Below are 111532 nucleotides of genomic sequence, written 5' to 3'. Positions count from 1 at the left end.
GCCGCCCGCATCAACCGCGAGCTCGCGGTCTAGCCGGCTAGGCGGGGTACTGGCCGCGCTTGGTCTGCGGCTTGGGCAGGCGGAGCCGGCGCAGCTGCATGGCGCGCATCACGCCGTACCAGCGCACCCCGCGCTCCACCTCCCCGAACTTCGCGGCCAGCAGCTTCTTGAGCTGGAACGAGATGAGCACGCCCTCCAGCACCACCAGCAGCACGATCGCCCACAGGGAGAAGGTCAACCAGATCGCGAGGTCGGACTGCGGCAGGAACGCGAGGAAGACGTAGACCAGCACGATCACCATGAGCCATTCGCCCACCCCGGTGCGGGCGTCCACCCAGTCCCGGGCGAAGCGCTTCTGCGGACCGCGGTCGCGCAGGGGCATGTTGCGTTCGTCGCCGGTCTCCATGGCCATGCGCATCTTCTGGCGCTCGACCATCTCCGCGTCGCGGGCGGCCTTCCGGGCCGCCTTGCGGTCGTCCGGCACGAGCGGGCGGCGGCGGGCGGCCTCCCGCTCGGCGCGCGTCGGCGTCGGCCCCTTCTTCACCTGGTGGCGCGCAGCAGTCTGCTCGGGGGTCTCGATCACGGGCGCCGACTCGGCTGCCTCGGCGGAGGGGGTCTCGGAGGTCTTCTTGCGTCCAAACACCCGGCCATTCTAGGCGGTCGGCGGCCGGGCCGGTTCCCGCGTCGTCCCGGCCGCCGCTCGCTAGGGTGGACCGCATGACAGAACAGCCCCAGAGCCCAGCCCCGTTGCCGTTGGACCCCGAGACGATCGCCCGGATCACGGACGCCGTGGACCGGTCCCTCGCCCAGACCGTCCAGACCCTCAAGGACCTCGTGGCCCTTCCCGGCATCGCCTGGGACTCCTTCGAGCGCGAACCCCTGGAGGCATCGGCCGAGGCGGTCGCGGGCCTGGTCCGTGGGCTGGGGCTGGACGACGTCCAGGTGCTGACCGAGGCCAAGGCGGACGGCACGCCCGGGGGCCCGGCCGTCGTCGGGCGCCGTCCTGCCCGGCCGGGGCAGCCGACCATCCTGCTCTATGCCCACCACGACGTCCAACCGGTGGGCGAGGAATCCCTGTGGGAGACCGAGCCCTTCACCGCCGTGGAGCGGGACGGGCGCCTGTACGGCCGCGGCGCGGCCGATGACAAGGCCGGGATCATGGTCCATGTGGCCGCCTTCAAGGCCATGCTCGACGCCGGCGCGGACTCGGGCGTGGGCGTCACCTTCTTCATCGAGGGGGAGGAGGAGGCCGGCTCGCCCACGTTCAGGACATTCCTGGACAAGCACCGGGACATCCTGGCCGCCGACGTGATCGTGGTGGCCGACTCCGGGAACTGGAAGGTCGGCGTGCCGGCACTGACCACCTCCCTGCGCGGGCTGGTGGACGGGGTGATCGGCGTGCGCGTGCTGGACCACGCCGTGCACTCCGGGATGTACGGCGGCCCCGTGCTGGACGCGCCGACCCTGCTGGCCCGCCTCATCGCGACCCTGCACGATGACGCGGGCAACGTGGCGATCAAGAGGCTGGAGCAGTCCCAGCACGCGTCCATCGAGTACCCCGAGGCCGACTACCGGGCCGATGCCGCGGTGCTGGACTCCGTGCGGCTGGCCGGCACGGGACCGCTGGCGGACCGGCTGTGGAACAAGCCGGCACTGAGCATCATCGGCACGGATGTCACCCGCCTCGAGGTGGCCTCCAACACCCTGCAGCCGGAGGCGAGGGCCAAGTTCAGCCTGCGGCTCGGGCCGGGCATGGACCCGGACGCCGCGATGGACGCCGTCCGCGCGCACCTGGACTCGGTGCGGGATGCCGCGCTGTTCGGGGCGGAGGTCATCTTCGAGCCCGGGGAGACGGGGCAGCCGTTCGCCACGGACACCTCGGCCGGTCCGGCCCAGCTGATGCTGGCCTCCCTCCGCACCGCCTTCGGGGTGGAGCCGGTCGAGGCCGGGATGGGCGGATCGATCCCGTTCACGGCGGACCTGGTGGAGGTGTTCCCGGAGGCGACCCTGCTGATCACCGGGGTGGAGGACCCGGACTCGCGGGCCCACTCGGCCAACGAGTCCCTGCACCTGGGGGACTTCCGGCACGCCGTGCTGGCAGAGGCCCTGCTGTTGGCGGGTGTGGGGCTCTGACCTAGACTCGAAGCACCTCTTGGCCCCGGTCGACGCGACACAACCGGCGGGAATGAACCGCCGGCATCGGGTGTTGGGACCGAGGAGAGCGGCCTTCGGGCCAGCCGCCGTCCGGCCCCCAGTCGGCGCGGGGGAGCACGCACGCAGATGAAGGAGCGAGCATGACCGTTTCCGCAGATTCCACCGAGACCGAGATCCCGGCCGCCCAGCCGGCCCAGGGCCTCGAGGCACACGAGGTCGAGTTGAGCGAGGTGGCGGCCACCAAGGTCCGCACCCTGCTGGAGCAGGAGGGACGCACCGACCTGCGCCTGCGCGTCGCCGTGCAGCCGGGCGGCTGCTCCGGTCTGATCTACCAGCTCTACTTCGATGAGCGGGTCCTGGACGGAGACGCCCTGCGCGACTTCGACGGCGTCGAGGTCATCGTGGACAAGATGAGCGTGCCGTACCTCGCCGGGGCCAGCATCGACTTCGAGGACACCATCTCCAAGCAGGGCTTCACCATCGACAACCCGAACGCCGGCGGCTCCTGCGCCTGCGGCGACTCCTTCCACTAGGCATCAGCCGGTCGGCGGACTGCAGTGCGGTCCACTGCCGGTCAACCGCCCGACGCCGGGTGCCCCCACCAGAGAATCGGTGGGGGCACCCGGCGTTTTCGCGTGTCATAGGGCAGACGAACAGGGCGGTAAGCTCTACAGTAGGTAGTAAACCTAGGGGTCCCCCTGTGGCTGCTCCGCTCCAGTTCAGACGCTGATCTGCACGGGGTGTTGCCGCGGGAGGCATTCGCACTCGAGATTGAAGAGGAAGGGCCGTCTGTGAGATCGCAGAATCAAGCCGGCAGCCGGGGCAGGCGTCTCCTGAAGGGGGGAGCGCTTGCCGTCGTGGCAGCCATGGTCCTGTCCGGTTGTTCGGAGCAGGTTCAACGAGGATTCCTGCCCGGCACACGGGAGACCACCAACCAAAGCGCGCAGTTGACCGATTTGTGGGTCAACTCCTGGATCGCTGCGCTGATCGTGGGCCTGGGGGCCTGGGCCATGATGCTCTGGTGCATGGTGGCCTACCGGCGCCGCAAGAGCGACCGTGGCTTCCCCCGCCAGATGGCGTACAACGTGCCGATGGAGACGCTGTTCACCATCGTCCCCGTGATCATGGTGCTGACCCTCTGGGGCTTCACCGACCGCGTCCAGCGTGAGGTGGACACCCCGGTGGAGGACTCGCCGCTGACGGTCGAGGTCTACGGCAAGCAGTGGGCCTGGGACTTCAACTACAGCTACGAGGGCGAGGAGAAGCATTACCAGGGCGTGCAGGCCCAGCTGGACGGCACCGAAGGGGTCGAGGAGACCCTGCCGACCATGTACCTCCCGGTCGACGTGCCGGTCGAGTTCGAACTCAAGTCCCGTGACGTCATCCACTCCTTCTGGGTCCCGGCCTTCCTGCGCAAGCTGGACATGGTTCCCGGCAAGTCCAACTTCATGTACCTCACGCCCACCGAGGAAGGCACCTTCCAGGGCAAGTGCGCGGAGCTCTGCGGTGAATACCACTCCGAGATGCTCTTCAACGTCGAGGTGGTCTCCGAACAGGAGTTCCGCACCCAGCTGACCGAGATGGAAGACGGCCACGTGGGTGACGAGTACAACCGCAACCCGAACCAGAACCCGGACGGCCAGCGCAACCAGGAGAACCAGGTCCAGGGCGATGGAACCGATACCGGAGCGTCCGGCGGATCCGCTGACAAGGCGGCCGGCGAGGGAGACAACGAATGACCACCTACGAATACGCCACGGATGACGCAGCGTCGGCCCAGCCACGTGTGGTGCCGGTCTCCAAGGGCAGGATCATCGTCAACTGGCTGACCAGTACGGACCACAAGACGATCGGCTACATGTACCTGATCGCCTCGTTCGTGTTCTTCTGCATCGGCGGCGTCATGGCGCTGCTGATCCGCGCCGAGCTGTTCGAGCCCGGGATGCAGCTGCTGCAGACCAAGGAGCAGTACAACCAGCTGTTCACCATGCACGGCACCATCATGTTGCTGATGTTCGCCACCCCGTTGTTCATCGGGTTCGCCAACGTCATCATGCCGCTGCAGATCGGCGCACCGGATGTGTCCTTCCCGCGGATGAACCTACTGGCCTTCTGGTTCTTCCTGTTCGGCTCCATCATCGTGGTGGCCGGCTTCCTCACCCCCCAGGGTGCGGCCTCGTTCGGCTGGTTCGCCTACGCGCCGTTGTCCAACACCACGTACTCGCCGGGGGTGGGCGGAGACCTCTGGGTGTTCGGCCTGTTCCTGCAGGGCTTCGGCACCATCCTGGGTGGCGTCAACTTCATCACCACCATCCTGACGATGCGTGCGCCGGGCATGACGATGTGGCGGATGCCGATCTTCACCTGGAACACGCTGATCACCGGCATCCTGATCCTGATGGCCTTCCCCCCACTGGCCTCCGCCCTGGCGGCCCTGGGCCTGGACCGGCGGTTCGGCGGACACGTGTTCGACCCCGAGAACGGCGGCGCCATCCTCTGGCAGCACCTGTTCTGGTTCTTCGGCCACCCCGAGGTCTACATCATCGCGCTGCCGTTCTTCGGCATCGTCTCGGAGATCATCCCGGTCTTCAGCCGCAAGCCCATCTTCGGCTACAAGACGCTGGTCTTCGCCACCACGGCCATCGCCGCCCTGTCCGTGACCGTGTGGGCCCACCACATGTACGTCACCGGCTCCGTGCTGCTGCCGTTCTTCTCGCTGATGACCATGCTGATCGCGGTGCCCACGGGCGTGAAGTTCGTGAACTGGATCGGCACCATGTGGCGGGGGTCCATCACCTTCGAGAACCCGATGCTCTGGACCCTCGGCTTCATGGTGACCTTCCTGTTCGGCGGCCTGACCGGTGTCATCCTGGCCTCCCCGCCGCTGGACTTCCACGTCTCCGACACCTACTTCGTGGTGGCACACTTCCACTACGTGGTCTTCGGCACCGTGGTGTTCGCCATGTTCGCCGGCTTCTTCTTCTGGTGGCCCAAGTTCACCGGCAAGATGCTCAACGAGCGGCTGGGAAAGATCCAGTTCTGGATGCTGTTCATCGGCTTCCACGGCACGTTCCTCATCCAGCACTGGCTGGGTGTCATGGGCATGCCGCGCCGTTACGCCGACTACATGGTGGAGGACGGCTTCACCCTGATGAACCAGTTCTCCACGATCTTCTCCTTCGTGCTGGGCGCCTCCCTGATCCCGTTCTTCTGGAACGTGTACGTCACGGCGCGTAAGGGCAAGCAGATCACCGTGGACGATCCCTGGGGCTTCGGTGGCTCCCTGGAGTGGGCGACCTCCTGCCCGCCCCCGCGCCACAACTTCCACTCCCTGCCCCGGATCCGCTCGGAGCGTCCGGCCCTGGACCTGCACCACCCCGAGCTGTTGCCGACGTCCCCGCAGCATGAGCCCGAGATCTTCGGAGAGAAGGCGGCCGCCAAGTGAGAACCAACGTCAAGCTGTTCACGCTCCTCGGCGTCTTCTTCGTCGTGGTCGCCACCGTCTACGGCTTCTGGGTGAACTGGTCCGAGTGGGCCGGCATCCCGGCGCTCTACGCCCTCGGCGGCCTCGGGTTGATGATCGCCATCTTCCTGTGGCTCACCGACCGCAAGTTCGGCGTGGGCCCGGATGACGACGAGCACGGCGAGATCGCCCAGTACGCCGGCACCTACGGCTCCTTCGCGCCGTGGAGCTGGTGGCCGCTCGGCCTGGGCGTGGCCTGTGCGGGCCTCGTGTTGGGCCTGGCCCTGGGCTGGTGGATCTTCATCGTCGGGATCGGCCTCGGCCTCTACTTCGTCGTGGGCTGGGTCTTCGAGTACTCCAAGGGCGATCACGCCCACTGACCCGCAGCGGTCACTGAACGGCAGAAAGGCCGGGAACCCTCATCGGGTTCCCGGCCTTTCTCGTCTCCTGCTCATCCCCGGCCTCGTTCTCCCGGCCCCAACTCCAGTCTCATCTCCCGCGTCATCGCCAGCCTCGACTGGCGGGGGCGAGACTGGAACGCAAAGGCCGCCGATGGCACCACACGCCCGGTGCCCAGGACTGACTACCATGGGGCACCCCCACTGGAGAGGAGAGCCCCATGGGCAGGGTGGTCATGTACGGCTCGGTGTCGGTGGACGGCTACATCGCGGATGAGCACGACGAGCCCGGTCCGCTGTTCGAGTGGTTGACCACCGGAGACGTCCCCTTGGACGAGAGCGGCGCCTTGACGGTGTCGCAGACGTCCTACGACTACACCCGGCCGTACTGGGACCGGATCGGGGTCACCATCGTGGGCCGCCACGTCTTCGACCTGACGGGCGGATGGGGCGGGACGCCGCCGGGTGGGGTCGACCACGTGGTCGTCGTGACCCACCGGCCGCCACCCGAGCCCTGGGAGCCCGAGGCGCCGTTCCACTTCCTCGAGGGCATCGAGGCGGCCGTGCACACGGCCCAGGAGCTTGCGGGTGACCGCATCGTCGAGGTCGCCGCCGGCGACGTCGGAGGCCAGGTGCTGGCCGCGGGGCTGGTCGACGAGGTGCGGATGGACGTCGTGCCGTTGGTCCTCGGGGCCGGCAAGCGCTACTTCGGGTCCGTCCACGCACCACACCTGTTGGAGGATCCCGACGTGGTGCTCCAAGGCCACCGGGTGCTGCATCTGCGCTATCTGATGCGCCGCTGACGGCGCGACAACACCACCGTGAGGGGCCCAGGGGCGGCGTGGAGCGCCCAGCGTCGACTCAGCGTGCTAGGACACCGCCAGCGGCGCCCGCGAGCGGTCTGGAACGGTCGGTGCCGCGCAGAGGCGCTGGCCAGGGAGGCCGCGGACAGCAAGAAGGGCCCCACCTTCAGGTGGGGCCCTTCATGGTGCGGTCTGGACCTGGGGTCCGGTCCGCTACCGGTCAGCGACCGATGGAGGACTGACTGTCCTGCTCCTCCACGGCGTCCGGGACGTGCCCGTGGTCGTGGGTCTTGGCCTCAGCCAGTTCGGCGCGGGTCACGGGCTCCACCCGGTCCTCGTAGAACCAGCGGTGGAGCTTGGCACGGCCCTTCTCGCTGCCCGAGACCTTGCCGTCGCGGCCCGGCTGTGCCGGCAGGGGACGCTTGGACTCGAAGCTGACCAGCTTGTAGAGCCGGTAGTCGTCCAGGCGCTCGTGGCGCTCCCGGAACTCGCCCTCGGGGGTCATCTCGATCACGCCGGCCTCGCGGCCGTGGAGCACGATCTCGCGGTCCTTGCGCTGCAGCGCCAGGCACACGCGCTTCGTGATGATGAAGCCGATGATCGGGCCGAAGATGAACAGGAACCGCAACCAGTAGGTCACATCGTTTAGCGAGACGTGGAAGTGGGTGGCGATGAGGTCGGAGGAGGCCGCCGCCCACATGACGCAGTACCAGACGATGCCGGCCACGCCGACACCGGTGCGGGTCGGGGCGTTGCGCGGACGGTCCAGGATGTGGTGCTCGCGGTTGTCCTTGGTGATCCACCGCTCGATCCACGGCCAGCCGAACATCACGCCGAAGAGGATGCCGGCCGGGACCAGGGCGGGCAGCAACACGCCCAGGGCCAAGGTGTTGGTCCCCCAGGGAAGCGGGATGTTCCACTTGAAGGAGAAGTCGCCGAGCATGCCCGGCATCAAGCGTAGGGCGCCGTCCACGAACCCGATGTACCAGTCGGGCTGGGTGCCGGCCTGGACGGGGGAGGGATCGTAGGGACCGTAGTTCCAGATGGCGTTGATGGTGAAGAAGCCGGCCAGCAGGGCCACCACGCCGAACACGATGAAGAAGAAGCCACCGGCCTTGGCCGCGTACACCGGGCCGACCGGGTAGCCGACCACGTTGTTCTCAGTGCGTCCGGGCCCGGGGTACTGCGTGTGCTTGTGGACGACCACCATGAACAGGTGCATGACGATCATCAGCAGGATCAACGCCGGCACCACCAGTACGTGCAGGATGTACAGGCGCCCGACGATGTCGTCCCCGGGGAACTCGCCGCCGAAGAGGAAGAACGAGATGTAGGTGCCGATCAGCGGGATCGACTTGACCACGCCGTCGATGATCCGCAGGCCGTTGCCGGAGAGCATCTCGTCCGGCAGGGAGTAGCCGGTGAAGCCGGCGGCCAGGCCCAGGATGAGCAGGGCGCAGCCCACGAGCCAGTTCAGCTCACGCGGGCGACGGAAGGCACCCGTGAAGAACACGCGCAGCATGTGCACGGACATGGCTGCCACGAACAGCAGGGCCGCCCAGTGGTGGACCTGACGCATGAACAGGCCACCGCGGATGTCGAACGTGAGGTCCAGTGTCGAGGCGTAGGCCACGGACATCTGGACACCGTAGAGGGGCTTGTACGAGCCCTCGTACGTGGTGTGCGCCATGGAGGGGTCGAAGAAGAAGGTCAGGAAGGTGCCCGACATCAACAGGATGACGAAGGTGTACAGGGCCACCTCCCCGAACATGAAGGTCCAGTGGTCCGGGAAGATCTTCCGGCCGAACTCCTTGACCATGGGGGAGACGCCCACGCGGGTGTCCATGAAGTTGGCGATCTTCCCCGTGGGGGTGCTCGCCTGGTACTCGGTGTTGGTTGAGGTGCTCATAGGTGTCAGCCACGCTCCCAGTAGGCCGGTCCGACGGGCTCGTGGAAGTCGCTGCGGGCGACGAGGAACCCCTCTTCATTGACGGTGATCGGCAGCTGCGGCAGGGCGTGGCCGGCCGGGCCGAAGATGACCTTGCATTCCTGCGTGAGGTCGAAGGTCGACTGGTGGCAGGGGCACAGCAGGTGGTGGGTGTGCTGCTCATAGAGCGCCACCGGGCAGCCGACGTGCGTGCAGACCTTGGAGTAGGCGACGATGCCGTCCACGTTCCAGTCCTCCCGCTCGGGGGAGACCTGCATGTCCTCGGGGTTCAGCCGCATGAGCAGCACCACGGCCTTGGACTTCTGGTTGAGCTGTTCCGGGAACGGAAGCTCGCTGAGGCCCTCCGGGATCACGTGGAAGGCGGAGCCCATGGTGACGTCTGAGGCCTTGATCGGGGTGCCGGTGGGGTCACGCACCAACCGGACGTCCGGAGCCCACATGGTGTGGCGCAGGCGTTCGGGGCCGAAGTTCTCGGCGGCCAGGTCGCTGAAGTTGTCCGTGTCGTCCAGGTCGCGGAAGATCGCGATGGCCGGCAGGACGGCGAGGGCACCCGCACCGATCAGCGTGTTCCGCAGCAGCGGACGGCGCTTGATCTGGGTCTCGTCGATGATGTCCTCGACCATGCCGACGGCCAGCTGACGGTCCGCCTCGGTGCGGACCTCATGCCGCTCCTCGGTGACCTCGTGGTCCGGCATCAGGGTCTTGGCCCAATGCACGATGCCCACACCGATGCCGAGCATGGCGAAGGCCGTGCCGAGGCCGAGGAGCATGTTCTGCAGCCGGACCGTGGAGATGGCGGTCTCCGGGCCGATCTGGCCGACCACGAAGTAGCCCACGAAGAACAGCAGCGTGCCGACGATCGAGAGTCCGAAGAGGAAGGCGACCTGTCGCTCGGCGCGCTTGGCTGCCCGGGGGTCCTCGTCCGCGAGCCGCGGCCGGTGCGGAGGGATACCGGGGTTGTCGACGGCGTATTTGCCCGACTCCTCCACACCGGCGTGCTCAACGGCTCCCGAGTGCTCCGGGCCTCCGTGGCTTTGCTCAGACATAGATCTGAATCCTTTGCTTGAGTGATGGTGACGTTGTGTGTGATCGGCGCCCCCACGGCGCCGTCAGGTCAGGAGGACCTGGAGGTCAGCCAGACCATGAAGCCGACGAGGAGCGCCAGTCCGCCGGTCCAGACCAACAGGCCTTCGGACACCGGACCGAGGGAGCCCAGCGAGGCCCCACCCGGAGAGCCCTGGCTCTCGATCTGCTTGAGGAAGGCGATGATGTCCCGCTTGTCCTCGGGCTTGATGTTGGCGTCGCTGAAGACCGGCATGTTCTGCGGGCCGGTGACCATGGCCTCGTAGATGTGCTGTTCGGACACGTTGGCCAGGTCAGGGGCGAACTTGCCACGGGTCAGGGCGCCACCGGACGCCGCCGCGTTGTGGCACATGGCGCAGTTGACGCGGAAGAGGGTGCCGCCGTTGCCGAGGTCCACATCTTCGTGGTCGGTGTCCAGGTACTGCTCCTCCGGCATGGCCGGTCCGGCGCCGAGGGAGGCCACGTAGGCGGCCAGCTGCATGGTCTGCTCGTCGCTGAACTGGTTGGGCTTGGCCTGGGCCTGGGGGCCCTGCATCTGCATGGGCATGCGGCCGGTGCCGACCTGGAAGTTGACGGAGGCGGCACCCACGCCGATCAGGGTGGGTCCGTCTTCGGTGCCGACGGCGTCCATGCCGTGACAGGTGGCGCAGTTGGCGTTGAAGAGCTTCTCGCCCTCGGTGATGTCCTCAGCGCTGTACGTCGAACCCGTGGTGGAGGCCTGGGCCTGGTTCATGGTGCTGGCGACCGAGTAGAGGCCGCCGGTGATGAGAAGTCCCAGAAGCAGCAGCGCGAGCCCGGCGATGGGGTGGCGCCGTTTCTGTGAAAGTGCCTTCACGGTTGGTTCCTAACGTTTCTTGTTGACCGGAGGAGGGTGACGTTCCGAATCCGGTCGTCCTCGGTGTGGTGCGGGTGGTCCGGAGTTGGTGCGGTCTATTTCAGGAAGTAGACGATGGCGAAGAGGGCGATCCAGACGACATCGACGAAGTGCCAGTAGTAGGACACGACGATGGCCGAGGTGGCCTCGTGGTGGCCGAAGCGCTTGGCGAGGTGGGCGCGGCCGATGATGAACAGGAATGCCACGAGTCCACCGAAGACGTGGATGGCGTGGAAGCCGGTGGTGATGTAGAAGGCGGAACCGTACGCGTTGGCGTCGATCGTCACACCGTGGGAGACCAGCACCGCGTACTCATAGCACTGCACGGAGACGAAGATCGCGCCCATGATGAAGGTCAGGACGAACCACTCGATCATGCCCCACCTCTTCAGCGAGAAGACCCCGCCGGTGCGGCGCGGCTGGAGGCGCTCGGCGGCGAACACGCCGGCCTGGGCGGTGAAGGAGCTCGCCACCAGGATCAGGGTGTTCACGAAGGCGAGGGGGACGTTCAACGTCTCGGTGCCCTCCGCCCACAGTTCGGGCGAGGTCGACCTCAGCGTGAAGTACATGGCGAAGAGCCCGCCGAAGAACATGATCTCGCTGGAGAGCCAGACCATGGTGCCCACTTGCACCATATTGGGTCGGCTGGGGAGTCCTGTTGCGGGCCTGGGGAGGGCATGGGTTGCAGTCGTCACCCAGCCATTATGGCCCTAAAACGGTCCCCGGCTCCAATGCGACGAACGTTTCGGCGTTTCCTCTTCTTCCCGGGTGGAGCCATCTCCCACGAACTTCGATCCTGACACTCAGCGAATACGCAGGTTTGCAGGTCAGTTGACGGTTGTCCGGCGGCCTCCGCCGGGTTACGAGTCACGAGTATGTCCTAATGTCCGTCCCGAGGGAAGACCCCGGTGGACTTCGCCCGTCCCTGCCGCCCGGGGTGCAACAGTGATTCGCACGCCACGGTGCTGGATCCGGCCGGCGATAGCATGATCGGCGTGAGTACATCGATCTCTGCACCCCAGTCCCTCTCGTGGCCCTACGTCTTCGGCCGGCTCGTCTCCCGGAGGGATCTGAGCACTGAGGAGGCCATGTGGGCCATGCGGGAGATCATGTCCGGCAACGCCACGGACGCGCAGATCGCGGGTTTCCTGGTGGCGCTGGCCTCCAAGGGGGAGACGGTCGAGGAGTTGCTGGGACTCACCCAGGTCATGCTGGACAACGCGGTGCACCTCGAGGTGCCGGGGGAGACCCTGGACATCGTCGGCACCGGCGGGGACAAGCTCGGCACCGTCAACATCTCCACCATGTCCTCCCTCGTGGCCGTCGGCGCCGGCGCCACGGTGGTCAAGCACGGCAACCGCGGTGCCTCCTCAACGGCGGGCGCGGCGGACGTGATCGAAGCACTCGGTGTGGACCTCTCGCTGCCGGTGGAGAAGGTGGTGGAATGCGCCACCTCCGCCGGCATCACCTTCCTCTTCGCCCAGGGGTACCACCCGTCGATGAAGTACGTGGCCCCCGCGCGCAAGCAGCTGGGCGTGCCGACCGTCTTCAACTACCTGGGACCCTTGACCAACCCCTCCGGCGTCCGCGCGCAGGCCCTGGGCTGCGCCAGCGAGCGGATGGCCCCGCTGCTGGCCGGCGTGCTGGCGGACCGCGGGTTGCGGGGCCTGGTGTTCCGGGGCAGTGACGGACGGGACAAGATCACCACCTCCGGTCCCTCCACGGTCTTCGAGGTGCGGGAGGGTGCCGTGGCCGAGCACGTGCTGCAGCCGCAGGACTTCGGGGTCGAGCTGGCCCCGGTGGAGGCCCTGGCAGGTCAGGACGGTCAGCACAACGCCGGGATCGTGCGCGAGTTGCTGGCCGGCCGGCCCGGTCCGGTCCGGGATGCGGTGCTCTTGAACGCCGCGGCCGGCCTCACGGCCTTCGACACCTCGGCCGAGGGGCACCTCTTCGACCGGATCACGGCGAATATGACGCGGGCCGCGGAGTCCATCGACTCCGGTGCCGCCCAACGCGTGCTGGACGCCTGGGTGCAGGTCTCACACTCCTAGGCGCACCCGCTCAGGCGGACCTGCCCAGGCGTACCGCGCCGCGGCTACTGCTCGATGTTCTCGAAGCCGAGGGCGAACCCCTCTTCGAGGTCATGCCGCGAGTAGGCACGGAAGGCCAGCATCGTCTCGGTGTCCCGGATGCCCTCCACCTTGGACATCTGATCGGCGATGACGTCGGCGAGGTCGTCGTATTGACGGAGCCGCACCATGGCCACCAGGTCCCAGTTGCCGGTCACGGAGTACACCGAGGTCACCCCGTGCAGGTCCGCCAGTTGCTCGGCGCACTCCGGGATGCGGTTCGGGTCGGTCTTGATCATCACGAATGCGGTCACCATGGTGGAACCTCCTGTGGGGTCTGTGGGGTCTGTGGGGTCTGTGGCCATCCTATGACTGCCGAGCGGCCCGCCCGCGCCGCCGCCGGAGGATCAGTGACGTGATGGCGCGCCGGCCGAGCAGGAAGGCGCCCAGGACACCGGCGGTCACGAGCTGGAAGGACGGGGCCGCGGTGTCGCCCAGCGCCACGCGGAGGCCCAGCCCGCCCACCACGGTCACCAGCCAGACCACGACGCCGGCCGGCCAGACCCTGCCCCAGGTGTACCGGGGGCGGGTGAGGGCGGTGGCCGCGGCCCAGGCGACCAGGAAGGGCAGCGCGGTCAGCAGCAGGCCGCCGAGATCCATCCCGGACTCGTGGGTGCGCCGGCCGAGTGCGGCGAAGAGCACGATCAACAGGATGTCGGCGGCCCCTCCGATCCACGGTCCTGCCGAGCGGACGGCGGGGGAGGCGGTCTGGGGTGCAGGGGAGGACGGCATCCCCCCAGCCTACCGCTCGGCCATTCGACAATGAATAATCCTTGTGAAACGAGGAACAAGCCCCTATCCTTGTTTCATGTTCGTCATGACCATGGACCAGCGCGCCTCCAGCGGCGGGCCCGACCGGGTGGCAGCCCTCGTCGAGGGCCTGAACGCCCCGTCCGCCCAGGGGATCCTCCGCCCCTTCCAGCGGACGGCGGGGGACGAGGTCCAAGGGGTGGTGGAGCTCGCGGACACCGTGGTGGGCATCGCCCTATCGGCGGCCCGCTCCGGGCACTGGAGCGTGGGCATCGGCGTGGGAGCGGTGCGGCGTCCCCTGCCGGCCGAGACGCGCGCCGGGGCGGGGCCGGCCTTCGAGTACGCCCGCGAGGCCGTGGAGCGGGCGAAGCACTCGTCCGGCCGCGTGGCCGTGTCGGGGCCGACGCCGGGCGCCGGCCATGGTGAGAGCCAGGACCGGAACCAGGCCCCTAACCAGGACCTGAACCAGACGGGGGAGCTGTTGGAGGCCATCGAGGCCAGCCTGCAGCTCCTCGCGGAACTCGAATTCCGGCGGAGCGCGGAGGGCCAGGAGGCCGGCCGGTGGATGGACGCCGGCAAGACACAGCGCGAGGCCGCCGATGAGTTGGGGGTGAGCCAGCAGGCGGTCAGCTCCCGGTTGCGCAGTGGGCTGTGGGGCGAGTCCCGGCGCCTGGCGTCCGTGGTGTCTGCCATGCTGGAGCGCGTCGACCGGCTGGTCGAGGCGGCACACGAGGAGACCGACCCGGGAGGGCAGGCATGACGGAACTGGCGGGCTTCTCCGTGGCCCTCTTCCTGCTGGCGGGCGTGCTGGGCGTGCCGCAGTTCTCCCTGCGGCTCCGGGGGACGCCCGGACACCCGCAGTCGATCCTCTATGCCTCGGCCGTGGCCCAGCTGCTGCTGCTCGGCGCGGCGGCGGCCCTGGCCGCAGCCTCCGACGGCGGCGTGGGATGGTCCCTGGTCGGTCCGCTGGCCGTGGTGGCGGCCACCGCGGGAGGCGGCGCGCCGACCACCGCGATCCTCCAGCTCTCCTTCAACGCCACCCACCCCGAACACCAGCGGGTGCTGACCGGTCCAGACGGGCAGAAGGTCTTCAACGAGGAACTCGAGGCACAGCCCGTGCTGCGGGGCGGCGCCTGGATCGGTGTACTGGAACGGCTGGCCGTCGCCTCCACGCTGATCATGGGCTGGCCCGAGGGCCTCGCGATCATCCTGGCCGTCAAGGCCCTGGGGCGCTATTCGGAGCTGGGCAAGTCCGGCGCCGCCGAGCGGTTCATCCTCGGCACGTTCTCCAGCCAGCTGTGGGCCTGCGCCTGCGTCGGGGTGGCGGTCCTGCTGGCCTGAGGCGGGCGTCTCAGATGCAGAACTCATTGCCCTCGGGATCCTGCAACACCGTCCAGGCCCACGGCCCCTGGCGTCCCGAGCCGATCTTCGTGGCGCCCAATCCGAGCAGCCGCTCGAGTTCGGCCGCCCGGCGGGCATCGTCCGACCCCGGCTCCCTCAGGTCCCAGTGGACCCGGTTCTTCACGGCCTTGGCCTCCGGGACGGGCTGGAACAGGATGCGCGGCAGGTTGCGCGAGGGCGCGGCCCCTGCCGGCGGGCAGATGGCGGCGCCCGCCACCCACACCACCCGGCCCCGATGCGTGGTGGTGTCGGAGGCGGAGGCGTGTCCCTCGGCCACCATGCGCCGGATGAAGTCCTCGTCCTGGTCCTCGACCTCCCAGCGCAGCGCCTGCGCCCACCAGTCCGCCAGGGCGTGCGGGTCGGTGCAGTCGACGCAGAGCTGGAGTCCGTAGGCGGGGCCGGCGGCGTGGTCCGTGGTCATGGTCCCGAGCGTAGGCCGCGGACCCGAGGCGCGAACAGGCTCAGGCGACGCCGGACGCGGCAGCCGGGTGGCCGGCGTCGTGCTCCCGCTCCGCCTGCCAGCGCCGCCAGCCGGCATACGAGCCGTCCAGCTCGGCGACCGTGAAGCCGGCGCGGCGCAGGGTGGAGGCGGCCACCGAGTTGCGGACGCCCGTCTGGCAGTACGTGACGATGGTCCCCTCGCGGGGCAGTGAGCGCTGGTTCCACAGCAGGCGGCCGGCGTTGAGCTGCTGGGACCCGGGGATGTGCCCGGCCGCGTGCTCGCCCTTGCCGCGGACGTCCAACAGCAGGACGTGGTCCGTGGACCCGAGCTCGGCGGGCGAGACAACGGTGGGGGTCGCGGACGGCAGCCCCTCGATCGAGGGGAGGTAGCCGGCCACCCGGTCCACCCCGACGCGGACCAGGTGGTCCCAGTAGTCGCGGGCCTCGTCAGCGTCCGCGGCCAACAGGACGATCGGCGTGGAGTCCACCTCCGGGTCATAGGCCCAGGCGCCGTGGCTGGCGATCTTGCCCGGGTTCGGCAGGGACAGGGACCGACGCACGGTCCCGGCGTGGACGGCGTCCACCGGACGGGTGTCCATCAGGACGAGGGAACCGTCCTCGATGCCGGCGGCCACGGTCGCGGCATCCAGCTCGGGCAGCGGCTCACGGACACCCAGCACCTCCGGACCCAGCCGGTTCTGGCGCTTCATGCGGCCGAAGTAGGCGTGGGCGTCGGGCTGGCCGTCCAACAGCTCGTCGATGAATCCCTGCTCGTCCCCGGCCGCCAGGTAGGGGCCCCACCAGGAGGAGAGGCGCTCGTAGCCCACGGAGGTCGAGGGCAGGGACCCGAGCGCCTTGCCACAGGCGGACCCCGCCCCATGACCCGGGAACACCTGGACGTGGTCCGGCAGGCGGAGGAACACGTCCCGCAGGGACGCATACAGCTGCTGCGCCCCCTCGTAGCGGGTGTCCACCCCTCCGGCGGCCTCGTCCAGAAGGTCCGGGCGCCCGAGGTCTCCCGAGAACACGAAATCGCCCGAGAGCAGGTAGCCCGGCTGGTCCGTCACGGCGCCATCGGTGACCAGGTAGGACAGGTGTTCCGGGGTGTGACCGGGGGTGTGCACGGCCGTCAGGGTGAGGTTGCCCACGGTGATGGCGTCGCCGTCGGAGAGCCGCTCGGCGTCGAAGGCGTACTGCCAGTCCGGGCCGCCCTCCGCGGAGACGGACAGCGTGGCCCCGGTGGCGGCGGCCAGCTCCCGGGACCCGGAGAGGTAGTCGGCGTGGATGTGCGTCTCCGTGACGGCGGTGATACTCATCCCGTTCCGCGCGGCGAGGTCCAGGTACTCCTGGATGTCCCGGCGGGGGTCCACCACGACCGCCTGTCCGGCCGCCTGGCAGCCGATCAGGTAACTGGCCTGGGCGAGGTCGTGGTCATAGATCCGTTCCAACAACATGACGCGCTCCTAGACGGGGATGGCAGTCAGATTAGTCCAGGGCGCGGCTGGCGGAGGAGGTCCGGGGTGCGGCGGGCTGGTACCGGCCGGTGTCGAGCACCGTGGTGACCGCGAAATGATCCGAAGCGTGCCAGCCGCTGCGGCCGGTGCCCGTGAGGTCGACCCGGGTGTCCAGCGGCTGGCCGCGGCGGCCGTAGACCCAGTCCCGGACGAACAGGTAGTCGATGCGCCGCGGCGGTACGGACTCGGGACGCTGGATGCCCACGCCCCGGGCCGTCTGCAGGAACCAGGCGGAGTCCGCGGAGGTGGTGTGCCCGGCCGTGCCGTCCCCGGCGTGCTCCCAGGCATCCACCCAGTAGGTCCCGGCCGTGCCCAGGGGCTGCAGGCCGGTGAGGTAACGCACCACGGAGGACTCAGGGACGGTGTTCAGGTCACCTCCGAGCACGAGCAGCGGCTCGCGGTCCGCCAGCCGCTGCCGGAGGCTCTCGGCCCAGCGCACGGCATGCAGCATCTGCTGCTCCCGCTCGTAGGCGCGGTCACCGCCCCAGACCCCATGCAGGTTCACGACGGCGACCACGCGGCCGGGTGCCCCGGTCGCCTGCTCGGAGGGGCTGGCCTGGGCGGGGTCGGGTTGGGCGGGGTCGGACGGCGCCTCGGCGAACACGGCCCAGCTGCCCTGGGGGACCGGCAGGTAGCCCTCGAGCCCCGGGACCGGCGGCAGGGTGCCGGCCTCCTCCAGGACGAGGGCCGGTCCGTGCAGGATGCCCGGCCCGGAGCGGTCCGTGGTGTGCGGCCTCGGGGCGGTGAGGGGCGCCGCGTAGGCCACGTTGAGCCCGGTGGCGGCCGTCAGGGTGTCCAGATAGGCGGAGGAGTGGTCCTCTTCGAAGGGCAGTTCCTGCAGCAGCACCAGGTCCGGTGCCGTGGCGTTCAGTCCGGCGGCGGCGGTCAGGGCGCGGCCGGTGCGTTCCTGGGTGTCATGGAGGACGTTGAAGGTGGTGACGGTGAGGGTGCCGGGGGCGGGATTCTCTCGAGCAGCCACGCTCTCCACCCTAACAAGCCCCGGGACGCCCCGGGCCCGGTCATGAGCCGACGTCCCGGAGGACGACGCGGCATCCTCCGGGCAGACCGAAGGGCTCCAGGATCGTCTCGCCCGGCACACCCCAGGCGCCCAGGATGCCCTGCAACATCGAGGCGTGCAGTCCGCAGACCGACTCCGGGTCTGCCCTCGCCCGATCGAGCAGCGGGCAGGTGCGCAGTTCGAGGTTCCCTCCGTGTTCGACCGAGGTGAAGCCCTGTCCGGTCATGACCCGTCCCAGGGTGGACCTGATGTCGTCCGGGGCAGACGCCGGATCCGCGGCCGGATCGGCAGCCGATCCCGATGTAGGCCCGGGTGCGGGTCCGGCGATGCGCCGACCCCACTCCTCGCCCGCCTGTCGGCGGAAGTCCGGATGGGACCCGGCCGTCGCCAGGAGTGCATCCATCAGCTCGGGGGAGGCCGCCCCGCCGGTGCCGGATGCCGCCTGCCGGCCGGCCGGCGTCGTGCGGTAGATCAGGGACGGCCGCCCGCGCCGCTGCGTCACCTCGGAGGTCGACTCCACCTGGCCCTCGGACTCCAGGGCCGTCAGGTGGTGGCGCACCGAGTTCTCATGGATGCCCAGCTGGCGGGCCAGGGTTGCGACCGTGCGCCCCTCGTCCCCGGACTCATCCACGGCCGTCATCACCCGCAGCCGGGCCCGTCCGAGGGGACGGGGCCGGGGAAGCGGTGCCGGACCGGCGGTGGAGGTCATGGAACCAGTCTACTTATTAAACACGAGGTTCTCTGGATAAAATGGGGTGGACCGCTTAACCACCCCGCGAAGGAGCACGCCATGGACCATCTGAAGAACGGACTGCCGCTCACCGAGGCCGGACAGGACATCGTCCTGGACGCGCGGACCATCCCGCACGCGGTCCGCCACGGCGCCGTGCTCGGGGCCGTCGACCAGCTGAAGCCGGGGATGTCCATGGTGTTGGTCGCACCACACGACCCGCTGCCGCTGCTGGAGCAGATGCGCGAACGGTTCGGGGACCGTGTGGGGGTGGACTACGAGTCGAAGCAGCCGCAGGAGGTGCGGGTCCGGTTGACCAAGACCGCGCCGTGACCGACCGGTCGCCGCAGGCCGCAGTCCGCGGCCCGGCCCGCAGTCCGGCCCGCCGCCGCTCACCCTGGCGCGACTATCCGGTGGTCCTGTGGCTGGTGACCGCCGTGGTGGTTGCGCTGATCCACCGTTCCGTGCCGTCCTCCGGATGGCTGCTCATCCATCTGGTGCTGCTCGGCGCCCTGGGCCACGCGATCCTCGTCTGGAGCATGTACTTCGCCCAGGCCCTCCTGAAGGTGCCCGTCGGCGCGCCACAACTCACCGCGCAGAACACCCGACTCGAGGCGCTGATGGGAGGCACCTTGCTGGTCCTCGTCGGCTACCCGGCGGGCTGGTGGTGGCTGGTGCTGGCCGGGGCGGCGGTGGCCGTGGGCGCCGTGCTCTGGCACGGTGCGGCCCTGTGGCGGATGCTGAGGGCCTCCCTGACCGCACGCTTCCGGATCACCATCCACTATTACGTGGCGGCCACGGTGTGCCTGGCGGCGGGGGCGACCTTCGGCGTTCTGCTGGGACGGGGCCCGGCCGATCCGTGGCACAGCCAGCTGCTGCTGTCCCACTCGATGGCGAACCTGCTCGGCTGGGTCGGCCTGACGGTGACCGGCACCCTGGTGACGTTCTGGCCCACCCTGTTGCGCACCCGCATGGATGAGCGGGCGGCCCGGCTGGCCGGTCAGGCCCTGCCGGTGCTGCTGACCGGCCTGGCCGTCCTCGTGACCGGCGGCCTGGCCGGACTGCGGCCGATGGCGCTGACCGGACTGCTCGTCTACCTGCTGGGACTGCTGTGGTGGGCCCGCGCCCTCATCCGGCCGGTACGGACCAAGCCTCCGAGGGAGTTCTCAGCGGCCTCGGTGGGCTGCGCCCTCGTCTGGGGCCTGGTGGGGATCAGCTGGGTCGCGTGGCTCCTGGCCACGGGCCGGAGCTGGGAACAGCTCGGTGCCGGCTACGCCCCGGTCTCCACCGTGTTCGCCGCCGGCTTCGCCGCCCAGCTGCTCCTCGGGGCGCTGAGCCACCTGGTGCCCACCGTGCTCGGGGGCGGCCCGAAGGCCGTGCGCGCCGCGCTGGAGGTCCTCAACCGTGCCGCGACGGTGCGACTGGTGCTCGTCAACGGCGGCCTGGTGCTCTACCTGCTGCCGCTGCCCAGCTGGGTGCGGGTGACCGTGTCAGCGGTGCTGCTCGTGGGATTGGCCGTCTTCATCCCGCTGCTGATCGCCTCCATCCGGGCGAGCCTGACGGCGCGGCGGGACACCGCGGCGGGGACACCACCGGTGCGGCGGGAGCTGCCGCGACTCTGGTCCGCCCGGCAACTGGTGGCGGGCGCGGCGGTCCTGGCCCTGGCCGTGGCCACCGGCCTCGGACTGTCCGCCACGGCTGGCCCCAGCGCCGCGGGAGACCAGCATGCTGGGGTCGTGCCGACGGGGGAGACCGTGCGTGTGGACGTCTCCGCGCGGGGCATGGCGTTCTTCCCGGACCGGGTCTCGGTCCGGGCGGGGGACCGCCTGGTGCTCATCATCACGAACGACGATGCCTCCAACACCCACGACCTGTCGGTGGCCGGGGAACGGACGCCACGGCTGGCACCGGGGGAGAGCGCCGAACTGGACGTCGGGGTGGTGTCCGGCCCGCTGGAGGGGCTGTGCACCATCGCCGGACACGCGGCGATGGGCATGACCTTCGCCGTAGTCGTCGAGGAGGGGTCCGACGGCGGCGCCTCACCCGGCAGTGAGGGGCACCATTCCGCGGAAGGCGACGGGCCGGCGTCGTTCATCCCGCCGCGGGCCGGCGCGGAGCTGGGCCACTCGGTGGACCCAGTCCTGGCGCCGTTGGGAAGCCCGCCGGGGGACAGGACGGTGCATGAGATCACGCTGACCGTCACCGAGGTCCCGCTCGAGGTGGCCCCCGGCCAGTGGCAGACGCGGTGGACCTTCAACGGCGGTCCGGTGGGGCCCACGCTGCACGGCCGGGTGGGCGACGTCTTCGAGGTCACCTTGGTCAACGACGGCACGACGGGGCACTCGGTCGACTTCCACGCCGGGACGCTGGCACCAGACCAGCCCATGCGGACCATCCAGCCGGGGGAGAGCCTGGCCTACCGCTTCTCCGCAGAACGGGCCGGGGCGTGGATGTATCACTGCGCGACGGAGCCGATGAGCACCCACATCTCCGCCGGCATGCACGGCGCTGTCGTGATCGAGCCTGACGGTCTGCCCGAGGTGGACCGCAGTTACCTGCTCGTGCAGTCCGAGGTCTACCTCGCCAACGATGCCCGTGGTCCGGAAGACGCCGAGGAGGTGGATGGGGCCAAGGTCCTCGCCCAGACACCGGACCGGGTGGTCTTCAACGGCATGGCGAACCAATACGATCAGTACCCGTTCACTGCAGAGGTGGGGGAGCGGGTCCGGCTCTGGATGGTCAATGCCGGACCCAACCGGCCGAGCAGTCTCCACGTGGTCGGCGGTCAGTTCGATACGAGCTACCTGGAGGGCGCCTACCAGCTGGTCCACGGTGTGGACGCCTTCGGGAACCGGGGCAACGGCTCCCAGGCGCTGGCCCTGCAGCCGGCCCAGGGAGGGTTCGTGGAACTGGTGTTCCCGGAGGCGGGTCACTATCCGGTGGTGTCCCATGTGATGGGCGATGCCGAGAAGGGCGCCCATGGCATCATGGAGGTCTCAGGGTGAGCCCGCGCCGTGCTCCGGCGGTGGGGGCGTCGGGGGTCCACCGCCCAGCACACGATCGGCCCCCAGGACGCCCTCCAGGATAACCTGGTTGAGGTCTGCGCCCCGGCGGATGACGCTCAGTGCACCCGTGGGTTCGAGGACGATGCACAGCACCAGGGCGGGATCGGGGATCCCGGCCCGGCGTAGGCAGCCCATCAGGTCCTCATGGGAGACGTGGGTCCGGCGCATCAGGTCCGCCTGCGGTTCGCCGTGGGCCAGCACCACGGTGGGTTGGGCGTTGACGGCACGGCGCACGCCGATGTTCTTCTGGATCAAGCCGAAGAGTGCCTCACAGCACACCAGGGTCACCAGGCCGAGGATCCCGGCGGTCAGCGTGGGCGGGTCGCCGATGATCACTCGTCCTGCGACCGCGCCGAGCATGATGCCGACGACCACGTCGAAGCCGGTCAATCCGGACAGGACGCGCGCTCCGAAGAGGCGGATCAGCAGCAGGAAGACCACGTAGATGGCGATGGCCGAGGCGATCACCACGGGAATGCGCCACAGTTCCAGGCCGATGGTGGCGACGAACTGGTCCTGGGTGATGCTGAAGGCCTCCATGCCCACAGCCTAGGACCATGTCAGCAGGGCACGCTTCGGGTGCCGACGGGCTCCGGATGGATGCTCGACGTGGGCCAGGAGGGGGTGCCGTTCAGCCTTTAGTTGACATAATGTGGGTTATCGGCGTTACGTGCGAGCCTGGGAGTGGGCCTGCTTGAATGGTCTGATGACGACCGCGTTGCCCCATCTGCGCCCGGTGCGCGCCGATGACGCTGCGGCCGTACTGGCCGCGTTTACGTCCCACCCGGATATGGAGCGCCAGGGTGACGTGACAACCCTGGACCAGGCGCAGAATCTGCTCGCACGCCTGACGGATCCGGACGGCCCACAGCCGTCGCCGACGGGATCTCCGACGAACTCCGCGGCATGGTCGGCCTGACCGTGGATGCGGACAACGGCCTCGGCAGGTTCTGGTACTGGCTGCATGCGGCCGCCCGTGATCGCGGCTGGATGAGTCCCGCTGCGCGCACGGTGGCGAATTGGGCCCTGTCCGTCGGCGGGCTGCGGCGCCTGGAGCTCGGACACCGCGTGAACAACCCGGCCTCCGGCGCCGTGGCCCGGGCGGCCGGGTTCGTCCACGAGGGCACGGAGCGGCAGAAGTTCCTCATGGACGGCGGTCGACGTCCTGACCTACGGCCGCCTCCGCTCGGATACCTGGCCCCGGGGTGAGCCCCTAAACCTCGCCAACCCGATGAATGACCTGACATAACTGCGCGGCAAGGCCTCCATTGAAACCAGCCGGACGCGAATGCGACACTGGCTGCATGATGGCATCGGACCCTGCGGCGGACTCCTCCTCGATCGGTCCTGCCCTGAAGGCTGAGTTCTTCGGCCCGCCGCGACGGCCCCGGATGGCACAGTATTCCGTCATCGCCTTCGGCCTGTTGCTCCTGGCCAGTCTCGTCATCCCGTCCGTGTCGGCGGTCGAGGCGATGCCAGAATCGTCCCTGACCATGGTCGGTCTCATGGTCCTGCTGGGCTTCGCGGAGTTGATCGACCCCGCCCGTCGCACCCTCATCAATGCCCTGCGGATCGGCGGGGCCGCAACGGCACTGCTCGGGTTCATTCTGCGGCTGTTCTGATTCCTTCTCATCCCTGCTGATCCCCGGCCTCTCTGCGATGGCCGCACCTCGATGTCAGGCCCTTGCCATCATCTGAACAGATGTTTAGTCTTCTGAACATGCGTTCAACCAGGGACGATCAGAACACCAGGGCCCGCATCCGGGACGCCGCCATCCTGCGGTTCGCCCGGGATGGGCTGGAGGCACCCCTGCGATCCATCGCGGCGGATGCCGGGGTCAGCGCCGCGCTGATCATGCACCACTTCGGCTCCCGGGCGGGGCTGCGCCTGGCCTGCGATGAGCACGTGCAGGCGGCGATCCGGGACAACAAGACCGGCGTCGTCTCCTCCCCCGGCGCCCCCACCGCGATGCTGGCCCAGCTGGCCAAGATCGACGAGTATGCGCCCTTGGTCGGTTACGTGCTGCGCTGCCTCCAGGCCGGCGGTGAGATGACGACCCACCTGGTGGACGGCATGGTGGCTGACGCGGTCGAATACCTCCGCGAGGGTGTCCGAGAGGGCACCGTCTCTCCCAGCCGCGACCCGGAGGCTCGCGCCCGGCTGCTCACCGACTTCTCTCTGGGATCCCTGCTGCTGAACCTCCCGACCGGTGAGGAGACGCTCGACCTCGACGCCCTGCCGCAGTGGTTCGAGGACTATGCCGCCCGCATACTGCTCCCCGCCCTCGAACTGTTCACCGAACCCCTGCTCACCGACTCCTCCCTGCTGGACGCCTACCTGGACTCGAGCCGGGAAGCACGCGAGCAGCCCGCCGAAAGGACCACACCATGAACGCCCCCGGCCAGCATGCAGCCACCACCGCCCCCACGCCGAACCCCGGAACCCCGGCCGTCGAGGCGCGGGGTCTCGTGAAGGCCTTCGGCGCCACCCGGGCCCTCGACGGATTCGACCTGAGCGTGCCCACCGGGCAGGTCACGGGCTTCCTGGGACCCAATGGCGCCGGCAAGTCCACTGCCATCCGGGTGCTGCTCGGCATGCTCAAGGCCGACTCCGGGACGGCACGGGTGCTCGGCCAGGACGCCTGGGGCGAGCAGGTGGCCATTCACCGCCGCATCGCCTACGTCCCCGGTGACGCGAGTCTGTGGCCGAACCTCACCGGCGGCGAGGCCATCGACATCCTGACCCGGTTGCGCGGGGCGGGCCAGGACCGGCGGCGACGTGACGAGCTGATCGAACGGTTCGACCTGGACCCGACCAAGAAGGCCCGGACCTACTCCAAGGGCAACCGCCAGAAGGTCGCCCTGGTCGCGGCGCTGGCCTCGGATGCCGAACTGTTCCTGCTCGACGAGCCGACCTCCGGCCTGGACCCGCTGATGGAGGCGGTCTTCACCGCTCAGGTCCGCGCGCTGCGGGATTCCGGCCGCACCGTGCTGCTCTCCAGCCACATCCTCGGCGAGGTGGAGAAGCTCTGTGACACCGTCACCATCATCCGCGCAGGCCGGGCCGTCGAATCCGGCAGCCTCGCCGAGCTGCGGCACCTGACACGTTCCACCGTCAACGCCACGGTCAACACCACCACCGACGACGCCGGCCCGTCCGGCCCAGCGGGAACGTCCGGTCTCCGGGACCTCGAGGGGATCCACGACCTGGCCGTCGACCACGGCGCCGAGGGAGCCCGGGTGCGCTTCGACGTGGACAACCACCGGATGTCCACGGTGTTGGCGGCCCTCTCGGAAGCCGGCGTGCAGAACCTGACGATCGCACCGCCGTCGTTGGAGGACCTGTTCATGCGCCACTACGGCGGGACGGTGGACTCATGAACGCCGTCAACGGCACCGGAGCGCTCTTCCGGCTGGACCTGCGCCGGGACCGGTGGCGCATCTTGATCTGGACCCTCGCCGTCGGCCTGGGCGTCTACGGCTCTGTGGTGGCCCTGGAGGAGGCCTTCCCCACGCCCGAGTCGATCCAGGCCCGCGGATCCCTGCTGACGAATCCGGCCACGCTGATGATGACCGGGCCCGCCTTCGCCGCCGACGACTACACCTTCGGGGCCATGGTGGCCAACGAGCTCAGCCTCTACGTGTTCCTCGCCGTGGGAATCATGGCGATCCTGCAGACCGTCCGCCACACGCGCGCCGAGGAGGAGTCAGGGCGCCTGGAGATGGTCCGCGCCCTTCCCGTCGGCCGGTTCGCCGCTCCAGCAGCCGCCATCGCCACCGTGGGGCTGTCCGCACTGCTGGTCGGTGCGGCGACCGCACTGGGGCTGCTGGCCGTCGGCCATGATGGCCTGGATGCTGCCAGTAGCCTGGCCTTCGGCGCTGCCACGGCGCTCACCGGGCTGGTCTTCGCGGCCCTGGCCAGTGTCGCCGCGCAACTGACCGAATACGCCCGCGGTGCCGCCGGGTTGGCGATGGCGGGGTTGGCCGTCTCCTATCTGGTGCGCGGCATCGGGGACGTCATCCACCACACCGGCTCTTGGCTGTCCTGGTTCTCACCCTTCGCCTGGGCGCAGCAGACCCGGCTGTTCGTGGACCTGCGGTGGTGGCCGCTGCTGGTGTCCCTCGCGGTGGCCGTCGCACTGTTCGCCCTGGCGGGTGTGATGGCGACCCGTCGCGATCTCGGAGCCGGACTGCGCCCGGCCTCCAAGGGGCCGGCGACGGCGGCCCGCAGCCTCCTGGCCCCGGCCGGGCTGGCTGAGCGCCTGCAGCGGGGATCCATTCTCGTCTGGGCCATTGGGGCGTTCTTCTTCGCGGTGGCGATGGGGGCGTTGGCGAACTCCCTGGACGACATCCTGGAGGAGAACCCGGCCCTGTCGCAGTGGATGGCGCTGGAAGGCACGGATCTCACCGCCCAGTTCGCCGGCATCATCCTGTCCTATGTGATGATCGCGCCGCTGATCGTGGGGGTGTCCGGCGTCCTCACCCTGAAGACCGAGGAGTCCTCCGGGCGGTCCGAGCTGCTGCTGGTGTCCGGCCGGCCGCGCGTCTCCGTGCTGGCGGGCTGGTTCGGCACGGTGGCCGTCCAGGTTGCTCTCCTGACCGTGCTCGGTGGTCTGGGCGTGGGCCTCGGCGTCTGGGCCGGCACCGGCCAGGGGCGCTGGATCGGCGAGATGACGGTGGCCGGGATCGCCTATCTACCGGCAATCCTGGTGGTCACCGCACTTGCCGTGGCCCTGTTCGGCCTGCTCCCCCGGCTGACCGTGCTGGCCTGGCCGTTCGTCGTGTTCATCGCCCTGGCGCTGTTCCTCGGCGAACTGCTGCAGCTGCCGGACTGGGCCATGGACCTCTCGCCGTTCACCCACGTCCCCGCTCTGCCGGCCGTGGAGGTCGGAGGCGCCGAGACGGTGGCCCTGCTGGTGATGACAGGGATCGCCGTGGTGCTGGCCGCCGTCGGGATCGCCGGCTACCGGCGCCGGGACATCGCCTCGCACTGAAGGGCGTCCGGCGGGGCTACTCTCCCACGTACTGGGCGAGGTGTTGGCCCGTCAGGGTGGTTCGCCCGGCCACCAGCTCGGCCGGCGTGCCCTCGAAGACGACCCGGCCGCCGTCGTGCCCGGCCCCCGGCCCCAGGTCCACGATCCAGTCCGCGTGCGCCATCACCGCCTGGTGGTGCTCGATCACGATGACGGTCTTGCCGGAGTCCACGAGCCGGTCCAGCAGTCCCAGCAGGTTCTCCACGTCCGCCAGGTGCAGGCCGGTGGTCGGCTCGTCCAGGATGTAGACCTCCCCGGCCGCGCCCATCTCGTTCGCCAGCTTGAGGCGCTGCCGCTCGCCGCCGGAGAGCGTCGTCAGCGGCTGACCCAGCTTCAGGTACCCGAGCCCGACGTCGGCCAGGCGCACCAGGATCTTGTGGGCGGCGGGCAGGCGGGCCTCACCCTCGGAGAAGAACCGCTCGGCCTCGGCCACCGACAGCGCCAGCACCTCGGCGATGTCCTTCTCCCCCAACCGGTACTCGAGTACGGCGGACTGGTACCGCAGACCGTCGCAGTCCTGGCAGGTGGAGGCCACCGTGGACATGAACCCGAGCTCCGTGTAGATCATGCCGGCGCCCTTGCAGGTGGGGCAGGCGCCCTCGGAGTTGGCGCTGAACAGGGCCGGCTTGACCCCGTTGGCCTTGGCGAAGGCCTTGCGGATGGGCTCCAGCAACCCGGTGTAGGTGGCCGGGTTGGACCGGCGGGAGCCCTTGATGGCACCCTGGTCCACCACCACGACCCCCTCGCGCCCGGCCACCGAGCCGTGGATCAGGGAGCTCTTGCCGGAGCCTGCCACGCCGGTCACCGCCACCAGCACCCCCAGGGGCAGGTCGACGTCCACGCCCTGCAGGTTGTTGGCGTCCGCGCCGCGGATCTCGAGCTGCCCCGTGGCCAGCCGCACCGTGTCCTTGAGCCGGGCGCGGTCATCCAGGTGGTGCCCGGTGAGGGTGTCCGAGGCACGTAGGCCGGCGAGGTCGCCGGTGAAGGTGATCTCGCCGCCCTCGGTCCCGGCCCGCGGGCCCAGGTCCACCACGTGGTCGGCGATCCGGATGGTCTCCGGCTTGTGCTCCACAACCAGCACGGTGTTGCCCTTGTCCCGCAGCTGGCGCAGCAGCTGGTTCATCTTCTCGATGTCATGGGGGTGCAGACCGATCGTGGGCTCGTCGAAGACGTAGGTCACGTCCGTCAGGGAGGAACCGAGGTGGCGGATCATCTTGGTGCGCTGCGCCTCACCGCCGGAGAGGGTGCCGGCAGGGCGGTCCAGGCTGAGGTAACCCAGGCCGATGTCCACGAAGGAGTCCAGGGTCTCCGTCAGGTTGTCCAGCAGCGGCCCCACCGAGGGGATCGTGAGCTCCTTCAGCCACGCGGCCAGGTCCGAGATCTGCATCGCACACAGCTCGGCGATGTTCCTGGCCCCGTCCCGGCCACCATCCCTGCCGCCGATCGTGACGGAGCGCGCCTCGGCCGCCAGCCGGGTGCCCTCGCAGTCCGGGCAGGTCGTGAACGTGATGGCCTGGTCCACGAAGCGGCGGATGTGCGGCTGCATGGCGTCCCGGTCCTTGGCCAACATGGACTTCTGGATCTGCGGGATGAGTCCGAGGTAGGTGAGGTTGATGCCCTCGACCTTGATCTTCGTGGCCTCGCGGTAGAGCAGGTCGTGCCGCTGCTTCTTGGTGAACCTCTTGATCGGCTTGTCCATGTCGAAGTAGCCGGAGCCGGAGAAGATCCGGCCGTACCAGCCGTCCATCGAGTATCCGGGCACGGTCAGCGCGCCCTCGTTGAGGGACTTCTCCTCGTCGAACAGGGCCGTCAGGTCGAAGTCCGTGACCGCGCCGCGGCCCTCGCAGCGCGGGCACATGCCGCCGAGGCGGTTGAAGGTGGCCTTCTCCGCGATCGTCTTGCCGCCGCGTTCCACCGTGATGGCACCCGAGGCCGAGACGGAGGGCACGTTGAAGGAGAAGGCGTTGGGCGGGCCGATGTGCGGTGTCCCCGCCCGGCTGAACAGGATCCGGAGCATCGCGTTGACGTCCGTGGCGGTGCCGAGGGTGGACCGTGGGTCGGCGCCCATCCGCTCCTGGTCCACGATGATCGCCGTGGTCAGCCCCTCCAGCACGTCCACCTCGGGCCGGTCCATCGACGGCATGAAGCCCTGGACGAAGGAGGAGTAGGTCTCGTTGATGAGCCGCTGCGACTCCGCCGCCACGGTGCCGAACACCAGGGAGCTCTTCCCGGACCCGGAGACCCCCGTGAAGACCGTCAGGCGCCGCTTGGGCAGCTCGACGCTGACGTCCTTCAGGTTGTTCTGCCGCGCCCCGACCACCCGGATCGTGTCATGCAGGTCGGCGGCGTGGTGGGCGGATCGCTGCTTCATCGGGTCTCCTGGACGCGCACCATGTTCCCGGCCGGATCCCGGAAGGCGCAGTCCCGCAGCCCGTAGGGCTGCTCGATCGGTTCCTGGACCACGTCCGCCCCGCCGGCCTGGACCCTCTCGAAGAAGCCGTCGAGGTCTTCGGTGGCGAGGTTGATCCCGGCATAGGTTCCCTTGGCCATCATCTCGGCGATCGACTGGCGCTCCGCCTCGGTGATGCCGGGATCCACCGCCGGCGGGGTCAGCACGATCGCGGTGTCCGGCTGGCCGGCCGGGCCGACCGTGATCCAGCGCATGGTGCCCGTCCCGACGTCGAGGCGGATCTCGAAGCCGAGCAGGTCGCGGTAGAAGGCCAGGGAGGCCTCGGGATCGTGGTGGGGCAGGAAGCTGGAGTGGATGGTGGTGCTCATGGATTGAAGCGTAGACCGTCGGCCGCGCCGGGCGCTTCTCGATTCCTGACCGGTCGGGTGACGTGCCGGACCACGCAGGTGGGCAGCCCGTCCGGGTCCCGGCCGGCCCGCTCCCGGTAGACGCTGGGCGGCATCCCCACCAGCTCGGTGAACCGGGTGCTGAAGGTGCCCAGGGAGGAGCTGCCGACCTCGAAGCACACCTCGGTCACGCTCATCCCGCCGCCGCGCAGCAGGGACATGGCCCGCTCGACCCGCCGGGTCATGAGATAGGAGTAGGGCGATTCGCCGTAGGCCCGCCGGAACAACCGGCTCAGGTGCCCGGCGGACAGGGCCACACCCGCGGCCAGGGCCGGGACGTCCAGCGGCTGCCGGTACTCGCGGTCGATCCGGTCCCGGACCCGGCGCAACCGCACCAGGTCCTCCAGCGGGATGGGCCGGGACACCGCGGATGGGCTCAGGCCGGGGTGTCCGTGTTCAGGCTGAAGATGACGCCGCTGCCACCAGGCCACGTGGCCCAGAGCCGGCGCGCCCCATCCAGCTGCTCGTGGCCGGGGGCGTCCGGATCGGCGATCACGCGGTGGACCTGGACCCGGCCGGCGATCTCGGGCAGGGGGCCGAGCACGCTCACGGACACCTCATCGGCGTCGTGGCCGATGTACTGGCCGTCCTCCTCGTAGAGGTGCACCTCGGCCTGCTGCTGGTTCCCGTCCAGGGCCCGCTGGAAGCAGGCGGTGGCCACCGGGTCGGCCATCGCGTCGTAGACCCACCGCGTCCCGAGCACGGAGTGGTCCACAGTCCCGATCAGGTGGGGCTCGGCGCCCTCCAGCGGCGCGCCGCGGTAGGCCACCGGGACGTGCAGGACGGTCTCGCTGCCGTCGCGGCGGACCAGATGGCCCTCGACCCCGATCTCACCGTCCGGATCGTCATAGCGGTAGGCGGCGACCCTGAGCAGCTCGCCCTCCCCGGACCAGGGCTGCTGGGCCAGCCACGACTCCAGGAGCTCCATCTTCGAGGGCACCAGGGTTGCTTGGTAGACGGTAGCCATGCCCCCCAGTGTACTCAGGGTGTACCGGAGGGGGGGTCACCCGCTACAGCGCGGCGGCCACCCGTGTGGCCTGCTCGATGGCCCGCTTGGCGTCCAACTCGGCCGCCACATCGGCACCGCCCACCAGCACGACGTCGGCCCCGGCGGCCTGCAGTGCCTCGTACAGTTCGCGGTGGGAGACCTGCCCGGCGCACACCACCACGTCATCCACCTCGAGCACGCGGTCGGTGCCGTTGACCCGCAGGTGCAGGCCGGCGTCGTCGATGCGGACGTACTGGGCGCCGGTGATGTATTCGACGCCGCGCGCCCTGAGGGTGGCCCGGTGCACCCAGCCGGTGGTCTTGCCCAGCCCGGCCCCCATCTTGCTGGTCTTGCGCTGGACGAGGTGGACGGTGCGGGCCGCGGGTGCCGGATCGGGGGCGGTGAGGCCGCCGCGCCCGGCGAAACCGGGGTCCACCCCCCACTGGCGCTGCCACGCCTCGAGGAGTTGGGCGCCCTGGGCAACGGTGGGCTCGGTCAGCAGCTCGGAGACGTCGAAGCCGATGCCGCCGGCCCCGATCACGGCCACCCGGGCCCCGCACGTCACCGTGCCGTCCACCACGTCCGGGTAGGCATGCACGTTGGCCCGGTCCGCGCCCGGGATCCGGACCGTGCGTGGCACCACCCCGGTGGCCAGCAGGATCCGGTCGTAGCCGCCGTCGAGCAGTTCCGTGGCGGTGACCCGGTGATCCAGGTGGAGCCTCACGCCGGTCTGGGACAGGCGGTTGTCGAAGTAGCGCAGGGTCTCGGCGAACTCCTCCTTGCCGGGGATCTGGCGGGCCAGTCGGAACTGCCCGCCGATGGCCCCGGAGGCCTCGAAGAGGTCCACACGGTGACCGCGGGCCGCGGCCTGGGTGGCGGCGGCCAGCCCTGCCGGGCCCGCCCCGACGACGGCCACGGAGAGCGCGCCGGTGGCGCTGCCGACGCGAGCGGGCGTGAGCGGCAGCAGGGCGCGGTCCGGTAACGGCGGGAAGGCGGGATCGGTCTCGCGGCCGGCGCGCGGGTTCACGAGGCAGGAGGCGGGCCGGTTCTGGAACGTGTGGTCCAGGCACGCCTGGTTGCAGCCGATGCACGAGTTGATCTGCCCGGTCGCCCCGGCGGCGGCCTTGGCCACCCAGTCCGGATCCGCCAGGAACGGGCGGGCCATGGTGACCAGGTCCGCCTGGTCCTCGGCCAGCACCTGCTCGGCGGAGTGCGGCATGTTGATCCGGTTGGAGGCGGCCACCGGGATGGACACCACCTCGCGCACGCTCCGGGTGAAGTCGGCGAACGCCGCACGCGGCACGGAGGTGACGATCGTCGGAACCCGGGCCTCGTGCCAGCCGATGCCGGTGTTCAGCAGGCTGGCCCCGGCCGTCTCCAGTTCTCGGGCCAGGTCCAGGGTCTCCTGAAGGGTCTGGCCGTCCGGCACCAGGTCCACCATGGAGAGCCGGAAGGTGATGATGAAGTCCTCGCCGGCGGCCTGGCGGATCCGCCGGACGATCTCGGTGGCGAAACGGCGCCGCCCGGCCGGGGTGCCGCCCCAGGCGTCCGTGCGCCGGTTGGTCCGCGGGGAGAGGAACTGGTTGATGAGGTACCCCTCGGAGCCCATGATCTCCACGCCGTCGTATCCGGCCTGGCGGGCGTACCCGGCCGCGCGGACGAAGTCCGTCACGGTCCGCTCGACCGCCCGGGTGGACAGGGGCCGCGGTCTGAACGGGGTGATCGGGGACGGGCTGGCGCCGGCGCCGACCTGGAACGGGTGGTAGGCGTACCGCCCGGCGTGCAGCAGCTGCAGCACGATGCGCCCGCCCTGGCCGTGCACGGCCTCCGTGATGGCCCGGTGGGCAAGGGCATCACGCCGTGAGCGCATGGTGCCGGCGAAGGGGGTGAGCCGGCCGACGAGGTTGGGCGCGTAGCCGCCGGTGACGATGAGCCCCGCTCCCCCACGTGCCCGTTCGGCGTAGAAGGCGGCCAGTCTCGGGGTGTCCGCCCGCCGGTCCTCGAGGCCCATGTGCATGGAGCCCATGATCACGCGGTTCGGCAGTCTCACCCCGGCCACCGTCAGCGGCCGGAACAGGTGCGGGAACGGCGTGTCCGCGGCGGGTGCGGCGAGGGGGGTGGTCATTCCTCAATGCTACTGGCTGGTAACTTATCTGGCGAGATTCCGGTCCCACCAGCGCAGGATGTGCTCGAACCGGGCCCGCCGGTGCCACGGGGTGCCCGAGCGGGACAGCTCGTGGTCCTCCCCGGGGAACACCACCAGCTCCGACTCCACGCCGCGGGACCACAGGGCGTGGTAGTACCGCTGGGCGTGCTCCAGGGGACACCGCAGGTCCTGCTCCGAGTGCATCACGAGGGTGGGGGTGTCCACCTGGTCCACGTGGTGCAGGGGGCTCTGCCGGTACAGGTCCTCGGCGCTGGAGCCCATGTACTGCTCGCTGAAGAACCAGCCGATGTCACTGGAGCCCAGCGCCGAGACGGGATCCAGGTACCCGCGCTCCACGATCGCCGCGGCGAACCGGTGATCGTGGGCGGTGATCCACGCGGTCATGAAACCGCCGTAGGAGCCGCCCTGGACCCCCAGGCGGTCCCCGTCCAGCTCGCCGGTCCCCTCCGGTCCGAACTCGGCCAGGGCGCCCTCGAGGAACGCCAGGATGTCCTGGGAGTCCACGGTCCCGAACCGGCCCTTCAGGGCCGCACCGTGGGCCGCCCCGTAGCCGTTCGAGCCGCGGGGGTTGCACATCACCACGGCGTAGCCGGCGGCCACCAGCACCTGGGTCTCGTCGAACCACGACCACGTGTACTGGGCGTAGGGGCCGCCGTGGATGTTCAGGATGACGGGATGCGGTCCGGGGCCCGGGGGTACGAACACCCAGCCGTGGACGGAGGGCTGCTCCGGCGTCCCCCCGTACTCGCGTTCCCGCCCGCCGGCGGGCGGCTGCTCCGTGAGCCAGCCCCGGTTGGGGTCGAAGAGCTCGGTCAGGCCGGTCCCGCGGTGTTGGACGCCCACCCGCCCCGGGGAGTCGGCGGTGGTGTAGGAGACCGTCAGCGTCCCGCCGGCCTCGGACGCGCCGATGACCTGTCCCGGCTGGTCCACGATCACCTCGGGCTGGCCGTGGTGGGACATCCAGACCAGCACCGTCTTCCCGCGGGTCTCGGCCAGGGCCAGCACGTTGTCCTGGCCCGAGGGGTGCAGCGGGCCGCCCGAGCAGCTCATGGTGTCCGGGTCCGTGAGCCGCCGCGGGACCAGCTCCGGCGCGGGGGCCTCCCATCCGGCGGTGGCCTCGCGCACCGCCGCACGGGCCGGCAGGGCGTACACCGCGGTGTTGGCGGCCACGAAGTCCAGGCCGGACTCCCCCAGTTCCTCACCGAGCAGGTACAGCCACTCACCGTTGCGGGAGGCGCACGCGGAGTGGAAGCCGCGGGGCACCTCGGTGCCCCCGGCCACGAGACGGGCGGGGCCGGCGTCGTGCCCTGCCGCCTCTGCCGCCGCCTCTGCCGCCGCCTCTGCAGTCTCCTCCGCGCGGGCCGCCACCACGGCCACGGCCGTGCGCAGGTCCCGGCCGAACCCGGTGGCCGGGGTGGTGGTGAAGAAGAGGTGGCGGCTGTCCGCGGCGTAGACGGGCTCGGTGGACTCCCGGTCCGGGCCGGTCAGCCGCCGCGCCACCGGGACCAGGGGCGGCCGGCCCGGGACCTCGGCCATCCGGCCCCGCGCCTCGAACACCGGCGCGGCGTCCGGATCCGGCACCTCGATCTCGAACAGACAGGAGGGCTGGTCCGCCGTGTAGCCCCTGCCGTTCATCCGGTGGTCCGGGCCGGTCACCCGGCGCGGATCCTCCTGGGCCGGGCCCACCCCGGGCACGGTCCCGTAGCGGCCGGGCTCGGGCTCGGGCGAGGCGAAGGCGATCCAGCGTGCATCGGGCGACCAGTTGAACCCGGTCACCCCCAGACGCCGGTCCGTGAGGGTGCGGGCCTCGCCCCCGTCCAGCGGGATCAGGGCCAGCTGGGGAGCGGAGGACTCGGAGGGATCCGCTCCTGGCGCCGGGGAGCGCAGGAAGGCGACCATCGAGCCGTCCGGCGAGAGCCGGGGCCCCGCGTCCCGGTACCCCCGGGTCAGGCGGCGGGGCGGGGCGGATCCGTCCGTGGTCACCACCCACAGCTGTCCGGTGTAGCCGTCCGTCGAGACGTCCGTCCGGGCGGTCCCGACCACGAGCCGCCGGCCGTCCGGGGCCAGGGCAGGGGCATCCACGGTGGTGATGAGATCCAACTGATCAGGTCGCATGTCCATAACCTACGTTGTCCATCCCCGGTTGAGCAGGCAGGATGGGTACATACGGTGATCGAGGAGGCCAGGGCGATGGAATGGGTGGGCGACAACCTGTGGATCCTGTGGCTGAGCCTGGCGGTGGTGTTCGCCGTGGTGGAGGTCATGGTCCTGGACCTGGTCTTCCTCATGCTGGCGGCCGGTGCCGCCGCGGCGCTGGCGACCTCGCTCGCGGGCGGGGAGGCCTGGCTGCAGATGGTGATGTTCTCCGGGGTCTCCCTGCTCATGCTGGCCGCCGTCCGCCCGACCGCCCTGAAGCACCTGAAGAAGGGCCCGGCCGACCAGCTGACCAACGTGGACCTGCTGCCCGGACGCACCGTGGTGGTCCTGGAGGACACCGGTGCCACCGCGGGCCTGGCTCGGATGGACGGTGAGACCTGGACCGCCCGCTCAGCCACCGGCGTGACCATCCCCGCCGGGCAGGAGGCCGAGATCGACGAGGTGGACGGAGCCACCCTGGTCATCCACCCCAAGACCGTCATCGACTGGGACTCCGGCAACGCCGGACTGCCCGAAGGAACCTGACGCCGCAACCGCGGTGGAAGCACCTCTGCAAGCAGCAGACTGACAGGGCGGCCCGTACCGGGCCGCAGGAGGGAGCATCGGCGTGGAAGTCCTCATCGTGCTCATAGTCGTCGCGGTCCTCGTGGCCATCATCCTGATCCGGGCCGTCCGGATCGTCCCCCAGGCCCGGACCGGCATCATCGAACGCCTCGGCAAGTACAACCGGACCCAGGGGGCCGGCCTGACGCTCATGGTCCCCTTCGTGGACCGCATGCGCCCGCTGATGGACATGCGCGAGCAGGTGGTCTCCTTCCCGCCGCAGCCCGTGATCACCGAGGACAACCTGGTGGTCTCGATCGACACCGTGGTGTACTTCCAGGTCAACGACGCCAAGGCGGCCACCTACGAGATCAACAACTACATCCACGCCGTGGAGCAGCTCACCACCACCACCCTGCGCAACGTGGTCGGCGGCATGAACCTCGAGGCCGCGCTGACCAGCCGTGACGCCATCAACAACCAGCTGCGCGGCGTCCTGGACGAGGCCACCGGCAAGTGGGGCCTGCGCGTCTCCCGCGTGGAGCTCAAGGCGATCGACCCGCCCCTGTCCATCCAGGACTCCATGGAGAAGCAGATGCGTGCCGAGCGGGACCGCCGCGCCGCCATCCTCACCGCGGAGGGCACCAAGCAGGCCGAGATCCTCACCGCCGAGGGCCAGCGTCAGTCCGCGATCCTCGAGGCCGAGGGCGACGCCCAGTCCCGGATCCTGCGCGCCAACGCCGAGGCCGAGGCGATCCACGTGGTGTTCGAGGCGATCCATGAGGGGCGCCCGGACCCGGACCTGCTGGCCTACAAGTACCTCGAGACCCTGCCCAAGATCGCCGAGGGGGACGCCAACACCATGTGGGTCATCCCGGCCGAGTTGACCGATGCGATCGGCCGGATGGGCGCTGCCTTCAGCGGCGGCGGCTCCGCGGGGGCCGGAATCTCCGACCTGCTCTCCCCCACCCGGGGCGGCGCCGGTGAGGACAGCGGACCGGGCCACGGACCGGCGGGCAGCTCCGCCGGTGAGGCCGACTCGGGCGGGCGCCGGCGGCGGGAACCGCGTCCCACCACGGCCGCGGAACTGCAGGACTCCTCCCAGAGCGTCGCGAAGATCACCGACACCCCGCTCGAGGAGGCGCTAGCCCCGCCGGCCATCCTCGAGGACGAGCACTCCCCCACGGCCAAGCGCGCCCTGGACGCGACGGTGGAGCGCACGCAGCCATCGCGGCCACCGAAGCCGGAACCCGCCGAGGAGGACCCGACCACGGAGCGGTGAGGGGAGCGGCCCGCCCCGCCGGCGGGAACAAATCCCACCGGGGCGGCGTTGGACACCACAGACCCGCAGACCCACTAGACTGGGTCGTCGACGTTGTACCGCCCCTCACCGGGGGCCGTTAGGAGATCGAATGAGCGACCGTAGCCTGCGCGGCATGCGCCTGGGTGCCCAGTCCATGGAGTCCGAGGCCGGAGTCGAGCCGGCACCGCGCCAGCGGGTCGAGTACCGCTGCGAGGACGGCGAGCAGGTCTTCGTGATCTTCGCCACCGACGCGGAGATCCCGCCGACCTGGACCTCCAAGACCGGCCGGGTGGCCTTCCTGGTGGACGGGGAGAAGCCGGACGCCTCCGATGCCAAGCCGGTGCGCACCCACTGGGACATGCTGCTGGAGCGCCGCAGCATCGAGGAACTCGAGGAGACCCTCGAGGGCCAGCTGAACAAGCTGCGCGCGCGCCGCGGCGAGAAGACCAGCGCCTGACGCGGGTCTCCACTCCCACCCCCCAAACGCACTTTGAGGGCAATCCCACCCGGTGGGATTGCCCTCAAAGTGCATTCGGGGGTCGTGTTCCCCGGTTCAGCCCAGGCCGAGCTTCTCCCGCAGGACCCGGCAGCGCGCCTCGAGGCCCCACCGGGTCACCGAGGTGACCGCCTCCGTGATGATGTTGCCGCTCATCTTGGACTCGCCGTACTCGCGCTCCACGAAGGTGATCGGGACCTCCACGATCTTCTTGCCGAGCAGGGCCGTGCGGAAGGTCATGTCCACCTGGAAGCCGTACCCCTTGGACTGGACATCGTCCAGGTCAATGGCGCGCAGGGTGTCCGCGCGGTAGGCGCGGTATCCGGCGGTGACATCCGAGAGGTTCAGCCCGAGCATGATGCGCGGGTAGAGGGAACCACCCAGGGAGATCAGCTTGCGGTGGGCCGGCCAGTTGACCATCTTCCCGCCCGGGACGCGGCGGGAGCCGATCACCAGATCGGCACGGTCGATCGCCTCGATCAGCCGCGGCAGCTGCTCGGGCTGGTGTGAGCCGTCGGCATCCATCTCGATGAGCACGTCATAGCCCTGCTCCAGCCCCCAGTGGAATCCCGCGATGTAGGCCCCGCCCAGACCGTTCTTCCGGGTCCGGTGCAGCACGTGGATCTGCGGATCGGCCACCGCGGCCCGGTCGGCCCAGTCCCCCGTGCCGTCCGGCGAGGCGTCGTCCACCACGAGCACGTCCGATTCCGGCACGGCGACCCGCAGGCGGTCGAGCGTGCGGGGCAGGGACTCGATCTCGTTGTAGGTGGGAATGATCGTCAGCAGGCGCATAGGCGGTGGTGTCCTTCGTCAGAGGCCGGGTTCGTGGTTCGGGGGTCAAGTATAGGATGCGCCGCTGGGCGGACGCCGGTCGGGCCGGTCGGTCAGGTCCAGTCCGGTGAGCGGAACACCTCGGTGCCGTCCACCACGGTGGCCAGGCAGCGGGGGGCGGCGGTGCCCTCCTCCAGCACGGGGAGCAGGGGCGTCCCCGCACGGGTGTCGGTGCTCCAGGCGGCCACGCGGCCGTCCGGCGCCTGCACGCTGAAGGCATCGGCGGACCAGATGCCGAAGGTCGCGGGCGAGGAGGGGGCGATCCGGCCGGCCATCTGATGCCGTGCCCCCACGGCGTGCGGCAGGGCGCGCAGCCCGGCCTTGGTGGCGGCCGTGAACCCGGAGCGGGCGGGGATGCGCTGCTGGTCCTCGGGGTGCTCCAGGCTGGCGCGCAGGGTGCCCCACGGATCCGCGGGGGCCTCACCGCTGCCGAAGGACACCGGGACGGCACGGTTGAGCAGCGAGGCGATCGGTGCGGCCAGGGTCCCGTCCGCCCCGGGCACGGCCGTGAAGGACAGGCTGTTCTCCGCCATGGTCCGCATGGACTCCTCGTCCACGGGCCCGTTCCAGGCCAGCCGGTGGCGGACCATGCCGAGGGCGCCGGTGCCCTGGGACTCGGCGGTCGCGCGGAGGGCGGAGACCACGGCGTCGAGGTCTTCGGCCCGATCGGGCAACAGGTACAGCTGGATCCCGGCGGCCGTGGCCTGGGCGGTCAGGTGCGCCACGGCGCCGCCGTCCAGTCCCCGGGGCCCGACGACGGCCGCCAGGCCCGCGGTCCGCTCGCCCGGCTGCCCCTCGCCGGCCGGCCCGGTCACCAGTGCCGCCAGGTCCCCGGCGGCGCCGGCGGCCTCGTCGGCCTGGACGAGGTGGTAGCCGATGGTGCGGGGCCCGACGGCGGCCGGCAGGCCTGCGGTGACGGACAGGAAGGTGCCGGCGCGGGCGGCGGCGAGGGGGCCGGCGTCGGGGTCGGCGGAGGTGGAGGTGGTCAGGTCGAGGGAGTCCACGAAGGCCGGGGCCACCAGAGCGCCCTGCAGGTCCACCACCTCCCAGCCGGCACCGGAACGTGCGCGCATCGACTCCGCGGTGTCATCCGCCCCCACCCAGGCGACGGTCCCGGAATCCACCAGCAGGGCGGTGGCGTAGGGATCCGAGGTGGAGTGGATGGTGCCGTTGACGTAGAGGGTGCTCATCCGTCCAGCGTATCCACACTCGAGTACGCCACCACGCCACGACGGACGAGATCCGCAGCACGCCGGCACTGGCGGTGCAGCCCCGGGTGGCCGGGGACCTTGGACAACTGGTCCAGCAGGTCGATCACCTGCCGGGCCCAACGCACGAAGTCGCCGGCCGCCAACTCGGTGCCCTTGAGGGTGTCCTTCAGGTTGCGGCCCCGGGCCCAGCGGTGGATCGGCCAGACCAGCCCCGGATCGGGCTCCGGGGTCGGCTCGAGCCGTGCACCGCGCTCCGCCTGCTGGAGCTCGTACCAGTGCTCCGCCGTCCGGTCCAGGACCTCCTGGAGCTGCGAGGTGGGCATCTGGGGGATGCCCACGTTCTCGGTGGCCCCCTTGGACTGGAACACCAGCAGGGCGGCGAGACCCGCCAGCTCCTCCGGGTCCAGCGCGTCCGCTAGGCCGTCCTCCAGCACGAGCGAGGTCAACAGGTCCCGCTCGCCATAGATCCGGCGCAGCGTCTGACCGGCATCGGTGACCCCGGCGGAGGAATCCCCGGGGGCATGGGCGGTGACGTCGGCCGTGCCGGTGGCCGTCACGTAGCCGTAGGCGGTCAGGAGCCCGACCAGCCGGTCGAACGCCTTGGCGATCGTGTTCGTGCGGCCCTCGATGCGGCCGGAGAGGTGGTCGACCTCCTGGCGGAGCTTCCACCAGCGTTCAGCCCAGCGGGCGTGGTCCTCGCGGTCCTTGCAGCCGTGGCAGGGGTGACGTTCGAGCTGACGGCGCAGGTCCGCGGCCCGTTCGGCGCTGCCGTCGTCCTGGAAGCGGAACCCGGCGCGCGGCCGCTCCCCCGGAGCCTGCCGGTGGTCCCGCAGGGCCGCGCGCATGGACGCGGCGATGTCCTTGCGCTGGGTCGGGGTCTTGACCTGGATGTTCTGGGGCAGCCGGACCCCGCCCACGGGGTCCACCGGACCGGTGACGTCCTCGGTGCTGATGCGACGCAGCTGGGCGTCCTGGGTGATGACCCCCACGCGCGGGTTGGCCGGGTTGCCGGCGGGGAACACCACCACGGCGTTGCCCAGCTTCCGGGGGCCGGGCACCTCGATGATGTCCCCCGGCAGCAGGTTGCCCAAGGAGTCCTTGACGGCCCGCTGGCGGGCCCGGTGACGACCTTTGGACGTGTCCTTCTCCGCCGCCGACAACTCCTTGCGCAGCCTGGCGTACTCCGTGAAGTCGCCCAGGTGACAGGTCATGGACTGCTCGTATCCGGCCAGGGAGGCCTCCCGGGTGCGCACCTCACGGGCCAGCCCCACCACGGAGCGGTCCGCCTGGAACTGGGCGAAGGAGGACTCGAGGATGGACCGGGACCGTTCGAGGCCGAACTGGGCGATGAGGTTCACGGACATGTTGTAGGTGGGCCGGAACGAGGAGTTCAGCGGATAGGTCCGCCGTGAGGCCAGGCCCGCCACGGCCGCCGGATCGAGCCCGGGGCGCCAGAGCACCACCCCGTGGCCCTCCACGTCGATGCCGCGTCGGCCGGCCCGCCCCGTGAGCTGCGTGTACTCCCCCGCCGTGATGTTCACGTGGGCCTCGCCGTTGTACTTCTCCAGCTTCTCCAGCACCACGGTGCGGGCCGGCATGTTCACCCCGAGGGCCAGCGTCTCCGTGGCGAAGACGACCTTCACGAGCCCGGCGGCGAACAGCTTCTCCACGACCTCCTTGAAGGGTGGGAGCATGCCGGCGTGGTGGGCGGCGAAGCCGCGGGACAGCCCGTCCCGCCAGCCCCAGAACCCCAGCACGTCCAGGTCCTCGGCCGGCAGTGACTGCCCCGCCTCGTCCACCATGGTCTGGATCTGCTGCTTCTCCCCGAGCGTGGTCAGGTCCAGGCCCGACGCCAGGCACTGTTCCACGGCCCCGTCACAACCGGCCCGGGAGAAGATGAACGTGATGCACGGCAGCAGCCCCTCGCGCTCGAGGATCCGGACCATGCCCGGGCGGGAGACCCGCAGGTTGCCGGTGTGGCGCGGGGCGGTGCCGTGCTCCCCGCCGGACTGGTCGTGGCCGGAGGAGCCGGCCGGGCCGGCGTCGTACCGGGAGCTGGCGGTCCGCTCGTGGCGCCCGTAGGCGGCGGACCCGGAGCGCCGGTCTGAGCGGTGGGGGCGGCCGCCGGACCGGCCGCCGCTGGACCGGCCGCCCCCGCGGCCCCGGGGGCCACCCCGCCCACCTCGGTAGGTGCTGCGCCCGGGACGGCCCCAGTCGCTGCGTTCCTCACGGCGGCGCTGGTCCTCGGCCAGCCGGGCCAACTCGGGATTGAGCACCAACCGCCCCCCGGAGGTGTCCTTCAGCTCCGTCTCCTCGTCGCCGGGCTCATCAGCGGTCGGCGCCACCTCGTCGAAGGCGACCTCGGTGGCGAAGAGGTCGTACAGCTGGCTGCCGGCCATCACGTACTGCCACAGGGGCACCGGCCGGTGCTCGGAGACCACCACCGAGGTGGAGCCGCGCACGGTGTCCAGCCAGGCGCCGAACTCCTCGGCGTTGGACACGGTGGCGGAGAGGGAGACGAGCTGGACGTGCTCCGGGAGGTGGATGATGACCTCCTCCCACACCGCGCCGCGGAACCGGTCCGCCAGGTAGTGGACCTCGTCCATGATCACGTAGCCCAGGTTGAGCAGGGTGTCCGAGTCGGCGTAGAGCATGTTGCGCAGTACCTCGGTGGTCATCACCACCACCTCGGCCTCCGAGTTGATGGCGGTGTCCCCCGTGAGCAGTCCCACCCGGTCCGCGCCGTAGGTGGCCACCAGCTCCTGGTACTTCTGGTTGCTCAGGGCCTTGATGGGCGTGGTGTAGAAGGCCTTCTGGCCGTGGGCGAGGGCCAGGTGGATGGCGAACTCGCCCACCACGGTCTTGCCCGCTCCCGTGGGGGCCGCCACCAGGACGCCGTGGCCGTCCTCGAGTTCGCGGCAGGACTCCGTCTGGAAGGGGTCGAGGCCGAAGTCCAGGGTGGCGGCGAAACGGCCCAGCTCGGTCTTGGCCTCCGTGGCGCGGCGCCGGGCGGCGGCGTACCGCTCCGCGGGGCTCGGCTGGCCGGTGGTGTCATCCGCGGAAGGTGCCATGGTGCCAGCCTAGGACATGGCCGCACCGGACTGACCCGGGCCGGCCCGGTGTGGCCCGGTGTGGCTGGGGCTAGAGCTCGTCGAGGGGTTTCGGGCCCGACTGCAGGGAGTCCTCGGTCTCCTGCTCGGCCTTGACCCGGCGCTTGGCCCGACGGCGGTCGTTGACCAGGCAGATGGCGATCGCCACGCCGAAGAGGAGCACGAGGGGGGCGGCCAGGTAGAACATGGTGACCGCGTCCGAGCCGGGGGCGGCCAGGGCCGCGATCAGGGCGATCAGAAAGACGGTGATCCGCCAGTGCTTGATGATCTGCCGGCCGGACAGGACCCCGATCATGTTCAGTCCCACCAGGACCACGGGTAGGACCAGGGCCACGCCGAAGGCCAGGAAGAGCCGGAGGACGAACGGGATGTAGACGTCCGCGGAGATGACGTTGGCGGTGCCCTCCGGGGACAGGCCCACGAAGAACTGGACCGCCTCGGGCAACACGAGCCAGCCCAGGCCCACGCCCAGCAGGAACAGCGGCACGGCGGCGGCGATGAAGCCGGCCGCGTAGCGCTTCTCCTTCTTCTTCAGACCGGGGACCACGAAGGCCCAGATCTGGTAGAGCCAGATGGGGCTGGAGACCACGAGGCCGACGAAGAGGGCCACCTGCAGCATGATGTCGAAGGGCTGGCCGACGGCGCTGAAGGAGACGGTGACGATCCGGCCCGCATCCGAGAGCCGGTGCACCGGATCGATGAGCGCGGAGAAGAAGGGCTGGTAGACCAGGAACCCGACGACGGCGCCCAGCGTCAGGCCGATGCCGGCGATGATCAGCCGGTTGCGCAGTTCCTTCAGGTGGTCCTTGAGGGCCATCTCCCCGGCGGGGTTGCCCTTGCGTGCGGCCTTGGGAGTCCTGGTGATCTTGGTCCGCTTGGGCCGGGCCGCCTGCGGTTCGTCAGTCATGGAGCCGGTGACCACCTGGTTACGGCTGGTCGTTGGTGCCGGTCTTCCGACCGTCGCGGGGGCCCTTGGACTCGCCGTTGACGATGCGGCCCTCCACGGCCTCGGAGTCCGTGGAGTCGTTCGAGGGCTGTGACTCGGTCGATGAGCCGGAGCCGTCGTCCTTCATCTGCTTGACCTCCGACTTGAAGATCCGCATCGACTGCCCGAGGTTCCGGGCCATCGCGGGAAGCTTGGGCGCCGCGAAGAGCAGGAGCGCGATCGCGATGATGATGACGAGCTGCCATCCCTGGAGTCCAGCCATGGGGGGAGGTCCTTTCGATTGAACGTTCTCGAGTTTACGCCACGCCGCTGGGGCCGGAGGCCGTGGCGCCGCCCGGTGCGGGTGAACAGTCGGTGACGTATCCGGCCCGGGCCCGGTGCAGCCAGTCCACGGTGGACTCGACGATCTGGGCCGGGGCGAGGACCCGGAACTCGCCGCCGAACCGGGCCGCCTGGGCGTGGGCGTAGTCGGGGCCGGCCAACCGGATCTCGGCCACCACGGAGCCGTCCTCGAGGTGTGCGGTGCGGACGGGGTCGAAACCGGGCACCAGGTCGCGGATCCGATGCGCGAAGTGCACGGTCACGGTGGTCTCGGTGCCCTGGGACATGAACAGGTGGTCGGAGGTGGGTACCTCACGCGGGTCGAAGTCCTGACCCGTCTCCTCGAGGGAGGTGATCCGGTCCAGCCGGAAGTTCCGCAGGCCCCGGCTGCTGTGGCACCAGGCCTGCAGGTAGCCGTGGCCGGACTCCGCGGTCAGGCGCAGGGGTTCCACGGTCCGGAGGGTGGACTCATCCGTGGCGGCGGCATGGTACTGGAACCGCAGCAGGTGGTGCTCGCGGACGGCGGCATGCAGCCGACCGGCCAGCGCCGCGTGGGGACCGATGTCGAAACCGGCCACGATGCCCTCGCCGGCCTGGTACACCTCGGGGCCGGAGACGGCGAGGATCTTCTCCAGGGCGGTGGCCGTGTCCTGCTGTTCCTGGTCCGTCAGCCCGGGGATCCCGGCCGCGGCGCGCAGGCCGATCACCAGGGCCGCCGCCTCGGGGACACTCAGCCTCAACGGTCCGGCGAGCCGCTCGGCCTGGGTGATGCGGATCCGGTCCCCCTGCTCGTGGACCTCGAACTGCTGCCCCGCGAACTGACGTTCGGGCATGCCGCAGTACCAGAGTTCATCGAGGATGGCAGTGAGCTCCGCATCGCGGACGTTGAGCCGTTCGGCCAGCTCGGCGCGGCCGATCCCGTCCCGCCGGTTCGCCAGGCCGATCGCATCCACCACGGCCGCGACCCGGTCCCGGTCGCTGCGGCGGTTGCGGCGCCGCTTGGGGACCGTGAGCGTGTACTCGGGCACCGGGGCGGCATGGGCCTGCTGCGCCGCGTCCAGCAGGGCGACGACGGCGGGGCGCAGGGGGTCCTCGGCGTCCGGCATGGTGGCGAGGGGGCCGGCTGCGGCGATGGACCCGGCCATCTCGGCCGGCCGGGTGTAGGTCACCCGCACGAGGTCCGTCTCCGGGTCGGAGGCCAGCACCTCGGAGCCGATGCGCAGCTGCACGGCCCGGCCGGCGGCCAACCGCAGCCGGGCGGTGGCCGGCGTCCGTTCGCCGGAGACCACGGCGTGCACGGCCGCCAGGTCGAGATCGGCCGGGCGGTACGGTGCCACGCCCTGGCCGTCCGGGCCGTCCGGGGTGGGGGCGTCGGCCGGGTCGGATTCGATCCGCGTGAGGCGGAAGGTCCGCTGCTGGCCGCGGTCCAGGTCCCAGCCCACGAGGTACCACACCCCGGTGGGGTTGGTCAGGGCCCAGGCCCGCACGGTCCGGGTCTCGGGGTGGTCGGCGTGGGCCTTGCGGTAGGAGAAGCGGATGACCGACTGGTCGCGGACCGCATCCCCCAGCTCCGTGAGGTACCGGTCCGCCCCCGCCAGCCGGACGCCGAAGGCCTCATGATCCGAGGCGGACCGGGTACCGAGCCAGTCCTCCCCCGCGTCCACCCGGCCCAGGGCCCGGACGACGGCGTGACCGAGGTCCGAGCCGGCCCAGGCGGACTCGGCCCGCATCAGGGCCAACCGCTCCCCGTTGCTGAAGGGCACGGTGGGGAGGTACATCCGGTCCTCGTCGATCCGGTACCGGGTGTCGGTCCCGGGGTCGGCGGACTCGAAGCCGGTCTCGTCCTGGACCGTGAACGCCTGGAGGGGGACGCCGATGCCCTTCAGCACGTCCTTGTCCCGGGTGAACATCTTCTCCAGGGCGGCCGGGGACGTCGAGAGCGCATAGGCGTCCACGGCCTTCACCAGGTAGTCCCGGGTGACCCCCCGCCGGCCGCTGGCCAGCAGGACCCACAGCAGGGAGACGATGCGCTCCGTGGAGCGGGCGGGCGAGGCGGCGGACACGGTGGGGTCAGTTGATGCCGACGAGGTCCACCACGAAGATCAGGGTCTCTCCGGGGCCGATCTCGCCTCCGGCGCCCTGGTCCCCGTAGGCCAGGTGCGGCGGGATCTCGAGGCGGCGGCGGCCGCCGGGCTTCATGCCCAGCAGGCCGTCATCCCAGCCCTTGATGACCTGGCCGACGCCGACCTGGAAGTCCAGCGGCTGGCCGCGGTTCCAGGAGGCGTCGAACTCGGCCCCGGTGGACCAGGCGACGCCCAGGTAGTGGCAGGACACCCGGTCCCCGGCCTGCACGGCCTGGCCCGAGCCCTCGGCCAGGTCCTCGATGACCAGGTCCTGGGGCGGGGTGTCTCCGGGGAACTCGATCTCCGGTCGGGTGCGGTCATAGTTGCGCTGTCCAAAGGACATGGTCGATTCCTTCCGTTGGGGCGTGCGGGTCGAGGCGTACCGGGCCACGTCGGGCCCGGTGCGCGGACTCCAGACTACTCAGAGGCGGACGGGGACGCCGACGGTGACGCCGGGGCATCCCCGGTGTCACCCTCGCCCTCCGGCTGCGGGGCGGGGGCGGGCTGGGCCGGTGGCATGGTGTGCAGGATGTCCACCACGAAGACGAGGGTCTCCTCCTGGAGCTCGTGGCCGTCCGAATCGCCATAGCCCTTGGACGGCGGGACGACGATCAGGACCTGGGAGCCGACCTTCTGGCCCTGGAGTCCCTCAGACCAGCCGGCGACGACTCCGCTGAGTGGGAATCCCGAAGGCTCCCCGCGCGACCAGGAGGAGTCGAACTCCTCGCCGTCGGACCACTTCACGCCCGTGTACTGGACGGTGACGTGATCACCCTCGCCGACCTCCGCACCGTCGCCCTCGATGAGCGGCTGGACCACGAGATCCTCGGGAGCGTCGCCCTCGGGCTTCTCGATCGTGGGTTCGCCGGAGTCCTCGTTGAGGGTGACGGCCGGCAGGGACTCGTCGGTCACCTCCACGGACTCGCCCGCGGCGCGCGCCGGGCGGACGTCGGCGATCTGGAACACCATCAGTTGGTCGGGGGCTCCCTGGCCCATCTGGGCTCCGGGCATGAAGAAGGAGATCTGGGCGCCGACCTTGTTCTGGTCGAGCATGTCGTAGAGGACGTCGTTGCCCTCCTTGAGCTTCTCGTTGAGGAAGACCGCCTCGGCCCCCTGGGTGAAGTTCTCCGCGGTGACCTCGCCGGACTCCGGATCCACGATCGCGGTCTGCACCAGCGCGATGTCCCCCTCGTTGACGTCCGCGCCGTCGCCGTCCTGCAGCACGCGGGAGGAGATCTCGGTGGCCTCGATGGCCCCGTCCACGGTCACCTCCGGCACACCGTCCTCGTTGACGGTCAGGGAGATCGGCTCCAAGGCCTCCAGGTCACCTGAGCCGCGTGGTTCCGGTGCGGCGCAGCCCGCCAGGAGCAGGGCGCCGACGAGGGAGAGGGACAGCGGCGCGGCGGCTCGGAACCGGCGCGATAGGGACGGGATGCGGGACATGGGATCCTTCGGTAGTGCGGGAGGGGGGTGGTTTCAGTCTGTCACGTCAGACTGGATGGACGCTGGAGGCGTCGCTGGTCGGCAGGGAGCCGAGGAGCGCGTCGAGCCGGTCCGACGTGGTCTGGAACGGGTCCTTGAGGGTGATGGCGTGCATCGGACGGTCGTTGAGCTTCAGGTGGGTCCAGTCCACGGAGTAGGACTGGCCCGCCTCCCGCGCCGCCCGGATGAACCGGCTGCGCAGCACGGCCCGGCTGGTCGGCGGCGCGTGGTCCACGGCGTCCTCGATCGCCGCGTCGTCCAGGAAACGGGCGGCCGCGCCGCGGGCCTGCAACAGGGAGAACAATCCCCGCCCCGCGGTGATGTCGTGGTAGGACAGGTCCAGCTGGGCCAGCCGGGGTGCCCCCCAGTCCAGGCCGTTCTTGGCGGCGTACCGGGAGAGGAAGCGGTGCTTGATGGCCCAGTCGATCTCGGTGTCGATGCCGGAGTAGTCCCCGGACTCGACCGCGTCCAGGGTACGTTCCCACAGGTCCAGCACGGCGGGCACCCGATCGTGGTGGGCGCCGTGCCGCTGGACGAAGGCCGTGGCCTGGCCCAGATAGTGCCGCTGGAGCTCCAGGGCCGAGCGGTGGCTGCCGTTGCGCAGCTCCAGGCCCACCGTGCCGGTGAGGTCGTGGGAGACCTGCCGGATCGCGAGGATGGGCTTGGCCAGCTGGTGGTCCCCCAGCGGTACCCCGGCCTCGATCATCCGCAACATCAGGTCGGTGGCCCCGAAACGCACCAGCTGGGTGGTCTCGGACATGTTCGAATCCCCCACGATCACGTGCAGCCGGCGGTACTCGGCGGCGTCCGCGTGGGGTTCGTCCCGGGTGTTGATGATCGGCCGGGACCGGGTGGTGGCGGAGGAGATGCCCTCCATGACGTGGTCGGCGCGCTGGGAGAAGGCGAAGTGGGCGTCCGTCCGGGCCGCTCCGGGCCGCTCCTCCTCCTCGGGCCGGGCGGCCACGGTCTTGCCCGCGCCGGAGACGAGCTGGCGCGTGATGAGGAACGGGATCAGCGCCTCGGAGAGTCGGCGGAACTCCGTGCGCCGGTTCAGCAGGTAGTTCTCATGCGAACCGTACGAGTTCCCCACCGAGTCCGCGTTGTTCTTGTACAGGTAGATGGTGCCGGCGAAACCGTCGGCGGCCATCCGCTCGGTCGCCTGGTCGATGAGCCCCTGCATGATCCGCTCGCCCGCCTTGTCCACCGCCACGAGCTCGTCCAGGGTGGTGCACTCGGCGGTGGCGAACTCCGGATGGGACCCGACATCGAGGTACAGCCGGGACCCGTTGGAGACGAAGACGTTAGAGGACCGGCCCCATTCGACCACGGGCCGGAAGAGGTACCGGGCGACCTCCTCGGGCGTCAGGGGGCGGGAGCCCGGATGCGAGTAGTGCACCCCGAACTCGGTCTCGACGCCCATGATCCTGCGGTCCATGGGGTTACTGACCGCCCTTCTGGACGAAGCCCTTGACGAACTCCTCGGCGTTGGACTCGAGCACCGAGTCGATCTCATCCAAGAGGCTGTCCAGGTCGGCGGTGTGGGCCTGCGCCGAACCGCCGGCGGAGGCCGGGGTCTCCGGCTCCGGGGTCTCGTCCTCGCGGTCGAAGGATGAACCGTACTGCTGTGACATGGTGACTCCTGATGGTCTGGGTGGACAGTCGGGGTGGACGGTCGGTGGGCTGCTCAGCCTGAGTCGGTCAGGATGAGCCCTGGACGCGGGCCAGGGCCTCGAGCAGCCGCTCGAAGGCGCCGTCGGCGCCGGGATCCTCGAACAGGCCCGGGACATCGGCGGCGGCACCGGCCAGGGGCTCCCGCTGGTGGAACCGGTACAGGGGGCCGGTGCCGTCCTGGCGCACCAGGAGGGTCTCCCAGCTGGCCCCGACCACGTGCCGGCCGAAGGCCTCCACGGTCCGGCCGCGCACCCAGGCCCGGGTGTCCTGCGGAGGCCGGGCGACGGCGTCGTGCAGGTCCTGGTCCGTGACCAGCCGGCGGATGGACCCTCGCCGCAGCAGCGCCTGGTACAGCCCCTTGTCCGGGCGCAGGTCCGAGTACTGCAGGTCCATCATGTCCAGGCGGGGATCGTCCCATCCCAGGCCGTGTCGCTGCCGGTAGCCGGAGAGCAGCTGGTACTTCGCCACCCAGTCCAGCCGGTCCGCCATGGCGGCGGGGTCCGTCCGCAGGGTCTGCACGGACTCGCGCCACTGTGTCAGGACGTCCCCGGTGGCACGGTCCGTCATCCCGAACCGGTCCACGTGCGCCTCCGCCGCCTGCAGGTAGGCCTCGAGCAGGTCCAGTCCGGTGGCCTCGCGGGTGCCGACGGAGCCGCCGTCGGTCCCGGCGAGGGGACGCACCAGGGGGACGGTGGCCTGCAGCGTGGGGTCGTGGCTGATCGTCTGCAGGGCCGTGACGGGATCCGCCAGCTCGATCTCGGGCGCGGTGCCGAGCTCGATCATGGACAGGACGAGGGCGGTCATGCCGCAGCGCAGCCAGGTGGCGTATTGGGAGAGGTTGGCGTCCCCGATGATCACGTGCAGGCGGCGGTACCGGTGCGCGTCCGCGTGCGGCTCGTCCCGCGTGTTGACGATGGGCCGGCGCACGGTGGTCTCCAGGCCCACCTGCTCCTCGAAGAAGTCCGCGCGCTGGCTGATTTGGAACCCGGCGGTCCGGCCCGTGGAGCCGATTCCCACGCGTCCCGCGCCGCAGATGACCTGTCGGGCCACGAAGAAGGGGATCAGGTACCCGGTGAGCTCCTCGAAGTCCAGGCTGCGGGCCACCAGGTAGTTCTCGTGGGCGCCGTAGGAGACGGACTTGTTGTCGGTGTTGTTCTTGTACAGCAGCACCTGCGGCTGGCCCTCGGACTGCGCGATGCGCTCCGAGGCCGCCAACGCCACGAGGTCTCCGGCCTGGTCCCAGAGCATGGCGTCCCGCGGATTGGTGGTCTCCGGTGAGGAGTACTCGGGGTGGGCGTGGTCCACATAGAACCGCGCCCCGTTGGGCAGCACGAGGTTCATCAGCAGGTGGACGGACTCACCGTCCTGATCGGTGAGCGGCTGGTCGGTCAGCTGGGTGGGGTGCGCCGCGGAGCGCGGGAGCCTCCACCCGCGGGCGTCCACGAGGGGAGACTCCTCGCTGTAGTCCCACTCGGTGCCCGCCACGGTGCCGCCCCGTGAGGTGACGAGGTCCGCGTAGGCGTTCACCACCTCCACGGACAGCACGGAGTGCCCGGCCCCCGGATTCGCCGGCGCGTGCACGCCGTACTCGGTCTCCAGCCCCATCACCCGGTGCACGCCCCAGCCGGCGGTGTCCCGCCCGGGCGGCAGGGTGGCATCGTCCGGTACCAGCCCGCGCTGGCCACGCCACGCGGGGACGACGTCGGCCGGTACCTGGGGCACCGGGGTCACCGGGGCTCCCCGTGCAGGAGCATGCGCAACCCGGCGACCCGGCCGCCGCGGTGGCCGGAGATCCGGGCCCACTCCTCCGGTGAGGCGTGGTTGGGCAGGTCCTCCTGCTCCGCGAACTCCTCCCCGATCGCCTGGAGCAGGTGATCGGTGCGCAACCCCTTGGAGTCTTCGGCGAGGAAGTCCTTGATGGCGTGCTTCTTGGCGCGGTCCACGATGTTGGCGATGACGGCGCCGGAGGTGAAGTCGGCGAAGTGCAGGATCCTCGTGGAGCCGTCCGTGTAGGTGACCTCGAGGTATTCGGTCTCGGGGCGGCGGGCGAACAGGCGCTGCGTGGCGGCGGAGATCATGGCCGTCACGGCGGCAGCGCGGCCGCCGTGGTGTTCGATCTCGGAGGCGTGCAGCGGCAGGGTCTCGGTCACATACTTGCCGAAGATGTCCGCTGCGCCTGCGGCATCCGGGCGGGAGACGCGGATCTTGACGTCCAGGCGGCCGGGCCGCAGGATCGCCGGGTCGATCATGTCCTCCCGGTTGGAGGCACCGATGACGATCACGTTGTCGAGCCGCTCCACCCCGTCGATCTCGGCGAGCAGCTGGGGCACGATCGTGGTCTCCACGTCCGAGGACACCCCGGAACCGCGGGTCCGGAACAGGGATTCCATCTCATCGAAGAACACCACCACGGGGTAGCCGTCTGAGGCCTTCTCGCGGGCCCGCGCGAAGATGGTGCGGATGTGCCGCTCCGTCTCCCCCACATACTTGTTCAGCAGCTCCGGGCCCTTGATGTTGAGGAAGTAGGAGCGGTGCTCCTCGGTGGACCGGGCCGCCAGTGAGGAGGCCACGGCCTTGGCGATGAGGGTCTTGCCGGTGCCGGGCGGCCCGTAGAGCAGGATGCCCTTGGGGGCCTTCAGCCCATGCTCGCGGTAGAGGCCGGGGTGCAGGAAGGGCAGCTCGATGGAGTCGCGGATCTGGTCGATCTGTTCCGTCAGGCCACCGATGTCCTCGTAGCTGACGTCCGGGACCTCCTCCAGCACCACGTCCTGGACCTCGTTCAGGGGGACCAGGTCCAGGGCGAGGCCGGTCCGGGCGTCCACCGTCACGGCATCGCCGACCCGGATGCGCTGGGCGGTCAACCGGTCGGCGCGCCGCAGCACGCGTTCCTCATCGCCCCGGCCGACGACGACCAGCAGGCCGTCGTCCAGCGTCTCCTTGACCCGGACCAGCTCCCCCGTGCGTTCAGCCTCCAACAGGGCGATGATCGTCAGGGAGTCGTTGAGCAGGACGTCGGAGCCCTGGGTGATCCGGGCCGGATCCAGCAGCGGGGACAGCGCGACGCGCAGGCGGCGGCCGTTGTGCAGCACGTCCACCCCGCCCTGGACCGCCGCGGCGATCTCGGTGCCCTCCACAGGTTCGCGGGCCGCGTGCACCTGGAGCACGGTGGCGAAGGCGAACGGGGCCTCACCGTCGAGCTCGAGGGCAGCCTTGAGCGTGGTGATCTCCAGCCGCGTCTGGTCCAGCACCTCGACCATGCGGCGGTTGTTCCGCGCCGCCGTCTGCAACTGGTACTCCAGGGTCCGGTTCTTCTCCACGAGGGTGGTGGCGCGGCGTCGGGCCGCATCCAGCTGGTTCGTCAGCCCGGAGTCTGCGGGGGTGGTTCCGTCGGTGTGGGTTCCGGCGGTGGTGGGATCGCTCACGGAGACCTTTCCGGCCAACCGGATCGAGGATTCTCGGAATGCCTGAGGTCAGCCTTGCCCATCCATCCTAGGTCAGAGATCCTCCAGGTGCCGCCGCGCACCCCGCTGTTCCATCGAGGCCGCCTCGCGTGCCGCCTTGCGGGCCTTCTTGTCCGTGACGGGCCGTTCACCGAGGGCCTGGGGGGTCCACCGGGACTCATCGGCCGGTTGCCAGGCCTCCACGTCGACCGCCTTGAACTCGGACACCTTGGACCGCTTCTTCAGGGTCAGGGCCTCCTGTCCCGTCGCCAGGCGGCGGCAGAGCAGGAGGAACCCGGTGTGGGCCACCATGCGGTGATCCGGCCGGACGGCGAGGCCGTCGAGGTGCCAGCCGCGGACCATGGTCTCCGAGGCCTCGGTCTGGGTGAACCGGCCGTCCTCGCGGATGGCCTCCGCCACGCGGGAGAGCTGGGTCGCGGTCGCCACGTAGTTGATCCAGACCCCGCCGGGGGCCAGCACCGTGGCCACCGCGTCCAGGCATTCCCACGGGGCGAGCATGTCCAGCACCACCCGGTCCACCGAGCCCGGCTCGTGGACCTGGACCATCCGGTCCTGGGCGTCTCCCAGGTGGATCTGCCAGGCCGGATGCTCGCCGCCGAAGAAGGTCTGGACGTTGGCGCGGGCCACATCGGCGAACTCCTCCCGGCGCTCATAGGAGTGCAGCGCCCCGGCGTCCCCCACGGCGCGCAGCAGGGAGATGGACAGCCCCCCGGAGCCGACGCCGGCCTCCACCACCGTGGCCCCCGGGAAGACGTCCGCCATCTGGACGATCTGGCCGGCGTCCTTGGGGTAGACGACCGTGGCCCCGCGGGGCATGGACAGCACGAAGTCGCTCAGCAGCGGGCGCAGCACCTGGTAGTCGTGTCCGGCCGAGTTCGTGACCACGATCCCGTCCGGGCCACCGATCAGCTCGTCGTGGTGCAGCACGCCCTGGTAGCTGTGGAACTGGCCCCCCTCGGTCAGGGTGACCGTGTTGAGACGGCCCTTGGCATCCTTGAGCTGGACGCGCTGACCGGGACGCAGCGGGCCGCGGCGCTCGCCGGCGCCGGCCGGCACGTCGGCGGGCTGGTCGGTGGGCTGGTCGGTGGGGGGATCGATCGGGGATTCGGTCATGCGGAGGTAGTCCTTCTGATAGGTCGGGTTCAGCGGCGGCGGCCGGTGGTCAGCCACTGGACCACTTCGGACTGGCGGAGCACGCCGCAGACGGATCCGTCGGGGGCCAGTACAGCGTATTCGGCTCCCTCCACGGCGGCGAGCCGGTCCACCAGGGGGCGGCCGGCGTCGGTGGCCCGGACCAGGGCCCCGTGGGTCAGGGCCCGGGCGGCGGCGGCGGCCGGGACCGCGCCGGCGTCCTGCTCCGGGACGCCGGCCAGCGCGGACTCGTCCACGATGGCCTCCGGGACGCCCTGGGGCCCCACGAGCACGGTGAGCGTACCGGTGGGCCGGGCCCGGACCTCGGCCACGGTGGCGGTGCTCATCAGGCCGATGGCGGGGTGCATCAGCTGCGCCGCCGTCAGGCTGGGCACCCGGAGCCGCAGCTGGGCGCCTCGGATCGACTCGGTGGCTCCACTCCAGAGGAAGTAGCCGACCATCACCAGGATGACGATGAGGGGGATGTCCGGCAGCCGGCCCTGCACCAGCGGCACCACGATCACGCCGACCACGAGGCCCACCACGATGACGCGTCCCGCCCACCCGGCGGCGATGGTCCCCTTGTCCTGGTCCCCCGTGGCCGCCCAGACGGCGGACTCGATGATCCTGCCGCCGTCCAGGGGCAGTCCGGGCAGGGCGTTGAAGATCGCCACGAGCCAGTTCGCATAGGTGAAGATGCCCAGCAGGAGGCTGCCGACGCCGCCGGGATCTGCCAGGGCCAGGAGCAGCTGGCCGCCCAGGGCCAACAGGACGTTGGCGGCCGGGCCGGCCAGCGCGGTGACGAGGGACCGGCCCGGGGTGGCCTGGAACGAGCCGAATTGGGTGTGCCCGCCCCACAGGTTCAGCACGATCTCCGTGGTGGGCCACCGGAACGCCTTGGCGCTGGCGGCGTGGGCCAGCTCATGGACCAGGACGGACAGCAGCAGCAGCACGGCGTACAGGAAGGCGATCCCGTAGGCACCGGCCCCCAACTCGGGGAACAGCCGCTGGACCTGGGGCCCGAACAGAACCACCACGAACAGTGCGATGAGCGACCAGCTCCAGGACAGGAAGACGGGTACCCCGATCAGGCTGCCCAGGCGGAGCATGCCCCTGCGGGGCACCGCGTCCTCGAGCGTCTCGGGGCTCACGAGGCCGCCGATCGGCGGGCGGCCACCAGGCCCAGGTGCCGGGGCGTCCGCCCGGCCAGCGTGGTCCACTGCTCCCACCGGGGGTCCTCCGGCAGGGTCATCACATGGGGGACGGCCACCGTGGCCAATCCGGCGCCGGCCGCGGACAGCAGCCCCGGCAGGGAGTCCTCGACCGCCACGCAGGCCGCCGGGTCCAGGTCGTCGTGCCGGCGGGCCATGACCTCCAGTGCCGTGGTGTACGGCTCCGGATCCGGCTTGCCGCGCAGCACCATGTCCCCCGTGACGAGGAAGTCGAACGTCCCCGGGGGCAGGGACTCGGCGAACGCCGCGGCCAGCGGGGCGTGGGACATGGTGACGAGCGCGCAGGGGACCCCGGCCTGGCCCACGGCGGTCAGCAGCTCCCGGGCCCCCGGACGCCAGGGCACGGACCGGCGCACGGCGCGGGTCACGTCCGTCATGGTGCGCTCGATGATCTCGCCGATCCCGAGGGTGACCCCGGCCTCCTGCAGCAGGCGGGCCCCGTGGTCCAGGGCCTGGCCCACGAGCGAGTGGGCGAGCCCGGTGGTCCACTGGCCGCCGTCCTGCTCCACCAGGGTGCGCTGGCTCTCGTTCCACCACGGCTCGGTGTCCACGAGGGTGCCGTCCATGTCCCAGAAGACCGCATGGGGCAGAGGACCCGCGCCGAGGTCGTGGGCTGTGTCCGCTGTGTCCACTGAATCCGCAGCGGAGGCGAGGTCCTGGGGGGCGGGCACACCGGGGGTGGGTCGAAGGGGCATGCCGCCCAGTCTAGTTGCGTCAGGGGGGGCTCCTCCCGGCGCGTCTGGCACCGGCCGTTCAGACGGGTCTAGGGTGGCAGTCATGGCAGAGATGGACGGAACCCCGGCCGAGCGGACGGGATGGCGGGACCACCTGGTCGAGACGGTCACCGGTCGCCGGCCGGTGGTCATGATCGCGGCCTTCGAGGGCTGGAACGACGCCGGCGACGCGGCCACCAGCGCGGTCGACGCGTTGCGCCACCAGTGGCATGCCTCGGCGGCCGGATCACTGACGGACGGGGACTACTACGACTACCAGTTCACCCGCCCCACGGTGGTGCGGGACGCGGACGGGCTGGGGACGCTGTCCTGGCCGCGGACGCGGATGTACCGCGCCAGCGACCTCCACGGCCTGGACGTGGTCCTCGTGTCCGGGGCCGAGCCGAGCTTCCGGTGGCAGGCCTTCACTGCGGAGCTGCTCACCCACGCCGCCGAGCAGAATGTGGACGCCGTGATCATGCTGGGTGCCCTGCTGGCAGACGTCCCCCACACCCGGCCCCTGCCGGCCTCCCCCTCCAGCGCCGACCCCGAGCTGCGGGAACTGCTCGGGGCGAGGCGGCCCACCTACGAGGGTCCGACGGGGATCGTCGGCGTGGTGACGGACACCGCCGCGCGGTCCGGGCTGCCGACCGTCTCCGTGTGGGCCACCGTCCCCCACTACGTCTCCCAGGCCCCCTCCCCGAAGGCGGAACTGGCCCTGCTGCGCCGCATCGAGGATCTCCTGCAGATCCCCCTGGACCTCACGGACCTCGCGGAGGACGCCGCCGCCTGGGAGCGCGGCGTCAACGAGCTGGCCGGCGAGGACCCGGACGTCGCGGCCTATGTGGAGCAGCTGGAACGCGCGCGGGACACCGAGGAGCTTCCCGAGGCCACCGGCGAGGCCATCGCCGAGGAGTTCGAGCGGTACCTGCGGCGCCGGGGCCGGGACTAGCGCCGGACTACAGCGTAAGGCCCAGCAGCCCGTTGACGGCGGCGCGCACATCGGGGCTTGAGGGGTCGACGTCGGCCGCCTGCGTCCCGGACGCCCCGTCCGGCCCGAGTCCGGCGGGGTTCCGGTCGTCTCTGGCCAGGGCCTCATCGGCCCACCGGTCGACCTGGGCGAGGGCGGCCGGTGCATCCAGGTCATCGGACAGGGCCCGGTGGGCAGCCGCCAGCAGGGCGGCGCCGTCTCCCGGCTCCTGGAGTTCCAGGGCCCGGCGCCAGCGGGCGACCCGGTCCATGGAACGGGTCATCAGCTCCGGGGTCCAGTCCCAGTCGTCCCGGTAGTGGTTGGACAACAGCGCGGTGCGGATGGCCACCGGCTCGACCCCCTGGCTCCGCAGTCTCGACACGAGCACGAGGTTCCCCAGGGACTTGGACATCTTCTCCCCGTCCAGTCCCACCATCCCGGCGTGGACGAAGGCCTGGGCCAGCGGCTGGCCGTCAGCGGCCGTGGCGTGGGCGGCGCTGAACTCGTGGTGTGGGAACCGCAGGTCCGAACCGCCCCCCTGCACGGTGAAGGGCGCGGGCAGCAGGCGGCGGGCGATCGCGGAGCACTCGATGTGCCAGCCGGGGCGACCGGTGCCCAGGGAGCGGCCCTCCCATGTCGGTTCGCCGGGGCGGGCCACCCGCCAGAGCAGGGGGTCCAGCGGATGGCGTTTGCCGGGCCGGTCCGGATCGCCGCCGCGCTCCGGGAACACCGTGGCCATCTCCTCGGCGCTGTGACGTCCCACGCTGCCCAGCGTCCAGTGCGTGGCCTCCTGGGCCGCGTCGATGGAGAAGTAGATGTCGCCGTCGGGCTCTGAACCGGCGCCCGGCACCGGGTAGGCCGTCCCGTTGGCCACGAGCGCCTCCACGGAGGCGACGACCCAGTCCACCGTCTCGGTGGCCCCGACGTAGTGGTCCGGGGCGAGCACGTTCAGCGCCTCCATGTCCGAGCGGAACAGCTCGGTCTGCTCGGCCGCGAGGTCCCGCCAGTCCACGCCGGTGGCGGTGGCCCGCTCGAGCAGCGGATCGTCCACGTCCGTGACGTTCTGCACGTAGGTGACGGGCAGGCCGCAGGCCCGCCAGTACCGGCTCAGCAGGTCGAAGGTCACGTAGGTGTTGGCGTGGCCCAGGTGGGTGGCGTCATAGGGCGTGATACCGCAGACGTAGAGGGAGGCCTCGGCCAGGTTGCCGGGATGGCGCACCGACTGGGAGGCGGTGTCATAGAGCTTGAGCCGGTCCGGCTGGACGGGCAACCGGGCGGGCAGAGGGGTGTTCCAGGATTCCATCAGGCGTTGATCACTCCGAAGCCGAGCAGGATGTAGAGCAGGAGGCCGAGTCCGATGCGGTACCAGACGAACGGCTTGAACGAGTTGGTCGTGATGTACCGCATGAGCCAGCCGATGACCAGATAGCCGATCACGAAGGCCACGAGGGTCGCGACGAGGGTCTCCCCCATACCATAGGCGGACGACTGCCCCGGGTCGGACAGGGCCTTGAACAGCTTGTAGAAGCCGGAGGCGAAGACGGCGGGCACCGCCAGGAGGAAGGCGTATCGGGCCGCGGCCTCGCGGGTGTACCCGAGGGCCAGGCCCATGGTGATCGTGCCGCCGGAACGGGAGACGCCGGGGATGAGGGCCATCATCTGGGCCAGCCCGTAGAGGATGCCGTCCCGCAGGGTCAGCTTCTCCAGCGGCTTGGTCTGCCTGCCGAGGGAGTCGGCCACGGCCAGCAGCAGGCCGAACACGATCAGCGTGGTGGCCACGATCCACAGGGACCGGAACGAGGTGTCGATGGACTCCTCGAAGAGCAGCCCGGCCACGCCGATGGGGATCGAGCCGATGATGATGAGCCAGCCCATCCGGGCGTCGGGGTCGTGACGCCCGACCTTGCCCGTGAGCGATCCGAACCACCGGGAGATGATGCGGACGATGTCCTTCCAGAAGAAGATCAACACGGCCAGCTCGGTACCGATCTGGGTGATGGCGGTGAACGCGGCCCCCGGGTCCGAGGCCCCCGGAAGGAACTCACCGACGATGCGCAGGTGTGCCGAGGAGGAGATGGGGAGGAATTCCGTCAGGCCTTGGACCAGGCCCAGGATGATCGCTTCTAACCAGTTCACATCAGAGAACCCTACGTCACCGGCAGGGTCTGACCCGCGCCGCGACCCACCCCTGCGGGCGGCGGCACCTCAGCGGGCCGAGGGGCTACCGGCCGTCCGCGCCGCCGCCGTCTGAGTCGTCCCCGTCGTCACTGTCATCGTCGTCGTCGCTGTTGTCGTCGTCGTCGCTGTTGTCGTCGTCGTCATCATCGTCGTCGTAGACGTCCAGCGGGGTGAACTCACCGGTGGCGGCGTAGAGGGCGTCCTCGTAGGCCTCGAACGAGTCCGCCACCCGGAAGAAGGCCGACTCCACCGCGGGGTCGTCATCATCACGCTTGCCGGTGGCGGCCGCGAGATGTTCTTCGAATGCGGAAACCAGGGCCTCCAGGGCCACGCGGGGATCGATGCTCATGGGCAACACGGTAGCCGCTTTTTCCCGCTCTGGCATAGGGTTTCATATGACAGGCTGACCGGCAGGGAGATGAATGCGCGAACAGGAGATCACCAGCAGGCTGGACTCGCTGGAGCAGCGGCAGCAGTGGGAGTACCTCGTCATGACGGTGGCGCCGAGGGATTCGGTCGCCGAGGCCCGCCGGAAGGTGGTGGAGCACGCCGAGTACGGCAAATGGGAGCTGCAGCGCACCGTCCTCTACCGCGGCGGCGCGCGCCGGTACTGGATGCGCCGGCGGATCATGCGGGTGCGGTCGACCTTGACGCTCAGCAGGTGATGACACTCACCCGGTGACGGGCCCCAGCAGGGCGTTCGCCAGGGTCTGGTGTGCGGACTCGTCGTCCGAGGGGTGGAACACCCCCGCCATCACGTCGCGGTAGAGCCGGGACAGCTCGTTGCGGCGGTGGTAAGACGCCCCGCCCGAGGCCTCGAGGGCGAAGTCCGCCTGGGCCTTGGCCGTGCGGACCGCCATCGTCTTGTTGGCCACCAGCCGGGGGAACCACTCGGCCCCGAGTTCTGCCCCGGCCTCGATGTCCGCCGCCACCGAGCGCAGCTGCGTGTCCATGGTGAGCTGACGCAGCGAGGCCTCCGCCGCCTTGTAGCGCAGGACCGGGTCCTGTGAGAGCGCCTCACCCGTGACCTTGGAACGCCGTCGGCCCAGGTGCTGCACCGCCAGCTCGAGGGCCCGCTCCCCCACCCCGGTGTACACGGCGGCCACCAGCGTCAGGAAGGACGCGAAGATGCCGAAGGTCAGCGGGTCCGCGTTCGGGCCCGCGGGGATCTGCCGCACGATCCGGTCGGCGGGGACCACCGCACCCTGAAGACGCGTGGTGTGGGAGTGGGTGGCCCGCATGCCGAGCATGTCCCACGAGGAGTCATCGGCCTCCCAGCCCGTTGCGGAACGGTCCAGGAAGCCGAAGACCAGCCGGCCGCCGTCGGGCGTCTTGCCGAAGATCCCGAGCCGGGTCCAGACCGGCGAGAGGGTGGTGAAGATCTTGGTGCCGGTGAACCGGTAGGAGCCGTCGGCCAGCGGCTCGGCCACCGTGTCCGAGTCGAAGAGCACCGCATCGTTGCCCGCCTCGGAGACGCCGAACGCGAAGACCTCCCCGGCCGCCGACTCCCGGAGGACGAAGTCCAGGGAGTCGTCTCCCTGGCGCCGCAGGACGTGCGCCACGCCGTTCCAGATCAGGTGCATGTTCACGGCCAGGGCGGTGGCCGGTGCGTGCTGGGCCAACACCCTCTGGGCGGCGACGACGGCCGGAAGGTCCCAGCCGAGCCCGCCTTCGGCGGTGGTCGCGAGGGCGCCGAGGTAGCCCGCCGCCGTGAGCTCGGCCAGGTCCTCGTGGGGGAAGGCGTTGGCCTCGTCGTACCCCGCGGCCCGGTCCCGCAGGCCGGCCAGGAGTTCAGCGGTCAACACCGTCGGCACGGCCGACGGGCTCGATGGGCTCGATGGGATCGATGGGATCGATGGGATCATCGTGCGGCGTCCTCTCAGTGGTCCGAGCGGGGTTCGAGCAGCCGGTGCAGGACCCGGCAGCCGAAGTCGAGGGCGGAGACGGGGACCCGTTCGTCGATGCCGTGGAACAGTCCCGTGAAGTCCAGGTCCGCGGGCAGCTGCAGCGGGGCGAAGCCGTAGCCGGCGATGCCGAGCCGGGACAGGGACTTGTTGTCCGTCCCGCCGGACATCATGAACGGCAGGACGGGCGCGCCCGGGTCCTCGGCCTGGATGGACTCGACCATGAGGTCGACGAGCCCGCCGGAGAACGGCACCTCCAGGGAGATGTCGCGGTGCTCGTGGCTGAAGTCGACACCCTCCCCCGCGAGCCGGCGCAGGGTGGCCATGACGTCCTCCTCCTCGCCGGGCAGGAAGCGGACGTCCAAGGTGGCCTCGGCCTTGCCCGGGATCACGTTGTGCTTGTATCCGGCGGTCAGGCCCGTGGGGTTCGTGCTGTTGCGCAGGGTGGAGCCCACGAAGCGGGCGGCGGAGCCCAGGGCCTGGAGTTGCGGCGCGGGATCCGACTCGTCGAAGGCCACCCCGCAGATCTCGGCCACCTGTTCCAGCAGGGCGCGGGTGGTCTTGGTGTACTGCAGGGGCCATTCGTGGGCGCCGATGCGGTCGATCGCACCGGCCAGTCGGGTCACGGCGTTGTCCGGGTGGACGGAGGAGCCGTGCCCCGGGGCACCGGTGGAGGTGAGGTTCAGCCAGGCCAACCCCTTCTCCGCCGTCTGGAGCAGGTAGGCGCGTCGTCCGTCCAGCTCGGTGGAGAAGCCCCCGACCTCGCTGATGGCCTCGGTGGCGCCGGCGAAGACCTCCGGGTGCTCATCCACCATCCAGCGCGCTCCGTAGACGCCGCCGGCCTCCTCGTCCGAGAAGAAGGCGATGATCAGGTCGCGGCGCGGCTTGCGCCCGGTGCGGTGCAGGTGCCCCAGGACCGTGAGGATCATGGCGTCCATGCCCTTCATGTCCACGGCCCCGCGGCCCCAGACCATGCCGTCCTTCAGCTCCGCGGAGAACGGGTCCACGCTCCACTCCGCGGCATCGGCCGGGACCACGTCGAGGTGGCCGTGGAGGATGAGGGCCGGCGCCTGGCGGTCCCAGCCGGCCACCCGGCCCACCACGCTGGCCCGGCCCGGTGAGGACTCGTAGATCTCCGGCTCCATCCCGGCCCGGCGCATCACGCCGGCGCAGTACTCGGCGGCCTCGCGCTCCCCGCGGGAGTCGTTGCCGCCGAAGTTCGAGGTGTCGATCCGGATCAGGTCCCGGCAGATGCGGACGACCTCCTCGCGGAAGGAGGCGTCGTCGCTGCCAGCGGTCTCACCGGTGTCACTGTTGTCTCGGGCAGAGGTGGTCATGGTCCAACCCTAGTCAGATGCTCCCCGGCGTGCTGAGGGGTGGACGGGCGCGCCGGTGCGGGTGCCCGGCAGGGTGTGCGGAGCACCCCGGGAATGGTGTTAGGATTGTCAGCGCTGCCTTTCGAGGCCGCAGACAGGTGAATGTGCGCGCGGGTGGCGGAATTGGCAGACGCGCAGCGTTGAGGTCGCTGTGCCCGCAAGGGCGTGGGGGTTCAAGTCCCCCTCCGCGCACATCGATGGAATGAATGGCCCCCGGCCGGAGATCAGACTCTCCGGCCGGGGGTCATTTCGCCGTCCGGGGTCATGTCGCCGTCCGGCAATGGCCGGACGGTCTTTCGCGGCGCGGTGTTGAGCACGGTGTTGAACGCGACCAGCCGGTCGGGGTCTGCGAGCACGTCGAGCCTTGTGATGCGGCCGGCCTCGACCGCGATCAGGTAGACCGCGTGGGCGGTGCCGTCCGTGACGTAGGCCGCCGCCGGGACCCCGTCGGCCCACACCAGACGGGTCAGCTCGGCGCGGCCCGCGAACACCCGCGCCACCGCGTCGGCACCACGGATGCCGTCGGCCAGGGGTGGTGCGCCGCGCCCGGCTCCTGCGGTGGAGAGGTCGACGGCGGCGCCGTCGCCGCGCAGCTCGATCTCCGGGTCCAGCAGTTGCAGGAGTCTGCCGAAATCTCCGTGGCGTGCCGCGTCGAGGAACGCCTGGATCGCGGCCTCATGACGTTCGCGGACGGTGCTGGTGTCCACCGTGCGGAGGCGGGCCCGGGCACGCGAGGCGAGTTGCCGGGCCGTAGCAGGCGTCCGCTCAACGATCGGGGCGATGTCCGCGTAGGAGAGCGCGAAGACGTCGTGGAGGACCAACGCCAGGCGCTCCAACGGGCCGAGGCTGTCCAGCACGACCTGCATCGCCAGAGCCAGGTCCTCGGCGAGCACCACCGACTCCTCCGGACCCGTGCCGTCCGGGGTGAGGACGGCTTCGGCGACCACGGCCGGGTCCCGTTCCAGGTCTTCATGCCTGCTGGCCTGCCGCCGGATCATGTCGATGCACACCCTCGAGACGACCGTGGTGAGCCAGGCCTCGAGGTGGTTGATCGCCTGGTGGTCCGAGCGTTGCAGGCGCAGCCAGACCTCCTGCACCGCGTCATCGGCACTCCACGGGGAACCCAGGGTGCGATACGCGATGGCGTAGAGCTTGGACCGGTGGACGGCGAACCGGCGCGCCAACCCGCCCATCGCCTCTGCAGGCCGTTGCGTCGTCATCGCTCTCCCTCCGCCTGCCACCATCCTCCCCATCGGACCACCGCTCGTCACGTTTCGGTGCGCCCGACCGACTCATGGGTAGGAGCGGTCCACCGGGCCGCCCTCCCACTCGATTCCACCGCCACGCAAGGGGTCCCGATGCCTGTCCTCTCCCAGACCACCCTCAACCTGCTGCGCACCGCCGTGCGCGGGCGGGTCTGGTTGCCCGCCGACACCGGGTTCGACCACGCCCGACTGCCGTGGAACCGTGCGGTCGAGCAGCCGACCTGCGCGGTGGTCGAGGCTGCAGACGCCGAGGACATCGCACGGCTGTTGCGCTTCGCCTCGGCCCACGGGGTCCCCGTCGCACCACAGCCCAGCGGTCACGGCGCGACCGGACGGACCGCGGGCGGCATCCTGCTGCGGACGGCCCGGTTGGACTCCGTCGAGATCGACCCCTCGGCGCTGACCGCCCGCATCGGAGCCGGGGTTCGTTCCGGCGACCTGCAACGCGCCGCCGCCGGACACGGGCTGACGGCGCTTCCGGGGAGTTCACCCGAGGTGACGGTCACCGGGGCGGCCCTCGGGGGCGGGCTGAGCTGGTTCGGCCGGGCCTTCGGGTGGATCGGCGACAGCATCCGGGCTGCCGAGATCGTCCTGGCGGACGGCACCGTGCGGCGCGTCGGAGCGAGCGGCACGGACGTGCTGTGGGCCTTGCGCGGAGGCGGGGGCGAGATCGCCGTCGTCACGTCACTGGAGCTGCGACTGCGCCGCGTCCCCACCGTGTTCGGTGGGCGACAGCTCTGGTCCGTGACCCACGCCCGCGACGTGGCGGAGGTCTACCGCTCCCTGACCGAGGCCGCTCCCGAGGAGCTCACCCTGTGGCTCGAACTGCTCCATCTCCCCGGTGCCGAACCGATGATCGGCATCGACTCCACCTTCCTCGGCCCGGAGGACACCGCCCGGGAGCTCATGAGGGCAACCGACCGTCTCCCGGCGCCCCAGATCGATACCCGGGCCGTGATGAGCGTGGCCGACCTCGGACGGATCACCGCAGAACCGGCCGAACCCGGCCCGGGACAGTCGCGCGCTGAACTGCTCACGCGTCTTGACGACGACGCCCTCGACGCGCTCCTGAGCGCTCCGATCGCGCCGCTCATGACGGTGCAGGTCCGTCACCTCGGAGGCGCGTTGGCCCGGCCGAGTGACAGCCCGCACGGACCGCTCGCCGAACCGTACGTCGTCTACCTGTTCGGGGCCCCCCGGTCGCCGGATGATGTGGAGTCGATCAGCATCAGGCAGGCAGAACTCACCGCCTCACTCCCCGTCAGCGGCCGTAAGCCGATCTCGTTCCTGAACCCCTCAGAACAGCTGTCGGATGCGTTGCCCGCTGCTTCCCTGCAGCGGCTGCGCCGGCTGAAGCTCCGCTACGACCCCCACGGGATCATCCGCGGCAACTTCCGGCTGCCGGGCTGACAGGACCTGACCGACCCTGACAGAATGGGTCAGGCGGTCCCGTCCCGGCTACGTGGTTCGCGGCGGTGGTGCTCCGGCCGGTACTCCACCACCACCTGACACCATTTCCGGACCTCGCCGCAATCAGACGGCGCGTCTAAGGTACGGTCCATGATCACTGCCGAGGCCGTGACGAGCCCTCTCAGCCGGCTCGCCAACCGCGTCAAACGAGAGATGCTGACCCACGTGACCCCCCTGAGGTGGGCGTCCGATGGACGGCATGAGGAACGGCGCCGCAAGTGGGCTCCGCACCTGCCGGCCCTGGATGCGGAGCAGGCCGCACTGGTCTCCACCCTCCATCGCGGTGGAGTCCACATCGGACCCCTGGACGACCTGGCCGTTCCCACCACCGACGCGCTCAAGTCCGCCCTGCAGCGGGTGGCCGGTCCGCTGGCCGCCCTGGCCCCGGCCGGGGCCAGCACCGTGCGGCCCACCGTGGACGACCTGCTGGCCGATCTGTCCCTGTGGCAGTGGGGGCTGCAGGACCGGATGCTGGACATCGTGGAGAACTACCTGGGCGTGCCCGCTCGCTACTACGGTGCCGATGTCCGCCGGGAGGTCGCCAACAACCAGACCGTGGGCGTGCGCCAGTGGCACCGGGACGCCGAGGACCGGCGCACCGTCAAGATCCTGGTGTGGCTCAACGACGTCGACGACGAGGGCGGACCGTACGCCTATATCCCCATGGTCGAGACGCTCTATGCGGTCGAGCGGCTCCACTACGTGGCCGGGTTCGTGGACGATGCCAAGGTGCTCCGGATGGTGTCCCCCGGATCGGTGACCACGGCCACCGGCCCCCGATGGACCACCGTGGTGGCGGACAACTGCCGGCTGCTGCACCGTGCCACGCCCCCGGTCGCCCGGGACCGGCTCTCGGTGACCTTCACCTGGTCCTCGCGGACGCCGATGAAGACGGAGGCTGCGCCGGTGTTCACGGCGGACCACCTCCGCCGGATCCGCTCGGGACTGACCGAGCGACAGCTGGCGTGCCTGCCACCGGCGATGATTCGCGGGTGAGGTGTTCCGGCCTGTCATAATCGGGACTGCAGGGCACCTGCACCGGTGCCCGCGCTGACTCCCGTACGTGAAAGAGGCCACCCAGCCATGACCGAAGCCCGTGACGTGCTCCACCGGCTGGCCCACGCCTATGGCATCCAGACGGTGTACCGGGGACACGACGGTCTCGAACACCGGGTCTCCGATGCCACGCTGGCGGAGATCCTCACGGCGCTGGGCTGTGCCGTGGAACCGGACGGCCTGGCCGGCCTGGAAGCCGCCCTCGAGCACCGCAGGCTGACGCCGTGGCGCCGCGTCCTGCCCCACACCACCGTCTGCCGTGCGGGCTCCGGCACCTCGGTGCCGGTCCACGTCCCCCACGGCAGCCTCGTCTCGCTCGAGGCCGTGCTGGAGGACGGGAGGTCGTGGCCGTTGGAACAGCTCGAGGACTTCACCGAGCCGCAGGAGGTGTCGGGTGAACCGGTGGGCCAGGCCACCTTCCGACTGCCACCGGACCTCCCCCTGGGATGGCACCTGCTCCGGGCCAGCCTGGAGGAGGGTGGCCCGGACGGGGAACGACGGGTGGAGGCCACCCTGGTGGTGGTGCCGGACCGGTTGGACACCGCCGACGTGTTCCGTCAGCGTCGCGGCTGGGGCCTGTCCACCCAGCTGTACTCGGCCCGCTCCGCCGCCTCCTGGGGCCTGGGCGATTTCCACGACCTGGCCGGTCTGGCCGTGCAGGCGGCGGCCCACGGCGGTGACTTCGTGCTGACCAACCCGCTGCACGCCTCCGCCCCCACCCCGCCCGTGGTGTCCTCCCCGTACTCCCCCTCCACCCGCCGGTTCGTCCACCCGATGTACCTGCGCATCGAGGACCTGCCCGAGTATGCCGACTGCACCCCGGAGCACCGGGCGCAGGTGGACGAGCTGGCGTCCTCCCACCGCGCGGCGAACACCATGGCGGACACCCTGGACCGCAACGCCGCCTATGCGGACAAGCTGGTGGCCCTGCGTTGGCTGTACCAGGTCCCCCGCTCCCCCGCTCGGGAGCAGGCCTACCGCGACTATTGCGCCGAGGAAGGGCAGGGTCTGGAGGAATTCGCCCTGTGGTGCGCCCTCCGCGCACACCTGGCGGCCGACGACCCGGTGTGGCGGGACCCGGGGCTGGTCCCCGGTGGCGTCCTCGCGGAACGGTACCGCCGGGAGTTGGCGGAGGAGATCGGCCTGTACCGGTGGATGCAGTGGCTCTGTGACGAGCAGCTGGCCGCCGCCCAGTCCACCGCCCGCACAGCCGGGATGCGCCTGGGCCTGATGCTGGACCTGGCGGTGGGGGCCGACCGCAACAACGCCGATGCCTGGATGCTGCAGGACCTGCTGGTGTCCTCGATGTCCGTGGGGGCGCCGCCGGACATGTACAACCAGGTGGGCCAGGACTGGTCCCAGTCCCCGTGGCATCCGGAACGCCTCGCGGAGACCGGCTACCGCGCCTACCGGGACATGCTCCGCTCCGTGTTGCGCCACGCCGGCGGCCTCCGGGTGGACCACATCCTCGGGATGTTCCGTCTCTGGTGGGTGCCGGTGGGCCGGTCCCCCCTGGACGGCGCCTATGTGGAGTATGACCACGAGGCGATGATCGGCATCCTGGCGCTCGAGGCCCACCGGGCCGCAGCCGTGGTGGTCGGAGAGGACCTGGGCACCTTCGAGCCCTGGGTCCAGGACTATCTGGCCGAGCGCGGGCTGCTGGGCACCTCGATCCTGTGGTTCGAGCAGCACGACGGCGTCCCCCGGCCCCCGCGCGACTACCGGGTGCAGTGCCTGACCTCGGTCAACACCCACGACCTGCCGCCGACCGCCGGATACCTCACGGATCTGCACGTGGATCTGCGGGAACAGCTCGGCCTGCTGACCGATCCCGCCGGGGAACGACGACGGTCCGCCGAGGAGCGCCGGGCGTACCTGCGGGCCCTGCAGGAGGAGGGTCTCTACCCGCCGGACGCGGAACCGGACCTCGCCGAGACGGGCGAGCGGGCCGACGTCGTGCTGGCGCTCCACCGCTACCTGGCCCAGGCGCCCTCCCTGCTGCACGGCGTGGCGTTGGTGGACGCCGTGGGCGAGAAGCGCATCCAGAACCAGCCGGGCACCCAGCAGCACGAGTACCCCAACTGGGAGGTGCCCCTGGCCGACGCCGCGGGACGGCCCGTGCTGATCGACGACCTGGGCGCCGTCCCGGGCTTCAGCCGGCTACTCAGGGCCGTGGACCGCGAGCTGGCTCCGTGACGCCGTCGCCCCAGACCCTGGGCGTGGTCATGGTGTCCCTGCACACCTCGCCCCTGGCGCAACCCGGGCAGGGCGACGCCGGCGGGATGAACGTCTACGTGCGCCACCTGGCCATCACCCTGGCCACCGGCGGACACCCCGTCTGGGTCCTGACCCGCCGTGACCGAGCGGGCCAGGGCGTCCAGGACCTCCCGGTCCCGGCGGTCCCCGGCGCGGCCCGGGCCCGGGTGGTCCCGGTCGGTGCGGGCCCGCCCACCGCCGTCCCGAAGGAGGAGTTGCCCCGCTGGGTGGACGACTTCGCCGCCGCCGCCCCCGCCGCACTGAGCGCGGCGGGGGGATGCCACGGCTCCGACTGCCGTTGGGTGGTCCATTCGCACTACTGGCTCTCCGGCCTGGCCGGGCTGTCCGTGGCGGCGGACCTGAAGGCGCCGATCGTCCACACCATGCACACCATGGCGGCCGTCAAGAACGCCCGCGACGCACGGTCGAGCGAGCCGGAGACGCGGGAGTCCGCCGAACAGCAGATCGCCGCGGCGGCGGACCTGCTGGTGGCCAACACGCCCGCCGAACGGGACGAGCTGATCGGGCACTACGGCGCGGAGCCCGCCCGAATCACGGTGGTGCCCCCGGGCGTGGACACCGCCGTGTTCAATCCCGACGGTGCCCGCCGGTGGCCCGGGCACCCCGAGGGGGTCAAGGTCCTCTTCGCGGGCCGGATCCAGGGGCACAAGGGCCCGCAGGTGGCGATCCGGGCTGCGGGGCTGGTGAACGGCCGGTCCGGGTCAGGCCCCGGGCTGAGCCTGCACCTCACCGGCGCCGCCTCGGGGTCGGACGGCCTCGACCTGGCGCGGTTGCGGGACCAGGCCGGCCTCGGCGAGCGGTGCACGGTCTCCGGTCCGGTCTCGGCCGAGGACCTCGCCGAGATGTACCGGGCCGCCGATGTGGTGGTGGTGCCGAGCTTCTCGGAGTCCTTCGGCCTGGTGGCGTTGGAGGCCCAGGCCTGTGGAACGCCCGTGATGGCCCACCGGGTGGGCGGCCTGATGTATGCGGTGGCCGACGGCCAGACGGGGCGACTCGTGGACGGGCTGGACCCGGAGACCTGGGCCGAGGAGCTCGAGCGCATCGCCGCGGACCTTCCGGCCTGGCGGCTGCAGGGCCCGGCGGCGGCGCGCCGGGCCCACGAGTTCGGCTGGGAGTCCATGGCCGCCCGGCTGTCCGCCGCCTACGAAGGGCTCTGAGCCGAGACGGACCTCGTGATGGACCCCGTGAAATGTGGCCGCTGCCGGCGGCCGTCCCAGGCCGTCACCTCCGTGTGGCCCGGCGCCGGATGGGCGACGTTCAGGGACACCGCCCCGGGCAGGAGCACCGGGGTGGCGAAACTGATCCGCCAGGAATAGCCGCCGGCCGCCGGCTCGCGGCCGGCCAGCATGCGCCCGGCGAGATACATGCCGTGTGCGATCATGCCCTTCTGCCCCAGGGCCCGGGCCGCCACCGGGTTCAGATGGATGGGGTTGTAGTCCCCCGACACCGCCGCGTAGTCCCGGCCCGTGGATCCCGGCAGGGCCCACCGGGCGGTCAGGGGCGGAGCCTCGAACTCCGGGTGCCCGGCCCGGGGCGGGCGCTCCTGACCGTCGAGGTGCACCCCGGTGGCCAGATAGGTGGACGTGCCCTCCCACAGCAGTCGCGGGCCCCCACCCGTCGTGCTGTCCGCTTCGGCCTCGCCGCCGGGACCGTGCACCGTCACCACGAGGTCCACGGACGTCCCCGAGGGGTGCGGCGCCAGCCCGGTGGCGGAGGCCGCCACCGTCAACGGCATCCCGGCGGGGACCGCGGCATGGTGCACCACGTGGTTCTCCAGGTGCACCATCCCGAGCAACGGCAGGGGGAAGTCCGGCGCCGCCATCAGCTCCATCGCCGCCGGGAACGCGGCCACATGCACCAGCACCGAGGGCAGGTCCTGCGGGTCCAGCGGCTGACCGGAACGGTGGAACAGGCTCGAATACCGCTCCACCAGGTCCTCGGGAACCCGGTGGGCCTGCACCACCACCGTGCGCCCCGGCAGTGAGGGAGGCCGCCGTCGCCGGAGGACTGCGTCCGTGGCCGCCGTGGCCAGGGCCGCCCGATAGCTCGCCGCCAGGGGGGTCATCTGCTGCCGTTGCCGCATCAGGCCCCCATCAGTCCCTGGCCGCAGACCCGCAGGGTGTGCCCGGAGGTGCCGGCGGCGGCATCGGAGACCAGGAACGCGATCGCCTCGGCCACGTCCACCGGCCGGCCGCCCTGTTGCAGCGAGTTCAGGCGACGGCCGATCTCCCGCGTGGCCACCGGGATCCTGGCGGTCATCTCCGTCTCGATGAACCCCGGGGCCACGGCGTTGATGGTGTGCCGGGAGCCCTCCATCTGCGCGGCGGTGGCCGAGACCATGCCCATCACCCCCGCCTTGGAGGCGGCGTAGTTGGTCTGGCCGCCGTTGCCGGCGATCCCGGAGGTGGAGGCGAGTGAGGCGATCCGCAGGTGCTCGGCCACGATCCCCCGTCCGTCCTCCCCGAGGAAGGCCCGGTTCATGGCGAGCTGGGACTCGATGTTCACCGCGATCACGGAGTCCCACCTCGTCGCATCCATGTTCGCGAGCTTCTTGTCCCGGGTGATGCCGGCGTTGTGCACCACGATGTCCAGGCGTCCGTGACGGGCGGCGCAATGCGCCAGGATCCGCTGACCGGCGTCCTGCGCGGTGATGTCCAGTTGCAGGGCGGTGCCGGAGAGCCGGTTCACGACGTCGGCCAGGGCCTGTCCTGCGGCCGGCACGTCCACGCCCACGACGGTGGCGCCGTCCCGGTGCAGGGTCTCGGCGATGGCGGCCCCGATGCCGCGGGCCGCTCCGGTGACGACGGCGACCCTGCCAGCCAGCGGCCGCTCCCAGTCGGCCGGCGGCGTACCGGCCACGGCGGTGACGGGGATGAACTGCCCGGAGACGAAGGCGCTCTTGGCCGAGAGCAGGAACCGGAGGGCTCCGGTGGCCCCGGCGCTGGACAGGGCCGTCTCCTCCCCCAGGACCAGGCCGTTGGCGGTGGCGCCGCGGCGCATCTCGTGGGCCAGGGAACGGGTCATCCCCTCCACGCCCCGGCGGGCCGCACGGGCGGCCGGGGCGTCGGTCCCCGCCGGGTCGCGGAAGACGGTGATCACGCGGGCGGAACGCCCCAGCTGGCGCTGGACGGAGCCGAGCTGCAGGGTGGTGGCGGACAGGTCGGCCGGGGTGCCGGCGTCGTCATAGCAGGCCACCACGGCACCGTAGCGGTCAGCCGGAGCCGGCTGGCGGCGGACGTCCAGGTCCCAGTCGAGCAGGACGGCCGCCGCCTCATCGGCCGCGTGCCCGTCCCCCAGCACCAGGACGGAACCCTCCACCAGGGCCTGTCCGGGTTGGTACCGGCGGAGGACGGCCGGCTGCGGCAGCCCGAGGGCCGAGGCGATCCTCTTCCCCAGCGGTTGGTTGACGAGGGCCGTGTAGGTGTCGGTCTGTGCCGCCATCGGTTCAGCGCCCCCGGACGATCGCGACGATGCCCTGCCCGCCGGCGGCGCAGACCGAGACCAGCCCCAGGGACCCGGGGCCCTTCTCGTGCAGCATCTTGGCCAGGGTGGCGGTGATGCGTCCACCCGTGGCGGCGAAGGGATGTCCGGCGGCCAGGGAGGAGCCGTTGACATTGAGCCTGGCGCGGTCGATGGAGCCCAGGGGGGCGTCCAGGCCCAGCCGGTTGCGGCAGAAGTCCTCGTCCTCCCAGGCCTTGAGGGTGGAGAGCACGGTGCCGGCGAAGGCCTCGTGGATCTCGTAGTAGTCGAAGTCCTGCAGGGACAGGCCCTGGCGCTTCAGCAGCCGGGCCACGGCATAGGCGGGTGACATCAGCAGCCCTTCGGCGCCGTCCACGAAGTCCACGGCGGCGGTCTCGAAGTCCACGAAGTCGGCCAGGATGGGCAGGCCCTTGGCCGTGGCCCATTCCTCCGAACCCAGCAGCACGGCCGAGGCGCCGTCCGTGAGCGGGGTGGAGTTCCCGGCGGTCATGGTCGCCCCGTCGCCGAGGTCACGCCCGAAGGCCGGCTTCAGCGTGCCGAGCTTCTCGAGGGTGGAGTCCGCACGCATGTTGTTGTCACGCGACAGCGATCCGAACGGGGTGATCAGGTCGTCGAAGAAGCCACGCTCGTAGGCGGCCGCCATGTTCTGGTGGCTGGCCAGGGCCAGCTCGTCCTGGGCCTGCCGGGTGATGCCCCAGCGGTGCGTGGTACGGGCCTGGTGCTCGCCCATGGACATCCCGGTGCGGGGCTCTTCGGTCCCCGGGGCCTGCGGAGCCAGGTGAGACGGCCGGAACTTCAGCACGGCCTTAATCTTGTCTTGCGTGGTGCGGGCCCGGTTCAGCTCCATGAACATGGCGCGGGCGGCGTCGTTGAACACCAGCGGGGCGTCGGAGATCGAGTCCACACCGCCGCCGATGGCCGAGTCGAGCTGCCCGAGGCGGATCTTGTTGGCCAGGCCGCCGATGGCCTCCATCCCCGTGGCGCACGCGATCTGTACCTCGTGGGCGGGGGTGGCGGCGTCCAGCGCCGTCCCGAGGACGGACTCGCGGGTCAGGTTGAAGTCCTTGCTGTGCTTGATCACGGCACCGGCCGCCACCTCGCCGATGCGCTCACCCTGCAGCCCGAAGCGGGCCACGAGTCCGTTCAGCGCCGAGGTCAGCAGGTCCTTGTTGGAGGCCTTGGCGTAGGCGCCGTGTGACCGGGCGAACGGAGTGCGGTTTCCGCCGATGATGACTGCCTGGCGGAGCGGGCCGCCGGCGATGGCCGCGGCCTTCGGAGCGGGGCGCTGGGGGGAGTTCTCGGTCATGGGGTCCCTTCCTGACGGAATCTCTGATGTGACGGGGCTTACTGCAACCCAGAGTACCTGATACGCTCGGTACCGTGAACACCGTACTGAATGCTGCCGGCGGCGAGCCGGGTGCTCCGGACGGCCGCGCCACGCGGTGGGACGAACACCGTCAACAACGCCGCGCGAACCTGATCCGGGCGGCCCGCCATGCCGTGCACGATCTCGGCCCGCAGGCCTCCATGGACGAGATCGCCACCCATGCCGGAACCTCCAAGAGCGTCTTCTACCGGTACTTCGGGGACAAGAACGGACTGCAGGTGGCCGTGGGAGAACGGGCCATCGACTTCATGGAACGCGAGCTCCTGACGGCAGCCGAGGCCTCGGACAGCGCCCTCGACGGACTCTTCGCCATGGTGTCCGTCTACCTCAGGCTCGCGGAATCGTCGCCTCATGTCTATGCCTTCTCCACGCGGTTGCCCCCGGATGCCACGACGGGACGGCCGGCCCAGGGCCAGCCGGCGGCGATGGCGGACTTCTTCGACCGGATCGCGGCCGTCATGGACGTGCACTTCCGCGACTACCTCCGCCAGCACGGCCGGTCGCCGGCCAGCCAGTCCGCCACCTGGTACTGGCCGCGTGCCGCCATCGGCATGGTCCGCTCGGCCGGGGAGACCTGGCTGGGGACGCCGCCCGAGGAGCCCCGGCCCGATGCGGCGCGGCTGGCGCGGAAGATCACCGCCTGGCTCACCGTCGGCCTGGATGGAACCTATGCCGCCGCGCCGTCCCACCACCCCACCGACCCTTCCACTCCCGAACAGGAGCTGTCATGACCACCACCTCCGATTCCAGCGTCACCCCCCTGCCGGCCGGCGTCGTCCCCCCGACCGCCGCGTCGGCAGACACGCCCGAGGCGCAGACCGCGTTCAGCGCCATCTCCCCCGCCGAGCCGGGAGGTCTCGACCTGGCGGCCGTCCAGGACCTGCTGCTGGGCCGCTGGGCCGCCGAACGCCGGCAGGGCCGGGAGAACGCCAAGAACCCCGACCTGCACAAGATGGACAACATCAGCATGGAGCAGCACCGCGAGCGGGTACTGAAGCAGCTGGATATCCTGGTGGACGGCGGATTGGTGCAGAAGGCCTTCCCGGCATCCCTGGGCGGCGAGGACAACCACGGGGGGAACATCGCGCTGTTCACCGAGCTGGTCTCGGCCGATCCCTCCCTGCAGATCAAGGCCGGGGTGCAGTGGGGGCTGTTCGGCTCCGCCATCCTGCACCTGGGCACCCAGCCCCACCACGAGCGCTTCCTGCCGGACGTGCTGACCCTGGACGTCCCCGGGGCCTTCGCCATGACGGAGATCGGCCACGGTTCGGACGTCGCCTCGATCGGGACCACCGCCACCTACGTGCCCGAGACCGACGAGTTCGAGATCCACACGCCGTTCAAGGCGGCGTGGAAGGAGTTCCTGGGCAACGCCGCCCTCCACGGCACGGCGGCCGTGGTGTTCGCCCAGCTGATCACCAACGGGGTCAACCACGGGGTGCACTGCTTCTATGTCCCGATCCGCGACGGCTCCGGGGACTTCCTGCCCGGCGTGGGCGGCGAGGACGACGGCTACAAGGGCGGCCTCAACGGCATCGACAACGGCCGCCTGCACTTCGACCGGGTGCGCATCCCCCGGACCAACCTGCTGAACCGGTACGGGAACGTGGATGAGAACGGTGGCTACACCTCGGAGATCGCCTCCCCGGGCCGCCGGTTCTTCACCATGATCGGCACCCTCGTCCAGGGCCGGGTCTCGCTGTCCATGGCCGGCGCCGCGGCCTCCGCACTGGCCCTGACCGGAGCCATCACCTACGGGAACCAGCGCCGTCAGTTCAACGCCAGCTCGGATGTCCACGAGGAGGTGCTGATGGACTACCAGCTGCACCAGCGCCGGCTGATCGACCGGTTGGCGCGCACCTACGCCGACACCTTCGCCTCGAACGAGTTGTTGGAGAAGTTCAACGCGGTCTTCTCCGGTGAGTCGGACACGGACGAGGACCGTCAGGAGCTGGAGACCCTGGCCGCCGCCATCAAGCCCCTCACCACGTGGAACGCGCTGGACACCCTGCAGGAGGCCCGTGAGGCCTGCGGCGGGGCCGGGTACATGGCGAAGAACCGTTTCGCCTCCCTGCGCCAGGACCTGGACATCTACGTCACCTTCGAGGGCGACAACAACGTGCTGTTGCAGCTCGTGGCCAAGCGCCTGCTCTCTGACTACTCCAAGGACCTGACCAACCTGTCCATCGGCGCCCTCTCGCGGTACGTGCGGGGCCAGGCCACGGAGGCGATGGTCAACCGTTCGGGGCTGCGCCGGGTGGCCCAGGCGGTGCAGGACGCCGGCTCGGAACGCAAGAGCGCCAGCTGGTTCAAGGACCCCGGGGTCCAGCGCGCGCTGCTGGAGGACCGTGTCCGCACCAAGACCGGCGCGGTGGCCCAGGCCCTCATGCCGGTGGCCAAGAAGCCGCAGGCCGAGCAGGCGGCCACGTTCAACCAGAACCAGGCGGATCTGATCGACGCGGCGCGGAACCACGGCGAGCTGCTCGAGTGGGAGGCCTTCACCCGGGCGATCGAGGCGGTCGAGGACCCCCACACGAAGCAGGTCATGACCTGGCTGCGCAATCTCTTCGCCCTGCGCATCATCGAGGACGACCTGGGGTGGTTCATCCAGTCCGGCCGGATCTCCACGCAACGTGCCCGCACCCTGCGGGGCTACATCAACCGGCTGGCCGCCCGCCTGCGCCCGCACGCGCAGGACCTGGTCGATGCCTTCGGCTACGAGCAGGAACACCTGCGTATGGACATCACCACCGGCGGCGAGGCGAAGCGCCAGGACGAGGCCGCCGAGTACTACCGGAAGCTGCGGGCCTCGGCCGACGCCCCGGTCCATGAGAAGGTGCTGCACCAGCGCGAGAAGAACGCAGCGAAGGCCGCGCGCGCCAAGGGCAGGAAGAGGTAGCCGCAGGTCCGGCCGGGCGCTCCCCGGCCGGACCGTGTGTGGTCAGGGGTGCGTCAGGGGCGCGTCAGGTCAGCGCGGAGCGGTAGACCTCGAGGGTCTGATCGGCGATCGAATCCCAGGAGAAGTGCTCGATGGCGCGCTCACGCCCTGCCTCGCCCATGCGCCGCGCCAGGTCCGGGTCCTCCAGGACCCCGGTCAGGGCCGCGGCGAAGTCGGTGACGAAGCGCTCCGGGTCCAGCGGTGTCCCGGTGCCGTCGGCTGCCTGCTCCAGGGCGACCAGGCGTCCCGTGGTCCCCTCCTGCACCACCTCGGGGATGCCGCCGACCGCCGAGGCGACCACGGCGGTACCGCAGGCCATGGCCTCCAGGTTGACGATCCCCAGCGGCTCGTAGATGGACGGGCAGGCGAACACGGTGGCCTGCGAGAGGATCTGCATGATCTCCTCCCGGGGCAGCATGCCCTCGATGACCACCACGCCGTCGCGGGTGGCCTTCAGCTCCTCGATCAGCCCGTTGACCTCGGCGGCCAGCGCCGGGGTGTCGGCAGCACCGGCGCACAGCACCAGCTGGACCTCCGGTGCCAGTCGTGCGGCCGCCCGCAGGAGGTAGGGCACGCCCTTCTGACGGGTCACGCGCCCCACGAAGGCGACGGTGGGCCGGTCCGGATCGATGCCGTGCCGGGCGAGGGGGCCGACGTCGTCCTGGGGGGTCCAGAGCCGGGTGTCGATGCCGTTGTGGACCACCCGCACCTTCTCCGGGTCCACGTCCGGGTAGGCGGCCAGGATGTCCCGTCTCATGCCGGCGGACACGGCGATCACGCGGGCCGCGGAGGCGTAGGCCGTGGCCTCGGCCCAGGAGGACAGGCGGTACCCGCCGCCGAGCTGCTCCGCCTTCCATGGCCGCAACGGCTCGAGGGAGTGGGCGGAGAGGATGTGCGGCACGCCGTGCAGCAGTCCCCCGAGGTGACCGGCCAGGTTGGCGTACCACGTGTGCGTGTGGATGAGGTCGGTTCCGGCCAGGGCCTCGAGGATGGCCAGGTCCGTGCCGAGCGTCTGGACGGCCGGGTTGGCGCCCTCGAGCCCGCCGGGCACCCCGTAGCTGGCCACGGAGGCTCCGTGATACCCGCCGCTGCGCTCCTCACCGAAGGCGTGGACCCGCAGATCGGTCCGCCCGGCCAGCACGCGGGACAGCTCCGCGACGTGGACGCCGGCACCACCGTAGATGGCCGGGGGGAATTCCTTGGTCACAATGTCGATGCGCACGCTAACAACGTAGTCCAGCACACACCGGTGCCGTTAGTGTGGCCGTTAGTGTGAAGGAACGGATGCTCCTCTGACTGGACGGGATGCCTCAGATGCCACAGAAGAAGGTTCTGGCGATTGTGCTCGCCGGCGGTGAGGGCAAGCGGTTGATGCCCCTGACGGCGGACCGGGCCAAGCCCGCGGTTCCCTTTGCGGGGAGTTATCGGCTGATCGACTTCGCGCTCTCCAACCTGGTCAACTCCGGGTACCTGCGGATCGTGGTGCTGACGCAGTACAAGTCCCACTCCCTGGACCGCCACATCTCCGAGACCTGGCGGATGTCCACCCTGCTGCAGAACTACGTGGCGTCCGTGCCGGCTCAGCAGCGGCGCGGCAAGGACTGGTTCCTCGGCAGTGCCAACGCCATCTACCAGTCGATGAACCTCATCCACGACGCGCGGCCGGACATCGTGGTGGTGATCGGCGCGGACCACGTCTACCGCATGGACTTCCAGCAGATGGTGGACCAGCACCTCGACTCGGGTGCCTCGGCCACCGTGGCCGCCGTGCGTCAGCCGCTGGAACTGGCCCCGTCCTTCGGGGTCATCGAGACCCAGCAGGATCGTCCGGACCGGATCGCCCGCTTCGTGGAGAAGCCCGCCACCACCGAGGGCCTGGCGGATGACCCGACCCAGTTCCTGGCCTCGATGGGCAATTACGTCTTCACCGCCGACGCCCTGGTGCATGCCCTCAACGAGGACGCCAAGGCCCAGGACACGGACCATGACATGGGCGGGGACATCGTCCCCTGGTTCGTGGACCAGGACGACTGCGGCGTGTACGACTTCACCACCAACGCGCTGCCGGACGAGTCCGGGGACACCCACTACTGGCGTGACGTCGGGACCCTGGACTCCTACTACGACGCCCACATGGACCTGGTGAAGCCCTGGCCGGACTTCAACCTCTACAACGCCGAATGGCCGATCTTCACGCGCCAGTCCGTGTCCCCGCCCGCCAAGCTGGTCCGCTCGGCCACCAAGCGCCCCGGCACCGCGGTGGACTCCATCCTGTCCCAGGGCGTGGTGGTCTCCGGCGGCACCGTGGCCCAGTCCGTCCTCTCCACCGACGTCCGGGTGAACAACGAGGCCTGGGTGGAGCAGTCGGTGCTGCTGGACGGCGTGGTGGTCGGCAAGGGGGCCAAAGTCCGCAACGCCATACTCGACAAGAACGTGGTGGTCCCGGAGGGCGTGCAGATCGGCTTCGACCGGGCCGAAGACGAAGCACGCGGGTACACGGTCACCGAGTCCGGGCTGACGGTCACGTCCAAGGGCCAGTTCGTACCCCCGCTCTCGTGATGCACTAGGCACACGCCTTGTGTGTGCCAGAACAACCTTTGAGGTTTGTTGCTGCGGTGGCGCGCCGCGGGCTCGGTTGCCTGTCCGTGGTGAGGCGACAGCAAACCTGAAAGAGTGGTTGAATAACTTCATGGTGATCGACAGCACATCCGGGGTGGCCTCGGCCCCCGGTGCTCCCCTCCTGCCCGGCGGACTCCCGGAGGGCTACCTGGATCGGACGAACCTGACGCGTGATGAGGCCTTCGCCCGTTCCTCGGTGCTGGCCACGCGGGACTACGACGTCCACCTGGACCTCTCCACGGCCCTGGACCCGGAGTCGGGCGGCTATCGCTCCACGACCACCCTGAGGTTCTCCTGCACCCAGCCCGGGACCTGGACCTTCCTGGACTTCATCAACAGCGGCGTGGAGTCGGTGGTCCTGAACGGACGGTCCCTCGAGCCGGGGCGTGTGGCCGGGTCGGCCCGCGTCCTCCTGGAGGACCTGGCCGCTGAGAACGAGGTCACGGTCACCGGCATCGCTCGGTACTCCACGTCCGGGGAGGGGCTGCACCGCTTCGTGGACCCCTCGGACGGTCGGACCTACCTGTACACCCAGTATGAGCCGGCGGATGCGCGCAGGGTCTTCGCCACCTTCGAACAACCCGACCTGAAGGCGCGGTTCACGTTCCACCTGACCGGTCCGGCGGACTGGGTGCTGGCCTCCAACGAGGCGCCCGCCGCACGGCGGGACGCCGGGACGGACGGGGCGGGCCGAGACCTGGTGACCGTGGACTTCGCCCCCACGCAGCCGATGTCCACCTACATCACGACCCTCCTGGCCGGGCCGTACGCGCAAAGGCGGGACCGGTGGGCCGGCCATCCCGGGTCCGGGGCGCCCGAGGTGCCCCTGGCGTTGTACTGCCGGGCCTCGATGGCCGACTCCCTGGACGCCGAGCGGATCTTCTCCACCACGAAGGCCGGCCTGGACTTCTTCCACGAACAGTTCGGCACCCCGTATCCGTGGGGCAAGTACGACCAGGCCTTCGTCCCCGAGTACAACCTCGGAGCCATGGAGAACCCGGGGCTGGTCACCTTCACCGAGCAGTACCTCTTCACCTCGACGGCGACGCAGGCCCAGTATGAGGCGCGGGCCACCACGATCATGCACGAGATGGCGCACATGTGGTTCGGCGACCTCGTGACCATGCGGTGGTGGGACGACCTGTGGCTCAAGGAGTCGTTCGCCGACTTCATGGGGACCCTGGCCGTGGCCGAGGCCACCGGGTTCACCGGTTCCTGGACCACGTTCGCCAACCGGCGGAAGGGCTGGGCCTACCTCCAGGACCAGTACCCCACCACCCATCCGATCGTGGCGGACATCCCGGACCTCGAGGCGGCTCGGCAGAACTTCGACGGCATCACCTATGCCAAGGGTGCCTCGGTGCTCAAGCAGCTGGTGGCCTACGTGGGCCGGGACGCCTTCATGGCGGCCTCCCGTGAGTACTTCGCCCGCCATGCCTGGGCCAACGCCTCACTGGACGACTTCCTGGCCGTCCTCACGGCCGTCTCGGGCCGCGACCTGCGCCCCTGGGCCGATGACTGGCTGCAGACGTCGGGGGTGCCCGAACTGTGGGTGGAGGACGGCGCGCTGCACCAGTCGGGGGTGGACCCCGTCTCCGGTGCGGAACTCCTGCGCCCACACGTGCTGCGGGTCGGGGTGTACTCCCCCGACGACGTCGGCCGCCTCGCGCGCGTGCGGAGCCTTCAGGTGGAGGTCGGTTCCGGGACCGAGGGGGGCCGTACCCCCGTGGCCATCCCTGAGGCGCTGCCCGCCGGACATCTGGTCCTGCCCAATGACGAGGACCTGACCTATGCCAAGATCCGCCTGGACGAGGCGTCCCTGCAGGCGGTGCTCCGATACCCGGTGGCGGACGGGTTGGCCGGCGCCACCGTGTGGGCGGCCCTGTGGAACATGACCCGGGACGGGCTGCTGCCGGCCGGGCAGTTCGTGGAGGCAGTCTGCCGTCTCTCCGGAACGCTGGGCGACGCCGGGCTCTACGGCAGCGTGATCGACCAGGCCGCCACCGCCGTGGACCGCTATGCCCCCGCCTCCGAACGGAACACCCTGCGGGACCGGTTGGGCGAGGTGCTGGTGGACGCTCTGCACACCCGGGGCGCCGGCAGCGACCGGCAGCGGTCGGCCGCCCGGACCTTCACCCGGTTGGCCCGCGGCGCAGCCGACGCCGGCGCACCGGACGGCGGCCCGGCATTGCTGCCCTTCCTACCCGTCCTGCAGGCCCTGACGGGTGTGGGGCCCGAGGCGGCCCGGGAACGGGCCCGGTTGGCCCCCGGCCTGGACGTGGATGCCGAGATCCGCTGGGCCGCCTGGCAGGGACTGGCCGCACTGGGGCGGGCCACGCCGGAGGAGCTGGATGCCACGCTGGCACAGGACGTGAGCGCCACGCATGCCGTCTGGCACCGGACGGCCCGTGCCGCGCTGCCCGACCCGGCGGTGCGGGAGGCCGCCTGGGAAGCGGTCATGTCCGGCCACACCGCCGACGGACAGACCCTGTCCAACGACCACCTCTCCGCCACCGCCGCCGGTTTCACCGCCTCCCGCCCGGACCTGGCGGAGCCGTTCACGGAGCGCTTCTGGCCGCACCTGGAGGAGGTGTGGGCCAGCCGGTCGAACGGCCTGGCCTCCAGGACCATCACCGGACTGTTCCCCGCCCGCCAGGACGCGATCACCGGCACGGCGGCCGAGCAACGGGACCACCCGGTGGTGGTGGCCGCGCAGGGCTGGCTGGACGGGCATCAGGACGCGCCCCGGGCCCTGCGCCGGATCATCATCGAGCAGACGGACGATCTGCTGCGCTCCCTGCGCGCCCAGGCGGCCCAGGGGAGCTGAAGCGAACCGCGGCTAGGGCACCCGGGCGGTCCAGGCCGGCGTCGAGAACTTGGTGGCGGCCAACGCCTCGGCCCGGGCGATCTCATCGTCAGAGAGCACGGCCCGAGTGGCGCCGTACCGCTCGGTGAAGGTGTCCATCATGGTCTCCCAGATCTCCGGCCGGCTCATCCCGGACTGCCGACGGAGCGGATCGACCCGCTTCTTGGCCGAACGGAGGCCCTTGTCCCGGATCTTCTCCTGACCGATCCGCAGCACCTCGGTCATCTTGTCCGCGTCGATGTCGTAGCTCATGGTGACGTGGTGGAGCAGCCCCCCGTTCGCGAGCCTCTTCTGGGCCGCGCCGCCGATCTTGCCCTCGGGCGTGGCGATGTCGTTCAACGGCTGGTAGAAGGCCTCCACGCCGGTGCGCCGCAGGGCCTCCATGGCCCAGGCGTCGATGAACGGATAGGACTCGGCGAAGCTCAGCCCGTCCACGAGGGAGGCGGGCAGGTACATCGAGTACGTCACGGCGTTGTCCGCCTCCATGAACATGGCCCCGCCCCCGGAGATGCGCCGGACCACGGTGATCCCGTGCCGTTGCACCCCGGCGGGGTCGACCTCGTTGGCCAGCGACTGGAAGGAGCCGATGACGACGGCCGGCTCGGTCCACTGCCACAGGCGCAGGGCGGGCCGGCGCCGCCCGGCCGCCACGTCCTCGGTCAGGATCTGGTCGAGGGCCACCTGCGTGGTGATCGGCAGGGGCTGCGGCGCGAGGACGTCCCAGTCATGGTCCTGCCAGGTGGTGGCGTGGCCCAGCGCGCGCCGCACCGCCGTCGCCACCGCGGCCGCGTCGAAGCCGAACATCACGCTCCCGGACCCGACGGCGGCGCGGACCTTCTCCGCGATGGTCCCGTGGGGTGCGTCCACCGACAGGCCGATCAGGGAGCGGTTGATGTCCTGGAGCGCCTCGTCGGGTTCGAGGAAGAAGTCGCCGTTGATGCTGACGGCCGCCACGGCGCCGCCGTCGACGGCCAGGTCGGCGACGACGAGCTTGCCTCCCGAGACCTTGTATTCACCGTGGTGCGTGTAGTCACTCATCCCTCCATGCTAGGGACTGACGCGGCCCTGCCGGGCCGGCCGACATCCACCGCACCGACCACACCTCACATTCTCCGGCGCTGACGCGTCTACTGTGTGATGACCATGAGAGAACCATTCGAGCAGGCCGTACAACGGCACGGGGGCACCGTGCTGAAGGTGTGCCGCGCCATCCTCGGCCCGGGGCCGGATGCGGACGACGCCTGGCAGGAGACGTTCCTCGCCGCCCTGCGTGCGTGGCCGGACCTCGACCCGGTGACTCCGCTGGAGCCGTGGCTGGTGCGGGTGGCCGGGCGGAAGGCCATCGACGTGATCCGGGCCCGGAACCGGCGCGCGGTGCCACTGGGTGAGCTGCCCGAGCGCATCCCGGGGGCCGGCTCGGCGGCGCCCGAGGCCGTGGGGCACGCCGTGGAGCTGTGGACGGCGGTGGCGGCCCTGCCGGAACGGCAACGGCTCGCGGTGGCCTACCACTACCTGGGCGGACTGCCCCATGCGGAGACCGCGGCCGTGATCGGCGGCAGCCCGGAATCGGTCCGGAGGGCCTCTGCCGACGGCATCAAGGCGCTACGCGGGATCTGGGCGGAAGACACGGGGGACGGCCGGGCGGCCACCCCGTCAGTACGGGTGGGAACGGGAGCGTCATGATGGAGAACCGAGAGCACAGCCCCTTCTCCGTGGCCGAGGCCGACCTGACGGCGCTGCGCGACCGACTGAGCCGCCGAGCGGATCAGGACGGCCTGCTGGAGCTGGCCTACCGCGTGGTGGAGACGCCGATCGGGCGGCTGATGGTGATCGGCGGCGAGCGGGGCGTGGTGCGGGTGGCCTTCGAGCGCGAGGGATTCCCCGCGGTCCTGGCCACGGTGGCGGAGAAGGTCAGTCCACGGCTGCTGCACGCCCCGTGGAAGTTGGATGCCGTCGCCCGGGAGTTCGACGAGTACTTCTCCGGGCGGCGGCGAGCCTTCCAGACCCCCGTGGACTTCGTCCTGTCCTCCGGATTCCGGCTGTCCGTGCAGCGGGAGCTGCCGGCCGTCGATTACGGGCAGACGATCACCTACCGCGAACTCGCCGAGCGGCTGGAGAACCCCCGGGCGGTACGGGCCGTGGGGACGGCCTGCGCCACGAACCCCCTCCCCGTGATCGTGCCCTGCCACCGGGTGGTGCGGACGGACGGTGCCCTGGGCGGCTACCTCGGCGGCTTGGAGGCCAAGACCACCCTCCTCGAACTGGAACAGGACGCGGCATGAGTGAGCAGGACGAGCCAGCGGTACCGCGCGACGATGGGCTGGTGGTGGGTGCGGACGGCCTGGCCCGGCCGGTCTGGGCATCCAGGGATCCGCTGCTGCGGGACTACTACGACACCGAGTGGGGCCTGCCCGTCCGCGATGAACGGGGCCTGTTCGAACGCCTCAGCCTGGAGGCCTTCCAGTCGGGGCTGTCCTGGGCCACGATCCTGCGCAAGCGGCCGGCCTTCCGCCGGGCCTTCGCCGACTTCGACCCGGACGCGGTGGCCGGTTTCGGGGACGCGGACGTGACCCGCCTGCTGGCGGACGCCGGGATCATCCGGAACCGGGCCAAGATCCTGGCGACGATCGGCAATGCGAAGGCCACCACGGCGCTGCGGTCGGAGGGCGGGCTGGCGGCGCTGCTGTGGTCCTTCCAACCGGAGCGGACGCCGGAACCCCGGACCCTGGAGGAGGTCCCGAGCCGTTCCACCGAGTCCGTGGCGGCGGCGAAGGCCTTGAAGTCCAGGGGGTTCTCCTTCGTGGGGCCCACCACGGTCTTCGCGCTGATGGAGGCGGTTGGCATCGTGGACACCCACCTGCTGGGATCGCACCGCCGGGGGACCTCGGGGGTCTGGGCTGCCGGTTAGCGGGCAGATCTGATGGCCTGCTCCGGGCTCGCTAGGATCGAGACATGTCCACCTCTGAGGTCCCCAGCACCACCGTCCTGCCCGCCGCCGGCTTTCGTCGGTGGACGGCTCGCTGCGGCTGGATCCTCGCGGTGGCGGTGCCGCTCTGGCTCGTGGGCGGCCGGGTCCTGACCGACAGTGCCGGATCCCTGACACCGGTGTACGCTGCCACGCTGGCGCCGGCGCTGCTGGTGCTGTGGCTGGTGGCCCTCGCCGTGCCGGCACGGCGGCCCGCCCGGGTGCCCTCGTTCCGGGCCTGCATCATCCTGCTGATCTCCTGGGGCTGCGGCCTCACCCTCGGCCTCACCCTTCCGGACGCCGGTGAGGGGGCGTCCTCCGTGCTCGGCGCCTGGGCCGGCCCCGGGGCCGAGGGGGCCGCCGCCGCGCTCTCGAACCCGCTGGGCATCATCACGCTGTTCACGGCCGTGATGGGGTGCGTGGTCGCCGTGCGGCACAGCGCCCACGGGGACGGCAGCGGGCGCCCCCGGGACACCGAGGAGGACGAGGCCCAGGGCACCGGCTACTTCCCGGTGCTGGACGTCTAGGGCTGGACGTCCAGGAGTGCGGAGGTCTGGGACCGGAGACGTCCACAAACACAGAACCGGGGCCGCTCGGAACCGATCTCCCGTGGGAGAGGTCCCGGACCGGCCCCGGTCCGCAGGGTGTCCGAAGGGGCGGCAGGAGCCTACTTCTTGCCGCCGAAGCCCTTGAAGCGGGCGTTGAAGCGCTCCACGCGGCCGGCGGTGTCCATGATCCGCTGCTTGCCGGTGTAGAAGGGGTGCGAGGCCGCGGAGATCTCCACGTCGATGACCGGGTAGGTGTTGCCGTCTTCCCACTCCATGGTCTTCTTGGACGTGGCAGTGGTGCGGGTCAGGACCTTTTCGCCGGAGGCCAGATCGTTGAAGATCATCAGCTGGTACTCGGGATGGATGTCAGTCTTCATGGAAATCCTTCGTTGGCGCCACTGGATTTTGCCAGCGGCTGTGAGGAACACGTGTGGTTGACCGCAGCACGGCCAGCGTCCCACTCTATCACGCGCGCGGGCGGAGTTCCCAGAAGGCCACGGCGCTGGCCGCGGCCACGTTCAGCGAGTCCACCCCGGCGGCCATGGGGATCTTCACGTGGAGATCACAGGCGGCGAGGGCCTCGGCCGTGACCCCGGGCCCCTCGGCGCCCATCACGAGCGCGAGGCGATCGTGGTCCCGCAGGGCCGGGGAGTCCAGGTCGACGGCCGTGTCACTGAGCTCCAGGGCGGCCACCGCGAACCCCTGGGCCCTCAGTCCGTGTAGGGCCTCGGGCCAGGCCGTCCGGCCGCGGCCGTCGGCCTCCCCCACGCGGGCCCACGGAACGCCGAAGACGGTGCCCATGGACACCCTGATGCTGCGGCGGTACAGCGGGTCGGCGCACTCGGGGCTGATGAGGATCGCGTCCACGCCCAGTCCGGCGGCGGAACGGAAGATCGCCCCGAGGTTCGTGTGGTCGGAGACGTTCTCCAGCACGGCGACGCGCCGGGCCCCGGTCAGCACCTCGTCCAGGGTCCGTGGCGCGGGGCGGTCCATGGCGGCCAGGGCACCCCGGTGCAGGTGGAACCCCGTGATCGACTCCAGCACCGCATCGGTCCCCGTGTAGACGGGCACCTGCGGGTGGGCCGCGAACACATCCGCCATCGAGTCCAGGTAGCGGTGGGCCAGGAAGAACGAGCGGGGGTGGTGGCCGGCGGCCAGCGCACGGCGCACCACCTGGGACGACTCCGCCAGGTAGATCCCGTGGACGGTGTCCTGCCGCCGACGCAGTGCGGCGTCGGTCAGGCGGCTGTACACGTCCACCCGGGGGTCGGCGGCATCCCCCAGTTCGATGACGGGTCCATGCACGGGATCAGCCACCGGTCACCAGCGGCCACACCATGTTGACCAGGCCGGCCACGCCGACCACCACGATGACCACCCGGAGCCAGACCGGCTTGATGCGCCGCCCGATCTGGGCGCCCAGGCTGGCGCCGATCATGGACGAGACGGCGATCAGCAGCACGGCCCGCCAATCGATGCGGTCGAAGGCGAAGAACAGGTAGGACACCGCGGCGATGAGGTTCACGGCCAGGGACAGCCAGGTCTTGATCGCGTTCGAGTAGACCAGCGCACCAGAGAGGAAGACCCCCATGATGCCCAGCAGCAGCACCCCCTGCGCGGCCACGAAGTACCCGCCGTAGATTCCGGCGGCGAAGATCAGGGCCCACAGCACCGGTGACACGGGCCCCGTGGGGGCCTCCGGCGCCGCCAGGGGGTCTTTGCCGGCCGCTCCCCCGGCTCCCCGGGCCTCCTCCGCCTCTCCGGCCTTCCTCCTGCGGACCCAGCGGGAGAGGGTCGGCTGGAAGAGCACGAAGCAGATGGCCACCGCGATCAGGATGGGGGCGGCCACGCCGAAGACCTCCTCGGGCAGCACCATGAGCAGGAAGGCCCCGACCACGCCGCCGGCCAGGGAGGCGGTGGTCAGGGCCGGCAGCACCGAGCGGGAAGCGGACAACTCGCGGCGGAACCCGAAGACCCCTGACACCCCGGCGGCGACCAGGCCCATGGCATTCGAGATCTGCGCGGTCACCGGGGGGAACCCCATCGCCACCAGCACGGGGAAGGTCACGAGCGTCCCCGAACCGACCACGGTGTTGATGGTCCCCGCCCAGAATCCGGCCAGCAGGATGACGACGACCTGCCACAGGTCGAGGCCCATGACATCCAGGCCCAACAATTCCATGAAGTCCACTGAGGCGGTCTCCGGCCGGTCGTCAGCGGGCCACGGCCGTGTACCGGCCGTCCGTCACCGTGACCTTGAGGGGCAGGCCGAAGGCCGCCGAGAGGTGGTCCTCGGTCAGGGTCTCGGCCAGCGGACCGGCCGCCACCACGCCGCCCTGGCGCATCAGCAGGGCGTGGGTGAAGCCCGGGGGGACCTCCTCCACATGGTGGGTCACCAGCACCAGGGCGGGCGCCGCGGGATCGGCCGCCAAGCGGGTCAGGGCACGCACGAGCGTCTCACGTCCGGCCAGGTCCAGACCGGCCGCCGGCTCGTCCAGCAGCAGCAACTCGGGATCGGCCATCAGGGCGCGGGCCACGAGGACGCGCTTGCGCTCCCCCTCGGACAGCGTGCCGAAGCGGCGGTCCTCGGCGCCCCGCAGGCCCCACTGCCAGATCAACGTCCGGGCCCGCTCCTCGTCCACGGGGTCATAGTTCTCCCTCCAGCGTCCCATGACGCCCCAGGAAGCCGTCTGCACGGCGTCGAGCACGGTCTCCTGGCCGGGGAGCTGCTGGGCGAGGGCGGCGGAGGACAGTCCGATGCGGGGACGCAGCTCGAAGACGTCGACGGCGCCGAGCACCTCGTCGAGGATGCCCACCATCCCGGTGGTCGGGTGCATGCGGGTGGAGGCCACCTGCAGCAGCGTCGACTTCCCGGCGCCGTTCGGGCCCATGATGATCCAGCGTTCGCCCTCCCGGACCTGCCAGGACACGTCCTTCAGCAGCTCCTTGGTCCCCCGGCGGACGCCCACCCCGGCCATCTCCAGCACCGATTCACCCGTGGGGGTGAACCAGGTGGGATCCGTGGCGGCACGCTGGGGCTCGGAGAAAGGGCTGGTCATGTTCCAAACACTAGGCTAGAACCACCCTCCGAAGCACGAAAGGCCACGGCATGCCGCCCACTTTCTCCCCCTCGTCCGCGCCCTCCCCCTCGTCCACCCCCTCGTCCGCGCCCTCCCCCGGCACGGACCTGGTGCTGGTCTACGCCGCCACCACCGTTGCGGAGGTGGAGTCCCCGCCCGCCGCAGTACCGGCCCACGCCGAGCCGGTGGACGGCGTCGGGTTCCGGGGGTGGCGCTGGGAGGTGCCGGCCGGGGGCGCGGGTGGCGGGCCGGAGGCGTCCCTGCTGTCAGAGGCCGCGCTGTCAGAGGGCGGGCTGTCAGACGCCCTGCTGTCAGACGCCGTGCTGCCGGCCGGTCACGCGGTGGCCGTGGTGCCCGCCGCGTTCCGGGCGGCGGAGCCCAAGATGCTGGTCATGGATGTGGACTCGACCCTGATCCGCCAGGAGGTCATCGAGCTGCTGGCCGCCCACGCCGGACGGGAGGCCGAGGTGGCGGCCGTGACGGAGGCCGCCATGCGCGGGGAGCTGGACTTCACCCAATCCCTGCACCATCGGGTCCGGGCCCTGGCCGGGCTGGAAGAGGCCGTGATCGATGACGTGGTGGCCGCCGTCGAGCCTCAGCCCGGCGCTCGCGAGCTCATCGCCGCCTTTCACGCGGCCGGCTGGCCGGTGTGCGCCGTGTCCGGGGGGTTCACCCAGGTGCTGGCTCCGCTGGCCGCGGACCTCGGGCTGGACCACTATCGGGCGAACGACCTCGAGGTCGTCCAGGGCCGGCTCACCGGACGGGTGCTGGGCACGGTGGTCGACCGCGCGGTCAAGGCCGAGATGCTGCATCGGTGGTCGACGGCGGCGGGAGTGGGCCCGGAGGGCGTGGTGGCGGTCGGAGACGGGGCCAACGACATCGACATGCTCGACGCCGCCGGGCTGGCCGTGGCCTTCTGTGCCAAGCCGGCCCTGCGCGAGCATGCCGATGTCGAGCTGGATGTGCCGTCCCTGGACGTGATCCGGGTGCTGGCCGGCCTGTAGGGCTGGCTCAGCGGTGGTCGGGATCCCCGGCGACCGCGAGGAAGTCCTGGGCCCCGCCGACGTACTCGGTGTGGCCCGCCGGCAGGGCCTGGCCTGCCGGGCCCACCAGGGCGGCGATCTCGGCGGCGAACTCGGCCACCGAGTACAGCTTGCCGGCGGCCTCGCGGCGGGCCTCGAGGGCCCCGGGCTCGGCCCGGTTGAGCATGGTGGCGGTGATGGTGCCCTCGATCATGTCGCCGGAGACCACCACGAACCCGATGCCCTTTCTCTGCAGCTCGGGGATCCGCTCGCGCAGGGCGACCTCGCCGGCCCGCTTGGATTGGGCCACGGGGACGTAGGCGTCCATGGTGGGCACCGTGTCGATGAAGTGGGCCTGGTGGCTCGTCACGAAGACCACCTGACCGCCGGCCGGCATGACCTGAAGAGCGGCGTCCAGTATGGCCACCTGGGAGTCGCGGTTGAGCACCATGGCGTAGTCCTCCCCCTGGGTGGTCTCCATGCCGCCGGAGGCGTTGAGGACCAGGATGTCCAGGGACCCGAAGGTCGTCACGGCGGCGTCCACCATGGCCTGGCGGCCCTCCGCGGTGGTGACGTCCGCCCCGACGGCGACGGCGCGGCCGCCGGCCGCCTCGATCCCGGCCACGACCTTCTGCGCGCGGGGCGCCTTCTGGCGGTAGTTGACCACGACGCCGGCCCCGCGGGCCGCCAGCAGCCCGGCGGTGTCGGCGCCCACGCCACGGCTGGAGCCGGTGACGATGGCGCCGAGGCCGGCCAGGTCGGCCTCCGGCGGGGTGGGCGGGTTCTGGGTGGCGTGCGGTTCGCTGTGTTCGGAAGTCATGGCCCTCAGTGTCCCATCCCGAGACCGCCGTCGACGGGGATGACGGCACCGGAGATGTACGAGGCCTCATCCGAGGCCAACCAGCGCACCACGTTCGCGACCTCGGTGGGTTCGGCGAACCGACCGGCCGGGATCTGCTTCTTGTACTGCTGCTGCAGGTCCTCGCCGAGGGCCTGCGTCATCTCCGTGTCGATGTAGCCCGGGGCGACCACGTTGGCGGTGATGTTCCGTGACCCGAGTTCGCGCGTCAGGGAGCGCGCCATGCCGACCAGTCCGGCCTTGGACGAGGAGTAGTTGATCTGCCCCGGCGACCCCATGAGGCCGACCACCGAGGAGATCAGCACCACGCGGCCCCTCTTCTTCCGGATCATGCCCTTGGAGGCCCGCTTGAGCACCCGGAACGCGCCGGTCAGGTTGGTGTCGATCACCGAGCTGAAGTCGTCCTCGGACATCCGCAGCAGCAGTTGGTCCTGGGTGATCCCGGCATTGGCCACGAGCACCTCGACCGGGCCGTGGGCCGCCTCGACCTCGGTGAACGCACGGTCCACGGACTCGGCATCCGTGACGTCCGCCCGCACCGCGAAGAGCCCCTCGGGAGCCTCACCCGAACGCGAGGTGACGGCCACCCGGTCGCCGTTGGCGCGGAAGGCCAGGGCGATCGCCAGGCCGATGCCGCGGTTGCCGCCGGTCACGAGCACGCTGCGGCCCGCCGTCCCCTGCTCGGTGTCCGGTGCGGGCGGCGTGGTGTTCGGGGTGCTGGGCTCGGACATCGGGGTCCTCCTGGGGCGGTTGGTCAGATCACGTTCTCGGTGCTCCACTCTAGGACGGAAAGTGGGACAATGAGGGGATCACCCGAGCAACCCCAGGAGTCCTCCCCATGTCCACCCGCCACGCCGAGACCGGTCAGCACTCCGGTGATCCGCGGCACCGGGGCCACGTGGAGGCGGAGGGGGTTCAGCGCATCACCAGCGCCCCGGAGGCCGGCCATGTGGACCGGGACGCCCGGTTCGTCCGCTATGCGTGGCAGATGGGGATCCGGACAGTCTGTTTCATCGGCGCGTTCTTCACCACCGGCTGGATCCAGATCGTGTTGTTCATCGCCGCGATCGTGCTGCCGTACCTGGCCGTGGTGCTCGCCAACAACGGGACGGTCTCGAACGGCTCCATGGTGGATGCGGTGCCACAGGATCCCCCGACCACCCCGGAGCTCGGCTCCCGCCTCGAGCTGACCGCGGCCCCGGAGACCATCCAGGGCGAGACCATCCAGCCGGATGACCGGGCCGCATGAAGGACCACGATCTGCTGGGATCCCTCGATGGGACGCGCCCACCCGCTGAGCCGGACGCCGCCACCGGAGCCGACCGGCCGTCGTCGGGCACCGGTGCCCCCACCCCGGCCGCTCCCGCACCACGGCAGTGCTCACGGAAGGGCTGCCGGTCCGCGGCCGCCTGGCGCCTTCAGTGGAACAACCCGAGGATCCACACCCCCGAGCGTCGCAAGACCTGGCTGGCCTGCCCGGAGCACCGGGACTGGCTGGCGGACTACCTGCGGTCCCGCGGACTGCTGAAAGACGTGCTGCCCGTGGCACCGGAGGATGAGGCATGACCCAGATGACGGAGCGACCCCCCGTGTCGGAAGGCCCTGATGCCCCGGCCGCCAAGAGGGCCCGGCTGGACTACCGGTTCGTCCTGAGCCCGCAGTGGCTGGGCGGCCTGGCGTTCTGCGTGATCTTCTCGATCGCCTGCGCCCTGCTGGGCCAGTGGCAGATGGACCGCCGCATGGAGGCCGTGACCGAGATCAACAAGGTCCTCGAGAACTATGACGAGCCCGCCGTCCCCCTGGCCGGGAACACGGACCTGTTCACCGCGTTCCAGGCACCGCAGGAGTGGACCCCCGTCACGATGACCGGGGAGTACGCCGAGGAGGACACCCGGATCGTGCGGAACCGGCCCAAGGCCGGCAAACCCGGCTACGAGGTGCTGGTCCCCTTCCGGACGGACGCCGGTCAGACCATCGTGGTCAACCGCGGCTGGCTGCCCATCGGCAACACGGCAGGACGGCCCGACGTCGTCCCCGCGCCGCCCGAGGGCGAGGTCACCATCCAGGTCCGCACCCGACCCGGCGAGCCGGACATCGGCCGCGACGCGCCGGCGGGGCAGCTGGCCTCGATCGACCTCGTCGCCTTCGAGGAGAGCGTGGGCTACCAGGTGGCGGACACCGCCTACGGCGAGATGGTCGAGGAGGACCCGGCCCCGCAGACCCGCCCTCAGACGCTCGTGCCGCCGACGCTGGACGAGGGACCCCACCTGTCCTACTCGGTGCAGTGGTTCCTGTTCGGACTGATGAGCTTCTTCGTGTGGGGCTACATGGCCCGGCAGCGGGCCGTCAACGACCGGGAGGACCGCGAACTCGGGCTCACCGAGGAGGCCGGCTACCTCTCGGCCTACCGCCCGCCGCGACCCAAGCCGGTGCGCCGCCGCGGCGGGGAGCCCACCGACGAGGAGGTCGAGGACGCCCTGCTGGACGCGGCGGAGTCCCGCCGCTGACGATCGGGACGGCGCCCGGGACGGCGCCCGGGCTGGCGCCCGTGTCGGCGATCAGGCCAGCGTGATGAGGTCCTGGTACGTGCTGTTCCAGTGGTCCTCCACGCCGTCCGGCAGCAGCACGACGCGCTCGGGGTCCAACGCCTCGACGGCGCCCTCGTCGTGCGTCACCAGGACCACGGCGCCCTGATAGGTCCGCAGGGCGTTGAGGATCTCCTGCCGGGAGGCCGGGTCCAGGTTGTTGGTCGGCTCGTCCAGCAGCAGCACGTTGGCGCTGGAGGCCACGAGCGTGGCCAGGGCCAGGCGGGTCTTCTCGCCACCGGAGAGCACCCCGGCGGGCTTGGCCACGTCGTCGCCCTGGAACAGGAACGAGCCCAGCACATTGCGCACCTCGGTGTCCCCCAGGTCCGGGGCGGCGGACTTCATGTTCTCCAACACCGAACGGTCCGTGTCCAGGGTCTCGTGTTCCTGGGCGTAGTAGCCGAGCTTGAGGCCGTGACCGGCGATCACCTCACCGGTGTCCGGCTGGTCGATGCCGGCCAGCATCCGCAGCAGCGTGGTCTTGCCCGCACCGTTGAACCCGAGGATCACCACGCGGGAGCCGCGGTCGATGGCCAGGTCCACGCCGTTGAAGATCTCCAGGGAGCCGTAGGACTTGGACAGGTCCTCGGCCTTGAGCGGGGTCTTGCCGCACTTGGCCGGGTCCGGGAACCGGATCGCGGCGACCTTGTCCGCCGCACGCTCGCCCTCCAGACCCTGCATCATGCGCTCGGCGCGCTTGATCATGCCCTGGGCGGCCACCGCCTTCGAGGCCTTGGCGCGCATCTTGTTGGCCTGGTCCATCAGCTGGGTGGCCTTCTTCTCTGCGTTGGAGTACTCGCGCTTGCGGCGCGCCTGATCCTGTTCGCGCTGCAACAGGTAGTTCTTCCAGCCCATGTTGTAGGTGTCGATCACCTGGCGGTTGCCGTCCAGGTACAGCACCTTGTTGACGGTCATCTCCATCAGGTCCACATCGTGGCTGATGACGATGAAGCCACCCTGGTAGGCCTTCAGGAAGTCGCGCAGCCAGACGATCGAGTCGTGGTCCAGGTGGTTGGTGGGCTCGTCGAGCAACAGGATGTCGGCATCCGAGAACAGGATCCGGGCGAGCTCCACGCGGCGCCGCTGACCACCGGAGAGCGTGTGCAGGGACTGGTCCAGGATGCGGTCCGGCAGGCCGAGGTTCGCACAGATGGTGGCGGCCTCTGACTCCGCGGCGTAGCCGCCCGACGTCGTGAACTCCGCCTCCAGCCGGCCGTACCGGCCCATGGCCTTCTCGCGGATCGCGTCATCCGGGTTGGCCATGTCGTCCTCGGCCTGGCGCATGCGGCGGATGATCTGGTCCAGGGAGCGGGCCGAGAGGATGCGGTCCCGGGCCGTCTGCTCCATGTCCTCGACCTTGGGGTCCTGGGGGAGGTAGCCGACCGTGCCGCGGCGGGTCACGTGTCCGCCGGCCGGCTGGCCGCCGCCGGCGAGGACCTTCGTGAGAGTGGTCTTGCCGGCGCCGTTGCGGCCCACCAGCCCGACCTTGTCCCCCTGGTCCACCTTGAACGTGACCCCGTCCATGAGGAGCCGGGCCCCCACACGCAATTCGAGGTCTGTGACGGCAAGCACGGGGAGGACTCCTTGAGATGAATAGACTGTCCGGCAGGCTGGCGGAACCCGTCAAGTCTACCGGCGCCGTCAAAGCCGGACTCACGCACAGCATCACAGGAGACACCGTGACCCAGACCGCATCCACCGTGGGGCGCAAGCCCCTGGCAGTTCCCACCCAGGTGGCCCTGGCCGGCGTCTTCGCCGCCCTGATCGCCGTGTGCTCCATGCTGCCGCCGATCCCGGTGGGCGGCTTCGGCGTGCCGATCACCCTGCAGACCTTCGCGGTCATGCTGACGGGGCTGATCCTCGGGGCCCGGCTCGGTTTCCTCTCCGTGGGGCTGTACGTGGTGGTGGGGCTCGTGGGGCTGCCGGTGTTCTCCGGGTTCAACGCCAGCTTCGGCGTCCTGGCCGGCCCCTCCGGCGGCTACCTGTTGGCGTTCCCCTTCGCCGCCGCCCTGGCCGGTGCCCTCTCGAGCCTGGTGTTGAAGCGGGGGCAGGCGGCAGCGGCCCGGCGGCAGACCGGCACGGGCCGGATGGGCTTCGGCTGGTGGGCCCTGGTGTGGCTCTCCGCCATGATCGGCTCCTTCGTGTTCGTCCACCCGATGGGCATCGGCGGGATGATGCTGGCGCTGGACCTTGACCTGCCCACGGCGATCGGTGCGGACATGGTCTTCTGGCCCGGGGACGTCATCAAGAACGTCCTGGCCACCGCCGTGGCCGCCACGGTGATCCGGGCCTTCCCGGCGCTGGCCCTGCGGCGGTTCTGAACCACGTGACGGCTCCGGGTGGGCCCGCCCCCGGTGCGCCGGCGGGAGCGGACGGCCTGCGGCTGCAGGACGTGGTGGTGGACCTTCCGGGTGCTGCCCCCGGCCCCGGCCAGCAGCCCGGCGGCGAGCCCGGCACCGTGCGGGTGCTGGGCCCGATCGACCTGACGGTGACCGAGCCCACGGTGGCGGTGATCGGCGCCAACGGCTCCGGCAAGTCCACCCTGGTGCGCCTGCTCAACGCCCTCGTGGTCCCCAGCGCGGGTTCGGTCACGGTGCACGGCCTGGACGCCGCCCGTGACACCACGGCGGTGCGCGCCCGCACCGGATTCGTGTTCACCGATCCCCTCGTCCAGCTCGTCATGCCCACCGCGGGCGAGGACATCGAGCTGTCCCTGCGTCGCACCCACCGCAGCCGCGCCGACCGGCGCGCGGCCGCCGCGGCCCTGCTGGAGGAGCACGGCCTCGGCGGACTCGCCCACCGCAGCATCTACGACCTCTCCGGCGGTCAGCGCCAGCGGCTGGCGCTGGCCTCGGTGCTGGCCACGGATCCCGTGGTGCTGGTGGCGGACGAACCCACGACCCTGCTGGACCTGGACTGGACGCTCCAGGTGCAGGACCTGCTGCTGTCCCTGCCGGGCACCGGCCACTGCGCACAACTCGTGTACACGACCCATGACCTGGACTTCGCGGCCCAGGCGGAACGCTGCCTGGTGGTGGCCGGCGGGCGCATCGCCCACGACGGCCCCGGGCCGGACGCCGTCCACTGGTATCGCAGGGACGTGCAGGCCCGGCGGCAGGGGCGAACGGGGCGAACGGAGCGGGAGCGATGAACCTGCTCGACTACCGCCCCGGGTCCACCCGGATCCATCGCAGCCCCCTGTGGGCGAAGTACGTGGGGCTGCTGGTGCTCTCGGCCGTGCTGGTGTTCTGGCGCCACCCCGTGGTGGTGGCCCTCGGCCTCGCCGTGGTGTTCGCGCTGTACCTGGTGGCCGCACTCCCACGCGACTTCCTGGCCCCGTGGCGCCGCGGCTGGCCCCTGCTGCTCTTCGCGGGCGTGGCCCGCTTCATCTCCGGGATCTGGGGCCCGACGGCGGCCCCGCCGGTTCAGGCGCTCGGCCCGGCCCTGGTGGTGGTCGCCGCCGTGTTCGGCGCCCTGGCCGCGGCCCGGCTGCTGGTCATCACCACCCCGGGGACGGAGCTGCTCGACGGCCTGGAGTCCTTCTTCGGGGTGTTGCGGCCGTTCGGGGTCAACCCGGAGGCGGCCGCCCTGGCGGTCAACGTGATGATCCGGTCCATCCCGTGGGTCGGCGGCGCCGTGAGGCGCAACGCCGAGGCGCTGGCCTCCCGCGGGCTGCGCCGGGGACCGGTGCGGCTGATGGGGCCGGTTCTGGTCGCCACCGTGGGCCACGCGCGGGCCACCGGTGAAGCCCTGGCCGCCCGGGGGCTGCCCGCCGACCCGGAACACGACGCAGGGTGAGCCGGCGGGTGCCTCAAAGCGCCTTAAAGCACCTTAAGGCGCCTTAAAGCACAGAGTGACCAGACCCCGTCACTTCGGTGGGGGTCAGGTCACTCTGCGCCTGGGAGGTTTGCGGTGAGGCGGGGAGATCAGATGTTGAAGCCGAGGGCCCGCATCTGTTCGCGGCCGTCGTCGGTGATCCGCTCGGGACCCCACGGCGGCATCCAGACCCAGTTCAGGCGCCACTCGTCCACCATGGTGCCGATGGACTGGCTGATCTGCTCCTCGATCACGTCCGTCAGCGGGCAGGCGGCCGTGGTGAGGGTCATGTCCAGGATCAGGGCGCCGTCCTCGCCGTAGTGCATTCCGTACAGCAGGCCCAGATCCACGATGTTCACCCCCAGCTCGGGGTCCATCACGTCATGCAGGGCCTCCCGGACGTCGTCCAGGTCGGTCTGCGGTGCTTCGGTGGTCATGTCAGCCTCCTCGGGCTTCTCAGGCGCCGGCCGCGGCGTTCTCGTAGTGCTCGTAGCCGCCGGCCTCGAGGCGGTCGGCCAGCTCCGCGCCACCGGACTCGGCGACCCGGCCATCCACGAAGACGTGGACGAACTGGGGCTTGATGTACTTCAGGATCCTGGTGTAGTGGGTGATGAGCAGGGTGCCCATGGTGCCCGTGTCCTGGGCGCGGTTGACGCCGTCGGACACCACGCGCAGGGCATCGACATCCAGGCCGGAGTCGGTCTCGTCCAGCACGGCGAACTTGGGCTTGAACAGCTCCAGCTGCAGGATCTCCACGCGCTTCTTCTCGCCGCCGGAGAAGCCCTCGTTGACGTTGCGGGCCGCGAAGGACGGGTCGATCTTGAGGTCCTCCATGGCGGACCGGACGTTCTTGGTCCAGTGGCGCAGGGACGGGGCCTCGCCGTCGATCGCGGTCTTGGCGGTCCGCAGGAAGTTGGTCATGGTGACCCCGGGGATCTCCACCGGGTACTGCATGGCCAGGAACAGGCCCGCGCGGGCCCGCTCGTCGACGGACATCTCCAGGACGTCCTCACCGTCCAGGGTGATGGTGCCGGAGGTCACCTGGTAGCGCGGGTGACCGGCGATCGTGGACGCCAGGGTCGACTTGCCGGAGCCGTTGGGGCCCATGATGGCGTGGGTCTCACCGGTGTTGATGGTGAGGGACACGCCCTTGAGGATCTCCTTCGGGCCGTTCTCGGTCTCGATGGAAACGTGCAGGTCCTTGATTTCCAGGGTGGACATTCGTGTTCTCCTTGCGGGTTCCGCCGGTCAACCGGCGGGAAGTTCTGGTGGGTGGTGGATTACGAGGTCGATGAGGTCTTGTTCAGCACGATGGAGGTGTCGACCCACACGGAGTCGTCCTCGACGGCCAACGCGTAGACCGCCACGGGCTCGGTGGCCGGCGGCACATTCGGGGCGCCGGTCACGAGGTCGAAGGCCGAGCCGTGCCCGATGCACTCGAGCGCGCAACCCTCGACGAACCCCTCCGAGAGGGACACCTCCTCGTGCGAGCAGGTGTCGGCCAGCGCGTGGAGCGAGCCGTCCGAGGCCCGGACCACGGCGATGTCGATCCCGTCGACGGTGAACCGACGGGCCTCTTCCGCGCCGATCTCCGCGGCGGCACACACGCGCTGGCCGGTAGCCATCAGAAGGTGGCCACCTGCAGCTCGGCATCCATCTGGGTCAACAGGGACTCCTCGACGTCCTCGATCCCGATCTTCTGGATGATCTCGTTGAGGAAACCGCGCACGATGAGTTCGCGGGCCTCCTTCTCCTGGATGCCGCGCGCCATCAGGTAGAACAGCTGCTCGTCGTCGAACTGGGCGGTGGAGGAGGCATGGCCCGCCCCCTCGATCAGCCCGGTCTCGATCTCCAGGTTGGGGACCGAGTCCACCCGGGTGCCCTCGGAGAGGACGAGGTTCTGGTTCTTCTCGTAGCTGTCCGTGCCCTCGGCCGCCTTGCGGATCAGCACATCGCCCACCCAGACGGCGTGCGCGTCCTGACCCTGCAGGGCGCCCTTGTAGAGGACGTTGGACTTCGCGTTCGGCACCGCGTGGTCCACGAACAGCCGCTGCTCCAGGTGCTGACCGGCATCGGCGAAGTAGAGGCCGAACATCTCGGTCTCGGCGCCCTGACCGGCCAACCGGGAGGTCGGGGTCAGGCGGACCAGGGAACCACCGTAGGAGACGGAGACGTGCTTGATCCGGGCGTCCTTGCCGACCTTCACCTGCTGCGCCGAGACGTGGACGGCGTCCGCGTCCCAGGCCTGCAGGCTGGTCACGTTCAGCCCGGCGGCCTCCTGCACGTCGACCTCGACGTTCTGTGCCACGCGGGCGGTGCCGGTGTGACGGATGACGACGTCGGCCCGGGAGTTGGGCTCGGCGACCACCAGCAGGTGCTGGGCGGCGGGCTCATCCGAGGTCCCCGCGATATCGATGCGCACCGGGGCGGAGGCCTCTACCCCCGCACCGATGGTCACCACGGTGGCCTGGGCGAACGAGGTCCAGGCGGCCGCGGAGACCCGGTCGTCCGGGCCCAGGACCGAGCCCAGGCGGGCGTCGGAGCGGTCTACGGTCTCGACCCGGACGCCGTCCTGCTCGGAGACCGTCACGGTCGGCGCCGGGCCGGTGAGCCGGGCCTCGTCGCCGTCGGGCAGGTGGAGCCCGGCCAGGCGGTTCAGCGGGGTGAAGCGCCAGTCCTCCTCGCGGCCCGTGAGGGCCGGGAAATCCGCCAGCTCGAAGCTGGAGACGCGGTCCGCGCGGGAGGACCCGGCCTTGGCGCCGGCGCGTTCGCCAGCCCCGGCGGCACCGGAGGGCACGCTGTGGGAGGCGTGGCCGGCGTCGGACGCCTGGGCCACGGCGGCGGAGAGGGTCTCGCCCTCCTCGCCCATCCCGGGGATGACGGGGATCCCGGCGCCGTCGGCGTCGAGGTTCTCCGGGGCGGTGTGGTCAGTGGTGTTGACAGTCTGTGACACGCTCAGCCTACCGATCCTTCCATCTGCAGTTCGATCAGTTTGTTGAGTTCCAGGGCGTATTCCATGGGCAACTCGCGGGCGATGGGCTCGATGAACCCGCGCACGATCATGGCCATCGCCTCCGTCTCGGACATCCCGCGGCTCATCAGGTAGAAGAGCTGCTCCTCGGAGACCTTCGAGACCGTGGCCTCATGGCCGAGGGTGGCGTCATCCTCGCGGATGTCGATGTAGGGGTAGGTGTCCGAGCGGGAGATGGTGTCCACCAGCAGGGCGTCGCAGACCACGGAGTTCGCCGAGTTCTTGGCTCCCTCCATGACCTGGACCAGTCCGCGGTACGCCGCGCGGCCGCCGGAGCGGGCCACGGACTTGGAGACGATCGAGCTGGAGGTGTTCGGGGCCAGGTGCACCATCTTCGAACCGGTGTCCTGGTGCTGGCCGGCACCGGCGAAGGCGATGGACAGGGTCTCGCCCTTGGCGTGCTCGCCCGTGAGGTAGACGGCCGGGTACTTCTGCGTGACCTTGGAGCCGATGTTGCCGTCGATCCACTCCATGGTGGCGCCCTCTTCGGCGATGGCGCGCTTGGTCACCAGGTTGTACACGTTGGTGGACCAGTTCTGGATGGTGGTGTACCGGACGCGGGCACCCTTCTTCGCCACGATCTCGACGACGGCCGAGTGCAGGGAGTCCGAGTTGTAGATCGGGGCGGTGCAGCCCTCGATGTAGTGGACGTAGGAGTCCTCGTCCGCGATGATCAGGGTCCGCTCGAACTGGCCCATGTTCTCCGTGTTGATGCGGAAGTAGGCCTGCAGCGGGATTTCGACGTGGACGCCCTTGGGCACGTACACGAAGGACCCTCCGGACCAGGTGGCGGTGTTCAGGGCCGCGAACTTGTTGTCCCCCACCGGGATGACGGAGCCGAAGTACTCCTTGAAGATCTCCGGGTGCTCCTTCAGGCCCGTGTCCGTGTCCAGGAAGATGACGCCCTGCTCCTCCAGGTCCTCACGGATCTGGTGGTAGACGACCTCGGACTCGTACTGGGCGGCCACGCCGGCGACCAGGCGCTCACGCTCCGCCTCGGGGATGCCGAGGCGCTCGTACGTGTTGCGGATGTCCTCCGGCAGGTCCTCCCAGGACTTGGCCTGGCCCTCGGTGGAGCGGACGAAGTACTTGATGTTGTCGAAGTCGATCCCGGAGAGGTCGGCACCCCAGGTCGGCATCGGCTTGCGGTCGAAGTACTTCAGGCCCTTCAGGCGCAGGTTGAGCATCCACTCCGGCTCGTCCTTCTTACCCGAGATGTCACGGACGACATCCTCGTTGATGCCCCGGCGCGCGTTGGCGCCCGCATCGTCCTGGTCCGACCAGCCGAACTGGTAGGCGCCAATGGCATTGAGCTCGGGATTCTTCTCGAGTACCTCGGAGATGACGCCCGGATCGGCGGTCTCCTGGGTGATCTGATCAGTCATCGTAAGCCTCTCTGATGATCGCGCTGATGGTCTGTTGGTCTGTGGTGGACTGTGGGAAAACCGGTGGGGGCTAGTCGCGTCCGAGCGGGACGTGGGTGGTGCAGACGTGGCCACCCGTGGGCAGGGTGGACAGGCGCCGCACGTCCACGCCGAGGAGGCGGGCGAACAGCTCGGTCTCCTCCTCGCAGAACTCCGGGAAGTCGGCCGCCAGATCCTGCAACGGGCAGTGGCCCTGGCAGATCTGGGCCGCCTTCAGGGTAGGGCGGCCGTTGCCGGAGCCGGTCTGGCCCACGGTGCGCACGCTCGCGGCGAAGCCCTCGTCATCCAGGACCCCCGCCAGGGCGTTGGTGCGCTCCCTCAGGTCCGTGGTGGTGCCGATGGCCGCGCGGTAGCGTTCCTCCACGGCGGCGAACCGTTCGCGGGCCACAGTGCGGACCGCATCGCGGCCGGCGGCGGCACTGAGCTGCTCCAAGGCCTGGACCGCGACCTCGAGGTAGTCGTTGCCGAGCCGGGACTGGCCGGCGCGGCTGACCACGTAGCGGCGGGAGGGACGTCCGGCACCCCGGTTGCCGGAGACCAGCTTGACCTCCACGGAGCCCTCCTCGGAGAGGACGTCCAGGTGCCGACGGACGGCGGCGGCCGTGAGCCCCAGCTCCTCCCCCACGCGGGCAGCACTGACCGGGCCCTGGTTCAGGACGACTTGGAGCACCCGGTCACGGGTGCTCTCGCGTTGTCCGTCGACCGGGCCGGCGGCGGGCGCGTCGAGGTCTGAGGGGGAATACACAAGTCTTAGTTTACCTAATTGGGTGCGGTGTGAAAGTAAGGGGAGCCTTGCCCGTGGGTGGCGTTGGACACCCCGTGGCGATCAGTTCTACGGATCGTAGAACTGGTGGTCCCCGCGGGTACCATGGTCGGGTGCCATCCTCACCTTCCGTCCTCGTGTCCCTAGAGGGACTGCGCAAGACTGTCCGCAGCCGTCGCGGCGACGTCGAGATCCTCAAGGGCGTCGATTTCCGGGCCCGCAGCGGCGAGGTGACCGCGCTGCTCGGCCCCAACGGTGCGGGCAAGACCACCACCCTGACCATCGCCCAAGGCCTCGACCGGCCCGACGCCGGCACGGTCCGCCTCCTCGGCGAGGACCCCTGGCATGCGGGGTCGGCCCTGCGCAGCCAGGTCGGCGTCATGCTCCAGGACGGAGGGCTGCCCCCCTCCGCCACCCCGGCACGGTTGTTGCGCCACATCTGCTCGCTCTACCGCGAGCCGGCCGATATGGCCGCCCTCACCGCACGCCTGGGCATCGACGAATTCGCGGGCCGGGACATCCGACGCCTCTCCGGGGGCCAGAAGCAGCGGGTGGCGCTGGCCGCCGCCCTGGCGGGCCGCCCGCGCGTCGTGTTCCTGGATGAGCCCAGCGCGGGACTGGACCCCGTCTCGCGGCAATTGGTGTTCGAGCTGATCCTCGAGTTGAAGCTGGCCGGACTGGCGGTGGTGCTCACCACCCATCTGCTCGACGACGCCGAGCGCCTCGCCGACCACGTGGTCCTGATGCGGGATGGCGCGGTCGAGCGCTCGGGCACGGTGGCCGAGCTCACCGACCGGACCGGACCGGCCCCGATCCACTTCGCGGTGCCGTACCCCCTGGACGCGGGTGCCGTGGCGTCCCTCCCCGAGGGGCTGGTCCTGGCCCCCGAGGGCGGCGGGGCACCGGACGGCTGCCTCTTCCGGGTCGAGGGCGTGACCTCCCCGGAGGACTGGGCCGCCCTGGCCGGCTGGTGGCGGGAACACCGGATCATGCCCACGGACGTGCGCCTGCTGCACCGGTCCCTGGAAGAGGTCTTCCTGGAGGTGACGCCATGAGCACCACCGGGGACACGAGCGGTGCCGTCGCCGTGGGTTCGGCCCAACCGGCCGAACCGGCCGACCGCTCCAACGCGAGCTCGCTGGTCCGGCGGATCCTGGCCCAGGGGCGCTATGAGTCCGTCACGGCCATCCGCAACGGGGAACAGCTGCTGATCTCGCTGGTCCTGCCCCTCATGGCCCTGTTCGCCGTCGTCTGGTCCGGAATGCTGGACACCGCCGAGACCCGCGGCGTGGACGTGGCCGTGCCCGGCATCCTGGCCCTGGCCGTGCTGAGCTCCGCATTGACCGGCCAAGGCATCGCCACCGGATTCGACCGCCGCTACGGGGTGCTGGCCTACCTGGCCACCACTCCGCTCGGGCCGGTCGGGCTGGTACTCGGCAAGGCCTGCGCTGTGCTGGCCGTGCTGCTGCTGCAGGTCCTGGTCATCGGTGGCGTGGGCCTGGCCCTGGGGTGGCAGCCCGTGTGGTCCGGCGTCCCCTGGGCCGTGCTGTTCCTGATCATCGGCGCCGCCTCGTTCACGGCCCTGGGCCTGCTCATCGCGGGCACCGCCCGGCCCGAAGCCACCCTGGCCCTGACCAATCTGCTGTGGGTCATCCTCGGTGCCGTGGGCGGGGCCGTCTTCCCGGTCCCCGCCCTCGGCGGGTTCAGCGAGGTCGCGGCCCTGCTGCCCTCGGCCGCCCTCGGGGACGGCCTGCGTGCCGCCTTCGGCTCCGGAACGGCCGACGTCGGCGCCCTCCTGATCCTGTCCGGCTGGGGCGTGCTCGCCACCGCCGGAGCCCTGCGGTGGTTCAAGTGGCGTTAGACCCTCCAACCACACCGCGACCACACCGCAATCACACCGCAACCACCGTCCGAAGGACCCTGACGTGAGTACCCCCACCACCGCCCAGAGCGGCTCCCCCACCCGCCCCGGGCTGTGGCGCCGCATCGATGGCGCCATCGGCCGATACACCCCGCGGGACATCACCCGGGGCACCCTGGTGCTCGCCGTCATCTCGCTCGTGACCGAGATCGGCATCATCGTCACGGGGGGCGCGGTGCGCCTGACCGCCTCCGGCCTCGGCTGCCCGACCTGGCCGACGTGCACCGACGACTCGTGGGTCAACACCCCGGAGATGGGGATCAACGGCGTCATCGAGTTCGGCAACCGGCTGCTGACCTTCGTGGTGGGGCTGGCCGCCCTGGCGGTGCTGCTGTGGGTCTGGAACCTCCGCAGGTCCCACCCGAGCATCTTCTGGATCTCCGTGGGGATGCTGGCCTGCATCCCGGCACAGGCCGTGGTCGGCGGCATCACCGTGTGGACCCAGCTCAACCCCTGGGTGGTGTCCTTCCACTTCATCGTGTCCTCGGTGATGGTCTGCTTCGCCACCCTGCTGGTGAACCGGGTGGGCGCTGAATGGCGCCACCGCCAGTCCGAGGCGAACCCGACCGCCGTGGTGGACGGGCCGACGTCGCCCCTCTCCCGCGCCATGGCCTGGGCGGTGTTCGTGATCGGTTGGGTGGTCCTGTACCTCGGGACCATCGTGACCGGGTCCGGTCCCCACGGTGGCGACGCCGATGCCCCCCGCCATGGCTTCGACCCCCTGGTGGTCACCCGCCTGCACGCCCTGCCCGTCTACCTCATGACGGCTGCCGCCCTCGTGCTGCTCGTGCTGGTCCTGCGGCAGCAGTCCTCGCGGCTGCAGCTGATCTCGGCCTGGGCCCTGATCGCGGTGATCGCCTTCCAGGGGATCGTCGGCTACATCCAGCACTTCACCGGGCTGCCGATCGGCGTGGTGCTGCTGCACATGCTGGGCACCGGACTCGTGGTGTGGGCCATGACCACGGCCTGGGACCGGCAGGTCTCCGCCTACCGCACCCGGCCTGCCCGGCCAGATCATTCTCGCCGTCTGGCGCGGCCGATCGGGTGACACCGCCCAGATCCAGACGACCATGCGTCGGGAAGCCGCCTGAGGCGGACGAGGCAGCACCGAGGCTGCGCTGACGCAGTACGCCATGGCCGCACTTCACCATCGCCGTACTTCACCATCGCCGTACTTCACCATGGCCAGGGCGGCTTCACGGCGGCTCAGACCGCCTCGGCACGAGTCATAGAGTCCACACTCCGTGGGGGCTCGGGCTGGCGGCGCGCTCTGGAGCACTCACCCCAGCTGTTCCTGAGTCCGCGCACGATCAAGGCCCACCTGCGGAGCATCTTCCGGAAGCCAGGCATCACCTCCCGCCGCCAGCTCCGGGAGATCCCCCTGCCGTGACTCAGCCGAGGAGGCCCGGGACCGGCATCAGCGGACCACCCACGAAGGGGTCCACGGCCAGCGCCACGAACAGCAGCGTCAGGTACGTGATGGACAGGTGGAAGACCTTCATGGCCTTCTTGTCGTTGTACTCGGGCTTCTGGGACTCGGCGTAGAGGACGTGGGACTCGTAGACGAACCAGCCGCCGGTCACGACGGCCACGGCCGTGTAGACGATGCCGGCCCAGCCCAGCGGCACGAGCAGCAGCGAGCAGACCACCGTGGCCCAGGCGTACAGCACCACCTGGCTGGAGACCACGCGGGCCGAGGCCACGGCGCCCAGCATCGGGACCTCGGCGGCCTGGTAGTCGCGCTTGTACTTCAGGGACAGCGGCCAGTAGTGCGGCGGGGTCCACAGGAAGATGATGAGGAACAGGACGATGGCCGGCCACTCGACGGTCTCGCGGACGGCGGCCCAGGCGATGAGCACCGGGAAGCAGCCGGCGATGCCGCCCCACACGATGTTCTGCTCGGTCCGGCGCTTGAGGATCAGGCTGTAGATGACCACGTAGAAGAAGATGGCGGCCACCCCGAGCCCGGCGGCCAGCAGGTTGGTGCCGAGGACCAGGATGAGGATGGACAGCACGCCGATGACCCACGAGAAGACCAGCGCCTCACGGGGGCTGAGCTCGCCGGTCACCAGGGGCCGGTTCTCGGTGCGCTTCATGACCTTGTCGATGTCGCGGTCGATGTAGCAGTTGAAGGCCGCCGAGGAGCCGGCCGCCAGGGCCCCGCCCACCATGGTGGCGAGCATGGTCATCAGGTCCGGGAACCCGCGCTGCGCGAAGATCATGGTGGGCAGCGTGGTGACGAGCAGCAGCTCCATGACGCGCGGCTTCGTCAGTGAGACATAGGCCGCGGCCTTCCGCTTGAAACCGATCTTCCGGTGGTCTCCACGGACGCCGGTGGGCGCTGGTGTACCGGTGGACTGGACATCAAGGGTGCTGGGCATCTACTTCTCACGGTGCAGGGGGATGAAGGGAGGCGTTCACGAGAACTCACGGAACACCCCCTCCAGTGTACCGATCCGGCGCCGCGATGTCCGGTCGTGACCGGTCACTTCAGGATAAGCTGGCGTCAGGCCGGAACCGGCCCTCGGTCCCTGGCCTCCCGTGTCTTACGTTCAGGAGCTTCTTTCGTGACTTCAGCCCCGGCAGCATCGTCCCTCCGCCGCAGTGATCCCGCCCGCGGGTACACGTACTCGGACATCGACCGGAAGGCCGTGGACACCCTGCGCGTTCTGGCCGCGGACGCCGTGGAGAAGGCCGGCCACGGCCACCCCGGGACGGCCATCTCGCTGGCCCCGGTGGCCTGGCAGCTCTTCCAGAACGTCATGCATCACGATCCGGCCGACGCCACGTGGGCCGGGCGTGACCGGTTCATCCTCTCGGCGGGACACAGCTCCCTGACCCTGTACCTCCAGCTCTTCGCGGCCGGTGCCGGACTCGAGCTCGAGGACATCGAGTCCCTGCGCACCTGGGGGTCCAAGACCCCGGGCCACCCCGAGTACGGTCACACGGACGGGGTGGAGATCACCACCGGGCCGCTCGGCCAGGGCCTGGCCTCCTCCGTGGGCTTCGCCTTCGCCCAGCGCCGGCTGCGCGGTCTGCTGGACCCGGACGCCGCCCCCGGGACCAGCCCGTTCGACCACCACATCTTCGTCATCGCCTCGGACGGCGACCTCCAGGAGGGCGTCACCTCCGAGGCATCCTCGCTCGCGGGCCACCAGGAGCTCGGCAACCTCGTGGTGATCTACGACGACAACGAGATCTCGATCGAGGACGACACGGACGTGGCGTTCAGCGAGGACGTGGCGGCCCGCTACGAGGCCTACGGCTGGCACGTCCAGACGGTGGACTGGCTCGCCACCGGCGACTACGTGGAGGACACCGAACAGCTGTACGCGGCGCTCACCGAGGCCAAGGCGCAGACCTCCAAGCCCTCGCTGATCAAGCTGCGCACCGTGATCGGCTGGCCCTCCCCCGGCAAGCAGGACACCGGGGCCATCCACGGCTCCAAGCTCGGCGCCGAGGAGCTGGCGGGGTTGAAGGACGTGCTCGGCTTCGACCCGGAGCAGCACTTCGCGGTCGACGCCGGCGTGCTGGCCCACGCGCGCAGCGTCGGGGAACGCTCGGCCGCCTTCCGCGCCACCTGGGAAGACGCCTACGCCGCGTGGCGCGGTGCGAATCCGGAGCGGGCCCGGCTCTTCGACCGGCTGAGCGCGGGTGAGCTGCCCGAGGGCTTCGCCGAGGCCTTCCCCGCGTTCGAGGCCGACTTCGACCCCACCTTCTCCGGCCACGCCAAGGGCATGGCCACCCGTGCGGCCTCCGGGAAGGTCCTCACCGCGCTCGCCCCCGTGATGCCGGAGCTCTGGGGTGGTTCCGCCGACCTGGCCGGCTCGAACAACACCACCATGGACGGTGAGCCGTCCTTCATCCCGGCCAGCCGGCAGACCGCCAGCTGGCAGGGCAACCCCTACGGGCGCACCCTGCACTTCGGGATCCGGGAACACGCCGCCGGCTCGATTATCAACGGCATCTCGCTGGGGTCACTGTTGCGCGCCTACATGGGCACGTTCCTGATCTTCTCCGACTACCAGCGGCCCGCGGTCCGGATCGGCGCGCTCATGGGCACCCCGGCCATCTACGTCTGGACCCACGACTCGATCGGTCTCGGCGAGGACGGCCCCACCCACCAGCCCGTGGAACAGCTGGCCGCCCTGCGCGCCATCCCGGGCCTGTCCGTGGTCCGTCCGGCGGACGCCAACGAGGTCTCCTGGGCGTGGAAGACCATCCTGGAGAAGACCGACGGACCGGCCGGGATCGTGCTGTCCCGCCAGAACCTGCCCGTCTTCCCCCGGAACGAGCAGGGCTTCGCCGGAGCGTTGGATTCCGCCCAGGGCACGGCGCGTGGCGCGTATGTGCTCATGGAGGCCACGGATGCGGACGGGGCACCGGTGGAACCGGCGGTCATCCTCATCGGGACCGGCTCGGAGGTCCAGCTCGCCGTGGCGGCCCGCGCGGCGCTGCAGTCCGAGGGCGTGCCCACCCGCGTGGTCTCCGCCCCGTGCCTGGAGTGGTTCGACGCCCAGGACGAGTCCTACCGGGACGCGGTGCTGCCGCAGAACGGTGCCGTCCGGGTCTCGGTGGAGGCCGGCATCGCCCAGGGCTGGGCCAAGTACACCGGCGTCCGCGGCGCCCAGGTCTCCCTGGAGCACTACGGCGCCTCCGCCGATTTCCAGACCCTGTTCCGGGAGTACGGCATCACGGCCGAGGCCGTGGCCGCCGCGGCCCGCGACCTGCTCTCGAACTGATCCACCCGCCTTGCCGACGTACGGAGTAGCGATGACCGAACAGAACCCGAACACCCGCGCACTGGCCGAGGCCGGTGTCTCCATCTGGCTCGACGACCTGTCCCGCGAACGCATCACCACGGGCAACCTCAGCGAGTTGATCGCCACCCGGACCGTCACCGGGGTGACCACCAACCCCTCGATCTTCGCCGCGGCCCTCCAGGACGGGAAGGCCTATGCGGAGCAGCTGGCCGAGCTGGTCGCGGACGGGGCGGACGTGGACCGGGCCGTCTTCGAGCTGACCACCCGGGACGTCCGGGAGGCATGTGAGATCTTCGCCCCCGTGCACCAGGCCACCGGCGGCGTGGACGGCCGGGTCTCCATCGAGGTGGACCCGCGGTCGGCCCGGGACACCGAGAAGACCGTGGCCGAGGCCGCCCATCTGGCCCGCGCCGTGGACCGGCCCAACGTCCTGGTCAAGATCCCCGCCACCCAGGAGGGGCTGCCGGCCATCACGGCCACCCTGGCCGCCGGCATCAGCGTCAACGTGACCCTGATCTTCTCCCTCACCCGGTACCGCGAGGTGCTCAACGCCTGGCTGCTCGGACTCGAGCAGGCCCATGCGGCCGGGGTCGACCTGTCCACCCTGCACTCCGTGGCGAGTTTCTTCGTCTCCCGGGTGGACACCGAGGTGGACCGCCGCCTGCGCGAGTCCGAGGCCGAGGGGGCCACCGGGTTGACCGGCCAGGCGGGGCTGGCGAACGCCCGCCTGGCCTACCGGATCTTCACCGAGACCCTGGACTCGGAGCGCTGGCGCGTCCTTCAGGCCGCCGGGGCCCACGCCCAGCGCCCGCTCTGGGCCTCCACCGGCACCAAGGACCCGGCCCTGCCGGACACGGCCTACGTCACCGGCCTGGTGGCGGCCGACACGGTCAACACGATGCCGGAGAAGACCCTTCAGGCCCTGGCGGACCACGGCGAGGTCACCGGGGACACCATCACCGACGGCTACGAGGAGGCCGACCGGCTCCTCGATGCGATCGGCCACGCCGGAGTCGACTACAACGACGTGGTGGCCGTGCTGGAGGCCGAGGGCGTGGAGAAGTTCGTGACCAGCTGGCAGGAGCTGCTGGAGACCGTCAGCACGGCGATGAAGGACGCGAGATGAGCGCCCTCGGACTGCAGGCTACCGGCGACGCCCTCGCGGCGATCGACCGCCACGTCCCGACCCTGGTGTCGGATCGCGTGGCCAGCCGCCTGGCCGCACAGGACCCCACCCTGTGGGGGCCGGCCGCGGAACAGGAGGCCTCGAAGCGGCTCGGGTGGATGGACCCCTTCGAGGAATCCCGCGCCCTCGTTCCCCAGATCCAACAGCTGCGCGCCGAGCTCGCCGCCGAGGGGATCAACCGGGTGGTGCTGGCCGGGATGGGCGGGTCCTCGCTGGCCCCTGAGGTCATCGCCGCCACCGAGGGACACCCCCTCACCGTGCTGGACTCCACCGACCCCGAGATGGTGGGCAACGTCCTGGCCGCCGGGGTCACGGACACCGTCCTGGTGATGTCCTCCAAGTCGGGCTCGACCGTGGAGACGGATTCCCAGCGCCGCGTCTTCGAGCAGGCGTTCACCGACGCAGGACTGGAACCGGGCTCCCGCATCGTGGTCGTGACCGACCCCGGCTCCCCCCTGGAGCAGCTCGCCCGCGCCGCCGGCTACCGGCGCGTCTTCACCGCCGACCCCTCCGTGGGCGGACGGTACTCCGCCCTGACGGCCTTCGGCCTGGTCCCCACCGGCCTGGCCGGGGTGGACCTGACCGCACTGCTCGATGACGCCGAGGAGACGCGTGAGGTGCTGTCCACGGACGACACGGACAACCCCGGCCTGCAGCTGGGCGCGGCGATGGCCGGCACCGAGCCCCTGCGCAACAAGCTCATCTTCTCCGACGAGGCCTCCGGGATGGTCGGCTTCGGCTCCTGGGCCGAGCAGCTGATCGCGGAGTCCACCGGCAAGGAGGGCACCGGCGTGCTGCCCGTCGTGGTGGACGCGGGCGACCCGGAGACGGTCTCGGACGCCGGGGACCTGCTGCAGATCCGCCTCGTGGCCGATCCCGAGGACCGCGAGGAGCCCTTCGACCCCACCGGTGGAGCGGCCGGCGGGCCGGCGGCCGGCTCACCCCATGCCCTCGAGGTCTACGGCAGCCTCGGCTCGCAGCTGATCCTGTGGGAGTTCGCCACCGCGGTGGCCGGCCGCATCCTCGGCATCAACCCCTTCGACCAGCCCGATGTGGAGGCCGCGAAGACCGCCGCCCGTGGACTGTTGGACGCCACGGACGGCGAGAGCGGCACGGCCGAGCCGGGCACCGTGATCGGTGCCGTGCAGATCACCGGTCCGGCCGCCGTCGTGCAGGCCGGTGGCGGGGGCGACCTCACCGCCGTGCTGGACGCCGTGGCCCGGTTGGTGCCCGCCCACGGCTACCTTGCGGTCCAGGCGTACCTGGACCGGCTCGGTTACACGGAGCTGGAGGTCCTGCGGGACGCGCTGGCGGCGCGGTCCGGACGGCCCGTCACCTTCGGGTGGGGGCCGAGGTTCCTGCACTCCACCGGGCAATACCACAAGGGTGGGGCACCCGAGGGGGTCTTCCTCCAGATCACCGCGGACTCCGACCTGGACCTGGACATCCCCGGCCGTCCCTTCACCTTCGGCGAGCTGCTGACGGCGCAGGCCGCCGGCGACGCCTCCGTGCTGCGGGACACCGGCCGCCCGGTGATCCGGCTGCACCTCACCGATCGCTCCGCGGGCGTCGGCGCGCTGCTGCACGCGGGTCACGGGGCGAACGGGACGGACGGGGCGAACGGGACGGATGCCTGAGTCGTCCCGGAGCCCGCTGCCCGGCACACGCGTCAACCCCCTCCGCGACCCGCGGGACCGCCGGCTGACCCGCATCGCCGGCCCCTCCGCCCTCGTGCTGTTCGGGGTCACCGGTGACCTGGCCCGCAAGAAGCTGCTGCCGGCCATCTACGACCTGGCGAACCGTGGCCTGCTGCCACCGGGGTTCTCCCTCATCGGCTTCGGCCGCCGCAGCTGGAGCGATGAGGAGTTCACGGACTACGTCCGGAGCTCGGTGGAGTCCTCGGCCCGGACCGGGTGGAACGACACGGTCTGGAACCAGTTGCGGGGCGGCTTCCGGTTCGTCTCCGGCGGCTTCGACGACTCGGCGGCCTATGAGGACCTCCGGGACACGCTGTCCGGTCTCGAGGTCTCCCGGGGCACGGCCGGCAACACCGTCTACTACCTCTCCATCCCGCCGGACTGGTTCGAGGAGGTCAGCCAGCAGCTCGCCGACCACGGCCTGGCCGGACGGCAGCAGGGCACCTCCGCGGGGCCCTGGCGCCGCGTGGTGATCGAGAAGCCGTTCGGGCACGACCTGGCCAGCGCCCGGGAGCTCAACGACGTGATCGAGCAGGTCTT

At 70.7% G+C, this 111532-nt stretch carries 108 protein-coding genes and 1 tRNA gene (2 of these 109 running past the window's edge); 51 read left to right on the top strand and 58 right to left on the bottom strand.

Annotated features, from left to right (window positions below; all coding sequences use genetic code 11):
* Positions 1 to 33: the 3' portion of a quinone-dependent dihydroorotate dehydrogenase gene (locus AB0K08_RS08925; protein ID WP_363353499.1), read on the top strand. 1047 nt of this gene lie to the left of the window's left edge; only the last 33 of its 1080 coding nucleotides appear in the window; its start codon lies off the left edge, out of view; it ends in the stop codon at positions 31 to 33.
* 4 nt (positions 34 to 37) lie between these two features.
* Here the strand turns inward: AB0K08_RS08925 and AB0K08_RS08920 are convergent, their stop codons facing one another.
* A complete protein-coding gene (locus AB0K08_RS08920; protein WP_363353497.1) occupies positions 38 to 643 on the bottom strand; it encodes a DUF3043 domain-containing protein in 606 nt (201 codons plus the stop codon).
* Between the two features lie 74 nt (positions 644 to 717).
* On the opposite strand from AB0K08_RS08920, the gene AB0K08_RS08915 reads away from it, so the two are divergent.
* The 6 genes from AB0K08_RS08915 to AB0K08_RS08890 all read left to right on the top strand — a co-directional run bounded on the left by AB0K08_RS08915 (position 718) and on the right by AB0K08_RS08890 (position 6818).
* Positions 718 to 2133 carry a dipeptidase gene (locus AB0K08_RS08915; protein ID WP_363353495.1) on the top strand — a complete coding sequence of 472 codons (1416 nt, stop codon included), beginning with the start codon at positions 718 to 720 and terminating at the stop codon, positions 2131 to 2133.
* 161 nt (positions 2134 to 2294) lie between these two features.
* Positions 2295 to 2687 (top strand): iron-sulfur cluster assembly accessory protein, encoded by a 393-nt coding sequence (locus AB0K08_RS08910; RefSeq protein WP_363353493.1) that lies wholly within the window; start codon positions 2295 to 2297, stop codon positions 2685 to 2687.
* 333 nt (positions 2688 to 3020) lie between these two features.
* On the top strand, positions 3021 to 3893 hold the full coding sequence (gene coxB, locus AB0K08_RS08905; RefSeq protein ID WP_363353575.1) for a cytochrome c oxidase subunit II: 873 nt from the start codon (positions 3021 to 3023) through the stop codon (positions 3891 to 3893).
* Complete coding sequence (ctaD, locus tag AB0K08_RS08900; RefSeq protein WP_363353491.1) at positions 3890 to 5599, top strand: cytochrome c oxidase subunit I; 1710 nt, start codon at positions 3890 to 3892, stop codon at positions 5597 to 5599. Before coxB ends, ctaD begins: the two co-directional genes overlap by 4 nt.
* Positions 5596 to 5997, top strand: coding sequence for a cytochrome c oxidase subunit 4 (locus AB0K08_RS08895; protein ID WP_363353489.1), 402 nt, complete (start codon positions 5596 to 5598; stop codon positions 5995 to 5997). Before ctaD ends, AB0K08_RS08895 begins: the two co-directional genes overlap by 4 nt.
* Before the next feature lie 239 nt (positions 5998 to 6236).
* Positions 6237 to 6818: a dihydrofolate reductase family protein gene (locus AB0K08_RS08890; protein ID WP_363353487.1), complete on the top strand. Its 582-nt coding sequence runs from the start codon at positions 6237 to 6239 to the stop codon at positions 6816 to 6818.
* Positions 6819 to 7038: 220 nt separating this feature from the next.
* On the opposite strand, the gene AB0K08_RS08885 is transcribed toward AB0K08_RS08890, so the two are convergent.
* The 4 genes from AB0K08_RS08885 to AB0K08_RS08870 all read right to left on the bottom strand — a co-directional run bounded on the left by AB0K08_RS08885 (position 7039) and on the right by AB0K08_RS08870 (position 11358).
* Complete coding sequence (locus AB0K08_RS08885) at positions 7039 to 8727, bottom strand: ubiquinol-cytochrome c reductase cytochrome b subunit (RefSeq protein ID WP_363353485.1); 1689 nt, start codon at positions 8725 to 8727, stop codon at positions 7039 to 7041.
* Positions 8728 to 8732: 5 nt separating this feature from the next.
* Positions 8733 to 9812 carry a Rieske 2Fe-2S domain-containing protein gene (locus tag AB0K08_RS08880; RefSeq protein WP_363353483.1) on the bottom strand — a complete coding sequence of 360 codons (1080 nt, stop codon included), beginning with the start codon at positions 9810 to 9812 and terminating at the stop codon, positions 8733 to 8735.
* Between the two features lie 68 nt (positions 9813 to 9880).
* Complete coding sequence (locus AB0K08_RS08875; protein ID WP_363353481.1) at positions 9881 to 10684, bottom strand: cytochrome c; 804 nt, start codon at positions 10682 to 10684, stop codon at positions 9881 to 9883.
* Positions 10685 to 10779: 95 nt separating this feature from the next.
* Positions 10780 to 11358 (bottom strand): heme-copper oxidase subunit III, encoded by a 579-nt coding sequence (locus tag AB0K08_RS08870; protein WP_363353479.1) that lies wholly within the window; start codon positions 11356 to 11358, stop codon positions 10780 to 10782.
* A 351-nt stretch (positions 11359 to 11709) separates the two neighbouring features.
* On the opposite strand from AB0K08_RS08870, the gene trpD reads away from it, so the two are divergent.
* The gene (gene trpD, locus AB0K08_RS08865) at positions 11710 to 12774 is read left to right on the top strand and encodes an anthranilate phosphoribosyltransferase (RefSeq protein ID WP_363353477.1); all 1065 of its coding nucleotides are present in this window, start codon (positions 11710 to 11712) and stop codon (positions 12772 to 12774) included.
* Positions 12775 to 12818: 44 nt separating this feature from the next.
* Here the strand turns inward: trpD and AB0K08_RS08860 are convergent, their stop codons facing one another.
* Both AB0K08_RS08860 and AB0K08_RS08855 read right to left on the bottom strand, forming a co-directional pair.
* Positions 12819 to 13109 carry an Lrp/AsnC ligand binding domain-containing protein gene (locus AB0K08_RS08860; protein WP_363353475.1) on the bottom strand — a complete coding sequence of 97 codons (291 nt, stop codon included), beginning with the start codon at positions 13107 to 13109 and terminating at the stop codon, positions 12819 to 12821.
* 49 nt (positions 13110 to 13158) lie between these two features.
* The gene (locus tag AB0K08_RS08855; protein WP_363353473.1) at positions 13159 to 13584 is read right to left on the bottom strand and encodes a DUF3054 domain-containing protein; all 426 of its coding nucleotides are present in this window, start codon (positions 13582 to 13584) and stop codon (positions 13159 to 13161) included.
* A 76-nt stretch (positions 13585 to 13660) separates the two neighbouring features.
* On the opposite strand from AB0K08_RS08855, the gene AB0K08_RS08850 reads away from it, so the two are divergent.
* On the top strand, positions 13661 to 14362 hold the full coding sequence (locus AB0K08_RS08850) for a hypothetical protein (RefSeq protein WP_363353471.1): 702 nt from the start codon (positions 13661 to 13663) through the stop codon (positions 14360 to 14362).
* On the top strand, positions 14359 to 14943 hold the full coding sequence (locus AB0K08_RS08845) for a hypothetical protein (protein WP_363353469.1): 585 nt from the start codon (positions 14359 to 14361) through the stop codon (positions 14941 to 14943). Before AB0K08_RS08850 ends, AB0K08_RS08845 begins: the two co-directional genes overlap by 4 nt.
* A gap of 10 nt (positions 14944 to 14953) precedes the next feature.
* Here AB0K08_RS08845 and AB0K08_RS08840 read toward each other — a convergent pair whose 3' ends face one another.
* Genes AB0K08_RS08840 through AB0K08_RS08825 form a run of 4 tightly spaced genes read right to left on the bottom strand, consistent with a single transcriptional unit; the run spans position 14954 to position 18685 of the window.
* Positions 14954 to 15424, bottom strand: coding sequence for a VOC family protein (locus tag AB0K08_RS08840; RefSeq protein ID WP_363353467.1), 471 nt, complete (start codon positions 15422 to 15424; stop codon positions 14954 to 14956).
* A 40-nt stretch (positions 15425 to 15464) separates the two neighbouring features.
* On the bottom strand, positions 15465 to 16898 hold the full coding sequence (locus AB0K08_RS08835) for an MBL fold metallo-hydrolase (RefSeq protein ID WP_363353465.1): 1434 nt from the start codon (positions 16896 to 16898) through the stop codon (positions 15465 to 15467).
* 31 nt (positions 16899 to 16929) lie between these two features.
* Positions 16930 to 17937 (bottom strand): endonuclease/exonuclease/phosphatase family protein, encoded by a 1008-nt coding sequence (locus tag AB0K08_RS08830; RefSeq protein WP_363353464.1) that lies wholly within the window; start codon positions 17935 to 17937, stop codon positions 16930 to 16932.
* A gap of 40 nt (positions 17938 to 17977) precedes the next feature.
* Complete coding sequence (locus AB0K08_RS08825; RefSeq protein WP_363353463.1) at positions 17978 to 18685, bottom strand: helix-turn-helix domain-containing protein; 708 nt, start codon at positions 18683 to 18685, stop codon at positions 17978 to 17980.
* Between the two features lie 81 nt (positions 18686 to 18766).
* Here AB0K08_RS08825 and AB0K08_RS08820 point away from each other — a divergent pair, with 81 nt between their 5' ends.
* Together AB0K08_RS08820 and AB0K08_RS08815 are read left to right on the top strand one after the other, a co-directional pair.
* On the top strand, positions 18767 to 19039 hold the full coding sequence (locus AB0K08_RS08820) for a DUF2249 domain-containing protein (protein WP_363353461.1): 273 nt from the start codon (positions 18767 to 18769) through the stop codon (positions 19037 to 19039).
* The gene (locus AB0K08_RS08815) at positions 19036 to 21711 is read left to right on the top strand and encodes a multicopper oxidase domain-containing protein (RefSeq protein WP_363353459.1); all 2676 of its coding nucleotides are present in this window, start codon (positions 19036 to 19038) and stop codon (positions 21709 to 21711) included. Before AB0K08_RS08820 ends, AB0K08_RS08815 begins: the two co-directional genes overlap by 4 nt.
* On the opposite strand, the gene AB0K08_RS08810 is transcribed toward AB0K08_RS08815, so the two are convergent.
* Positions 21703 to 22311, bottom strand: a complete 609-nt coding sequence (locus AB0K08_RS08810; protein ID WP_363353457.1) for a YetF domain-containing protein — start codon at positions 22309 to 22311, stop codon at positions 21703 to 21705. The two genes, AB0K08_RS08815 and AB0K08_RS08810, sit on opposite strands and share 9 nt — an antisense overlap.
* A gap of 166 nt (positions 22312 to 22477) precedes the next feature.
* Between AB0K08_RS08810 and AB0K08_RS08805 the strand changes: the two genes are divergently transcribed.
* From AB0K08_RS08805 to AB0K08_RS08780, 6 genes are all read left to right on the top strand, one after another.
* Positions 22478 to 22690, top strand: a complete 213-nt coding sequence (locus AB0K08_RS08805) for a hypothetical protein (RefSeq protein ID WP_363353455.1) — start codon at positions 22478 to 22480, stop codon at positions 22688 to 22690.
* Positions 22678 to 22980 (top strand): GNAT family protein, encoded by a 303-nt coding sequence (locus AB0K08_RS08800; protein WP_363353453.1) that lies wholly within the window; start codon positions 22678 to 22680, stop codon positions 22978 to 22980. The genes AB0K08_RS08805 and AB0K08_RS08800 overlap by 13 nt, the downstream gene beginning before the upstream one ends.
* Before the next feature lie 95 nt (positions 22981 to 23075).
* Complete coding sequence (locus AB0K08_RS08795) at positions 23076 to 23393, top strand: hypothetical protein (RefSeq protein WP_363353451.1); 318 nt, start codon at positions 23076 to 23078, stop codon at positions 23391 to 23393.
* A gap of 98 nt (positions 23394 to 23491) precedes the next feature.
* The gene (locus AB0K08_RS08790; RefSeq protein ID WP_363353449.1) at positions 23492 to 24163 is read left to right on the top strand and encodes a TetR family transcriptional regulator; all 672 of its coding nucleotides are present in this window, start codon (positions 23492 to 23494) and stop codon (positions 24161 to 24163) included.
* Entirely contained in the window at positions 24160 to 25152 is a 993-nt protein-coding gene (locus AB0K08_RS08785; protein ID WP_363353447.1) for an ABC transporter ATP-binding protein, read from the top strand. Before AB0K08_RS08790 ends, AB0K08_RS08785 begins: the two co-directional genes overlap by 4 nt.
* A complete protein-coding gene (locus AB0K08_RS08780) occupies positions 25149 to 26765 on the top strand; it encodes an ABC transporter permease subunit (RefSeq protein WP_363353445.1) in 1617 nt (538 codons plus the stop codon). The genes AB0K08_RS08785 and AB0K08_RS08780 overlap by 4 nt, the downstream gene beginning before the upstream one ends.
* 16 nt (positions 26766 to 26781) lie before the next feature.
* Here the strand turns inward: AB0K08_RS08780 and AB0K08_RS08775 are convergent, their stop codons facing one another.
* Genes AB0K08_RS08775 through AB0K08_RS08750 form a run of 6 tightly spaced genes read right to left on the bottom strand, consistent with a single transcriptional unit; the run spans position 26782 to position 34930 of the window.
* On the bottom strand, positions 26782 to 29175 hold the full coding sequence (locus tag AB0K08_RS08775; RefSeq protein ID WP_363353443.1) for an excinuclease ABC subunit UvrA: 2394 nt from the start codon (positions 29173 to 29175) through the stop codon (positions 26782 to 26784).
* Positions 29172 to 29582, bottom strand: coding sequence for a VOC family protein (locus AB0K08_RS08770; protein ID WP_363353441.1), 411 nt, complete (start codon positions 29580 to 29582; stop codon positions 29172 to 29174). Before AB0K08_RS08770 ends, AB0K08_RS08775 begins: the two co-directional genes overlap by 4 nt.
* Entirely contained in the window at positions 29579 to 30025 is a 447-nt protein-coding gene (locus AB0K08_RS08765; protein WP_363353439.1) for a helix-turn-helix transcriptional regulator, read from the bottom strand. Before AB0K08_RS08765 ends, AB0K08_RS08770 begins: the two co-directional genes overlap by 4 nt.
* Before the next feature lie 11 nt (positions 30026 to 30036).
* On the bottom strand, positions 30037 to 30627 hold the full coding sequence (locus tag AB0K08_RS08760) for a hypothetical protein (protein WP_363353437.1): 591 nt from the start codon (positions 30625 to 30627) through the stop codon (positions 30037 to 30039).
* Positions 30628 to 30670: 43 nt separating this feature from the next.
* Entirely contained in the window at positions 30671 to 32773 is a 2103-nt protein-coding gene (locus AB0K08_RS08755) for an NADPH-dependent 2,4-dienoyl-CoA reductase (RefSeq protein WP_363353435.1), read from the bottom strand.
* A gap of 24 nt (positions 32774 to 32797) precedes the next feature.
* Positions 32798 to 34930: a S9 family peptidase gene (locus AB0K08_RS08750; protein ID WP_363353433.1), complete on the bottom strand. Its 2133-nt coding sequence runs from the start codon at positions 34928 to 34930 to the stop codon at positions 32798 to 32800.
* Between the two features lie 75 nt (positions 34931 to 35005).
* Between AB0K08_RS08750 and AB0K08_RS08745 the strand changes: the two genes are divergently transcribed.
* The 3 genes from AB0K08_RS08745 (at position 35006) to AB0K08_RS08735 (ending at position 37275) form a co-directional block, all read left to right on the top strand.
* The gene (locus tag AB0K08_RS08745; RefSeq protein ID WP_363353432.1) at positions 35006 to 35497 is read left to right on the top strand and encodes an NfeD family protein; all 492 of its coding nucleotides are present in this window, start codon (positions 35006 to 35008) and stop codon (positions 35495 to 35497) included.
* Between the two features lie 76 nt (positions 35498 to 35573).
* Complete coding sequence (locus AB0K08_RS08740; protein ID WP_363353573.1) at positions 35574 to 36797, top strand: SPFH domain-containing protein; 1224 nt, start codon at positions 35574 to 35576, stop codon at positions 36795 to 36797.
* Positions 36798 to 36927: 130 nt separating this feature from the next.
* Entirely contained in the window at positions 36928 to 37275 is a 348-nt protein-coding gene (locus AB0K08_RS08735; protein ID WP_363353430.1) for an RNA polymerase-binding protein RbpA, read from the top strand.
* Positions 37276 to 37371: 96 nt separating this feature from the next.
* Here AB0K08_RS08735 and AB0K08_RS08730 read toward each other — a convergent pair whose 3' ends face one another.
* The 15 genes from AB0K08_RS08730 to AB0K08_RS08660 all read right to left on the bottom strand — a co-directional run bounded on the left by AB0K08_RS08730 (position 37372) and on the right by AB0K08_RS08660 (position 55528).
* Positions 37372 to 38106 carry a polyprenol monophosphomannose synthase gene (locus AB0K08_RS08730; protein ID WP_363353428.1) on the bottom strand — a complete coding sequence of 245 codons (735 nt, stop codon included), beginning with the start codon at positions 38104 to 38106 and terminating at the stop codon, positions 37372 to 37374.
* A 92-nt stretch (positions 38107 to 38198) separates the two neighbouring features.
* Positions 38199 to 39335, bottom strand: coding sequence for an amidohydrolase family protein (locus tag AB0K08_RS08725; protein ID WP_363353426.1), 1137 nt, complete (start codon positions 39333 to 39335; stop codon positions 38199 to 38201).
* Positions 39332 to 42427, bottom strand: a complete 3096-nt coding sequence (locus AB0K08_RS08720) for a DEAD/DEAH box helicase (RefSeq protein WP_363353424.1) — start codon at positions 42425 to 42427, stop codon at positions 39332 to 39334. The genes AB0K08_RS08725 and AB0K08_RS08720 overlap by 4 nt, the downstream gene beginning before the upstream one ends.
* A gap of 70 nt (positions 42428 to 42497) precedes the next feature.
* Positions 42498 to 43283, bottom strand: coding sequence for a twin-arginine translocase subunit TatC (gene tatC / locus AB0K08_RS08715; protein WP_363353571.1), 786 nt, complete (start codon positions 43281 to 43283; stop codon positions 42498 to 42500).
* 109 nt (positions 43284 to 43392) lie between these two features.
* Positions 43393 to 43674, bottom strand: a complete 282-nt coding sequence (tatA, locus tag AB0K08_RS08710) for a Sec-independent protein translocase subunit TatA (protein ID WP_363353422.1) — start codon at positions 43672 to 43674, stop codon at positions 43393 to 43395.
* 34 nt (positions 43675 to 43708) lie between these two features.
* Entirely contained in the window at positions 43709 to 45796 is a 2088-nt protein-coding gene (locus AB0K08_RS08705; protein ID WP_363353420.1) for a WYL domain-containing protein, read from the bottom strand.
* A 7-nt stretch (positions 45797 to 45803) separates the two neighbouring features.
* A complete protein-coding gene (locus AB0K08_RS08700) occupies positions 45804 to 46199 on the bottom strand; it encodes an FKBP-type peptidyl-prolyl cis-trans isomerase (RefSeq protein ID WP_363353418.1) in 396 nt (131 codons plus the stop codon).
* A 74-nt stretch (positions 46200 to 46273) separates the two neighbouring features.
* Entirely contained in the window at positions 46274 to 47299 is a 1026-nt protein-coding gene (locus AB0K08_RS08695; RefSeq protein WP_363353416.1) for an FKBP-type peptidyl-prolyl cis-trans isomerase, read from the bottom strand.
* 46 nt (positions 47300 to 47345) lie between these two features.
* On the bottom strand, positions 47346 to 48773 hold the full coding sequence (pafA, locus tag AB0K08_RS08690) for a Pup--protein ligase (protein ID WP_363353415.1): 1428 nt from the start codon (positions 48771 to 48773) through the stop codon (positions 47346 to 47348).
* Between the two features lie 4 nt (positions 48774 to 48777).
* A complete protein-coding gene (locus AB0K08_RS08685; protein ID WP_363353413.1) occupies positions 48778 to 48969 on the bottom strand; it encodes a ubiquitin-like protein Pup in 192 nt (63 codons plus the stop codon).
* Between the two features lie 67 nt (positions 48970 to 49036).
* Positions 49037 to 50614, bottom strand: a complete 1578-nt coding sequence (gene dop / locus AB0K08_RS08680; protein ID WP_363353569.1) for a depupylase/deamidase Dop — start codon at positions 50612 to 50614, stop codon at positions 49037 to 49039.
* A gap of 122 nt (positions 50615 to 50736) precedes the next feature.
* The gene (gene arc, locus AB0K08_RS08675; protein WP_363353567.1) at positions 50737 to 52371 is read right to left on the bottom strand and encodes a proteasome ATPase; all 1635 of its coding nucleotides are present in this window, start codon (positions 52369 to 52371) and stop codon (positions 50737 to 50739) included.
* Between the two features lie 132 nt (positions 52372 to 52503).
* Positions 52504 to 53583 carry a tRNA (adenine-N1)-methyltransferase gene (locus AB0K08_RS08670; protein WP_363353411.1) on the bottom strand — a complete coding sequence of 360 codons (1080 nt, stop codon included), beginning with the start codon at positions 53581 to 53583 and terminating at the stop codon, positions 52504 to 52506.
* A 29-nt stretch (positions 53584 to 53612) separates the two neighbouring features.
* Entirely contained in the window at positions 53613 to 54752 is a 1140-nt protein-coding gene (locus AB0K08_RS08665; protein WP_363353409.1) for a site-2 protease family protein, read from the bottom strand.
* Complete coding sequence (locus tag AB0K08_RS08660; RefSeq protein WP_363353408.1) at positions 54749 to 55528, bottom strand: HAD family hydrolase; 780 nt, start codon at positions 55526 to 55528, stop codon at positions 54749 to 54751. Before AB0K08_RS08660 ends, AB0K08_RS08665 begins: the two co-directional genes overlap by 4 nt.
* Positions 55529 to 55610: 82 nt before the next feature.
* On the opposite strand from AB0K08_RS08660, the gene AB0K08_RS08655 reads away from it, so the two are divergent.
* A complete protein-coding gene (locus AB0K08_RS08655) occupies positions 55611 to 56498 on the top strand; it encodes a PAC2 family protein (RefSeq protein WP_363353406.1) in 888 nt (295 codons plus the stop codon).
* Between the two features lie 7 nt (positions 56499 to 56505).
* Here the strand turns inward: AB0K08_RS08655 and mshC are convergent, their stop codons facing one another.
* From mshC to AB0K08_RS08640, 3 genes are all read right to left on the bottom strand, one after another.
* Positions 56506 to 57819: a cysteine--1-D-myo-inosityl 2-amino-2-deoxy-alpha-D-glucopyranoside ligase gene (gene mshC, locus AB0K08_RS08650; RefSeq protein WP_363353404.1), complete on the bottom strand. Its 1314-nt coding sequence runs from the start codon at positions 57817 to 57819 to the stop codon at positions 56506 to 56508.
* Positions 57819 to 58652: an undecaprenyl-diphosphate phosphatase gene (locus AB0K08_RS08645; RefSeq protein WP_363353403.1), complete on the bottom strand. Its 834-nt coding sequence runs from the start codon at positions 58650 to 58652 to the stop codon at positions 57819 to 57821. Before AB0K08_RS08645 ends, mshC begins: the two co-directional genes overlap by 1 nt.
* Positions 58653 to 58737: 85 nt before the next feature.
* Entirely contained in the window at positions 58738 to 59043 is a 306-nt protein-coding gene (locus AB0K08_RS08640; RefSeq protein ID WP_363353401.1) for a hypothetical protein, read from the bottom strand.
* Positions 59044 to 59116: 73 nt separating this feature from the next.
* Between AB0K08_RS08640 and AB0K08_RS08635 the strand changes: the two genes are divergently transcribed.
* On the top strand, positions 59117 to 59359 hold the full coding sequence (locus tag AB0K08_RS08635) for a DUF5703 family protein (RefSeq protein WP_363353399.1): 243 nt from the start codon (positions 59117 to 59119) through the stop codon (positions 59357 to 59359).
* Positions 59360 to 59365: 6 nt separating this feature from the next.
* Here AB0K08_RS08635 and AB0K08_RS08630 read toward each other — a convergent pair whose 3' ends face one another.
* The gene (locus tag AB0K08_RS08630; RefSeq protein ID WP_363353398.1) at positions 59366 to 60496 is read right to left on the bottom strand and encodes an acyl-CoA dehydrogenase family protein; all 1131 of its coding nucleotides are present in this window, start codon (positions 60494 to 60496) and stop codon (positions 59366 to 59368) included.
* 77 nt (positions 60497 to 60573) lie between these two features.
* Positions 60574 to 61935, bottom strand: coding sequence for a M20/M25/M40 family metallo-hydrolase (locus tag AB0K08_RS08625; RefSeq protein WP_363353396.1), 1362 nt, complete (start codon positions 61933 to 61935; stop codon positions 60574 to 60576).
* Between the two features lie 147 nt (positions 61936 to 62082).
* Between AB0K08_RS08625 and AB0K08_RS08620 the strand changes: the two genes are divergently transcribed.
* Positions 62083 to 62166 (top strand) — tRNA-Leu (locus tag AB0K08_RS08620).
* 32 nt (positions 62167 to 62198) lie between these two features.
* Here AB0K08_RS08620 and AB0K08_RS08615 read toward each other — a convergent pair.
* A complete protein-coding gene (locus tag AB0K08_RS08615; protein ID WP_363353394.1) occupies positions 62199 to 63194 on the bottom strand; it encodes a sigma-70 family RNA polymerase sigma factor in 996 nt (331 codons plus the stop codon).
* Positions 63195 to 63332: 138 nt separating this feature from the next.
* Here AB0K08_RS08615 and AB0K08_RS08610 point away from each other — a divergent pair, with 138 nt between their 5' ends.
* The 4 genes from AB0K08_RS08610 (at position 63333) to AB0K08_RS08595 (ending at position 69199) form a co-directional block, all read left to right on the top strand.
* The gene (locus AB0K08_RS08610; RefSeq protein ID WP_363353392.1) at positions 63333 to 64649 is read left to right on the top strand and encodes an FAD-dependent oxidoreductase; all 1317 of its coding nucleotides are present in this window, start codon (positions 63333 to 63335) and stop codon (positions 64647 to 64649) included.
* Between the two features lie 150 nt (positions 64650 to 64799).
* Complete coding sequence (locus AB0K08_RS08605; protein ID WP_363353390.1) at positions 64800 to 65705, top strand: hypothetical protein; 906 nt, start codon at positions 64800 to 64802, stop codon at positions 65703 to 65705.
* 87 nt (positions 65706 to 65792) lie between these two features.
* Positions 65793 to 67961: a 4-alpha-glucanotransferase gene (gene malQ / locus AB0K08_RS08600; RefSeq protein WP_363353388.1), complete on the top strand. Its 2169-nt coding sequence runs from the start codon at positions 65793 to 65795 to the stop codon at positions 67959 to 67961.
* A complete protein-coding gene (locus tag AB0K08_RS08595) occupies positions 67958 to 69199 on the top strand; it encodes a glycosyltransferase (RefSeq protein ID WP_363353387.1) in 1242 nt (413 codons plus the stop codon). Before malQ ends, AB0K08_RS08595 begins: the two co-directional genes overlap by 4 nt.
* Here AB0K08_RS08595 and AB0K08_RS08590 read toward each other — a convergent pair.
* From AB0K08_RS08590 to AB0K08_RS08580, 3 genes are read right to left on the bottom strand one after another with little or no spacing between them, the layout of a single operon-like run.
* Positions 69184 to 70125, bottom strand: a complete 942-nt coding sequence (locus tag AB0K08_RS08590; protein ID WP_363353385.1) for a MaoC/PaaZ C-terminal domain-containing protein — start codon at positions 70123 to 70125, stop codon at positions 69184 to 69186. The genes AB0K08_RS08595 and AB0K08_RS08590 overlap by 16 nt on opposite strands.
* Entirely contained in the window at positions 70125 to 71483 is a 1359-nt protein-coding gene (locus AB0K08_RS08585) for a 3-oxoacyl-ACP reductase (RefSeq protein WP_363353383.1), read from the bottom strand. Before AB0K08_RS08585 ends, AB0K08_RS08590 begins: the two co-directional genes overlap by 1 nt.
* Positions 71484 to 71487: 4 nt before the next feature.
* Positions 71488 to 72828: an acetyl-CoA C-acetyltransferase gene (locus AB0K08_RS08580; protein ID WP_363353381.1), complete on the bottom strand. Its 1341-nt coding sequence runs from the start codon at positions 72826 to 72828 to the stop codon at positions 71488 to 71490.
* Positions 72829 to 72902: 74 nt separating this feature from the next.
* Between AB0K08_RS08580 and AB0K08_RS08575 the strand changes: the two genes are divergently transcribed.
* Together AB0K08_RS08575 and AB0K08_RS08570 are read left to right on the top strand one after the other, a co-directional pair.
* A complete protein-coding gene (locus AB0K08_RS08575; protein ID WP_363353379.1) occupies positions 72903 to 73640 on the top strand; it encodes a TetR/AcrR family transcriptional regulator in 738 nt (245 codons plus the stop codon).
* Entirely contained in the window at positions 73637 to 75808 is a 2172-nt protein-coding gene (locus tag AB0K08_RS08570; protein WP_363353377.1) for an acyl-CoA dehydrogenase, read from the top strand. The genes AB0K08_RS08575 and AB0K08_RS08570 overlap by 4 nt, the downstream gene beginning before the upstream one ends.
* Positions 75809 to 75872: 64 nt before the next feature.
* On the opposite strand, the gene glgA is transcribed toward AB0K08_RS08570, so the two are convergent.
* Positions 75873 to 77069, bottom strand: coding sequence for a glycogen synthase (gene glgA, locus AB0K08_RS08565; RefSeq protein WP_363353376.1), 1197 nt, complete (start codon positions 77067 to 77069; stop codon positions 75873 to 75875).
* Positions 77070 to 77161: 92 nt separating this feature from the next.
* Between glgA and glgC the strand changes: the two genes are divergently transcribed.
* Positions 77162 to 78406: a glucose-1-phosphate adenylyltransferase gene (glgC, locus tag AB0K08_RS08560; protein ID WP_363353374.1), complete on the top strand. Its 1245-nt coding sequence runs from the start codon at positions 77162 to 77164 to the stop codon at positions 78404 to 78406.
* 130 nt (positions 78407 to 78536) lie between these two features.
* Complete coding sequence (pepN, locus tag AB0K08_RS08555) at positions 78537 to 81293, top strand: aminopeptidase N (RefSeq protein WP_363353373.1); 2757 nt, start codon at positions 78537 to 78539, stop codon at positions 81291 to 81293.
* Positions 81294 to 81305: 12 nt separating this feature from the next.
* Here pepN and AB0K08_RS08550 read toward each other — a convergent pair whose 3' ends face one another.
* Entirely contained in the window at positions 81306 to 82370 is a 1065-nt protein-coding gene (locus AB0K08_RS08550) for a biotin/lipoate A/B protein ligase family protein (protein WP_363353371.1), read from the bottom strand.
* A 105-nt stretch (positions 82371 to 82475) separates the two neighbouring features.
* On the opposite strand from AB0K08_RS08550, the gene AB0K08_RS08545 reads away from it, so the two are divergent.
* The 4 genes from AB0K08_RS08545 to AB0K08_RS08530 are packed head-to-tail and all read left to right on the top strand — an operon-like array spanning position 82476 to position 84824.
* Entirely contained in the window at positions 82476 to 83015 is a 540-nt protein-coding gene (locus tag AB0K08_RS08545) for a sigma-70 family RNA polymerase sigma factor (RefSeq protein ID WP_363353369.1), read from the top strand.
* Entirely contained in the window at positions 83012 to 83614 is a 603-nt protein-coding gene (locus tag AB0K08_RS08540; RefSeq protein WP_363353367.1) for a methylated-DNA--[protein]-cysteine S-methyltransferase, read from the top strand. The genes AB0K08_RS08545 and AB0K08_RS08540 overlap by 4 nt, the downstream gene beginning before the upstream one ends.
* Complete coding sequence (locus AB0K08_RS08535; protein WP_363353365.1) at positions 83611 to 84240, top strand: DNA-3-methyladenine glycosylase I; 630 nt, start codon at positions 83611 to 83613, stop codon at positions 84238 to 84240. Before AB0K08_RS08540 ends, AB0K08_RS08535 begins: the two co-directional genes overlap by 4 nt.
* 44 nt (positions 84241 to 84284) lie before the next feature.
* Complete coding sequence (locus AB0K08_RS08530) at positions 84285 to 84824, top strand: hypothetical protein (protein WP_363353363.1); 540 nt, start codon at positions 84285 to 84287, stop codon at positions 84822 to 84824.
* Between the two features lie 140 nt (positions 84825 to 84964).
* Here AB0K08_RS08530 and AB0K08_RS08525 read toward each other — a convergent pair whose 3' ends face one another.
* The 4 genes from AB0K08_RS08525 to AB0K08_RS08510 all read right to left on the bottom strand — a co-directional run bounded on the left by AB0K08_RS08525 (position 84965) and on the right by AB0K08_RS08510 (position 87823).
* Entirely contained in the window at positions 84965 to 85222 is a 258-nt protein-coding gene (locus AB0K08_RS08525; protein ID WP_363353361.1) for a type B 50S ribosomal protein L31, read from the bottom strand.
* An 88-nt stretch (positions 85223 to 85310) separates the two neighbouring features.
* Positions 85311 to 86162, bottom strand: coding sequence for an RNA methyltransferase (locus tag AB0K08_RS08520; protein ID WP_363353359.1), 852 nt, complete (start codon positions 86160 to 86162; stop codon positions 85311 to 85313).
* The gene (locus AB0K08_RS08515) at positions 86155 to 87027 is read right to left on the bottom strand and encodes a sulfite exporter TauE/SafE family protein (RefSeq protein ID WP_363353357.1); all 873 of its coding nucleotides are present in this window, start codon (positions 87025 to 87027) and stop codon (positions 86155 to 86157) included. Before AB0K08_RS08515 ends, AB0K08_RS08520 begins: the two co-directional genes overlap by 8 nt.
* Positions 87028 to 87058: 31 nt before the next feature.
* Complete coding sequence (locus AB0K08_RS08510; protein ID WP_363353564.1) at positions 87059 to 87823, bottom strand: ABC transporter ATP-binding protein; 765 nt, start codon at positions 87821 to 87823, stop codon at positions 87059 to 87061.
* A gap of 131 nt (positions 87824 to 87954) precedes the next feature.
* Between AB0K08_RS08510 and serB the strand changes: the two genes are divergently transcribed.
* Positions 87955 to 88929 (top strand): phosphoserine phosphatase SerB, encoded by a 975-nt coding sequence (gene serB, locus AB0K08_RS08505; protein ID WP_363353355.1) that lies wholly within the window; start codon positions 87955 to 87957, stop codon positions 88927 to 88929.
* Between the two features lie 7 nt (positions 88930 to 88936).
* Here the strand turns inward: serB and AB0K08_RS08500 are convergent, their stop codons facing one another.
* Both AB0K08_RS08500 and AB0K08_RS08495 read right to left on the bottom strand, forming a co-directional pair.
* Entirely contained in the window at positions 88937 to 89767 is an 831-nt protein-coding gene (locus tag AB0K08_RS08500) for an SDR family oxidoreductase (RefSeq protein WP_363353353.1), read from the bottom strand.
* 5 nt (positions 89768 to 89772) lie between these two features.
* Positions 89773 to 90537 (bottom strand): beta-ketoacyl-ACP reductase, encoded by a 765-nt coding sequence (locus tag AB0K08_RS08495; RefSeq protein ID WP_363353351.1) that lies wholly within the window; start codon positions 90535 to 90537, stop codon positions 89773 to 89775.
* A gap of 107 nt (positions 90538 to 90644) precedes the next feature.
* Here AB0K08_RS08495 and AB0K08_RS08490 point away from each other — a divergent pair, with 107 nt between their 5' ends.
* The 3 genes from AB0K08_RS08490 to AB0K08_RS08480 are packed head-to-tail and all read left to right on the top strand — an operon-like array spanning position 90645 to position 92313.
* Complete coding sequence (locus tag AB0K08_RS08490) at positions 90645 to 91055, top strand: DUF3099 domain-containing protein (RefSeq protein WP_363353349.1); 411 nt, start codon at positions 90645 to 90647, stop codon at positions 91053 to 91055.
* Positions 91052 to 91372, top strand: a complete 321-nt coding sequence (locus AB0K08_RS08485) for a hypothetical protein (protein WP_363353347.1) — start codon at positions 91052 to 91054, stop codon at positions 91370 to 91372. Before AB0K08_RS08490 ends, AB0K08_RS08485 begins: the two co-directional genes overlap by 4 nt.
* Positions 91369 to 92313: an SURF1 family protein gene (locus AB0K08_RS08480; protein WP_363353345.1), complete on the top strand. Its 945-nt coding sequence runs from the start codon at positions 91369 to 91371 to the stop codon at positions 92311 to 92313. Before AB0K08_RS08485 ends, AB0K08_RS08480 begins: the two co-directional genes overlap by 4 nt.
* A 51-nt stretch (positions 92314 to 92364) precedes the next feature.
* Here AB0K08_RS08480 and AB0K08_RS08475 read toward each other — a convergent pair whose 3' ends face one another.
* Positions 92365 to 93963, bottom strand: coding sequence for an ABC-F family ATP-binding cassette domain-containing protein (locus AB0K08_RS08475; protein ID WP_363353343.1), 1599 nt, complete (start codon positions 93961 to 93963; stop codon positions 92365 to 92367).
* Positions 93964 to 94070: 107 nt separating this feature from the next.
* Between AB0K08_RS08475 and AB0K08_RS08470 the strand changes: the two genes are divergently transcribed.
* Genes AB0K08_RS08470 through AB0K08_RS08460 form a run of 3 tightly spaced genes read left to right on the top strand, consistent with a single transcriptional unit; the run spans position 94071 to position 96189 of the window.
* On the top strand, positions 94071 to 94712 hold the full coding sequence (locus tag AB0K08_RS08470; RefSeq protein ID WP_363353341.1) for a biotin transporter BioY: 642 nt from the start codon (positions 94071 to 94073) through the stop codon (positions 94710 to 94712).
* 5 nt (positions 94713 to 94717) lie between these two features.
* Positions 94718 to 95542: an ABC transporter ATP-binding protein gene (locus tag AB0K08_RS08465; protein ID WP_363353339.1), complete on the top strand. Its 825-nt coding sequence runs from the start codon at positions 94718 to 94720 to the stop codon at positions 95540 to 95542.
* A complete protein-coding gene (locus tag AB0K08_RS08460; RefSeq protein WP_363353337.1) occupies positions 95539 to 96189 on the top strand; it encodes an energy-coupling factor transporter transmembrane component T in 651 nt (216 codons plus the stop codon). Before AB0K08_RS08465 ends, AB0K08_RS08460 begins: the two co-directional genes overlap by 4 nt.
* A 128-nt stretch (positions 96190 to 96317) precedes the next feature.
* Here AB0K08_RS08460 and AB0K08_RS08455 read toward each other — a convergent pair whose 3' ends face one another.
* The 6 genes from AB0K08_RS08455 to AB0K08_RS08430 all read right to left on the bottom strand — a co-directional run bounded on the left by AB0K08_RS08455 (position 96318) and on the right by AB0K08_RS08430 (position 101407).
* Positions 96318 to 96644: a metal-sulfur cluster assembly factor gene (locus AB0K08_RS08455; RefSeq protein ID WP_363353335.1), complete on the bottom strand. Its 327-nt coding sequence runs from the start codon at positions 96642 to 96644 to the stop codon at positions 96318 to 96320.
* A 19-nt stretch (positions 96645 to 96663) separates the two neighbouring features.
* Positions 96664 to 97428 (bottom strand): Fe-S cluster assembly ATPase SufC, encoded by a 765-nt coding sequence (gene sufC, locus AB0K08_RS08450; RefSeq protein ID WP_363353333.1) that lies wholly within the window; start codon positions 97426 to 97428, stop codon positions 96664 to 96666.
* Positions 97429 to 97487: 59 nt separating this feature from the next.
* A complete protein-coding gene (locus AB0K08_RS08445) occupies positions 97488 to 97832 on the bottom strand; it encodes a non-heme iron oxygenase ferredoxin subunit (RefSeq protein WP_363353331.1) in 345 nt (114 codons plus the stop codon).
* Positions 97832 to 99160 carry a Fe-S cluster assembly protein SufD gene (gene sufD / locus AB0K08_RS08440; RefSeq protein ID WP_363353329.1) on the bottom strand — a complete coding sequence of 443 codons (1329 nt, stop codon included), beginning with the start codon at positions 99158 to 99160 and terminating at the stop codon, positions 97832 to 97834. The genes AB0K08_RS08445 and sufD overlap by 1 nt, the downstream gene beginning before the upstream one ends.
* Before the next feature lie 2 nt (positions 99161 to 99162).
* Positions 99163 to 100623: a Fe-S cluster assembly protein SufB gene (gene sufB, locus AB0K08_RS08435; RefSeq protein ID WP_363353327.1), complete on the bottom strand. Its 1461-nt coding sequence runs from the start codon at positions 100621 to 100623 to the stop codon at positions 99163 to 99165.
* 70 nt (positions 100624 to 100693) lie between these two features.
* Positions 100694 to 101407, bottom strand: a complete 714-nt coding sequence (locus AB0K08_RS08430) for an HTH domain-containing protein (protein WP_363353325.1) — start codon at positions 101405 to 101407, stop codon at positions 100694 to 100696.
* A gap of 131 nt (positions 101408 to 101538) precedes the next feature.
* On the opposite strand from AB0K08_RS08430, the gene AB0K08_RS08425 reads away from it, so the two are divergent.
* The 4 genes from AB0K08_RS08425 (at position 101539) to AB0K08_RS08410 (ending at position 104736) form a co-directional block, all read left to right on the top strand.
* Positions 101539 to 102480 carry an ABC transporter ATP-binding protein gene (locus AB0K08_RS08425; protein WP_363353323.1) on the top strand — a complete coding sequence of 314 codons (942 nt, stop codon included), beginning with the start codon at positions 101539 to 101541 and terminating at the stop codon, positions 102478 to 102480.
* Positions 102477 to 103286, top strand: coding sequence for an ABC transporter permease (locus AB0K08_RS08420; RefSeq protein WP_363353321.1), 810 nt, complete (start codon positions 102477 to 102479; stop codon positions 103284 to 103286). The genes AB0K08_RS08425 and AB0K08_RS08420 overlap by 4 nt, the downstream gene beginning before the upstream one ends.
* Before the next feature lie 64 nt (positions 103287 to 103350).
* A complete protein-coding gene (locus AB0K08_RS08415; RefSeq protein ID WP_363353319.1) occupies positions 103351 to 104394 on the top strand; it encodes a COX15/CtaA family protein in 1044 nt (347 codons plus the stop codon).
* Between the two features lie 39 nt (positions 104395 to 104433).
* Entirely contained in the window at positions 104434 to 104736 is a 303-nt protein-coding gene (locus AB0K08_RS08410) for a LuxR C-terminal-related transcriptional regulator (protein WP_363353562.1), read from the top strand.
* A gap of 1 nt (position 104737) precedes the next feature.
* Here AB0K08_RS08410 and AB0K08_RS08405 read toward each other — a convergent pair whose 3' ends face one another.
* Complete coding sequence (locus AB0K08_RS08405) at positions 104738 to 105727, bottom strand: heme o synthase (RefSeq protein ID WP_363353317.1); 990 nt, start codon at positions 105725 to 105727, stop codon at positions 104738 to 104740.
* A 186-nt stretch (positions 105728 to 105913) separates the two neighbouring features.
* Between AB0K08_RS08405 and tkt the strand changes: the two genes are divergently transcribed.
* The 4 genes in view from tkt to zwf are tightly spaced (at most 31 nt apart) and all read left to right on the top strand, a layout consistent with a single transcriptional unit that may run on beyond the window.
* On the top strand, positions 105914 to 108088 hold the full coding sequence (gene tkt, locus AB0K08_RS08400) for a transketolase (protein ID WP_363353315.1): 2175 nt from the start codon (positions 105914 to 105916) through the stop codon (positions 108086 to 108088).
* Positions 108089 to 108119: 31 nt separating this feature from the next.
* On the top strand, positions 108120 to 109235 hold the full coding sequence (tal, locus tag AB0K08_RS08395) for a transaldolase (protein ID WP_363353313.1): 1116 nt from the start codon (positions 108120 to 108122) through the stop codon (positions 109233 to 109235).
* Positions 109232 to 110932, top strand: coding sequence for a glucose-6-phosphate isomerase (locus AB0K08_RS08390; RefSeq protein ID WP_363353311.1), 1701 nt, complete (start codon positions 109232 to 109234; stop codon positions 110930 to 110932). Before tal ends, AB0K08_RS08390 begins: the two co-directional genes overlap by 4 nt.
* On the top strand, positions 110925 to 111532 hold the start of the coding sequence (gene zwf, locus AB0K08_RS08385; RefSeq protein WP_363353309.1) for a glucose-6-phosphate dehydrogenase. It continues 970 nt past the right edge of the window; the window shows 608 of its 1578 coding nt (coding positions 1-608); its start codon is at positions 110925 to 110927; its stop codon lies off the right edge, out of view. Before AB0K08_RS08390 ends, zwf begins: the two co-directional genes overlap by 8 nt.

The organism is Citricoccus sp. NPDC055426 (assembly GCF_040677445.1).
Lineage (GTDB): Bacteria > Actinomycetota > Actinomycetes > Actinomycetales > Micrococcaceae > Citricoccus.
The sequence above is the reverse complement of the archived record's forward strand: the minus strand, read 5'-3'. Positions and strand labels throughout refer to the sequence as shown.

Excerpts from the sequence above, each read along its gene's own strand:
- AB0K08_RS08750 (WP_363353433.1), bottom strand. The coding sequence starts at position 34,930 with ATGCGACCTGATCAGTTGGATCTCATCACCACCGTGGATGCCCCTGCC.
- AB0K08_RS08820 (WP_363353461.1), top strand. The coding sequence starts at position 18,767 with ATGGACCATCTGAAGAACGGACTGCCGCTCACCGAGGCCGGACAGGAC.
- AB0K08_RS08880 (WP_363353483.1), bottom strand. The coding sequence starts at position 9,812 with ATGTCTGAGCAAAGCCACGGAGGCCCGGAGCACTCGGGAGCCGTTGAG.
- AB0K08_RS08890 (WP_363353487.1), top strand. The coding sequence starts at position 6,237 with ATGGGCAGGGTGGTCATGTACGGCTCGGTGTCGGTGGACGGCTACATC.
- mshC (WP_363353404.1), bottom strand. The coding sequence starts at position 57,819 with ATGGAATCCTGGAACACCCCTCTGCCCGCCCGGTTGCCCGTCCAGCCG.
- AB0K08_RS08615 (WP_363353394.1), bottom strand. The coding sequence starts at position 63,194 with ATGACGACGCAACGGCCTGCAGAGGCGATGGGCGGGTTGGCGCGCCGG.
- AB0K08_RS08745 (WP_363353432.1), top strand. The coding sequence starts at position 35,006 with ATGGAATGGGTGGGCGACAACCTGTGGATCCTGTGGCTGAGCCTGGCG.
- AB0K08_RS08755 (WP_363353435.1), bottom strand. The coding sequence starts at position 32,773 with ATGACCACCCCCCTCGCCGCACCCGCCGCGGACACGCCGTTCCCGCAC.
- AB0K08_RS08775 (WP_363353443.1), bottom strand. The coding sequence starts at position 29,175 with ATGAAGCAGCGATCCGCCCACCACGCCGCCGACCTGCATGACACGATC.
- AB0K08_RS08460 (WP_363353337.1), top strand. The coding sequence starts at position 95,539 with ATGAACCTGCTCGACTACCGCCCCGGGTCCACCCGGATCCATCGCAGC.
- AB0K08_RS08910 (WP_363353493.1), top strand. The coding sequence starts at position 2,295 with ATGACCGTTTCCGCAGATTCCACCGAGACCGAGATCCCGGCCGCCCAG.
- AB0K08_RS08500 (WP_363353353.1), bottom strand. The coding sequence starts at position 89,767 with ATGACTTCCGAACACAGCGAACCGCACGCCACCCAGAACCCGCCCACC.
- trpD (WP_363353477.1), top strand. The coding sequence starts at position 11,710 with ATGATCGGCGTGAGTACATCGATCTCTGCACCCCAGTCCCTCTCGTGG.
- AB0K08_RS08870 (WP_363353479.1), bottom strand. The coding sequence starts at position 11,358 with ATGGTGCAAGTGGGCACCATGGTCTGGCTCTCCAGCGAGATCATGTTC.
- AB0K08_RS08655 (WP_363353406.1), top strand. The coding sequence starts at position 55,611 with ATGGCAGAGATGGACGGAACCCCGGCCGAGCGGACGGGATGGCGGGAC.
- AB0K08_RS08480 (WP_363353345.1), top strand. The coding sequence starts at position 91,369 with ATGACCCAGATGACGGAGCGACCCCCCGTGTCGGAAGGCCCTGATGCC.
- AB0K08_RS08685 (WP_363353413.1), bottom strand. The coding sequence starts at position 48,969 with ATGTCACAGCAGTACGGTTCATCCTTCGACCGCGAGGACGAGACCCCG.
- AB0K08_RS08660 (WP_363353408.1), bottom strand. The coding sequence starts at position 55,528 with ATGCCCCTTCGACCCACCCCCGGTGTGCCCGCCCCCCAGGACCTCGCC.
- AB0K08_RS08455 (WP_363353335.1), bottom strand. The coding sequence starts at position 96,644 with ATGACCACCGAAGCACCGCAGACCGACCTGGACGACGTCCGGGAGGCC.
- AB0K08_RS08420 (WP_363353321.1), top strand. The coding sequence starts at position 102,477 with ATGAGCACCACCGGGGACACGAGCGGTGCCGTCGCCGTGGGTTCGGCC.
- AB0K08_RS08545 (WP_363353369.1), top strand. The coding sequence starts at position 82,476 with ATGAGAGAACCATTCGAGCAGGCCGTACAACGGCACGGGGGCACCGTG.
- AB0K08_RS08445 (WP_363353331.1), bottom strand. The coding sequence starts at position 97,832 with ATGGCTACCGGCCAGCGCGTGTGTGCCGCCGCGGAGATCGGCGCGGAA.
- AB0K08_RS08855 (WP_363353473.1), bottom strand. The coding sequence starts at position 13,584 with ATGCCGTCCTCCCCTGCACCCCAGACCGCCTCCCCCGCCGTCCGCTCG.
- AB0K08_RS08670 (WP_363353411.1), bottom strand. The coding sequence starts at position 53,583 with ATGACCGAATCCCCGATCGATCCCCCCACCGACCAGCCCACCGACCAG.
- sufC (WP_363353333.1), bottom strand. The coding sequence starts at position 97,428 with ATGTCCACCCTGGAAATCAAGGACCTGCACGTTTCCATCGAGACCGAG.
- tatC (WP_363353571.1), bottom strand. The coding sequence starts at position 43,283 with ATGGCCCTCAAGGACCACCTGAAGGAACTGCGCAACCGGCTGATCATC.
- AB0K08_RS08525 (WP_363353361.1), bottom strand. The coding sequence starts at position 85,222 with ATGAAGACTGACATCCATCCCGAGTACCAGCTGATGATCTTCAACGAT.
- AB0K08_RS08760 (WP_363353437.1), bottom strand. The coding sequence starts at position 30,627 with ATGGCTACCGTCTACCAAGCAACCCTGGTGCCCTCGAAGATGGAGCTC.
- AB0K08_RS08530 (WP_363353363.1), top strand. The coding sequence starts at position 84,285 with ATGTCCACCTCTGAGGTCCCCAGCACCACCGTCCTGCCCGCCGCCGGC.
- AB0K08_RS08625 (WP_363353396.1), bottom strand. The coding sequence starts at position 61,935 with ATGACCACCTCTGCCCGAGACAACAGTGACACCGGTGAGACCGCTGGC.
- serB (WP_363353355.1), top strand. The coding sequence starts at position 87,955 with ATGCCGCCCACTTTCTCCCCCTCGTCCGCGCCCTCCCCCTCGTCCACC.
- AB0K08_RS08915 (WP_363353495.1), top strand. The coding sequence starts at position 718 with ATGACAGAACAGCCCCAGAGCCCAGCCCCGTTGCCGTTGGACCCCGAG.
- AB0K08_RS08700 (WP_363353418.1), bottom strand. The coding sequence starts at position 46,199 with ATGTCCTTTGGACAGCGCAACTATGACCGCACCCGACCGGAGATCGAG.
- AB0K08_RS08390 (WP_363353311.1), top strand. The coding sequence starts at position 109,232 with ATGAGCGCCCTCGGACTGCAGGCTACCGGCGACGCCCTCGCGGCGATC.
- pafA (WP_363353415.1), bottom strand. The coding sequence starts at position 48,773 with ATGGACCGCAGGATCATGGGCGTCGAGACCGAGTTCGGGGTGCACTAC.
- AB0K08_RS08800 (WP_363353453.1), top strand. The coding sequence starts at position 22,678 with ATGGTCGGCCTGACCGTGGATGCGGACAACGGCCTCGGCAGGTTCTGG.
- AB0K08_RS08810 (WP_363353457.1), bottom strand. The coding sequence starts at position 22,311 with ATGGAGGCCTTCAGCATCACCCAGGACCAGTTCGTCGCCACCATCGGC.
- AB0K08_RS08540 (WP_363353367.1), top strand. The coding sequence starts at position 83,012 with ATGATGGAGAACCGAGAGCACAGCCCCTTCTCCGTGGCCGAGGCCGAC.
- AB0K08_RS08860 (WP_363353475.1), bottom strand. The coding sequence starts at position 13,109 with ATGGTGACCGCATTCGTGATGATCAAGACCGACCCGAACCGCATCCCG.
- AB0K08_RS08640 (WP_363353401.1), bottom strand. The coding sequence starts at position 59,043 with ATGAGCATCGATCCCCGCGTGGCCCTGGAGGCCCTGGTTTCCGCATTC.
- AB0K08_RS08735 (WP_363353430.1), top strand. The coding sequence starts at position 36,928 with ATGAGCGACCGTAGCCTGCGCGGCATGCGCCTGGGTGCCCAGTCCATG.
- AB0K08_RS08695 (WP_363353416.1), bottom strand. The coding sequence starts at position 47,299 with ATGTCCCGCATCCCGTCCCTATCGCGCCGGTTCCGAGCCGCCGCGCCG.
- sufB (WP_363353327.1), bottom strand. The coding sequence starts at position 100,623 with ATGACTGATCAGATCACCCAGGAGACCGCCGATCCGGGCGTCATCTCC.
- AB0K08_RS08795 (WP_363353451.1), top strand. The coding sequence starts at position 23,076 with ATGATGGCATCGGACCCTGCGGCGGACTCCTCCTCGATCGGTCCTGCC.
- tal (WP_363353313.1), top strand. The coding sequence starts at position 108,120 with ATGACCGAACAGAACCCGAACACCCGCGCACTGGCCGAGGCCGGTGTC.
- AB0K08_RS08495 (WP_363353351.1), bottom strand. The coding sequence starts at position 90,537 with ATGTCCGAGCCCAGCACCCCGAACACCACGCCGCCCGCACCGGACACC.
- AB0K08_RS08805 (WP_363353455.1), top strand. The coding sequence starts at position 22,478 with ATGACGACCGCGTTGCCCCATCTGCGCCCGGTGCGCGCCGATGACGCT.
- malQ (WP_363353388.1), top strand. The coding sequence starts at position 65,793 with ATGACCGAAGCCCGTGACGTGCTCCACCGGCTGGCCCACGCCTATGGC.
- AB0K08_RS08785 (WP_363353447.1), top strand. The coding sequence starts at position 24,160 with ATGAACGCCCCCGGCCAGCATGCAGCCACCACCGCCCCCACGCCGAAC.
- AB0K08_RS08490 (WP_363353349.1), top strand. The coding sequence starts at position 90,645 with ATGTCCACCCGCCACGCCGAGACCGGTCAGCACTCCGGTGATCCGCGG.
- AB0K08_RS08570 (WP_363353377.1), top strand. The coding sequence starts at position 73,637 with ATGACCACCACCTCCGATTCCAGCGTCACCCCCCTGCCGGCCGGCGTC.
- AB0K08_RS08510 (WP_363353564.1), bottom strand. The coding sequence starts at position 87,823 with ATGGCCGGGGTGGGCGTCCGCCGGGGGACCAAGGAGCTGCTGAAGGAC.
- AB0K08_RS08635 (WP_363353399.1), top strand. The coding sequence starts at position 59,117 with ATGCGCGAACAGGAGATCACCAGCAGGCTGGACTCGCTGGAGCAGCGG.
- AB0K08_RS08590 (WP_363353385.1), bottom strand. The coding sequence starts at position 70,125 with ATGCGGCAACGGCAGCAGATGACCCCCCTGGCGGCGAGCTATCGGGCG.
- pepN (WP_363353373.1), top strand. The coding sequence starts at position 78,537 with ATGGTGATCGACAGCACATCCGGGGTGGCCTCGGCCCCCGGTGCTCCC.
- AB0K08_RS08535 (WP_363353365.1), top strand. The coding sequence starts at position 83,611 with ATGAGTGAGCAGGACGAGCCAGCGGTACCGCGCGACGATGGGCTGGTG.
- AB0K08_RS08730 (WP_363353428.1), bottom strand. The coding sequence starts at position 38,106 with ATGCGCCTGCTGACGATCATTCCCACCTACAACGAGATCGAGTCCCTG.
- AB0K08_RS08770 (WP_363353441.1), bottom strand. The coding sequence starts at position 29,582 with ATGAGCACCACCATCCACTCCAGCTTCCTGCCCCACCACGATCCCGAG.
- tatA (WP_363353422.1), bottom strand. The coding sequence starts at position 43,674 with ATGGCTGGACTCCAGGGATGGCAGCTCGTCATCATCATCGCGATCGCG.
- AB0K08_RS08720 (WP_363353424.1), bottom strand. The coding sequence starts at position 42,427 with ATGGCACCTTCCGCGGATGACACCACCGGCCAGCCGAGCCCCGCGGAG.
- AB0K08_RS08725 (WP_363353426.1), bottom strand. The coding sequence starts at position 39,335 with ATGAGCACCCTCTACGTCAACGGCACCATCCACTCCACCTCGGATCCC.
- coxB (WP_363353575.1), top strand. The coding sequence starts at position 3,021 with ATGGTCCTGTCCGGTTGTTCGGAGCAGGTTCAACGAGGATTCCTGCCC.
- AB0K08_RS08850 (WP_363353471.1), top strand. The coding sequence starts at position 13,661 with ATGTTCGTCATGACCATGGACCAGCGCGCCTCCAGCGGCGGGCCCGAC.
- AB0K08_RS08780 (WP_363353445.1), top strand. The coding sequence starts at position 25,149 with ATGAACGCCGTCAACGGCACCGGAGCGCTCTTCCGGCTGGACCTGCGC.
- AB0K08_RS08580 (WP_363353381.1), bottom strand. The coding sequence starts at position 72,828 with ATGACCGAGAACTCCCCCCAGCGCCCCGCTCCGAAGGCCGCGGCCATC.
- AB0K08_RS08550 (WP_363353371.1), bottom strand. The coding sequence starts at position 82,370 with ATGAGTGACTACACGCACCACGGTGAATACAAGGTCTCGGGAGGCAAG.
- AB0K08_RS08790 (WP_363353449.1), top strand. The coding sequence starts at position 23,492 with ATGCGTTCAACCAGGGACGATCAGAACACCAGGGCCCGCATCCGGGAC.
- AB0K08_RS08405 (WP_363353317.1), bottom strand. The coding sequence starts at position 105,727 with ATGCCCAGCACCCTTGATGTCCAGTCCACCGGTACACCAGCGCCCACC.
- AB0K08_RS08485 (WP_363353347.1), top strand. The coding sequence starts at position 91,052 with ATGAAGGACCACGATCTGCTGGGATCCCTCGATGGGACGCGCCCACCC.
- AB0K08_RS08885 (WP_363353485.1), bottom strand. The coding sequence starts at position 8,727 with ATGAGCACCTCAACCAACACCGAGTACCAGGCGAGCACCCCCACGGGG.
- AB0K08_RS08610 (WP_363353392.1), top strand. The coding sequence starts at position 63,333 with ATGCCTGTCCTCTCCCAGACCACCCTCAACCTGCTGCGCACCGCCGTG.
- AB0K08_RS08825 (WP_363353463.1), bottom strand. The coding sequence starts at position 18,685 with ATGACCTCCACCGCCGGTCCGGCACCGCTTCCCCGGCCCCGTCCCCTC.
- AB0K08_RS08605 (WP_363353390.1), top strand. The coding sequence starts at position 64,800 with ATGATCACTGCCGAGGCCGTGACGAGCCCTCTCAGCCGGCTCGCCAAC.
- AB0K08_RS08835 (WP_363353465.1), bottom strand. The coding sequence starts at position 16,898 with ATGTTGTTGGAACGGATCTATGACCACGACCTCGCCCAGGCCAGTTAC.
- AB0K08_RS08840 (WP_363353467.1), bottom strand. The coding sequence starts at position 15,424 with ATGACCACGGACCACGCCGCCGGCCCCGCCTACGGACTCCAGCTCTGC.
- ctaD (WP_363353491.1), top strand. The coding sequence starts at position 3,890 with ATGACCACCTACGAATACGCCACGGATGACGCAGCGTCGGCCCAGCCA.
- dop (WP_363353569.1), bottom strand. The coding sequence starts at position 50,614 with ATGGGGCTGGAGACCGAGTACGGCGTGCACGCGCCGGCGAATCCGGGG.
- glgC (WP_363353374.1), top strand. The coding sequence starts at position 77,162 with ATGCCACAGAAGAAGGTTCTGGCGATTGTGCTCGCCGGCGGTGAGGGC.
- AB0K08_RS08515 (WP_363353357.1), bottom strand. The coding sequence starts at position 87,027 with ATGGAATTGTTGGGCCTGGATGTCATGGGCCTCGACCTGTGGCAGGTC.
- AB0K08_RS08845 (WP_363353469.1), top strand. The coding sequence starts at position 14,359 with ATGACGGAACTGGCGGGCTTCTCCGTGGCCCTCTTCCTGCTGGCGGGC.
- AB0K08_RS08585 (WP_363353383.1), bottom strand. The coding sequence starts at position 71,483 with ATGGCGGCACAGACCGACACCTACACGGCCCTCGTCAACCAACCGCTG.